Origin of the sequence: Gemmatimonas groenlandica (genome assembly GCF_013004105.1) — a bacterium.
Taxonomy (GTDB): domain Bacteria; phylum Gemmatimonadota; class Gemmatimonadetes; order Gemmatimonadales; family Gemmatimonadaceae; genus Gemmatimonas; species Gemmatimonas groenlandica.
The window spans coordinates 1,672,473-1,787,815 of sequence record NZ_CP053085.1 but is presented as its reverse complement, the minus strand read 5'-3'; the positions used below and the strand labels follow the sequence as shown (position 1 = coordinate 1,787,815).

Annotated in this window: 93 protein-coding genes and 1 tRNA gene (2 of these 94 cut by a window edge); 77 read left to right on the top strand and 17 right to left on the bottom strand. The window is 66.0% G+C overall.

From position 1 onward, the window contains the following. The 8 genes from HKW67_RS07560 to HKW67_RS07525 form a co-directional block, all read left to right on the top strand. Positions 1-376: the end of an excinuclease ABC subunit UvrA gene (locus HKW67_RS07560; RefSeq protein WP_171224800.1), read on the top strand. Its footprint begins 2,159 nt before the window's first position; 376 of the gene's 2,535 nt are visible here — the last part of the coding sequence; its start codon lies beyond the left edge, outside the window; the stop codon is at positions 374-376. Next, on the top strand, positions 366-947 hold the full coding sequence (locus HKW67_RS07555; RefSeq protein ID WP_171224799.1) for a nucleoside deaminase: 582 nt from the start codon (positions 366-368) through the stop codon (positions 945-947). The genes HKW67_RS07560 and HKW67_RS07555 overlap by 11 nt, the downstream gene beginning before the upstream one ends. A 488-nt stretch (positions 948-1,435) precedes the next feature. Next, positions 1,436-1,798 (top strand): YciI family protein, encoded by a 363-nt coding sequence (locus HKW67_RS07550; protein ID WP_171224798.1) that lies wholly within the window; start codon positions 1,436-1,438, stop codon positions 1,796-1,798. Beyond that, complete coding sequence (locus HKW67_RS07545) at positions 1,795-3,063, top strand: RNA polymerase sigma factor (RefSeq protein WP_206044642.1); 1,269 nt, start codon at positions 1,795-1,797, stop codon at positions 3,061-3,063. Before HKW67_RS07550 ends, HKW67_RS07545 begins: the two co-directional genes overlap by 4 nt. A gap of 281 nt (positions 3,064-3,344) precedes the next feature. After that, a complete protein-coding gene (locus HKW67_RS07540; protein ID WP_171224797.1) occupies positions 3,345-4,286 on the top strand; it encodes an ABC transporter substrate-binding protein in 942 nt (313 codons plus the stop codon). Then, a complete protein-coding gene (locus HKW67_RS07535; RefSeq protein ID WP_171224796.1) occupies positions 4,283-6,679 on the top strand; it encodes a hybrid sensor histidine kinase/response regulator in 2,397 nt (798 codons plus the stop codon). The genes HKW67_RS07540 and HKW67_RS07535 overlap by 4 nt, the downstream gene beginning before the upstream one ends. 83 nt (positions 6,680-6,762) lie before the next feature. Further along, on the top strand, positions 6,763-7,680 hold the full coding sequence (locus HKW67_RS07530) for an HDOD domain-containing protein (RefSeq protein ID WP_171224795.1): 918 nt from the start codon (positions 6,763-6,765) through the stop codon (positions 7,678-7,680). 90 nt (positions 7,681-7,770) lie between these two features. Further along, a complete protein-coding gene (locus HKW67_RS07525) occupies positions 7,771-9,036 on the top strand; it encodes an ATP-binding protein (protein ID WP_171224794.1) in 1,266 nt (421 codons plus the stop codon). 25 nt (positions 9,037-9,061) lie between these two features. Here HKW67_RS07525 and mobA read toward each other — a convergent pair whose 3' ends face one another. The 3 genes from mobA to HKW67_RS07510 form a co-directional block, all read right to left on the bottom strand. Beyond that, a complete protein-coding gene (mobA, locus tag HKW67_RS07520; protein WP_171224793.1) occupies positions 9,062-9,658 on the bottom strand; it encodes a molybdenum cofactor guanylyltransferase in 597 nt (198 codons plus the stop codon). 8 nt (positions 9,659-9,666) lie between these two features. After that, a complete protein-coding gene (locus HKW67_RS07515) occupies positions 9,667-10,422 on the bottom strand; it encodes a 3-keto-disaccharide hydrolase (protein ID WP_171224792.1) in 756 nt (251 codons plus the stop codon). Positions 10,423-10,491: 69 nt separating this feature from the next. Next, positions 10,492-11,721 (bottom strand): dicarboxylate/amino acid:cation symporter, encoded by a 1,230-nt coding sequence (locus HKW67_RS07510; protein ID WP_171224791.1) that lies wholly within the window; start codon positions 11,719-11,721, stop codon positions 10,492-10,494. Between the two features lie 199 nt (positions 11,722-11,920). Between HKW67_RS07510 and HKW67_RS07505 the strand changes: the two genes are divergently transcribed. Further along, complete coding sequence (locus tag HKW67_RS07505; RefSeq protein WP_171224790.1) at positions 11,921-12,595, top strand: autotransporter domain-containing protein; 675 nt, start codon at positions 11,921-11,923, stop codon at positions 12,593-12,595. A 133-nt stretch (positions 12,596-12,728) separates the two neighbouring features. On the opposite strand, the gene HKW67_RS07500 is transcribed toward HKW67_RS07505, so the two are convergent. From HKW67_RS07500 to HKW67_RS07475, 6 genes are all read right to left on the bottom strand, one after another. Beyond that, on the bottom strand, positions 12,729-13,013 hold the full coding sequence (locus HKW67_RS07500; RefSeq protein WP_171224789.1) for a hypothetical protein: 285 nt from the start codon (positions 13,011-13,013) through the stop codon (positions 12,729-12,731). Between the two features lie 180 nt (positions 13,014-13,193). Beyond that, entirely contained in the window at positions 13,194-17,474 is a 4,281-nt protein-coding gene (locus HKW67_RS07495) for a hybrid sensor histidine kinase/response regulator transcription factor (RefSeq protein ID WP_171224788.1), read from the bottom strand. A 152-nt stretch (positions 17,475-17,626) separates the two neighbouring features. Beyond that, entirely contained in the window at positions 17,627-19,153 is a 1,527-nt protein-coding gene (locus HKW67_RS07490) for a TolC family protein (protein ID WP_171224787.1), read from the bottom strand. Next, a complete protein-coding gene (locus HKW67_RS07485; protein ID WP_171224786.1) occupies positions 19,150-22,176 on the bottom strand; it encodes an NHLP bacteriocin export ABC transporter permease/ATPase subunit in 3,027 nt (1,008 codons plus the stop codon). Before HKW67_RS07485 ends, HKW67_RS07490 begins: the two co-directional genes overlap by 4 nt. After that, entirely contained in the window at positions 22,160-24,439 is a 2,280-nt protein-coding gene (locus tag HKW67_RS07480; RefSeq protein WP_171224785.1) for an NHLP family bacteriocin export ABC transporter peptidase/permease/ATPase subunit, read from the bottom strand. The genes HKW67_RS07485 and HKW67_RS07480 overlap by 17 nt, the downstream gene beginning before the upstream one ends. A 13-nt stretch (positions 24,440-24,452) precedes the next feature. Continuing rightward, positions 24,453-25,709 (bottom strand): NHLP bacteriocin system secretion protein, encoded by a 1,257-nt coding sequence (locus tag HKW67_RS07475; protein WP_171224784.1) that lies wholly within the window; start codon positions 25,707-25,709, stop codon positions 24,453-24,455. A 387-nt stretch (positions 25,710-26,096) separates the two neighbouring features. Between HKW67_RS07475 and HKW67_RS07470 the strand changes: the two genes are divergently transcribed. The 5 genes from HKW67_RS07470 to HKW67_RS07455 all read left to right on the top strand — a co-directional run bounded on the left by HKW67_RS07470 (position 26,097) and on the right by HKW67_RS07455 (position 28,624). Then, positions 26,097-26,408: a hypothetical protein gene (locus HKW67_RS07470; protein ID WP_171224783.1), complete on the top strand. Its 312-nt coding sequence runs from the start codon at positions 26,097-26,099 to the stop codon at positions 26,406-26,408. Between the two features lie 79 nt (positions 26,409-26,487). Further along, positions 26,488-26,823, top strand: a complete 336-nt coding sequence (locus tag HKW67_RS07465) for a class I SAM-dependent methyltransferase (RefSeq protein WP_206044641.1) — start codon at positions 26,488-26,490, stop codon at positions 26,821-26,823. 124 nt (positions 26,824-26,947) lie between these two features. Then, positions 26,948-27,190, top strand: coding sequence for a GDCCVxC domain-containing (seleno)protein (locus HKW67_RS22600; RefSeq protein WP_330998929.1), 243 nt, complete (start codon positions 26,948-26,950; stop codon positions 27,188-27,190). A 2-nt stretch (positions 27,191-27,192) separates the two neighbouring features. Beyond that, positions 27,193-28,008, top strand: coding sequence for a helix-turn-helix domain-containing protein (locus tag HKW67_RS07460; RefSeq protein ID WP_171224781.1), 816 nt, complete (start codon positions 27,193-27,195; stop codon positions 28,006-28,008). Positions 28,009-28,084: 76 nt separating this feature from the next. Then, positions 28,085-28,624, top strand: coding sequence for a DUF1579 family protein (locus tag HKW67_RS07455; protein ID WP_171224780.1), 540 nt, complete (start codon positions 28,085-28,087; stop codon positions 28,622-28,624). A gap of 7 nt (positions 28,625-28,631) precedes the next feature. Here the strand turns inward: HKW67_RS07455 and HKW67_RS07450 are convergent, their stop codons facing one another. Further along, positions 28,632-29,258 carry a hypothetical protein gene (locus HKW67_RS07450; RefSeq protein WP_171223431.1) on the bottom strand — a complete coding sequence of 209 codons (627 nt, stop codon included), beginning with the start codon at positions 29,256-29,258 and terminating at the stop codon, positions 28,632-28,634. A gap of 155 nt (positions 29,259-29,413) precedes the next feature. Here HKW67_RS07450 and HKW67_RS07445 point away from each other — a divergent pair, with 155 nt between their 5' ends. Together HKW67_RS07445 and HKW67_RS07440 are read left to right on the top strand one after the other, a co-directional pair. Then, entirely contained in the window at positions 29,414-30,898 is a 1,485-nt protein-coding gene (locus HKW67_RS07445; RefSeq protein ID WP_171224779.1) for an alginate export family protein, read from the top strand. A 34-nt stretch (positions 30,899-30,932) separates the two neighbouring features. Further along, the gene (locus HKW67_RS07440; protein WP_171224778.1) at positions 30,933-32,975 is read left to right on the top strand and encodes a methyl-accepting chemotaxis protein; all 2,043 of its coding nucleotides are present in this window, start codon (positions 30,933-30,935) and stop codon (positions 32,973-32,975) included. A gap of 20 nt (positions 32,976-32,995) precedes the next feature. On the opposite strand, the gene HKW67_RS22765 is transcribed toward HKW67_RS07440, so the two are convergent. Beyond that, positions 32,996-33,256 (bottom strand): pentapeptide repeat-containing protein, encoded by a 261-nt coding sequence (locus HKW67_RS22765; RefSeq protein WP_171224777.1) that lies wholly within the window; start codon positions 33,254-33,256, stop codon positions 32,996-32,998. Here HKW67_RS22765 and HKW67_RS07430 point away from each other — a divergent pair. From HKW67_RS07430 to HKW67_RS07420, 3 genes are all read left to right on the top strand, one after another. Beyond that, positions 33,207-34,511 (top strand): DUF4403 family protein, encoded by a 1,305-nt coding sequence (locus tag HKW67_RS07430; RefSeq protein ID WP_230981149.1) that lies wholly within the window; start codon positions 33,207-33,209, stop codon positions 34,509-34,511. The two genes, HKW67_RS22765 and HKW67_RS07430, sit on opposite strands and share 50 nt — an antisense overlap. Then, positions 34,508-35,461 (top strand): M20/M25/M40 family metallo-hydrolase, encoded by a 954-nt coding sequence (locus HKW67_RS07425; protein ID WP_171224775.1) that lies wholly within the window; start codon positions 34,508-34,510, stop codon positions 35,459-35,461. The genes HKW67_RS07430 and HKW67_RS07425 overlap by 4 nt, the downstream gene beginning before the upstream one ends. A gap of 442 nt (positions 35,462-35,903) precedes the next feature. Beyond that, positions 35,904-38,081 (top strand): S9 family peptidase, encoded by a 2,178-nt coding sequence (locus HKW67_RS07420; RefSeq protein ID WP_206044640.1) that lies wholly within the window; start codon positions 35,904-35,906, stop codon positions 38,079-38,081. Here HKW67_RS07420 and HKW67_RS07415 read toward each other — a convergent pair. The 3 genes from HKW67_RS07415 to HKW67_RS07405 all read right to left on the bottom strand — a co-directional run bounded on the left by HKW67_RS07415 (position 38,078) and on the right by HKW67_RS07405 (position 42,902). Continuing rightward, positions 38,078-38,728, bottom strand: coding sequence for a hypothetical protein (locus HKW67_RS07415; protein ID WP_230981148.1), 651 nt, complete (start codon positions 38,726-38,728; stop codon positions 38,078-38,080). The two genes, HKW67_RS07420 and HKW67_RS07415, sit on opposite strands and share 4 nt — an antisense overlap. A 263-nt stretch (positions 38,729-38,991) precedes the next feature. Then, positions 38,992-42,399: a penicillin acylase family protein gene (locus tag HKW67_RS07410; protein WP_171224773.1), complete on the bottom strand. Its 3,408-nt coding sequence runs from the start codon at positions 42,397-42,399 to the stop codon at positions 38,992-38,994. Then, positions 42,396-42,902, bottom strand: coding sequence for a hotdog fold domain-containing protein (locus HKW67_RS07405; protein WP_171224772.1), 507 nt, complete (start codon positions 42,900-42,902; stop codon positions 42,396-42,398). Before HKW67_RS07405 ends, HKW67_RS07410 begins: the two co-directional genes overlap by 4 nt. An 84-nt stretch (positions 42,903-42,986) precedes the next feature. Here HKW67_RS07405 and HKW67_RS07400 point away from each other — a divergent pair, with 84 nt between their 5' ends. The 3 genes from HKW67_RS07400 (at position 42,987) to HKW67_RS07390 (ending at position 46,406) form a co-directional block, all read left to right on the top strand. After that, entirely contained in the window at positions 42,987-44,450 is a 1,464-nt protein-coding gene (locus HKW67_RS07400; RefSeq protein ID WP_171224771.1) for an SDR family oxidoreductase, read from the top strand. Beyond that, positions 44,447-45,667 (top strand): glycosyltransferase family 2 protein, encoded by a 1,221-nt coding sequence (locus HKW67_RS07395; RefSeq protein ID WP_171224770.1) that lies wholly within the window; start codon positions 44,447-44,449, stop codon positions 45,665-45,667. The genes HKW67_RS07400 and HKW67_RS07395 overlap by 4 nt, the downstream gene beginning before the upstream one ends. 274 nt (positions 45,668-45,941) lie before the next feature. Further along, positions 45,942-46,406 (top strand): RrF2 family transcriptional regulator, encoded by a 465-nt coding sequence (locus tag HKW67_RS07390; RefSeq protein ID WP_171224769.1) that lies wholly within the window; start codon positions 45,942-45,944, stop codon positions 46,404-46,406. On the opposite strand, the gene HKW67_RS07385 is transcribed toward HKW67_RS07390, so the two are convergent. Next, positions 46,403-46,924: a type 1 glutamine amidotransferase domain-containing protein gene (locus tag HKW67_RS07385; protein ID WP_171224768.1), complete on the bottom strand. Its 522-nt coding sequence runs from the start codon at positions 46,922-46,924 to the stop codon at positions 46,403-46,405. The two genes, HKW67_RS07390 and HKW67_RS07385, sit on opposite strands and share 4 nt — an antisense overlap. Before the next feature lie 159 nt (positions 46,925-47,083). Between HKW67_RS07385 and HKW67_RS07380 the strand changes: the two genes are divergently transcribed. Further along, the gene (locus HKW67_RS07380) at positions 47,084-47,494 is read left to right on the top strand and encodes a P-II family nitrogen regulator (protein WP_171224767.1); all 411 of its coding nucleotides are present in this window, start codon (positions 47,084-47,086) and stop codon (positions 47,492-47,494) included. Next, entirely contained in the window at positions 47,494-48,822 is a 1,329-nt protein-coding gene (locus HKW67_RS07375; RefSeq protein ID WP_171224766.1) for an ammonium transporter, read from the top strand. The genes HKW67_RS07380 and HKW67_RS07375 overlap by 1 nt, the downstream gene beginning before the upstream one ends. Positions 48,823-49,025: 203 nt before the next feature. Here HKW67_RS07375 and HKW67_RS07370 read toward each other — a convergent pair whose 3' ends face one another. After that, positions 49,026-49,181, bottom strand: coding sequence for a hypothetical protein (locus HKW67_RS07370; protein WP_171224765.1), 156 nt, complete (start codon positions 49,179-49,181; stop codon positions 49,026-49,028). 136 nt (positions 49,182-49,317) lie between these two features. Here HKW67_RS07370 and tilS point away from each other — a divergent pair, with 136 nt between their 5' ends. The 50 genes from tilS to asnS all read left to right on the top strand — a co-directional run bounded on the left by tilS (position 49,318) and on the right by asnS (position 112,059). After that, positions 49,318-50,694 (top strand): tRNA lysidine(34) synthetase TilS, encoded by a 1,377-nt coding sequence (gene tilS, locus HKW67_RS07365; protein WP_171224764.1) that lies wholly within the window; start codon positions 49,318-49,320, stop codon positions 50,692-50,694. After that, a complete protein-coding gene (hpt, locus tag HKW67_RS07360; RefSeq protein ID WP_206044639.1) occupies positions 50,687-51,250 on the top strand; it encodes a hypoxanthine phosphoribosyltransferase in 564 nt (187 codons plus the stop codon). The genes tilS and hpt overlap by 8 nt, the downstream gene beginning before the upstream one ends. A 24-nt stretch (positions 51,251-51,274) precedes the next feature. Then, the gene (gene ftsH, locus HKW67_RS07355) at positions 51,275-53,248 is read left to right on the top strand and encodes an ATP-dependent zinc metalloprotease FtsH (protein WP_171224763.1); all 1,974 of its coding nucleotides are present in this window, start codon (positions 51,275-51,277) and stop codon (positions 53,246-53,248) included. Between the two features lie 35 nt (positions 53,249-53,283). Next, complete coding sequence (gene cdaA / locus HKW67_RS07350; protein WP_206044638.1) at positions 53,284-54,051, top strand: diadenylate cyclase CdaA; 768 nt, start codon at positions 53,284-53,286, stop codon at positions 54,049-54,051. Then, positions 54,048-55,895 carry a protein O-mannosyl-transferase family gene (locus HKW67_RS07345; protein WP_171224762.1) on the top strand — a complete coding sequence of 616 codons (1,848 nt, stop codon included), beginning with the start codon at positions 54,048-54,050 and terminating at the stop codon, positions 55,893-55,895. Before cdaA ends, HKW67_RS07345 begins: the two co-directional genes overlap by 4 nt. Before the next feature lie 11 nt (positions 55,896-55,906). Beyond that, a complete protein-coding gene (locus tag HKW67_RS07340) occupies positions 55,907-56,590 on the top strand; it encodes a YggS family pyridoxal phosphate-dependent enzyme (protein WP_171224761.1) in 684 nt (227 codons plus the stop codon). A 17-nt stretch (positions 56,591-56,607) separates the two neighbouring features. Then, positions 56,608-57,219, top strand: a complete 612-nt coding sequence (locus HKW67_RS07335; protein ID WP_171224760.1) for a DivIVA domain-containing protein — start codon at positions 56,608-56,610, stop codon at positions 57,217-57,219. A gap of 80 nt (positions 57,220-57,299) precedes the next feature. Further along, entirely contained in the window at positions 57,300-58,118 is an 819-nt protein-coding gene (locus HKW67_RS07330) for a purine-nucleoside phosphorylase (protein ID WP_206044713.1), read from the top strand. A 55-nt stretch (positions 58,119-58,173) separates the two neighbouring features. Beyond that, the gene (gene ileS, locus HKW67_RS07325) at positions 58,174-61,467 is read left to right on the top strand and encodes an isoleucine--tRNA ligase (protein ID WP_171224758.1); all 3,294 of its coding nucleotides are present in this window, start codon (positions 58,174-58,176) and stop codon (positions 61,465-61,467) included. Further along, positions 61,467-61,895, top strand: coding sequence for a TraR/DksA family transcriptional regulator (locus HKW67_RS07320; protein WP_171224757.1), 429 nt, complete (start codon positions 61,467-61,469; stop codon positions 61,893-61,895). The genes ileS and HKW67_RS07320 overlap by 1 nt, the downstream gene beginning before the upstream one ends. Further along, the gene (gene lspA, locus HKW67_RS07315) at positions 61,870-62,415 is read left to right on the top strand and encodes a signal peptidase II (RefSeq protein ID WP_171224756.1); all 546 of its coding nucleotides are present in this window, start codon (positions 61,870-61,872) and stop codon (positions 62,413-62,415) included. The genes HKW67_RS07320 and lspA (HKW67_RS07315) overlap by 26 nt, the downstream gene beginning before the upstream one ends. Further along, a complete protein-coding gene (gene lspA / locus HKW67_RS07310) occupies positions 62,412-62,963 on the top strand; it encodes a signal peptidase II (protein ID WP_171224755.1) in 552 nt (183 codons plus the stop codon). The genes lspA (HKW67_RS07315) and lspA (HKW67_RS07310) overlap by 4 nt, the downstream gene beginning before the upstream one ends. Beyond that, positions 62,960-64,018, top strand: coding sequence for an RluA family pseudouridine synthase (locus HKW67_RS07305; protein ID WP_206044637.1), 1,059 nt, complete (start codon positions 62,960-62,962; stop codon positions 64,016-64,018). The genes lspA (HKW67_RS07310) and HKW67_RS07305 overlap by 4 nt, the downstream gene beginning before the upstream one ends. 31 nt (positions 64,019-64,049) lie before the next feature. Next, a complete protein-coding gene (locus tag HKW67_RS07300) occupies positions 64,050-64,439 on the top strand; it encodes a chemotaxis protein CheW (protein WP_171224753.1) in 390 nt (129 codons plus the stop codon). After that, positions 64,436-64,801, top strand: coding sequence for a response regulator (locus HKW67_RS07295; RefSeq protein ID WP_171224752.1), 366 nt, complete (start codon positions 64,436-64,438; stop codon positions 64,799-64,801). Before HKW67_RS07300 ends, HKW67_RS07295 begins: the two co-directional genes overlap by 4 nt. Before the next feature lie 33 nt (positions 64,802-64,834). Further along, positions 64,835-66,757, top strand: coding sequence for a chemotaxis protein CheA (locus HKW67_RS07290; protein ID WP_171224751.1), 1,923 nt, complete (start codon positions 64,835-64,837; stop codon positions 66,755-66,757). Between the two features lie 38 nt (positions 66,758-66,795). Continuing rightward, positions 66,796-67,416, top strand: a complete 621-nt coding sequence (locus HKW67_RS07285; protein WP_171224750.1) for a chemotaxis protein CheC — start codon at positions 66,796-66,798, stop codon at positions 67,414-67,416. Positions 67,417-67,436: 20 nt separating this feature from the next. Further along, the gene (locus tag HKW67_RS07280; RefSeq protein ID WP_171224749.1) at positions 67,437-70,130 is read left to right on the top strand and encodes a tetratricopeptide repeat protein; all 2,694 of its coding nucleotides are present in this window, start codon (positions 67,437-67,439) and stop codon (positions 70,128-70,130) included. Between the two features lie 7 nt (positions 70,131-70,137). Beyond that, positions 70,138-71,220, top strand: a complete 1,083-nt coding sequence (locus tag HKW67_RS07275) for a DUF4388 domain-containing protein (RefSeq protein WP_171224748.1) — start codon at positions 70,138-70,140, stop codon at positions 71,218-71,220. Positions 71,221-71,294: 74 nt separating this feature from the next. After that, positions 71,295-72,005, top strand: coding sequence for a GTP-binding protein (locus tag HKW67_RS07270; protein WP_171224747.1), 711 nt, complete (start codon positions 71,295-71,297; stop codon positions 72,003-72,005). Positions 72,006-72,012: 7 nt separating this feature from the next. Next, positions 72,013-73,746: a DnaA/Hda family protein gene (locus HKW67_RS07265; protein ID WP_171224746.1), complete on the top strand. Its 1,734-nt coding sequence runs from the start codon at positions 72,013-72,015 to the stop codon at positions 73,744-73,746. Continuing rightward, on the top strand, positions 73,746-75,425 hold the full coding sequence (locus HKW67_RS07260) for a DUF4388 domain-containing protein (RefSeq protein WP_171224745.1): 1,680 nt from the start codon (positions 73,746-73,748) through the stop codon (positions 75,423-75,425). Before HKW67_RS07265 ends, HKW67_RS07260 begins: the two co-directional genes overlap by 1 nt. Positions 75,426-75,459: 34 nt before the next feature. Further along, entirely contained in the window at positions 75,460-75,939 is a 480-nt protein-coding gene (locus tag HKW67_RS07255) for a chemotaxis protein CheD (protein ID WP_171224744.1), read from the top strand. Beyond that, positions 75,926-77,089 (top strand): chemotaxis-specific protein-glutamate methyltransferase CheB, encoded by a 1,164-nt coding sequence (cheB, locus tag HKW67_RS07250; RefSeq protein ID WP_171224743.1) that lies wholly within the window; start codon positions 75,926-75,928, stop codon positions 77,087-77,089. Before HKW67_RS07255 ends, cheB begins: the two co-directional genes overlap by 14 nt. Positions 77,090-77,096: 7 nt before the next feature. Further along, complete coding sequence (locus HKW67_RS07245; RefSeq protein WP_171224742.1) at positions 77,097-77,546, top strand: chemotaxis protein CheW; 450 nt, start codon at positions 77,097-77,099, stop codon at positions 77,544-77,546. A gap of 20 nt (positions 77,547-77,566) precedes the next feature. Further along, the gene (locus HKW67_RS07240) at positions 77,567-78,406 is read left to right on the top strand and encodes a tetratricopeptide repeat protein (RefSeq protein WP_171224741.1); all 840 of its coding nucleotides are present in this window, start codon (positions 77,567-77,569) and stop codon (positions 78,404-78,406) included. A gap of 32 nt (positions 78,407-78,438) precedes the next feature. Then, positions 78,439-79,452 (top strand): peptidase MA family metallohydrolase, encoded by a 1,014-nt coding sequence (locus HKW67_RS07235; RefSeq protein ID WP_171224740.1) that lies wholly within the window; start codon positions 78,439-78,441, stop codon positions 79,450-79,452. A gap of 60 nt (positions 79,453-79,512) precedes the next feature. Next, positions 79,513-79,683, top strand: coding sequence for a hypothetical protein (locus HKW67_RS07230; RefSeq protein ID WP_171224739.1), 171 nt, complete (start codon positions 79,513-79,515; stop codon positions 79,681-79,683). Positions 79,684-79,819: 136 nt separating this feature from the next. After that, positions 79,820-79,893: transfer RNA gene (locus tag HKW67_RS07225), tRNA-Val, on the top strand. Between the two features lie 225 nt (positions 79,894-80,118). Continuing rightward, positions 80,119-81,822 carry a tetratricopeptide repeat protein gene (locus HKW67_RS07220; RefSeq protein WP_171224738.1) on the top strand — a complete coding sequence of 568 codons (1,704 nt, stop codon included), beginning with the start codon at positions 80,119-80,121 and terminating at the stop codon, positions 81,820-81,822. A 206-nt stretch (positions 81,823-82,028) separates the two neighbouring features. Further along, positions 82,029-82,979: a 16S rRNA (cytosine(1402)-N(4))-methyltransferase RsmH gene (rsmH, locus tag HKW67_RS07215; protein ID WP_171224737.1), complete on the top strand. Its 951-nt coding sequence runs from the start codon at positions 82,029-82,031 to the stop codon at positions 82,977-82,979. After that, complete coding sequence (locus HKW67_RS07210) at positions 82,979-83,353, top strand: hypothetical protein (protein ID WP_171224736.1); 375 nt, start codon at positions 82,979-82,981, stop codon at positions 83,351-83,353. Before rsmH ends, HKW67_RS07210 begins: the two co-directional genes overlap by 1 nt. A 7-nt stretch (positions 83,354-83,360) precedes the next feature. Next, on the top strand, positions 83,361-85,526 hold the full coding sequence (locus tag HKW67_RS07205) for a penicillin-binding transpeptidase domain-containing protein (protein ID WP_171224735.1): 2,166 nt from the start codon (positions 83,361-83,363) through the stop codon (positions 85,524-85,526). Beyond that, positions 85,523-87,073 (top strand): UDP-N-acetylmuramoyl-L-alanyl-D-glutamate--2,6-diaminopimelate ligase, encoded by a 1,551-nt coding sequence (locus HKW67_RS07200; protein ID WP_206044636.1) that lies wholly within the window; start codon positions 85,523-85,525, stop codon positions 87,071-87,073. The genes HKW67_RS07205 and HKW67_RS07200 overlap by 4 nt, the downstream gene beginning before the upstream one ends. Next, entirely contained in the window at positions 87,070-88,479 is a 1,410-nt protein-coding gene (locus HKW67_RS07195; RefSeq protein WP_171224734.1) for a UDP-N-acetylmuramoyl-tripeptide--D-alanyl-D-alanine ligase, read from the top strand. Before HKW67_RS07200 ends, HKW67_RS07195 begins: the two co-directional genes overlap by 4 nt. Further along, entirely contained in the window at positions 88,479-89,621 is a 1,143-nt protein-coding gene (mraY, locus tag HKW67_RS07190; protein WP_171224733.1) for a phospho-N-acetylmuramoyl-pentapeptide-transferase, read from the top strand. The genes HKW67_RS07195 and mraY overlap by 1 nt, the downstream gene beginning before the upstream one ends. Positions 89,622-89,633: 12 nt before the next feature. After that, entirely contained in the window at positions 89,634-91,064 is a 1,431-nt protein-coding gene (murD, locus tag HKW67_RS07185) for a UDP-N-acetylmuramoyl-L-alanine--D-glutamate ligase (protein ID WP_171224732.1), read from the top strand. Beyond that, positions 91,061-92,290: an FtsW/RodA/SpoVE family cell cycle protein gene (locus HKW67_RS07180; RefSeq protein WP_171224731.1), complete on the top strand. Its 1,230-nt coding sequence runs from the start codon at positions 91,061-91,063 to the stop codon at positions 92,288-92,290. The genes murD and HKW67_RS07180 overlap by 4 nt, the downstream gene beginning before the upstream one ends. After that, a complete protein-coding gene (locus tag HKW67_RS07175; protein WP_171224730.1) occupies positions 92,287-93,414 on the top strand; it encodes a UDP-N-acetylglucosamine--N-acetylmuramyl-(pentapeptide) pyrophosphoryl-undecaprenol N-acetylglucosamine transferase in 1,128 nt (375 codons plus the stop codon). The genes HKW67_RS07180 and HKW67_RS07175 overlap by 4 nt, the downstream gene beginning before the upstream one ends. Positions 93,415-93,435: 21 nt before the next feature. Further along, a complete protein-coding gene (gene murC / locus HKW67_RS07170) occupies positions 93,436-94,890 on the top strand; it encodes a UDP-N-acetylmuramate--L-alanine ligase (RefSeq protein ID WP_171224729.1) in 1,455 nt (484 codons plus the stop codon). Then, a complete protein-coding gene (locus tag HKW67_RS07165) occupies positions 94,890-95,654 on the top strand; it encodes a cell division protein FtsQ/DivIB (RefSeq protein WP_171224728.1) in 765 nt (254 codons plus the stop codon). The genes murC and HKW67_RS07165 overlap by 1 nt, the downstream gene beginning before the upstream one ends. Next, the gene (gene ftsA, locus HKW67_RS07160) at positions 95,651-96,904 is read left to right on the top strand and encodes a cell division protein FtsA (protein WP_171224727.1); all 1,254 of its coding nucleotides are present in this window, start codon (positions 95,651-95,653) and stop codon (positions 96,902-96,904) included. Before HKW67_RS07165 ends, ftsA begins: the two co-directional genes overlap by 4 nt. Positions 96,905-97,065: 161 nt before the next feature. Then, positions 97,066-100,032: a M14 family zinc carboxypeptidase gene (locus HKW67_RS22275; RefSeq protein ID WP_206044635.1), complete on the top strand. Its 2,967-nt coding sequence runs from the start codon at positions 97,066-97,068 to the stop codon at positions 100,030-100,032. Positions 100,033-100,494: 462 nt separating this feature from the next. Then, positions 100,495-101,751, top strand: a complete 1,257-nt coding sequence (gene ftsZ, locus HKW67_RS07150; protein ID WP_171224726.1) for a cell division protein FtsZ — start codon at positions 100,495-100,497, stop codon at positions 101,749-101,751. Between the two features lie 146 nt (positions 101,752-101,897). Then, complete coding sequence (locus HKW67_RS07145) at positions 101,898-103,043, top strand: M23 family metallopeptidase (RefSeq protein WP_171224725.1); 1,146 nt, start codon at positions 101,898-101,900, stop codon at positions 103,041-103,043. A 71-nt stretch (positions 103,044-103,114) separates the two neighbouring features. Next, positions 103,115-105,007, top strand: coding sequence for a hypothetical protein (locus HKW67_RS07140; protein ID WP_171224724.1), 1,893 nt, complete (start codon positions 103,115-103,117; stop codon positions 105,005-105,007). A gap of 46 nt (positions 105,008-105,053) precedes the next feature. Then, positions 105,054-105,983, top strand: a complete 930-nt coding sequence (gene ftsY / locus HKW67_RS07135; protein ID WP_171224723.1) for a signal recognition particle-docking protein FtsY — start codon at positions 105,054-105,056, stop codon at positions 105,981-105,983. After that, on the top strand, positions 105,983-108,112 hold the full coding sequence (gene recG, locus HKW67_RS07130; protein ID WP_171224722.1) for an ATP-dependent DNA helicase RecG: 2,130 nt from the start codon (positions 105,983-105,985) through the stop codon (positions 108,110-108,112). Before ftsY ends, recG begins: the two co-directional genes overlap by 1 nt. A 65-nt stretch (positions 108,113-108,177) precedes the next feature. Next, a complete protein-coding gene (locus HKW67_RS07125) occupies positions 108,178-110,730 on the top strand; it encodes an ATP-binding protein (protein WP_171224721.1) in 2,553 nt (850 codons plus the stop codon). A gap of 27 nt (positions 110,731-110,757) precedes the next feature. Continuing rightward, entirely contained in the window at positions 110,758-112,059 is a 1,302-nt protein-coding gene (gene asnS / locus HKW67_RS07120; RefSeq protein ID WP_171224720.1) for an asparagine--tRNA ligase, read from the top strand. Here the strand turns inward: asnS and mazG are convergent. Continuing rightward, entirely contained in the window at positions 112,051-112,812 is a 762-nt protein-coding gene (mazG, locus tag HKW67_RS07115) for a nucleoside triphosphate pyrophosphohydrolase (RefSeq protein WP_171224719.1), read from the bottom strand. The two genes, asnS and mazG, sit on opposite strands and share 9 nt — an antisense overlap. Positions 112,813-112,850: 38 nt before the next feature. Between mazG and alr the strand changes: the two genes are divergently transcribed. The 3 genes in view from alr to cdd are tightly spaced (each overlapping or abutting the next) and all read left to right on the top strand, a layout consistent with a single transcriptional unit that may run on beyond the window. Then, positions 112,851-113,993 carry an alanine racemase gene (alr, locus tag HKW67_RS07110; RefSeq protein ID WP_171224718.1) on the top strand — a complete coding sequence of 381 codons (1,143 nt, stop codon included), beginning with the start codon at positions 112,851-112,853 and terminating at the stop codon, positions 113,991-113,993. Continuing rightward, complete coding sequence (locus HKW67_RS07105; RefSeq protein ID WP_171224717.1) at positions 113,990-115,201, top strand: phosphopentomutase; 1,212 nt, start codon at positions 113,990-113,992, stop codon at positions 115,199-115,201. Before alr ends, HKW67_RS07105 begins: the two co-directional genes overlap by 4 nt. Next, positions 115,198-115,343, top strand: partial view of a cytidine deaminase gene (gene cdd / locus HKW67_RS07100; protein ID WP_171224716.1) — the 5' end (the start) only. The gene runs 253 nt beyond the window's last position; 146 of the gene's 399 nt are visible here — the first part of the coding sequence; it begins with the start codon at positions 115,198-115,200; its stop codon lies off the right edge, out of view. The genes HKW67_RS07105 and cdd overlap by 4 nt, the downstream gene beginning before the upstream one ends.

Genomic DNA, 115,343 nt, shown 5'->3' with positions numbered 1-115,343 from the left:
GCAACGGATCAAGCTTGCCTCGGAGCTGCAGCGTTCCGCTCGCCGCGATACGCTGTACGTCCTCGATGAGCCGACGACGGGATTACACCCCTATGACGCGGATCGACTCCTCACACAGTTGCAACGGCTCGTCGACCAAGGCAACACCGTGGTGGTCGTTGAGCATGACATGCGCGTCGTTGCCACGAGCGACTGGGTGATCGACATGGGCCCGGGCGCCGGCGACGCCGGTGGACAGATCGTCGCGTCCGGTCCTCCCGAGTCGCTGCGTCTGCGTGCGGACAGTCGTACCGCACCCTATCTGATGCAATGGCTCGACAACGCGGCGACGTCCGCTGTGCCACGTACAGCTCAGCTGCGACACGATGCGCGATAATGTCTCGCCGCTCGCAGAGCAGCAACGAAGGCATCTCGCTTGGATGCAGCGGGCGCTGGCACAGGCCCGATTGGCCATTGAACGCGGTGAAGCGCCAATCGGGTGTGTGCTGTATCGCGATGACGGAACCATGATTGCCGAAGCACACAACACGATGATGAGCAGCGGCATCGTGACGGCGCACGCCGAAATGAATGCGTTTGCGGCCGCTGGGCGGGGTATCGCACCCGGTGTCCGCGTGATCATGGTCTCTACGCTCGAGCCGTGCGTCATGTGCACCGGCGCAGCGATGCAGGCTGGCGTCGTCAAGATTGTTTACGCATTGCCGGCGCCGGCGGATGCCGGCACCGGTCGTGTGCGTCCACCCGAAAGCCCTGGGTCCACGGCTCCTGACATCGTCGGTCGGGTGGGCGCGGATGACAGCCGCGCGCTCTTTGAGCAGTGGCTCACGCTACACGCCGGCGACGAGTCGCGGCGCGATCAACGGGAGTTCGTGGAGCAGCTCCTGGCGCTCACGGACAACGACGACCGCGTCGGCCCTCTCGCGCAAAAGTCCTCGCCTAGCGGGTGACGGGTGGTGTCATGGTCTTCGCCATATGCGGATTCTCCCGATGCGGGCGCACTTCGACCGCGATGGCGAAGCTCGGTGCCTGCGCCGCGCAGCGCGCCGGCCTTCATGAGGGCGCCCGCGAACGCGTCGTATGCGTTCCAGTAGGCGTCAGAACTGTTGGTATCGCTACGCCGTGCTAAGTCTTTGGGTCGCTCGAAGATCAGGATGGTGAACTGGGGTGTCGTGTCGACGGCCGGCAGTTGCGCCGCTAGTTGGGTCGTCACGGGAGACAGCAGGACGACGGAGAGCAGGACGACGGCCATGGACGCCAGCGCGCGGAGCCGGGACGAGGGTACGATTGGGAACGACATGTGAGCCTCGAGCGTGTGTATACGGGAGCAACGCGGATCGTCGCCCTGTCACCGATGTCGTTTGACCGGCGGCCCAAACGACATCAGTCAGCGGCGCATCATTCGGATCGCCCGGCCACGCTCAGACTGGAGCTCACTATGCAGTACGCTGTCCTCGTCTATGAAACCCCCGCCGACCTCGCCGAGCGCGAGGATCCCTCGAAAGCGGCCTCGTATTGGGCCGCCTACACGGCGTACTCACGATCTCTGGTCGAGGCGGGTGTGGCCGCTGGCGGCGCCGGTTTGCATCCGCCTGCCATGGCCACGACCGTCCGACTGCGGGACGGCAAGCGACATGTGCAGGACGGACCATTTGCCGATACCAAGGAACTGCTGGGTGGCCTCTTCATCATCGACGTTCCCGATCTTGGCATCGCGCTCGAATGGGCGGCACGGTGTCCGTCGGCGGCGACGGGATCGGTTGAAGTGCGTCCGATGCTGCCGCCTCCGCCGACGCTGTGAGCTTATCGTCGGTCACGCAGGCCGTTGAGCGGGCCGCCCGGGATTCGTACGGGCGGCTCGTGGCCATGCTTGCCTCCCGCACGCGCGATGTCGCGTCGGCGGAGGACGCGCTGTCCGATGCCTTTCTCTCGGCGCTCCGTCAGTGGCCTATCGAAGGAATTCCTGGCAACCCGGAGTCGTGGCTATTGGCCGTGGCCAGACGACGTCGCGTGGACGACGCGCGTCGCGATGCGGTGCGCGAGAAGATGGAGCCCGAGCTCGCGTACGCCGCTGCCCTCGCCGCGCATCGCAGGGACGACCCATCCACGGGCGGGAACGGTTCGGTCAGCGGGGCGTCGCTCCCCGATCGACGAGCGGAGTTGTTGTTCGCGTGCGCCGATCCCGCGATCGACCCCACGATTCACACGCCACTGATGCTGCAAGTGGTCCTTGGACTCGAGGCGGAGCAGGTGGCGAGTGCGTTCCTGAGTTCTCCCGCCGCCATGTCGCAGCGCCTCGTGCGTGCGAAGCGCAAGATCCGCGACGCCGGGATCGCCTTCAATATCCCCGATGCGCACGAGCGGCCGGCACGATTGGACGCGGTGCTCGAGGCGCTCTACGGCGCCTTCGGCACCGCGTGGGACCAGATCGATGGCAGCGCCCCCGGGGGGCGCGAGGCGAGATTCGAGTTGCGAGATGAGGTAGTGCACCTGGCGACCATCGTGCACGAGGCCATGCCAGACGAGCCTGAAGCGGCCGGACTGCTGGCGTTGTTTCTCTATTGTCGCTCGCGTGACTCGGCGCGCCGCAGTGTGGCAGGGGAGTACGTCCCGCTTTCCTCGCAAACGCGCGAGCGCATTGACGGCGTGTCGATCGATCGCGCCGAGCGGTTACTCCGCACAGCGGCAACGCATCGTCGCCCCGGTCGCTTTCAGTTGGAGGCGGCGATACAGTCGGCACATCTCTCAGCCCACGTTGGGCGCGCGGCAACCCCCGACGAAATTGCAGGACTGTACGACGCGTTGGTGGGGATCGCGCCGACGGTCGGGGCGTACGTCAACCGTGCGGCGGCGTATGCGCGCGCATTCGGCCCGGCGGTGGGCCTGCGCGAGGCGGACGCCCTACCGCTCGAGGCGGTCAAGGTGCATCAGCCGTGGTGGGCGCTGCGCGCACATCTGCTTCGTGAACTGGGGCGGGTCGACGACGCGGATGTGGCCCGCGAGCGGGCGGCGTCGCTCACCGAGGATCCGGCGGTGCGCGCATTCCTGCGTCGCCAGGACCAATAGCGCTCGGCCCTCGCGAATGGCCCGTTGGGATTTCAGCGGTTGCGTAGCAAAAGCCGGTGCGATTCTGCACATTTCCGGCACGGTCCGTTCACGGTTGCCTCAACGACGTGTGGTCATTCATGTTGTCGTGCCGACGCGCAGCCCTTGGCAGCGTTTTGTTCGCGATTCTCGCCTGCGACACCGAGCACCCGCGCGCGCTTCGCGTCGGCGACGCGGTGCCGCGCGCGCCGAGTTCGAACTCTTTTAGCGGCGTGGCGCGCTCGCTACTGAGTCGGGGCGCGATGCCGCGCGTCGACTTGGCGCCCTGGACCGTCAGCACGACGGACTTTGGAATCGGTGAAGATGCGCAAGCACGCGCATTCATCGCCGATAGCACCGTCGTCGCCGTCGTCGGACACGCCGGCAGCCGTTCAACGCTCATGGTCGAGCCGCTGTATCGCGAGGCGGGTATGCCACTGATCGTGCCCACCGCCACGGCGCGTGCGCTGCGGGACGTCAGCGGCAGTGTGTTCATGCTCGCTCCACCCGACGACCTGATCGGCGCGTTTTTGGTCGACGAAGCCATGGTGCGTCTCCACGCGCGCCGGTTGGGCATGCTGTACGTGGCCGATCCGTACGGAGACGGGATTCACGACGGCGTGCAGGCGCGGCTGCGAGAACGGGGGGACTCGATCGTTGGTGCCGCGGCGCTCTCCGGCCGTGAATGTGAAGTCGACGCGCTCTCGATGGATGCCATCGTGAAGGCGTTCCTACTACGGGCAAATCCGGACGCCGTGATCGTGGCCCTTCCGCAGCAGGACGCGTGGTGTGCTGTTCGCGCCATCGCGCGTGAGGCGCCATCCACGAGCATCCTGACGACTGACAGTTTTGTGCTGCATCCCGACTGGCCGCTGAGTCGCGATGAGCGCACGAACATGTACACGCTCCTGTTTTGGGAACCGGGCGCCGACTCCGTGTCTCAGGCGTTCGTCGCGCATTCCCGATCGATTCTCGGACGCGATCCGGAACCCAGTCACGCGCTCGAGTACGACGGCTTCCAGCTCGTCGCGGCCGCAGTGCGAGACGGGGCTAGCACCCGTGACGAGGTCACGGCGTGGTTGCGCCAACTCGGCACCCCTGGGCATCCCGCATTTCATGGCATCAGCGGACCGATCGACTTTCTCCGCCCGCGTACATCGGTGTTGCGACTGCGGTCGCTGCGCGATTCCACCCCCCGTCAATGACGACGGCAGCTCCAGCGTCAACGCCGGCGACGCCTCATCAACCGCGCCGGGCGCTGAGCATTCGCGCCACGATCATTGCCATCGCCGGCGTGGCATTCGGATGTATTGTGTTCGCCGCCATCGCCCTGGCATTCCGCGTGGTCCCCAGCGCCGAACGATTGGCACGACGGGGCGCGGCGGCGCGAGACGATTACTCCGCGCGCAGTACACTCGCGGCGCAGCTCGATTCGACCATGAGCGATATCTGGCGACTGCTCCGCGTTGCCAAGGTGGCGCGCATTCCCGCCGATTCGATCGATGCCCGACGCGCACGTCTTGAAACCATCGCGCGGGCGGCGAGCAGATCTGCGCCGCGTGGCGCGGACCTCGGCACCTCGTTGGAATTCGGGATGGGCCTCGAACGCGCGGACGCCGCTATGCTGCGCGTTACCGCCTCGATGCTGGGGTCGATCGGTGCGCTGGAGGCTGGTGATCTGCCGCTCGCCGACCGACTCATGAGTCGCGCCGACTCGCTCGATGCGCCGTTGAACGCGCGTCTCAACGAGGTCACGCAGGTGGCGCTTTCCGACCTTGCCCGCCACGAGCGTGAGCTCGAGCGCGAGACGCGCTTCGCGACGCGGCTGCTACTGGGATGGCTCTTGGTTTGTGTGCTGGCGGGCCCGATTCTGTGGCGGCTCCTGCAGCGGCGACTGATGCAGCCGCTCTCCACGTTCGATACGGCACTGGATCGCGTGGAAGCGGGCGATCTCGACGTGGAGCTGCCCATCGCCTACGACGACGAACTGGGACGGCTCGGGGCGCACTTCAATCGCACCACGCAGGTGCTGCGTGCGCAGCGGGCCGAGGGGGAACGGGCCGCCGTGCAGAGCGCGTTGGAAGCCAGCGATTTGCGCTATCAGGAGGCGTTCGAAAAGGCTGCAGTCGGCCTGGCCGAAGTCGGGCTCGACGGCTCGTTTCTGCGAGTGAATCGCGCTATCGGTCACTTGCTCGGCCTTGAGCCATCCGAAATCATTGGACGGTCGTCTTCCGAGTTCTCGCATCCGGAAGACCATAACGCGCGAGCGTCGACTTGGCCGCGCGTAATCGTCGGCGACGCGAGTGTCGGCCGTGTGGAACGCCGATATCTCCGCCGCGACGGAACGGTCCGAATCACGCAGGTGACGGCCACCCTCGTCCGTGATGCGGACGGCGCACCGCGACACGTGCTTGCGGTCGTGAATGACATCACCGATCAGCGCCGACTGGAACGTGAGGTGACGCAGTCAACCAAGCTCGAAGCCGTCGGTCAGCTGGCGGGAGGCGTCGCGCATGATTTCAACAACTTGCTGGCCGGCATCATCGGATACGCCGAATTGCTGGAGGAGAATCCGTCGCTCGCGACTGCCGTACGAGATGATGCTGCCAGCATCAAGCGCGCGGCACTCAAGGGAGCGGACCTTTCACGGAGCCTTCTGACCCTCGCGCGCCGCAACACCCGGCGGGATGAACTGTTCGAACTCGAGTCCATGGTCCGCGAGACGGTCGACCTGGCCAGGCGGACGTTCGACCGCCGCGTCGAGATCGAGCTGACGGCGCAGGACGCGCCGACCATTCGGGGCGACCGGTCGCTGCTGTCGAATGCGCTGCTCAACCTGGCGGTCAACGCACGCGACGCGATGCCCGATGGTGGAGCGCTGCACATCCGAACGCAGCTCGCGCCGCTTGACGAGGCATTTCGCACGCAGCATGCGCTGCCGACCGACGTTCCGATCGTTTCGATCTCGGTGTCGGACACCGGCGTGGGGATGAGCGATGCGGTACTGGAGCATGTGTTCGAGCCGTTCTTTACGACCAAGGCACCAGACAAGGGCACGGGACTTGGGCTCGCCATGGTCTACGGCACGGTGAAGGATCATCGTGGTGCCATCACGATTTCCTCGGCTGAGGGCGAAGGGACCACGGTGACGATGTACCTCCCCTGCGCCTCGGACGTGGTGAGCGCGCTGGTTCCGCGCTCCCAGCCCGCCATGGCGCGTACGCGCTTTCGGGTATTGGTGGTGGACGACGAACTGCTCGTGCGCAACGTGGCGAAACGGTTGCTTGAACGTCTGGGGTACGACGTGGAAACAGCCGTCGACGGAGTCGCCGCGATCGAGCGGCTCGACGTGGACGATCCGGGTGTCGACCTTGTGATCGTCGATGGCAATATGCCGCGACTGAATGGCATTGAAACGGCCCGCCGCATTCATGCCCGTCATCCCGCGCTCGCGATGCTTTTCGCGACCGGGCACTTCGAACCCGCCGAACGAGAGGATCTGGCGGCGCTCGGGTTTCGGGATCGGATCGAAAAGCCGTTTTCCCTCGAGGCATTCGCTGAGACGGTGGCGCGCTGCCTCGAGCCGCGCGGCGGTTGACGTGTTGTAGGTTTTGCGCACCGTGTCGATACTTGGAATGCCGAGAGTAACCGCGTACTTCTCGATCCACCTTGTCTCGCCGCATGTCATCGTTTTTTCCCAGACTCTTCGGCTCAACCGCAGCCAAGTCCAGCCGGGCGAAAGCCGCCCGTGCTCCGCGACGGCCGGAAGAGATTCTGCAAGCGTACGAACCCGCCGTTGAGGAATCGCGTGGCGGTGGTCTCGTCTGGCTTGCCAGAGATGATTCGTATTGGTCGGATCGCGTCGAGCACGTGCTGGCCCATCTGCGTGCCAATTGGGCTCAATCGGGTGATCGCACCAAGTGGCCCGATGTGTCTGCGCTCCTCTCGCTCCTCTCGGCGCCACCGGTCGAGATCATCCGTCAGCTGCCGGCCGCGGCCCGCGACGCGATGGCGCTGTGCGAACAGGAGAACGTCCCGCGTCGGCAGCTGGTCGAGCGACTCAGTCAAGATCCGTCGCTGGTGCAGGGGCTCCTGCGTCAAGCCAATAGCACCGCCAATAGCGCCGGTCTTTCGCCCATTCTGTCGGTAGACGCCGCGATCGACCGGATCGGACTCGCGGGTACCCGGGCGGTGGTCGTGGCCGCGTCGGTGGATGGACTGCTGAGCAAGCCCGGTGCTCCGTACGACGCCATGCTCGCCACCGCGTGGCAGCGGATGGTGAACACCGGGCCGATGGCTCGCGCGATCGCGCCGGCCTTCGCCGCTGATGGAGAGGAGGCATTCGCCATTGCGCTGCTGCACGATGTCGGCTTGCTGATCATCGTCGATCGCCGCGATCGCCGCGATCGCCGCGATCGCCGCGATCGCCCTGGCGACCGTCATCCGCTCGCCGAGACGCTCTTTGTGGCCGAGCACCTGGAGGCCGCAATAGGTCGCGGCGAGCCGCTCGATCTCTTTGGCCTATGGGAACTCGGTGAACTGACGGGCGATCCCATGCACGTGCGCGGAATCCTCGACCGGCAGCTCTCCAGGAACTGACTCCGCGTCCGGTACATGAAGTTTGCTTGACCTGACACGCGCGGTGATGTCGATTGCTCTGCGGGGATCCTTTCACGGAGCGGTGCACGCGTGGCGATCAATCTCACTGCAGTGTTGCGTCACGCGAGCACCCTTCAGCGCGCCACCACGCTGAGTGAGCTGGTGGCGCTGACGTGGAACGCGGTCCGGAGCGAGACGCGCTACCGGACCGCGTGGTTGGCGCTGGTCGAACCGTCGGATCCGGCGCACTTCCGTGTGGTGCAGGTGGAAGGCAGCATGCAGGAACTGGTGTGGGAGCGGTGCCCGAAGGTCGCGATCGCCGGTGACGCGATGCTGCACGAGCTCATCGAGGGCAAAGCGCCTGTGCTGGTGCTCGAAGCCGCCGATGATCCGCGCACCAACAAAGACGTCGTTACCGCGCTCGGCAATCGCACCATCCTGAACGTGCCCATGGTGCTGGGACCGGTGGTGGTCGGCGCACTCGGCGTGGGCACCTTCGGTGACGAGGGTGTGCTGGCACCCAACGATGACGAAGTTGAAGCGCTCGTGATTCTCGCGACGCAGCTTGCCGGCGCCATCACGCGAATGTCGCTCCTCGATGCGCAACGACAGGATGCCGAGCGTCGTCAGCGCCTGGAGCGACACCTCGAATCGCTGCAGCGCGTGGAATTGATGGGCGTGTTGGCCGCCGGCGTTGCGCACGATCTGAACAACTATCTCACGGTGGCGCAGGCCAATCTCGGCTTGCTGGAGTTGTCATCGACCGACACCGACCACGGGCTCGTCGACGCGGCCATGCACGCCACGCAACGCGCCAGCGATGTCGTGCAGCAGTTGCTCTCGCTGGGACGGGCACAGTCCGCGAATCGCGCGCGCGTCGATCTGCAGGCGCGCGTTGCCGGTACGGTGCGACTCGTGTATTCGTCGATGCCAGCGAACGTGACACTGACGCGGGAACTCGGGGACGCGCCACCGGTGATGGGCGACCCGGTCCAGATCGAGCAGGCGTTGGCCAACCTGCTGATCAACGCGCGCGAGGCGGTGGGAGACGCCGGTGTGATCACCATCGGCGTGCAGGAATGCGTACTGAACGAGGACTTCGTGAAGGCGCAGCCGTGGGCGCGGACCGGTCGGTTTGCCCGTGTCTCTGTGAGCGACAACGGCGCTGGCATTCCGGCCGATGTCCTGCCGAACATTTATGATCCGCTGTTTTCCACCAAGGCGATCGGTACAGGGCTTGGCCTCGCCGTGGTGTCGCGCGTCGTGCAACAGCATGCCGGACTGATTCACTGCGAGTCGACACTCGGACACGGCACCCGGTTCGAGCTGTACTTTCCGGTGGACGCTACGGCGTAGGAAGGCCGCTGCGCCGGTGCGAGCGCTAGTCGCCGACGGTATCGGCGAGATCCGCGTTGCGATTCTCGAGGGCCCGCGGTGTGGGCGGGTCGAGTAGCCGAAGTGCGCACGTGCGCAGGATGCGGCGTGCACTTCGCTCGCCGCGATCGAACGCCTGCAGAAAGCGCTGCTGCGCGGCGGGCTCCCACAGCGCGATCATCGGTTCGATTTCCTGCGACCCCGGATTCAGGTAGCTGATCGCCTCGACATCCTCGGCGCGGGCATCCACGAGCCGCTGCACATCGTACGCGTCGAGCCACGGATAGTCGCAGCCGATCACGAGCCACGCCGCATCGTCGTCTCGAGAGAAGGCGGCAGAGAAGGCGGCATGGAGTCCGCTGGCCGGGCCATGTCCGGGCACGGCGTCGACTATCGCACGATCACCGAGCAACCACGCGTCACCCTGCTGCGCGGTGCACGACCAGTACGGGTCGGCGCCGCAGGCTCGCAGCATGTCCGCGACGTGCCGCCACTGGGGCGTACCATGGTAGGCGATCGTCGCCTTGTCGCGCCCCATCCGCGAACTCGCGCCGCCGGTCAAGACCAGTCCGAACAGCGGCGCTAACGTGCGAGTCCGCGGCATGCTGCGCCCTACTTCAACTCGCGGATCTTGATGTTCCGCATGGAGAGCTCGCCGTTGTGATCGCCTTGAATGGCGAGAAAGCCCTTCTTCGCCATGCCCCAGTCGGCGTACGGTGCAAACTTGAGCGGCTTCTTGGTGGCGTCGTTCGGGTCGCCGCGCAGTTTCAGCAGCCACTCGGGCGACCACATTTCGTACTGCGCGATGAGCTGGCCGTTGAGCCAGTGCTCGACGTGTGCACCCTTGGCGACGATACGGGTGCTGTTCCACTCACCGGCGCGATGCACTACGCCGCGCTTGGACGGATAGAAGCCGTACACCGCGGCCACGGACGTCATGATGTTGCGGCTGTCGGGCGTGAGTGAGTCTTCCGCCAGCTGATACTCCGGTGCACTCCAGTACACCTTGGCTTCCTTCTCGGTGGCGCGATAGAAGATGCCTGAGTTACCGCGCAGCGGCAGCTTCCAGTCGAGTGTGAGCTCGAAGTCGCCATACTGCTCACGGGTGACGATGTCGTTGGTGGTCTTCACCTTGGTCATCGTGCCGTTCACCGCCATCCATTCGGGCGGTAAGTCCGTCTGCTGGTATCCGCGCCACGCGGCCAGGGATGTCCCGTCGAACAGCAGCTTCCACCCGGCCTTCTTCTCGGCGTCGGTGAGCGTGTTGGCGGCCGCTGTTGCCGGCGTGGTCGCCGGCATAGGCTTCGCGGACGCCGCGCAGCCCGTGACGATCACGAGGGCGGCCAGAGACAGGAGACGACGGGTCATGGCGGGCGGTGCGGTGGTGGGGCCGGGCGGGAGTGGGAAAGATGGCTGCGCAACGTGGCGTTCCACCAGTCACGCCCGGGTGCGCCGTGCCACCAACACCGTGGCCACTAAATTCCCCGTCACATTCAGCACCGTCGCGATCGTGTCGGGAATCGCATCGACCGCGATCAGGATGCCCACGCCTTCGACGGGAAGTCCGACAGCCAGCAGCAGCGGAGTAAGCATAATGAACCCGCCGCGTGGAATTCCTGGCGACGCGAACCCGAGAAACACCGACGCCAACGCGATCGTGAACAGTTCCGGCGCGTGCAGCGGCATGTTGTAGAACCACGCGATGAACATCGCGCCCGCGGTCCAGGTGGTCGGCGCGGCCAGCTTGAACATCGCGGCGCCGAGTGGCAGCATGAAACCGGTCACCCGCTTGGGCAACGCAAGCGCATCCTCGGCCGCTTCCACCAGTGCGGGAAGCGCGGCCAATGACGAACTCGAGCTGAAGGCGATCAACTGTGCCGGCAGTGCCGCCTTCGCGAATCGACCCATCGGAATGCCACCGAAGATGGCGACCACCGGATAGAGCAGGGCAATCACGAGCAGCGTCACGAGCGCGTACGCCGCGATGTAGAACCCGATGGCACCGGCCATCGACGCGCCCGCGTGCGCCGCCAGCGGCAGCACCATCGCGAACACGCCGATCGGCGCCAGCCAGATGACGCCACGCACGAGGGTCATCATGGCGTCGCCCAGTGCGCGAAAGAACGCGACGAGCGTCGCACGTGATTCCGGCGCGCTACGTGCCACCGCGATAGCGAACAGCAGCACGAACAAGATGAACGGCACCATCGCGCCGTCGGCGGCGGCGCTCACGGGATTGCTGGGCAACAACGAGGTGAGCCACGAGGCGACGGTGGGCGTCTGCCCGCTATTCGCCACCTCGCTCGCCGCCTGCGCGGCGCCGGCGGGGAGCGCGGGGCGCGCGCCGTCGGGCATGAGGGAGAAGAGCAGAGGCGCAGCCGGAATGACGATGGCGGCCGCGCCGATCAACAGCGCGAGAAACACGATCAATGCGCTGGCGCCCATGCGCCCGATGTCCCGCACGTACGACGCGGACGCGACGCCGGTGACGATGAGCGCCACCAGCAGCGGGATGACCGTCATGCGGATCGCCGTCACCCAGAGCACGCCGATCGGCGCCAGGGCGTCGGCCACCTGAATGGCCAGCGGGCTCCCCGACGCCGAGATGAGGGCGCCAAAGACCACGGCCAGTCCGAGGGCGACGAGAACGCGGGTGCCTTCTTTCATGCGGAGCGTGTTGAAGGGGATTAAGCGGGCCCCCGAAGCAAGCACGACAACCGGCGAGTCGCCAGTCGAGCTGGAGTGGAACTCGTGATGACACGGCGCGGAACTTCCGGTAGCGGCCAGCGGTACAGCCGTGCGGCGCTCCTCGACCAATCACGTCGAGATCAACGCAGGGCCACCTTGTAATGGAAGGAGTCGTATCGTGTCGAAGTCTTCGCTTCGTATTGGTGTTACTTCGGTTGTCCTCCTCTCGACACCGTGCCTCGTGGAGGCGCAGACGTGCCTCGGCCTCGCCGATCAACGCATCGTTTCGCAGAGCCTTGCCGGGGCGGCTGGGGCCTCCGGTGAGCTTCGACGCCTAGTGGGGCAGTACACCCTGAGCGGTGAACACGTATTCGGGGGCCTGTCGGGGTCGTACATCGCGACGGAGCAGCGCACTGCTCCGGGTGCCGTGGTCGGCGCGGAGCTCGGCTATACGACGGCGCTGCCGGGGGGCTTCAGCGTGTGCCCTCGCGCGCAACTGAACTGGCATTCCGCACGCGGCGGGATGGCTGACTTCTCCACGGCGTCTCTCGGACTGGCGCTTGGTCGCGCCATTCCGATCGTTGGCGCTTTCTCAATCGTGCCGTCGCTGCAGGGTGGCATCGCCAACCGCAGCGGTGGTCCCATCGGCACGTTCAATGTCACCGCAACGACGAAGTTGCCGCCGAACAATCGCACGTTCGGAGAAATGGGCGTTGGCCTCGGATTTCGGTTCGGCGACCTGCTGACCGTGCGGCCTTCATATGCGCGACCGTTCGGCCTTGGGGCGGGCGTGAACGGCGGCTACGACGAGACGTATTCGCTATCGATCTCCGTGGGTCGGAAGCGGCGCTAGGGCTCACGCCGCGCGCGCTCCTTTCCAGACGTCGATGGTTCGATGCGTACGACCCCCGTGCGGGTTGCGGCGCACGGGGGTGTTTCGACCGTTCGTCGTATTTCACGGCGACAGCGACGTCAGCCAGCTACCCTCAGGGGACCGAACGGAGCGTACTCAGGGCGGCGGTGGTCGTGGTGGTGTATGAAGTACTCGGGGCGGTCGCTGTTGTCGTGGTGGTCGTGGGGCTCGTGAGGCTCGTTCTCACATATGTCGTAGATGCGGTCTTCACGGGCGCGGTGGTAGCAGTGGTCGTGGTGCCCGTTCCCGTGTTCGAGTCGAATCCGCCGTCGTTCACCAAAACGCCGCCAGCGACGGTATCCAGCTGATCATCGCTCAGCATGTCATCCTGCGGGGTGCCTTGAATGGTGTCGGTCATCTGGTCTAACCCTCAGTCGTTCGAGTTGAGTGGTGCACGTCGGCCTTCGACGCGGGCAAAGCATACCCTCACCCAACCGCCATCATATACTCTGCATGTTGCATTTCAGTTGCCTGCCGGTTGCCTGCCGGCTGCCTGCAACCGTAGGGCACACGCGCAGCCTGTCGACACAACGCGCGTTCACGCGCGATGCTGACTCCGGTACTCGGCGGGCGTGACCTTGTAGTATTCCTGAAAGCACCGATAAAAGTGCGAAACGCTTCGGAAGCCCACCGAGAACGCCACGTCGGCCACCGAGCCGGATGTCTCGCGCAGCAGGCGAGCCCCTTCGTTGGCGCGCAGGCGTCGGAGCAGCTCGGACGGGGAGACGCCGGTCACTTGGCGTACCCGGCGGAAGAGGTGCGAGCGGTCTTGAAACACCGCATCGGCGAGCTCGGCGACGCCAAAGTCCGCCTCGCCGAGTCCGACCATGATGGCCGCGAGCACCTTGTCGCGATACTGCGCGTCCTCGGGTGTCAGGCCAATCGGATCCTCCCCGTCCGTCTCCGGCTCGCGAAGCGGCAGGTCGAGTGGCACACCGAGCTGATCAGAGACAGACGTCCCGCTCTCGCTGGTCAGACCCGCCGACGGCTCGTGATAGCGCACGCGTAACCGACGTCTAGCCGCGATCAGATTACGGACGCGCACGTCCAGCTCACGCATCTCGAACGGTTTCACGAGATAATCGTCGGCGCCAGTCTCGAGCCCGGCAAGCCGCTGTTCGTCTTCCGCCTGCGCAGTGAGCAGAATGATCGCGAGGTAATCGGTCTCCTCGCTCTCGCGAAGCTGCTGCACGAGTCCGCGACCATCGAGCCGAGGCATCATGACATCGGAAACGATCACATCCGGTAGCAGCGCGCGGGCCATGGAAAGCCCCTCCATGCCGTCCCCTGCCTCCAGCACGCGAAACCGGCTCTCGAAGTTGAGACGGATGAACGTGCGCATGTCTTCGCTGTCGTCCACGATGAGCAGCGTCGGGATATCCGACGCCGGATCGTCCCGTCGGATGACTGGGTCGGCCACCTCCTCCGTGGCCCCCGCCGACAATGCTTCGGCCGCTGGGGCACCGTGATCGGCGATGCCAAGTGGAAGCGCGACGCTGAACGTGGTGGCGTCGGCGGTGCTGACGGCATGCACCGTACCGCGTTGTAGCTCCACCAGCTCTTTCACCAGCGAGAGTCCGATGCCCGTGCCCGGTTGGATCGTCGTGTTGGACTCATCAACCTGATAGAATCGCTCAAAGACCAGGGCCAACTTGTCAGGCGGAACGACCGGCCCGGTGTTGGCGACGGCAAGCAGCAACCGGTCTGGTTCACGCTGCAAGCGGAGTGTGATGTGTCCGTTGGGCGGCGTGAACTTCACGGCATTGGACAGCAAATTGGTGACAATCTTTTCAAACGCGTCGCTGTCGAGGGTGACGTTGCAGGTGACCGGACCCTCGAGATGAATTTGCAGTGCCTTTTTCTCGGCAGACAATCGGAAGCTTTCGATGGTGCCGCGTAACAGCCCGCTCAGCTCAACCTGTCGCGGAGAGAGCCGCATGGCCCCTGCTTCGAGCTTCGCCACATCGAGGATTTGGTTGACCAGCTCCAACAGTCGACGGGCGTTGCGCTGCGCCAGGTCCAGCCAGACGCCGCGCTGGTCTTCGGTGGGCAGCTGCGTGCGCAGGCGATCGAGCGGTGCAATCATGAGCGTGAGTGGCGTCCGCAACTCGTGCGACACGTTGGCAAAGAAGCGGCTGCGGGCTCGATCAAGATCGCGCAGGGTACCGGCTTGCTCTTCAAGCTGTACGTTTTGCGATTCTAGCTGCCGCTCGCGGTCACGGAGTGTCAGCGTGCGTTCAGCCACCACCCGCTCGAGCGCCTCGGCCTTCCGACTCGCATCACGAATGCGTCGCTGCACGGCCACGGCAGAAATGGCAAACAGCGCCGCGGCTGCGATCAGTTTGAACCACGTCGTTTCGTAGATCCTTGGAACGACGGTAATCGTCAGTACCACGCCGGGCTCGTACCAATCGGTCCCGGTGGCTGTGGTTTGTACGCGAAACGTGTACCGGCCCGGCGGAAGCTTGGTGTAGAAGGCGCTGCGTCGGGTATCACTATCTACCCACGCGTCGTCGTAGCCTTCCAGGCGATGACGGAAACGCACGTTGCGAGGCTCCAGAAACGTCAGCGCGGTGAAATCGATACGGATATCGCGCTGTATTGGGGACAGTCGAACACCGCCGGCCAACGGCAACAACACCGAGTCACCAGCCACGACCTGTTCGATGACGAGCGGCGGCGGCACAGTGTCCGGCGCCACGTTGTGTGGGTCGACAACGACCACACCATCCTGCGTAGGGAACCACAAGCGCCCGTCAAGCCCCTTCGCGCCAGCCGGCTGCGAACCGCCGTTTCCTTCGCGATTGCGCATCCCATCGCGTTCCGTGTACCCAGTGGAGTGCACGCGTGCTGCGCGACCGTTTGCCAAGTCGAGTGCTTCGGATCGCGTAATCCAGAAGATGCCGCGATTGGTGTTCATCCAGAGGCGCCCGGCGTCGTCCTCAAGTATCTGATGGATGACATTGTCGAAGAGTCCTTCACGGGTGGAGATCACCGCGATGCGTCTTCGTTCCGGGTCGTTCTGTCGCGAGTCCCAACCGCGCGGATTGATCCGTGCCAATCCGCGACCTTCCGTACCAACCCAGAGCCAGCCGTCGCGGTCGACGTACAGCGAGCGGATCAAGTCACTGGGAAGGCCGTTAACCGTGGTGATGCTCGTAAACACGCCCTCGCGATAGCGAAGCAGACCGTCCCCGTTCGTGCCCATCCATATGGCACCGTCGGGAGTCGCAGCGAACGCACGCACCGATGGCGAAAGTTTGCCCGGTCCATTCACGTCGAGGCGACGGAGCCGCCCATTATCGCGGCGGAACAGTCCACTCCGCGCGCCGACCCATAACCGAGAGTCGGAATCCTCGTATAGCGCCGAAACTTCCAACACGGTGTCGCCGCTCGCTGCTTCCATTACGCATTGCGTGATCTTGGCGCGTGAACAGCGATACAAGGCGCTTGGATAACCACCAACGCTGATCCAGAGCGTGCTGTCGCGCGTCTCCAGGACAGAACGCGCGACGGGCGGCAGACCATTTGCTGCGCTGAGCGGCTCGATCTGACCGGATACCGGATCGATGCGTGCAAACCCCCGTTCCCACGAGCCAACCCAGACGGCGCCGGCTCGATCGACGTAGGTTGGGTACACGTTGCGATCCGCGAGCCCTTCCGGTTCGCTGATGGTGTGGACCAGCGTTGGCTTCAGCCGATGAAGTCCACCCGCAAAGGTGCCAAGCCAGACGCTTCCTTCACGGTCGGTCAGCCCGGTTGTTATCTCAAATGATGAAGAGTTTGCTTTACTTGTTGAACTGAGGCTGTAAATCGGCTCACGATTGCGGTAGACGGTCGAGCCTTCGCCGTGCCACAGTGTCGAACCAGTGCTCCACACCGTGGGGTGCTGCGTCACCGCCTTTCCTTTTGCCAACGGCTCCAGGTGTGTGCCGTCAGAGATCACCACCGAGCGAGGGTTGTTGGCCTCCGCGACGCTGAGGCCCGGGCCATACCTTCGGCGTCCGTAAAAAATGGCCCCGCGGCCAGCGGGATTGGCGACGATACGGCCGATCCAACCGAACGAGGTGTTGAGCGTGGACGGAATCACCTTCCAGCCGTCGCGATTTGAGTAGATCCCCTCAGCGGCGCCAATCCACAACGTGCCAGATGACTCTTCGAACAGCGACTGCAACGTGAGGCGCGACACGGTGCTATCCATCGGCTCATATCGTCGTTCGATTTGTCCAACGCTCGGCGTGTGGAATCGAACAATCCCGCCTTGTGCCATGCCGACCACCAGCACCCCATCGCGTGTTCGCAGTAGGGCATTCACGGCACCACGAATCTCATCGTGCAACACTGGCACCAGTGAATCGCCAACGACGCGTGCCAGCCCGATTGTCGTGCCAACCCATGTTGCGCCATCGCCTTCGGTCAGTAGCGGCAGAAAGTCGGCCGGAAGGCGCCCGGCGGCCCCGACCACCGTAAATTGCCCGCGGCGCCAACGCACCAAATGTCGCTGCTCTGTGACCAGCCACAACGTGCCGTTTACACCTTCCTGCATCCATACGATGCGGTCGCTCGGCAAGCCCGGACTGTTCGCGCTATTAAAGACCGTGAACTTCACACCGTCGAATCGCACCAGTCCGTCAAACGTAGCCGCCCAGATGTACCCGTCGCGCGATTGCACCAGCTGATTGATGGAGTTGACGGGAAGGCCGTCAACCACGCTCCATGATTCGTGCACGACTTCATAGCCGCTGAACGCGGCACGGGATTGCGCCCCGACGCTGAACAGCGGCGCACTGAGGCTCGTGCCGCACGCGAGTGCGCACATGAGGCGCTGTACCGCTCGCCTGGCATGGCAAGAAACCGCAAAGAGGTTAGACAATGATCGCAAGCCGGAGGAGCGAAACGGTTTAGACTGAACTGCTGCTGCCTACCAAACGATAGGCCGTACTTCGATGACGCAAGCGCACCTGCACCGAGCTATCGTCCGGCGATGATTGCGTCGCCTATGGCCAAGCGATATTCAGCCCGAGCCCGTAACACCTCATACCGTGCGCGCACCGCTTCTAATTGCGCCTGCACCGCATTCTCCTCGGTTTGCAGCAGGCGAAAGGAGTCGCCGAGTCCCAGCTCGAGGCGGCGCCGCTCCGCGACGAGTTGCTCCCATGCCAAGTCGGCGGCCGCGGAGGCACTTTGCCAGCGCCGCATGCCCAGGGCCATGGAGCGAGCGGCGCGACGCACCTCTCGCGTGACCAGCGCTTCTTGGGCACGCACGCGGATGTCCTCGATGTCCAGCTGCGTTTTGGCGAGCAGCGACAGTCCGCGATCGCCGCGGTTCAACAACGGCGCGGCCACCGACACCCCGAGGCGCCAGGAGCTGTTCGACGTGCCCACCACAACCGGTGTGCCACCGCCGCTGTATCCGTTGCCACGCTGCGATGTGTAGCCACCGGCGAGAGAGAGCGAGGGGAGTAGCGTATTGCGAGCCTGCGAGGCCCGCACGCGTGACGCGTCGCGGATGGATCTCGCTGCCCGAAGATCGGTTCGATTGACCATTGCCTCGGCAAGGTCATCAACGGATTCGAACCGCGTGCCAGACATCTCCGCGTTGTCCTCCGCGACCACAGGAAGGGTATCCGCCTGCGCGATGTCCGCGGCCTTGGCCCCGTAGGCGGCGAAGAGCAGGGCATCAGACCGCTCGTACCGTGCCTGCCGCGCCTGCGTGAAGAACGACTCGCGCAACGCCACGCCACTCCGCACCGTGAGCACGTCGACACGTGCCACCAGATCGCGCGACGCCAACTCGGTATTCCGTGCAAGAATCTCCCGTGCGATCTCGAGCGAGCGGCCGTACACCACTTCGATCGCCTGCGCCTCCGCCAACTGCCAGTACCGCACCTCGAGGTCGGTCGCGATCTCTTCCCGCACACGCGAATACTGCTGCCCAGCAGCGACGCGTTCGAGTTGCGCGGCGCGCCACGGCAGCGTGCGCTGATTGAACCCGTCCAACACAGGCTGCGAGAACGCAAGCGACAGGCGCGCGGGTGTCCGAGCCTCCGCGCCGCCACCACCCGCTCCCAGAGCGGCGGCCGTTCCTGTTCGGCCATAATCGGCCGACAACAGCGTGCCCCAGGGCAGCGAACCATCGATGCCCACCGTTGTCTCGCGACCGGATACCGTGGTGATCGTGCCAGTCCGCGATGCACCGGCGACATCGGACTGCAGCCGCACTTGCGGATCAAGCGCGCGCGACTCATACATCACGCTGCCATCGGCGCGACGCCTGGTCGCCGCCGCGAGCTGGGCCGCGAATCCTTCTTGGAGACCGACGCCGATCAGCTCGGATAGGGAGACCGGCCGGCCGGGGAGCCTGGCGATGAGCATATCGAGCGACTGCGACATGGTCGGTATGCGAACGGTATCGCGACTCGATTGCGCCGGCAGCGTGGTGTCGGCGCTGAGCAGCGTCGCCACCGTAAACGAAAACGCAGGCCACGCGCGCTTCATGCGTCTTGCCGCTTGGCCATCGACGCGAACAGCTTATCTGCCCGCATCAACTCGTCGTATGTTCCACTTTCCACGATGCGTCCGCCGTCGAGCACGATGATCCGATCGGCCTGGCGAATGGTGCTCAAGCGATGCGCCACCACCACTCGCGTGGCGAGCAACTGCTCGACACTTTCGCTCACCATACGCTGCGTTCGGTTGTCGAGCGCACTGGTGGCCTCGTCGAAAAAGAGAATCCGCGGACGTCCAACCAATGCCCGTGCGATCAGCAGACGCTGTCGTTGACCGCCGGAGAGTCCGCCGCCGCCCTCCGACACCAACGTGTGTAATCCCATCGGCATAGCACGGAGGTCCTCCTCCATGCCCGCCATGCGCACCGCCTCCCAGGCGTCGGGTAGTCCGCGCCCGGATGCCCCGACGATATTGCTGAGGATATCGCCCGGTGTGAGCGATGCATTCTGCAATACGACGCCGATCTGGCGACGCACGGCGGACACATCGACCGTCGAGAGCTCGTGTCCATCAAATCGAATCGATCCACTCTGCGCCCTTTCGAAGCCGAGCAACAATCGAAGTAACGTGGATTTTCCAGAGCCCGATGGACCGACGAGCGCCACGAAGGAACCCGCGGGAATTTCCAAGGACACGCCATGCAGAATCGACGGACTGTCTTTGCTGTAGGAGAAGGTGAGCCGTTGCACCTCGATGCGGCCGGCCAGTCTACCGGGATCAGGACGATAAAAGTCGACCTCGGGAATGGTTTCGAGGAGCGGCTTCCCGCGCTCCCAGGTGGGTAGCAGGTCGAGCATCGACACCGCCGTGCGTGACAACGACAGCCCGGCCGACGTGAACGTTCCCGCGGCGGCGGAGAACGCCAGGAACTGTCCCGTCGTCATGTGATTGACCGACTGCGATGCGAGCCACGCGTACAGCGCGTACATCGCGATACTCGTGCTGATCTCGAGCACATCATAAAACGCGCCGAGATTCAACGAAAACAAGCCGACAGCGTACGATACCTGCTGTTGCCGTCCGAACACCGCCGACCATCGTGCAAACGCGCGAGGCTCGGCGGCGGCCACACGCAATTTCGCGATGCCATGAAAAAGCTCCAGTAGAAGCCCCGACAGCTTACCCGCTGTGTCCAGCTGTTCACGGACATAGCGCATCGACCAGCGCGAGACGACCACCGATACGGCGAGATTGACGAGCAGAATGCCAACGCAGAGCATGGCCAGCGGCACGCTATAGTGCAGCAAGAGTGCCGCGGAGCTGCAGGCCACCACACTGCCCAGCAACGCCGACAATGATGCATTGCCCACCTGCTCGCCAATGGTGTACACGCTCATGGCGCGTTGTCCGAGATCGCCCGCCGAGTAATTACGAAAGAAGGTGGCAGGCAAGCGAATGAGGCGGTCGAACACCGCGAGCTGTAGCGCATGCGTGACGCGGGTATGTAGTCGCAACATGGCTACGGAACGCGTGAGCTCGAAGAACACACCCGAAATGCTGGCGATCAGCAAGGCGCCGAAGACCGTGGCCAGTCCGCCGCGATCGGCACCCGGAATGACATCATCGAACAGGTAGCCGCTAAGCACCGGCAGGACCAGGCCGAGCACGGCGCCCAGCGCCGCCACCAGGGCAAGGGTTCGCACGTCGAATCCGATCCCGGTGGTGACGAAGCGCCACAGATCGGGAATGCGTAACGCGGTAGCTGGGAGGCCTCGGTAGAATACCAAGCCGAATGCGGCCAGATGGCGCGCAAGCTCCTCGGAGACTTCGTTACGTGTGCCCGTTTCGGGATTCACGAGGTCGTAACCGCCCGACGCATTCGGCACCAACGCGACAGGAACCCGCTCGACGGTCTGCTGACTATCCAGGGCGGCAGTGGAGGGCAATTGGCGCAGCTCGAGGAACCCGAGCACCGGCCCGACTTCTCGCGTCCACCAGGCCCGCTCCAACAAGACCCGACGGTATCCAACCGACGACGTCTCCGCCACGCGACAGGCGCTCGCGACGGGGTCAACGACGTGCAGCCCCTGTGACGGTGCGCGAAAACGAAGACGCTGCGCGGAACCGACGATGTCCATCGCGGCCAGCAGGGGAACGCCCTTGCGTCGATCGCTGGGCGTGGCGTTGCCCGTCATGACGGCCGCCATCGCGGTCAGCGCGTCAGCGCTCGCTCCGGCATCAGCCGCCATGCGCGCCCGGAGCTGTGCGGTGCGCTCTACGTCATCGCGGCGCATATGACGTGCTGCGCATTCTACGGTAAACGTCGCGAACGACGTGAGCGCCTCGGTTTGACTACCGCGATCGAACAGCGTGTGGGTGGAAACGCTTGTTATCTCAACGACGCCACCTTCCTCATCAGCGAGCGCCCACAGACCGGGAGCAAGCGGGAACGGCGCCGCGAGAGAGGCCAACGTGGCTTGCGGTGCTCCCAGCACATCTACCGCCCCCCGCGTCACTGAGAGCCATCGCACATCGCGACGCACGCCAGCGCACATGCCGGGCTCGATGCGGTGCTCGCGGGTGTTCGTTTCCGCGGAATCAAGCAACGCATCGCTGCGCGCCTCCGAGGACACGTCGAGCAGCACATCCAATTGCGGCGACTGCCGTTCGATTTCCCCGATGCCGTCGCCCACCGCGCGCACGAACCGCTCGAGTTGCTCGATACAGTACGCCGGACGCATCAGACAGGCGCTCTGCCACGCTTCGCTGGACAATGGCGCCACCATCGTGTCGACGCCACCGACCGCAATCAGCGTTATCTGCCGTCGAGAGTCAAAACCGACGCCGGGCACGATCATACCGGCGCTTGCCCGGAAGAGGAACGAGCGGGCACCGTCGAGCGCACCGTTGCGCACGACCACCGCGAAGACATCGACCTCGCCTGCAACGATCAACCAGGTGGTGTTCGGGTCGTCGAGCCAGACGGGAGCGTTGTTGCCGGCGGTACGAGCCACGATGGCGTCCGGCGTGGCCACCCGATCCGTCTTGGGCGCGCTAGGAGACAGCAGCATGCGCTGACACCTCCAACAGTCGTGCGTAGTGACCATTGCGATCGTCGATCAGTTCGTCGTGTGTACCTCGCTGGACGACGGCGCCACGATCGAGTACCAGAATCTCGTCGCAATCGCGTACGGTGCTCAATCGATGTGCAACAATGAGACAGGTACAGCCGCGCCGTCGAATATTGCGATCGATCGCGGCCTCGGTCACCGTATCGAGCGCGCTGGTCGCTTCGTCCAGCACGAGCACGCGGGGGTTGATGCAGAGTGCCCGAGCGATCTCGAGTCGCTGTCGCTGTCCACCGCTCAGATTCGCGCCGCCCTCCTGCAGCTCGCTGTCGAAGGCACCCGGGCGCATGGTGATGACGTCGTCGATGCGCGCGTCACGTGCCGCTTGGAGCACGTGCCGATCGGGAATGGTCTCATCCCACAAGGTGAGCGCTTCTCGAATGGTGCCGGAGAAGAGACGCAGATCTTGATCGACCAGGGCGACCGATGCGCTGAACAGCTCGCGTTCGATTTCGCGAATCGGCTGTCCGTCGAAGTAGATCTCACCACCCCATGGTTGATAGAGACCGCACACGAGTTTACTGACCGTCGACTTGCCGCAGCCGGACGCACCAACGAGGGCAATGCGCGCCCCCGGTTTGAGCGTGAGACTGAAGTCGCGCAAGAGTGGCGGGGCCAATCGCGAATAGCCGAACGTGATGTTGTCAAGCTCGACGTGGCCGCTCAATTCGGGACGTGCCGCCGCACTATGCAGCTGCGTTTGGCGGAGATCGACGACACGCAGATCAACGCGTGTGCCCGGCGGCGCGATCTCCGAGCGCGTTTGCGTATCAAGAGGATAGCGGAGGACATCGTCGACACGGCTGAGTTCGCCAACCACATTCTGCAGCTGTGCGCCCAACGACAGGAGGCTCTGCACTGGACCGAAAAATCCGGCTTGCAACGACTGAAAGGCGACCAGCATGCCGAGGGTCAGCGTGCCATTCATGACATGCAAGCCACCGAGTGCGAGCACGGCGGCGCTGCCGATGCCGCCGAGTATGCTGGGTACACTCGATAGCACGAGCGACTGTCGAGCGAGTGCTTGCGACGTGTTCGTCAGGGTGGCCTGATGGCCAGCCAGCGTTGCGAAAAATTGTGCTTCTCCGCTGGTGGCCTTGAGCGTTTCGATATTGCCCAAACCACCCATCAGGGCGCCGACAAACTTTCCTTCTTGTTGCAGGAGACGGCGATTGCCGTCCACCCGGGTGGCGGATACCAGCCGCATGAGCCATAAGTTGGCAGCCACGATCGCGACCGAAATCAACGCCAATTGCCAGTCGTACAGCCACATCAAGACGGCGTAGAAGACGGCGAGCAACAGATCGATCGCGGTAGAGGCGACCTGCCCGGTGAGCATTTGCGTCACCGACGTGTTGAGCGCGACGCGGGAGCTGATGTCACCGGCGGAACGTTGCGCGAAGAACTCCACAGGCAGCCGCAATACGTGCCAGAGAAAGCGACTCGTTTCAACGATCGAGAGGCGCGCGCCGAGGCGGAGCAACACGTACGATCGAAGCCAGACCAGCGCTCCGCGGAGTGCGGCGGTGAGAGCCATGCCAAGGAGCAGAGGGGCCACCCACCCCTGCAACGACTGGACGAGCACGTGATCAACAAACAGGCGCGCGAACGCCGGTACGAGGAGTCCGGGTAGTACGAGCGCGAGACCGGCGAGCATCGCAAAGGCGAGGGGACCCTGCGCGCCTCGTACGCGATCACGCACCGCGGTGCGTAACGACGGTTCGGCGCCGACGCGCTCGAACTGTGGCCCGGGTGTGAAGCACAAGACGACGCCGGTGTACGCCTCGTCGACCTCCTGCATGGAAACGCGGCGCGGGCCAGTGGCGGGGTCGTTCAGATAGGCCACATCGTCGACGATGCCTTCCAGCACCACGAAGTGGTTGAAGTTCCAGAAGAGCACGCACGGCATCTCGGTCGTGCGCAATCCGTCGAGCTCCCGTTTGAAGCCCTTGGCTTCCAAACCATACGTACGAGCGGCGCGCAGAATGTTTTTCGCGGTGACACCATCGCGCGAGACGCCGCAGGCCACTCGGAGCTCTTCGAGGGGTGCATAGCAGCCGTAGAAGCCAAGGATCGATCCCAGGCACGCGGCACCGCATTCCACCGCCTCCATCTGTAGAACGGTGCGCGTGCGCGACGGACGCTGGGTGACACGCCGCCACACGCGTCGTGACGTCGCAATGTTCGTGCGAATGCGCGCAAGCATGGTTACAGCTCCCTCACGCGCTCAAGCCTAGCGTCGAGCGCAGGAATGGCAGCAGCAGCGTGATCGGCCGCCGTCGCGCGACGACCACCGACACGCCAATGCTGGTGCCACTGCCGACCTGTGCCGGCGGTCCATCGCGGGTTGACCACCGAAATCCGCTGGCGGTTGAGGTATCTCGTTGCAATGTGACTTCAACCAGAAACGAGGCGCCTCGTGCCGCGAGCTGCTGGACCAGGAGGTCGTTGCCCAGTGTGCGTGTCATACCGGCCAGCGTCATCGGCTGGGCAGAGACGGTTTGAACGCGACCGACGATGAAGCCAAACTCTTCGCGCTTCACCGTGGCCGGTGCGACTCGCGCCTCCATGCCGGGCGCGATGCGCTTGCCGTCGTTGGATACGAACACCAGCGCCTGCAGGGGCACATCGGCAAGCTCGATCGATACCAACGCCTGACCGACCGTCACCAGCTGCCCGATACTGGTGCGAAGTTCGCGTATATATCCGCGATACGGGCTCGTCACGCGGCCCGCCTGCGTCAGCTCGAGCTGCTGCGCGGAAAGGTCGCGCTCCGCCTCCTCGAGCCGCCGCCGCACATCGGTCACGCTCTCGACGCCGCTATTGGCGAGTTGCAAGCGGCGCAGCGTGTTGTTCTGCATGTCAAGCTGCAGGGCCGCGAGTTCGCCCCGTCCCGCCTCAAGGGCGGCGACGCTGGCCTGGACCGCGGTCTCGGTAAGGAGACCCAAGGCGCGTGCCTCGCGCTCGGCTTGGACACGCTGTTCAAGGAACGCGGCGCGCTCGGTCAGCGACTCCAGTCGCCTGGTCATATCAGACCGTTCCCCATCCAGCCGACGTGTCTCGAGCGCGGCGTTTGACTTGATGAACGTGTCTCGCGTACCCAGCTCCTGGCGAAGGGCCTGAACCCGCGCTCCAGCTTGGGCGACGGCCTGCTCCAAGCGCGGTTGGCGGATGCGGGCGATCAGCGCGCCGGCATTGACCAGGTCGCCCGCCCGCACAGGGAGGCTTTCGACCACGCCGCTGCCGAGGACTTCAACTTCGCGGAGCCCCTCAGTGCTCAGCAGGATCCCCGTTCCGTCCACCGTGATCGGGATACGTCCCAGTAACGACCACGTCAGCAGCGCCCCGACCAGGAGCAGCAATCCGACCAGCACTGACCAGAGACGCGGACTGGTCACGACCAACATCCGATCGAGCTGCTCAGGGCTGGCAAGTCGGTCGAGCGCGGACTGCCGGAATGGGGACGCGGGGGCCATGGACGGGGATGGGTGATGGTGCTCGGGAGCGGGTGAGGCCTACGGCGATAACGTGCGACGTGATCGGTGCGCCCACGTAGCCCCGACGTTGCGGCCGATGTTGCACGAGGGTGCCGGGCGCCCGATGCAACGTGGGCGCACTCCCATGCATCATCGGGGCACGCCCGTCGCTCCTCAGCGAACTGCCTCAACGCGCGGACCCCGAACAGCTGCTCTGTCCGGGGTCTGCGTAACGTCTGCAAAAAAGCCGGGGGGGCGGTAAGGCATTCCGAAGTTTGGAACATTGCCCGCAACCTCAGCGCACGGGTCTGCAACATGCCTGGAATCCGGGCACTGTCAGGACGGCCAATATTTGACCGGGCACGGAGGTGCTGCTTGTGCGCTGGAATGCACACACGCCGGAAGGCTCTGTCCACCGAAACCCTCACGGTCACGAGTCTCGTTGCAGATCACCGCGCTTCGCGTGGCACCCCGCATGATGCCGGCGCCTATCATGCGCTCGGCGACTCGTACTTCGAGCAAGACCGGCTAGACGAGGCCACGACCGCCTGGCTCACGTCGACTACGCCGCGCCGCAGCTGGTGGGGGCGCAGCTCTCAGGCCTGCACGGCCCGCCGGGTGCGCAGTGGCGCATTGCCGATGCCGGATTCGGTACGGGCCTGTGCGCACCGTATCTCCGGCCATGTGCCAGCGTTCTGACCGGTGTGGATTTGTCGCCGCGCATGCTGGGGGAGGCCGCCGTCAATGGTCGTATGACCACCTCGTCGAACAGGACTTAGTGAAATTTCTTGGCGCACACGTCGCGGCGTTCGACGTCATCATTGCGGCCGATACGATCTGCTATGTCGGTGAGCTCGACGCGTTTGCGCACGCCGCTCGCCGGAGCCTGGCTGACGACGGCTTGCTGATTTTTACGGTGGAGGTGCTCACCGACGGAGCAGCCGACGCACCGTGGCGGTTGCAGCCCCATGGCCGCTATTGTCACGCGCGAGAATATGTGGAAACCACCTTGGCGGATCACGGCTTCTCGGTGCGAGACGTGCGGCGCGTGGTGTTGCGGCGGGAGGCGGGGAGGCAGGTTGACGGCTGGCTGGTCACCGCGGCGGCGAGTTAGCCCGACGGGCGTCTCAGAGCCTCATGCGCCGTCCGTTTTGGGGATGACGGAAAATTGCCCCTCGATCGAGCCGCAACGTCTGACATTCGGAAACAAAGCGCGCTCCCGGCGCTACAATTCCCGTATGCAACTCCGCTCCGATCTCACCTGCCCAGCCTGCGGGGCCGTCGAGCAACTCATCATGCCAACCGACGCCTGCCTCTTCTTCCACGAGTGCAGCGCCTGCCACGCACGCCTTCGGCCGAACGCGGGCGACTGCTGCGTGTTCTGTTCCTTCGGCTCGGTACCCTGTCCGCCGATCCAGGCCGGCAGCACCGATTGCTGCGCGCCAGTAACGACTGACGGAACACCCGACTCCGCCTCCTGACCGTGGCCTCGCCAGCGCCCTTCCGCTACGCCGAACGGCTGCCGCACGCGACTCTCGCCCCATGGATTGCCTGCTACTGGGAGTTCACCGCGCGCGACGGGGCGCCGTCGGTGCACTTCGTCCCGCCGGATGGGTGCACGTCGTTGCTGGTGCCGACCGGTGGTCCGCACGCCGGGACGTTGCTGTACACCGGGCCGTGGCTCGAGCCGCTTACCGTGCCGGTGTGGCCCGGCGCGCGCTTCGTGGGCGTGCGGTTGCGCCCGGGGGGCGCCGCGGGCGTGTTGCAGCTACCGGCGAGCACGCTGCTGAACGCGACCGCTCCTGCTGTACAGATCGGCGGTGCGCGGGGCAGGGCGCTGCAACAGGCGCTCTCCTCATGCGTCATGGGCAGCAGCAACATGGACGACACGGCGCGCGCCCTTGATGCGTTCTGGATGCACGAGTCGCACGCCTTCGCCGCGCCCGATCCGCTGGTGAACGCGGCGGTCAATCTGTTGGTCGAGTCGAACGGTGAGTGCACGATCGCCGACGCCGCGCGCCTCGTGGGGTGCTCCGAACGCACGTTGCTGCGACGATTTCGTGCCGCGACCGCCCTCACGCCGAAGCAGTTCGCGCGCATCCGTCGACTGCTGGCCGCTGCCTGGCACGCCGTGGACGGCGAGGAGCGGTGGGGGCGCATTGCGGCCGCGGCGGGATACGCCGACCAGCCGCATCTCAATCACGACGTCAAAGCACTCACGGGGCTCCGGCCGGAAGAGCTCAGCGAACGTATCGGATTCACCGAGCACGATCAGGTCAATCGTACGCTATCTGGGTAAGGTGGCGGATTTCATCAAGACGTCGCGGGTGGAGCCGTGCAGGTTGCACGCTTCACCCTATCCGGAGACGTCGTTCATGATGCGTAGTCTGCTCACGCTCGCTTTGCTGCTCACTCCCGCCATTGTCATGTCGCAATCCACGCCTCCCGCGCCCCCGGCGCCGCTCTCGTTGTTCGCCAAACTGGTCGGCGAGTGGGAAGGCGAAGCCACCGCCGTCATGGGGCCGGGCGCGCGACATCTCCTGCGCCAGACGGAACGAGTTGAGGCGGTCGCCGGTGCGACCGCGTTCGCGGTGCGCGGCCGTGGCTTCGAGAAGATGGCCGACGGTCGTGAGCAGATGACGTTCGATGCGTTTGCGGTGATCTATCTGGACCACGATCACGCCACGCCGCGCATGCGCACCTTCACCATGCAGGGCGGCAATTGGGCGGACCCGGAGTTCACGCTCACGGCTGACGGCTACCAGTGGTCAATGCGCGATCCACGCGCCGGACTGATTCGCTACGAGATGAAGTTCGACCAGGAGGGACGCTGGGTCGAGACCGGCGCGGTGTCTCGCGACGACGGCGCCACTTGGTTTCCGATTTTCGAAATGAAGCTTCGGCGCGTGAAGTAGCCCGCGCCTACCTCCGTTCCCGCCGCTGCTCGCGCTCCTTCTCGAATCGCTCGCGTGCCTTCGCTAGCATGATCTGCTGTAGCGAGTCCGCGCGCGTGCGCTGGATGGGCGTGAGCTGCTCGCGGGCGCGGTCACGGTAGCTGTCCTGAATGTCGGAGAGCGTGCCGATGACGGCACGCACGGTGTCCGGCGCACCTCCACTCGGCGTACCGCTGTCGCCGCGCCCTCCACCTCGTGGCACCTCGCGTCTCGGCATGTCGCCGAATAGTGTCTCGAGGTCCTTGAACAGTGGCGCCTGCATACGCTGCATCTCTTTGCGCAGCGTCTTGAACGATTCCTGCTGGGGCTTGGTGAGCTCCAGCGGCTTCTTTCGGTCCAGCAGGAACTCGAGTGGGTCGGCCTGCTCCAGTCGCTCCCGCGCCATCGCCGCCGGCGACTTCATGCCGCCTCCCATGCCGCGGCCGCCGCGCGCGCCCATGCCACCGCCGCGCCCACCGGCGCCGCCACCCATGCCACCACCCCCCACGCCACCGCCTATCCCCCCCATCTGCGCCGGCAGCGCCATCGGGGCGAACGCCTGAAGTGACAATGCGAGGGCGAGGGACAGTCCGAATCGAGAGCGAAGAGCGGCCATGGTCGGGTTAAGGTGTTGAAGGATATGCATCTAACACCGCGCAAGGCGCGCACCCCATTCCGCATCGTACGTCACACTTCAGACCCGCCGCTGTCTGTCCGATACTGGTATGTAAGGCGCGAGCTGCGCCGTACCCAAGACTCTCATCCGGACTCATGCTGCGATTTTCCGCACTGGTCCGGTGGTCGTGGTTGCTGTTGTTGGTCGTGGCAGTGCCGGCGCTGGCACAGTCCTCTCAAGCGCCGACAACTGGTATTCCACCGATCACCGGCAATGACGTAGCCCGCTCGTCGTCGACCACGGCACCAGCGCCGATCGCGAAGAAGCCGGCGAAACGGTGGGGCGACGCCCTCAAGAACATTCCGCTCTCGCCTCGTTGGCCGCTCACGCTGTCCGTCGGGGGACAGGCCCGCTGGCGTGAAGAATCCTTTCGCGCTTTCAATGTGGGCGCGCTGAACGACGATCACACGCAATCTCGCGTGTCGCTGAACGCCGACCTCGTAATCGGTCGCCGCACCGGTGCGTACGGTCGCGTGCTGCTGGAAGGTCGTGACGCGCAGAGCTATGGACGCAATCTGCCTGGCGGCGCGCGTCCGACCGATGCCGATCGCGCTGACGTCCAGAATCTCTACGTCGACGTGGGCTACACGTCATCGTTCCTGCGCGTCGGCCGGCAGGAGATTGCGTTGAATCGCGAGCGCCTCTTCGGCGTGCCCGATTGGGCCAATACGCGACGCGGCGCGCAGGGCGCACGACTGCAGCTCACGCACGGTCGCTTCGCCTTCGAGGCGGTCGATGCGCGCCCCATGCTGGTGCGGCAGTCGGCACCGAACCGCTCCGACAGCACCGCGCGCTTCCGCACGCTTTCGTTCGGCAGTGCCGCCGGCGCGAAGCCGCTCGCGCGTGGATTGCCCGCCACGTGGCAAGCGTATTGGTATGAACAGACGCTTCGCTCCGGCAGCGCCATAGGCGGCGCCATAGGCGGCGGCACGTCCGCCGCGCTCACCCGCCGTCTCACCACCGGCAGTCGCCTGATGTGGCAGCGGGGGACGGCAAAGTCGGCCGCGCGCAGCACGTCGCTGGAGTTCGAAGGCGCACTACAGCGCGGACACGCCGGCGCGCGCGACCTGTCGGGCTGGTTTTGGGTCACCGAAGCTCAGATGCAATGGAAGCAGCGGCATGGCGCGCCATCGCTTGCGCTGGGCGTAGAAGAAGCCAGCGGCGAGAAGCGCGCCACCGCCACGACGCAGGAAGCGTTCGCCGTGCTGTATCCCGCAGCGCACGCCCACGGCGGCTACGCCGACGTGATCGGCCGTTCGAATGTGCGCGAACTGCATGCCGTCGCGACGTGGGATCCGATTGCGCCGGTGCGCCTTCGCGGCGCGCTCTACCGCTTCGATCGCCTGCGCACCGACGACGGCATCTACACGAAGCAAAATACGATCTTCCGCGCGGCCACTGGTTCGCTCGCGCGTCACGCCGCCGATGAGATCGATCTCACCGGCACGTGGAAGGCGTCGCTGCACTGGCAGGTGATCGCCGGCGGCGCGGTGGTGTTGCCCGGTCGCTTCTTGAAGGACACGCCGGGAAGTGCGCGCACGGAGCGGTGGGGCTTCGTCGGTACGACGTTCACATTCTGAGCGAGTCTCGCTCACTACTTCATAGACAGAACTCATGCGCCGTTGGACTGTACGCACCCGACTTCTTGCCGGCTTCGGCCTGCTGCTCGCCCTCCTCGTGCTGGTGGGAACCATCGCGACCGTGCGTGTGCGCTCGCTGCGCGCCACCGTGGAACTGGCCACCCAGGACGTGGCCCACAAGGCGAAGGCCGCGAACACGCTGATCGACGCGGTGAATCAGACCGCGCGCTTCAAGCTGGCGCTGTTCGCCGCCACGTCTCCCGAACTCGTCGAACAGTCGTCGGCCGGCGTGGCGTCGTCGCGACAGCACATCAACGCGGCATACGCGACACTCGATTCACTCGCTGGCGACTCGCTTCGTGGTGACTCGACGATGACGCGGCAGATCGCCGAGATCAAGTCATTGCGCAAGCTGCACGCCGCCGCATTCGATTCGGCCGCGGCCGTTCGAAAGACCGGCGACGTCGCGGCGGCGGAAGCCCTGCTGTCTACGACCGTCTTGCCGACGCTTGATCACTACGTCGAATCGATCAACGCGCTCATCGACACGCAGGACAAGTCACTCGAGCGCGCGGCCCAGGCCGCCGACGCAAAGGCCGCGAGCGGCATTGTGATCATTATCTCACTCTGTCTGTTGGCGGTCGTGCTGGGTGCGGTCGTGGCCTGGAAGATCTACCGCAGTATCACGGTGCCGTTGGCTCAGCTCACGGGCATCGCGAATCAGTTGGCCGAGGGTGACTGCAATGTGGCCTTCGAGCGCGATGGATCGCGCGATGAAGTGGCCATCCTGGCGCAGGCGATGCAGCGCATGGCGACCGCCGACGCCGAGCTGGCGTCCGTGGCGCAGTGTCTGGCCGAAGGGGATGTCGGCGTATCGATCGCCCTGCGCGGCGAGCGCGATGGCCTCGGCGCCGCGATGACCCAGGTCCAGTCCACGTTGCAGGCGCTCGAAGTCGAAACGTCGAAGCTCACCACCGCGGCGTTGGAAGGACGACTGCAGGAACGGGCGCAGAGTGCGCGATTCAGGGGAGCCTTCCGCGAGCTCACGAGTGGCCTCAACGCGATGCTCGACAACCTGCTGGCCCCCGTGGAAGAGGCGCGGACAACCCTCGAACGGCTCGCCGATCGCGATCTCTCGGCGCGCATGTCCTCGGCGTGGCGCGGCGATCACGCCGCGTTGGCAACCGCGATCAACACGGCGGCCGGCGCCCTCGACCAGACACTGACCGAGGTGGCCGCGTCGGCGGATCAGGTCAATAGCGCGTCGATGCAGATTGCCGATGGCAGTCAGGATCTGGCCCGGAGCTCGTCGGAGCAGGCGGCGTCGCTCGAGGAGGTCGCGTCCAGCTTGCAGGAAGTCGCGTCCGTCACGCGCCGCAATGTGGAGCATGCCGCGGAGGCCTCCGCGCTGACCAGCGAAGCGCAGGCCACGTCTGGACGCGGCGTGGAGGAGATGGGCCGCTTGTCGAATGCGATCGCCCGCATCAAGCAGTCGAGTGACTCTACGGCGCGCATCGTGAAGACCATCGACGAGATCGCGTTCCAGACCAATCTGCTGGCGCTGAACGCAGCCGTCGAAGCCGCGCGCGCGGGCGATGCCGGACGTGGCTTTGCCGTCGTGGCGGAAGAAGTCCGCAGTCTTGCGCTGCGCAGCGCCGAGGCGGCGCGTCAGACGTCGGCGTTGATCGAGCAGTCCGTGGCCACGGCGAACGAGGGCGTCACGTTGAACGACGCCGTGTTGCTGCAGTTGCGCGAGATCGACCGTCAGGTTGCCCGAGTGGGCGCCGTCATGGTGGAAGTCGAGTCGGCGAGCCAGCTCCAGCGGGAGGGGATCACGGCGATCGGCAAGTCGATCGAACTGATGAACGGCGTCACCCAACAGGTGGCGGCCAGCGCCGAAGAATCGGCGAGCGCGGCGGAGGAGCTGGCCAGTCAGGCCACCACCATGACCGCGTTGGTCGGCGAGTTCTCCCTGTCATCTTCACGGGACGTTGGGCGGACGGGCACGTCGCGCAACAGTGGGCGGTCGGCCGCGACGCAATCGCGTCGCCCGTCACGTCGTATGACTGCCGCCTAGACGGTACGTGGCGCTAGCGTTCAGGAGCATCTGACCCGCATCACTCCCGATGCGGGCAGACGGTCTTGACCGTGAGGGAGCCTGATGGCCGGTGGGTGGCGTATTGTAGTGGCGTGCGCGGTAGCGTGCGCGGCGCTTGCCGGCTGCGCGGGGCGGTCAACCGACGTATCGACGGTGCCCGCACCGGTGAGTTCAGCACCAGTGAGTTCAGCACCGGTGAGTTCAGCACCAGTGAGTTCAGCACCGGTGCTGAGTACGACACCGGTCGGTGTGGCAGACATGGCGGTCGTGCCCGTGCGCGTGACCTACGTGCTCAGCGCCCTGACTCCATCACTCGATTCGCTCTTCCCGGTCAGTGACTCGCTGAGTGCCGCTCGCTGCGCGGCCATCGGCTTGGTGTGCCATCAGTACGTGTATCGTCGTGAACCGCTCCGCGTGCGCGCCGAGGGACCGCAGCTCTTCATCGACACGAAGCTGGCCTATCGCGCGCGACTCGGCACCATCGGTGGCGGCGCCCGCGTCGCCAGCTGCGGTTATGCGCCGGAAGCGATGCGGCGCGCCACTACCTCGATGCGCACGTCGCTATACTGGCGACGCGATTGGAAGATCGGTGCACGCGACACGAAGCTGGTGGCCGCACTCGTGGACCCCTGCACGGTGACGGCACTGGGGGTCGACGCCACCAGGACATTGCAGGGCGTCATCGACAAACAGCTGGCGCTGTTCGCGGCCGAGGCGGATACCACCATTCCCACCGTTGGCGACTTCAAGCCATTGGCGGATTCGCTCTGGCAGAGCTTTCTCGAGCCGACCGCACTCGACTCCACGAACACGCTCTGGCTCGTGCTCGACCCACAGACTGTGCAGGTCACCCCGTTCGCCGGCAACGGACCGAGCATCATCACGACGATGGTGCTGTACGCGCGTCCGCGCGTCATCGCCGGCGCGAAACCCGTCGTGCGCCGGAAGCCGCTGCCCGTGCTGGCGCTGGGTTCGGCGCCACTGGAATACTCGGTGCCGGTCAGCGTGGAATTGCCGTTCGCGGAACTCGAACGACGTGCGGCGCTGCTGCTGTCGCAGGAGACATCGAGCGCCAGTGTGCGCGTCGACAGCGTGGAGGTACGAGGGATGCGTGACAGCGTGCGCATCGATCTCACGGTGTCGGGATCGTTACGCGGACGACTGTCGCTCACGTCACGGTTGCGATGGGATGCCGCCGCTCGTGAAATCCGGCTCGACGACCTCGATTGGTCGCTGGAGAGCCGCGGCAAGCTCTCGCGGGTAAAAGCCACACTCGGGGCGCCGCTGGTCGGGCGCGCCGTGCGACGCGCCACCAATGGCGGACGCGTCGCGCTCGGCGCGCAGCTGGATTCGGTGCGGGCGGAGTTGATGCGCAAGCTGAACGGGCCGATGGCGCCCGGCGTAGTGATGGGCAGCAGTGTACGCGATCTGCAGATCATCGAAGTGACCGCGACGGCAACCGCCTTCGTGGTCAAGGCGCGACTCACCGGACAGTCAGGGGTATGGTTTCAATGAGCGTGTTCTCCAAGAGGCATCTGTACGCCGCCGCGATCGCGCTCGGATGCAGCGTGTCGTCCGTACAGGCGCAAAGCGCCACGTCGGACGCTGCGACCACCGAGCGTCTTATGCAGCGGCTCGGCGCGTTGGCGGCCGACAGCATGGAGGGCAGACGCGCCGGCACACCGGGCTCGGTACGTGCTCGCGCGTACCTTGTGCGGGAGCTGACCGCGATGGGCGCGAAACCGATCGGTTCCAGCTTCGTCGTGCCGGTCACGCTCCGCGCGCGGGCCGGCAGCGACACCGCCGGCGCTAACATCGTGGCGCGCATTCCCGGCAAGAATTCCCGCGGCCCGGTGCTGGTGCTCAGCGCGCACTACGATCACCTGGGTGTGCGCAACAGTGTGGTGTTCAATGGTGCCGACGACGACGCGAGTGGCTGCGTGGCGCTGCTGACCATCGCCGAACGGTTGCTGCGAGAGCCGCCGGAGCACGATGTGATTCTGGCGTTCTTCGACGCCGAGGAATCGGGTATGGTGGGCTCGAAGGCCTTCGTGAACGCGCCTCCCGTCGCACTCGCTCGCGTGGCGATGAACATCAATCTCGACATGGTCGCACGACAGGACGGCAAGGCGCTCTGGGTGTCAGGCACCTCGCACACGCCTTCGCTCAAACCCATCGCCGAACAGGCGGCGACCAACGCCGCGGTCACCATCCGATTCGGACACGACACGAAGAACCTCAAGCCGGGCGACGATTGGACCGGCTCGTCCGACCATTCGGCATTCCACACCAAGGGGATCCCGTTCTTGTATCTGGGGGTCGAGGATCACGACGACTATCACCAGTCGGGAGACGACGCCGACAAGGTGGACCCGGTGTTTTATCGCGGGACGGTAGAGTTTGCGTATGCGCTGGTGCGGGCGGCGGACGCGAAGCTGAACAGCGTGACGCGAAGCCGGAAATAGGAAGAAGGGCCGCTTCGGAGTAATCCGTTGCGGCCCTTCTGACTCCTTGCCGGTTCGAAACGATCCCGAACCGGTAAAACCCGTTACCGGGCGTCGATCAGGAGATCGGTTGCCCAGGACGAACCGGCAAAGGAACTATGACTAGACAAATGATCACCTCCTCGAAATAGGGTGGGACTTCGGGCAAACTGCCACCGAGATCCTACGGGTGCTTCCCAGGCCGCTTGGAGACCGGGGAAGCGCGGCTTTTTGCGCGGTCGCTCCTCCGCGCAAGCACCATGCTAGGGCTCAGACCGCTCCGTGGCAAGCGACCAATGCGCCTTCTATCACAGAACGGTACTTTTCGCGCACAGAGTCCCGCTCTGGATTCCCCAAGTTTCCCACCTCGAGCATCGCTATGGTCAGACTGACCTCCTGCAGCCACTCGTCCCGCCGTGCGGCGATGTTGGCTGCCGTTCTACTCGCTCTCCCCAGCGTGGTTGTGGCGCAGCAGCCGCCAGCCTCGCAGGCCGCGACCAAGCTCCCGAAGGGGCCGCGAGCGATGATGCTGGCCGACTGGTATCGCGTCGTGAACGTGAGCAGTCCATCGGTTTCACCCGACGGCAAGCGCGTGGCGATGACCGTCACCAAAGCCGTCGAAGCCGAGAACAAGCGGCACAACGAGATCTGGGTCGTGAATACCGCCGGCGGCGAGCCGCAGCGGTGGACGTCGCCGAGCACCGAAAGCAGCAACCCGCGCTGGTCGCCCGACGGTAAGTACCTGTTCTTCACCTCGCCGCGAGCCGGTGGGCAGGGGAGTACGTGGGCGATTCGACTCGATCAGCCCAGCGGCGAAGCGATTCAGATTGGTACGTATCCGAACGGTTCCATGCCGCTGGACGGCGCCTTTGCGGTGTTCACCGAACCCGCCCGTCGGGACACCGCGACGCGAAACGCCACGAATCCGTTCGCCCGCATGCAGCCGATGGCCAAGCCGACGTTCGATGCGATCACGCGCCCGGCCGAACCGTCGCGGTTTGACGGCCGGCACGTGACGGACATGTCGTACAAGGTGAACGGTGTGGGCTTTGTCCCGGGTCGGGCCGAAGCGCGCAGCTGGCGTCCGGCGCAGCTCTGGCGCCAGACGGTAGGCGACACGGCCAAGCAGCAGCTGACGACTACACTGTACTCGCACCGTTCGCCCGAAGTGTCCCCCGACGGCAAGTGGATTGCCTTCATCGCCGACGCGCGACTGCGTCCGGATTCGGTGATGGACCTCGAGCGTGACTCACTCGCCAAGCTGCCGTACAACAAGGCGCGCGATGAGGCCGATCGCAACGACACCGATCTCTACGTCATGGCGAGCACCGGCGGCACGCCGCGCAAGGTGAGCGAGTGGATGGGCGCCGAGTCGGACATCACGTGGTCGCCCGACAGCAAGCAGCTCGCGTTCGTGGGTCGTCCGTCGCGCATCAAGTCGGCTCGCATCTATGTCGTGGACTTGGCCGGCGGCACGCCGCGCAACCTCCTCGGCGACTGGCAGTTCGAGCCGGGCTCACTCAACTGGCTGACCACCGGCAACCTGCAGTTCGCGGCCGACATCGGTGGACGTTCGGCAATCCTGCGCGCCGATCTCACTGGAAAGTCGGCACCGAAGGAACTGGTCGGTGGTCGTCGTCAGCTGCGCGGTGCGAGCTACGACGCCGCGGGCAAGATGATGGCGTACACGTCGACCTCCATGACAAAACCCACGGAACTCTTCGTGGCCTCGGCCGATGGCGTCGGTGAACGTCAGCTCACGCACTTCAATGACGACGTGAACAAGGATGTCGTGTGGAGCGATGCCGAACGCTTTACCTACAAGAGCGTCGGCAACATGGAGATCGAAGGGTGGCTGATGAAACCGTACGGCTACACGCAGGGCAAGAAGTACCCGATGGTGATCTACATTCACGGCGGCCCGCACTCGGCGTACGGCGAAGGCTGGTTCGACGAGTTCCAGAATCTCGCGGCGCAGGGCATGTTCGTGCTCTTCACGAACCCACGTGGCTCGAGCGGATACGGTGCCGACTTCACGTACAGCACGCGCGGTCGCTGGGGCATGGAAGACTACGAGGATCTCATGAAGTCGGTCGACATCGTCGCGGCGCGTCCTGATGTGGACAGCACGAAGATGGGCGCGACCGGCGGCTCGTACGGTGGCTTCATGACGACGTGGTTGGCCACCAAGACCGATCGCTTCAAGGCGATCGAGACCGATCGCACGATTACCGATTGGACGTACTGGTACGGCAGCAGCGACGCGCAGGGACTCACCGAGTTCGAATTTTACGGCAAGCCGTGGGACAATCAGGCGCTGTACGACACGCTGTCTCCGATCCGCTACGTGCAGAAGGTGAAGACGCCGATGTTGCTCGTGCAGAGTGAAGAAGATCACCGCACCCCGATGGGGAGTGCGGAGATCTGGTTCATGTCACTCAAGAAGCAGGGCGTGCCGGTGGAGATGGTGCGCTATCCGCGCTCCAACCACGACCTGTCACGGACCGGTGAGCCCTGGCTGCTGGTGGACCGCCTGGGGCGGATCCGGCAGTGGTTTGCGTTCTGGCTGCAGGGCGTGAAGGCCGGCACAGCGGCGAACTAGACGGCAAAGCAGTAGAAGAGTCCAGCCCCGCCGGATGCTTTCAGATTCTCCTGACTGCATCCGCGCGACGGGTGGGCAAAAACCCACGACGTCGGATTGACACCGCCGCCCTGGCGATCGTGATGACCGACCAGCGCCGCGCCTTCGCCGCCGCTCGTCCAGTTCTTACAGGTACTGTCGCCGGCGTCGGTGGACACGCGGCCGTCGAGCGTCGACCCCGTCATGACATCGTGCGTGTTCGGCGTGTCACCACGACCGTTCACCACCATGCCCTTCTCGGTGATGCTGTTGTCCTTCGACAACTTGTTGTTGTCGCTGTGCAGATCATCGACGCTGGTGGCCACCACCACGCCCTTGGCGTTCTTCCACGGGCCCTTGCCGATGCGGTCGCGCGCATTCACGGCCGACTTGCCGTCGAGCGCCTGCTGACTCAGGTAGGCATGCCACGTCTTGCCGCGTACACCGGCCGCTTCGGCGAGCGTCGTGCAGTGTTTGTCGGCGCCTTCAAGTCCGCCGAGTGCCGCGCCATTGCCGGAGCCCACGCTGGTGATGAAGAACGACATGTCCTGTTGCGGGGTGGGACGCGTTGGGGTGGTTGTCGCGAGGAATGCGGTGGCGAGGGTGAGCGGCAGGCGGTAAGCGAGCATCGGGAGGCTCCGTGTTGAGGAAATGCTGATTCGAATCCTAGATATGACAGTGGTACTTGGCTTCAACAGACTTGGGGATTGGAGCGGAAACAACGGCTCCTGACTGACACGGATACGAACGGGTACGAACTGATAGCAACAGATCAAACAAATGTATTTTGGATCAGTCTCGCGACAGCGCCGTCGAATACGCGGGGCTGATCTATGCTGTCTGTTGCTATCGGTTCGTATCCGCGTCAGTCAGGAACTGTTTGTTTCGGTTGCTATCGCAGTGACGGCCGCAGCACGACGGTCTCGGCCGTCCTCGCCCGCACCGCTCGCGGCGAGTACGGTAGCGGCGAGTATTCTCCTCGTACCCACGGTCCGAAGAGATTGCTGTAGTACGGACTACGCGGGTCGCCGCTTTGCCCGGGCGTGTTCGTCACCATGGCACCGTCCCAGTTCGCGAGATCCATCACCACGCGAAAACTGGCGCCGGCCGTCTGGTTGTCGGTGTTGCCGGTGGCGTTGAGCGTGTTGGCATAGCCGCCTCGGGCAAGTGGTCCGGGTGACAAGCGCGAACGGATCGAGTCGGCGATCACCACGTCGAGCGGGTGCGCGATACGTACGTGATGCATCTTCGCATCGCCGTACCGCCAGTCTGCCATGTCCTTGCCGAAGCGACGCGACAGGTCAGAGACCGCCTCGTTGAACGAACGGAACAGAATGAAATCGCGCGCGACCGTCGGGTTCTCGCCCAAGAGTGAATCCGGGTTGGTCAGCCAGCCGATGGTCTGCGACAACGACACCGTGCGCAGCAGCGGACGCGCCTCCAATGGCAGCACGATGTCGGCGGTGTGTGTGAGCAGTTTGCGCTCCCATGCCGCATAAATGGCCGCGCCGCGCGACTCGGCCGACAGCACACCGTTCCAGCGCAGCATGGTGTCGCGCGCGGCGATCGAGGCGGGGCTCGTGAGCGTGATCTGTTTGATCAGCGGGACCAGCGCCCGGGCCGCGAGCGCCGTCTCGTCGTGCTGCAGCGCCATCATCTGCAACAGCGTGGCCTTACGCGTGGTGTCGAGCACTTCGGTCAAGCGATCACGACGGAACGGCTCGGCCCAGACGCGGGCAAGCGCGTTGCTGTTGGCGTACGACGCCTCCACGTTGAGCGCGTTGGCCGTGCCGACGTAGCCGCGTGCAGGCGACGTCTCATGCGGAAGGTTCGCAATGGGCAGGAAGCCGCTCCATTCGAAGCGTCCATCGCCGGGCACGGGGACGAGGCCGTCCCAGTTCTTGCGAATCGGCGCGATGCCGGCGCTTTGCCAGCCGATGGCACCGCTGGTGTCCGCCCAGATCCAGTTCAGCGCCGGCATCCGCGCAAACGACAGCGCCGTGCGCGCTTCGCTCCACGTCCGCGCCTGATCGAGTCGCAAGCTGGCGAGGTACGGGGCACCACCCGGTTCGAGCCACGCCGCGCGCAGCGCGATCGCCACCCGCTTCGACGCGTCCGACATGAGCACCGGGCCATGACGGGTGTACTGCAGCGTCACGACCACCGGGGCCGCTCCCTTTACGCGAATCGTATCGATGATCTGGCGCATGCGCTCACTGGCGCCGCGATAGCGATACGAGCGCGGGTCTTTGGCATCGAGCTGATACGTGTAGAGGTCTTCCGCATCGATGCCGAAGATGGTGAGTCCCCACGCGCCGTGTTGGTTGTGCCCGATGGCGACGCCGGGAATGGCCGGCTCGCCGCCGCCGATCACATCCCAGCCCGGCGCCTTCAGGTGCACCATGTAGCGCAACGACGGCGCCGCGATCGTGCGGTGCGGATCGTTCGCCACAATCGGCTTGCCGCTGGCCGTACGCGATCCGGCGAGCACCCAGTTGTTGCTCTCCCAGCGATCGAAGGCGGGCGTCGCCGTATCGACCGGCGGTGCCACGCGACGCAACGCCTGCGGCAACTCCGCGGTGCGAAAGTTCGGCACCTGCTTGAAGTCGTTGTAGTCGGCCAGCATGCGTGCGCCGGGCGCCGCGTCGAGCGCGCGCGCCACGAGCGAGTCGAGTCCCAGGCGTACGGGTGAGAGTTCGTAGCGCCGGCGTCGAGCGACGGCTGCCTCGCCGATCTCGCGTACCGCGCGCGCGGTCGTCGGTTCATCGGCCGCGTTCGAGGCCAACGCGTTGTGCCGCGAGATCACCACCGCTTGCGTCCAGTGTTGCGGTGCGATGCCCAGCCACGTGAGCTCTTGCGGCATCAGCGCGGGGTTGGCGCGCACCTCGTCCACATACGCGTTCACGCCATCCACGAATGCGCCGATGATGCTGGCGCCGCGCGGATGGTAGTGCGCGAGCTCCGACGTCATCGACCCGCGATAGCGCAGCAGACGCGACGCACGATCACGCGAGACCCAGCGAGGGCCGAGCACTTCGGCCATGGTGCCGGTCGCCTGTCGACGCCACAGTTCGAGCTGGAACAGTCGATCGCGTGCGGCACTGTAGCCCTGCGCGAAGAACAGATCGTGTTCGCTCGCCGCCTCGATGTGCACGATGCCGGCTGAGTCACGCGCCAGTGTGACCGGCGCCTGCAGTCCCGTGGCGGTGATCTGTTGGGTCGGCGCCTGAGCGCTCGCGCGATCGGGTGCCCCCAACAACAGCGCCAGCAACACGACCGCTTTTACGGCGGCACTCGTCAACGCACTTGCGAACTCGCGCACAATCTCTCCGGCGGGTTTGATCTCATGAATGGCATCGACGCTACGTCCGGCCTGCCAATAGTCCTGCGTCGCGCCATCCACGCTTGAGCGCTTGAGCTGCCGGAGCGAGCGCAGCGCGTAGAAGGTACGGATCCAATGCTTCGTCTTGCGTCCCTTGAACAACCAGCGGGAAATCGGTCCCACTTTCGTGCCGAGTTTCTCCACGTACGGCGTGCGGATCACCGACACCGGCACGCCGGTGAGGCGTTCCGTGAGCACGATGTCGCGGGAGTTGGCCTCCACGATCGCGTACTTGTAGGCGTCGTCGGAGTTGCACTCCGGCGTGGCAATGAAGCGCGTGCCCAACTGGACACCCGCGTACCCCATGTCGAGAAGGGCCTTGAACTGGTCGGGTGCGCCCACGCCGCCGGCGGCGACCACGGGCAATCCGAGCGCGCTGACTTCGTCGAGCAAGGCGCGGGGATCGCGTGAACCGGTGTGGCCGCCCGCTTCACGATTCACCGCCACGAGTCCATCTACCCCACCATCGCGGCCCTTCTCGGCCCACTTCAGCTCGGTGATGTCGTGGTAGACCACACCGCCCACCGCGTGCACGCGATCGCACACCCACTTGGGATTACCCAGTGACGTGAGGAAGAATCGCACGCCTTCTTCGAGCGCGATGTCGACCCACTTGATCATGCGGTTGTGATACGTCTTCGACGACGCTTCGATCAGCGCGTTGAAGCCGATCGGCGCGCCGCCACTGAGACGGGTGATCGTGCGCAGCCCCTCGCGAAAGTCGTAGCCGTGCACGTAGGTGAGCGAGATCGGCTGCACGATGCCGAGCGCGCCGGCGGCACTGACCGCGGCAACCAACTCGGGATTGCTGCACGGATACATGGGGCCGCAAATCAGGGGCACTCGAATGTGCGCGTGTCGCGTAAGCGGCGTGTCGAACGAAAGCGCGCCCGCCGGCGGGGCAGCGACGTCCGTCATTGGGCCGACTCCCGTGACGGATCGGGCGGTGAGAGTCGCCAATGCACGACGCATCGGGCCACCACCTCACCGTCGGCGTTCGCGATGTCCGCTTGCACATCGTGCGTGATCGGCGCGGGCACGTCGCTCGGCGCGTGCGCGGTCGTCGTGCACACCAGCGTGCCACGCGCCTTCTTGAGATACTCGATGGACAAGCCGGTCACGATGCCGCGCACGCCGGGCGGCAACGCCGTCATCAGCGCCACCCCACTGGTCATCTCAGCCAGATTCACCAGTGCCACGGCGTGCACCGACGCCAGATGATTCCGCACCGCCTTGCGGTCGCGCAGCTCCACCCTCGCGTAGCCGGGACGCACGTCGGTGTACACCCCACCCACCGAGCCCGTGTACGGCGCCGTGCGACCCACGGCCCAGCTGAACAGGCGCTTGCCGAAGGGGAGAGCTGAAAAGCGTTCCCAGTTGCGCAGCAGGAGGCGTCCCGGGGATGGATTGGCGCGAGGCATGCAGATTGGAACGGCGGGGAGGGAAGAGGCGTAGCGTTAGGTAGCGTACGTGCCGATCACCGAACCCGCCACCGTCCCCACCGCATGACCGTGCTTGTCACCGGCGCCACAGGCTACATCGGCGGCCGCCTCACCTCTCGATTGGTGGAGCGGGGCGTGCCGGTGCGGCTGCTGGTCCGTGACCCGCGCCGCATTCACGGGCGGTGGTGGGAACACGATGTCGAGGTGGTGACCGGCGATTTGTTCGACGCGGCCTCGCTCGCCCGGGCGCTCGACGGCGTCGATCAGGCGTATTACCTCGTGCACAGCATGACGCACGCCACGGACTTCGCCGAGCGCGACCGGGTGGCCGCCCGGAATTTCGTGCAGGCGGGGCGTGCCCTGAAGCACTGCATCTACCTCGGCGGGCTCGTGCCGGATGCGCACGACGCCAGCGAGCATCTCCAGAGCCGCGGAGAGACGGGTGCCATCTTGCGAGGCGGACTGCCAACCACGGAGTTCCGCGCGGGGCCGATTGTGGGTTCGGGGTCGGCGTCGTTCGAAATGGTACGCTACCTGGCCGAGCGCCTGCCGTTCATGATCGCGCCGAAGTGGATCACGAATCAGGTGCAACCGATCGCGGTGCGCGACGTGCTCACGTATTTGGTTCGCGCCCGCGAGCATGGCCCGTCCGGCATCGTGGAGATCGGCGGCGCCGACGTCCTTTCGTTCCGCGACATGCTGCACGGCTACGCCGAGGTGCGCGGTCTTCGTCGCACGATTATCGCCGTGCCGGTGATGTCGCCGAGACTGGCCGCCCTCTGGATCGATAAGGTCACGCCGATCCCGTCGCGCCTGGCCACGCCGCTGGTTGAGGGCATCGCTCATCCGGTGCTGGCCGACACCACCAAGGCCCGTGAGCTGTTTCCCGACGTGCGCCCGATGGCCTATCGCACCGCGGTCCAGCGTGCCCTCTCGCGCCTGACCGCACACGCCGTGGAGTCGCGGTGGAGCGACGCGCTGGGCGGTGGCGCGTCGTACGAACTGCGTGACCGGGAGGGTGTGCTGGAGGAGACGCGCACGATTTATGTGGATGCCAGCCCCGATCAGGTGTTTCGGGCCTTCTGTCGGCTGGGAGGCGATCAAGGGTGGCTGGCTTGGAATTGGCTCTGGAAGATCCGGGGCTTTCTGGACCGGATGGTGGGCGGACCCGGGCTGCGGCGCGGGCGCCGCGACCCCGCTTGGTTGTATCTTGGAGAGGCGGTCGACTTTTGGCGGGTGGAGATGGTCGAGCGCCCGCGCCTGTTACGCCTGCGCGCTGAAATGCGCGTGCCTGGACAGGCGTGGTTGCAGTTTTCGGCCGTGCCCGAAGGCGAGGGCACACGGCTGATTCAGACGGCGCTCTTCGCGCCGCGCGGTCTTTTCGGACTTCTTTACTGGTACGCGATGTATCCGGCACACCTGTTCATCTTCGGTGACATGGCGAAGGCGGTCGCTCGACTCGCGATGGCCGAGCCGGTCGTCGCGCCAGCGGTACGCACGCGCGTGTCTGGCGAGCCGGTGTTATGAACGCGACCATCTCCGTGGTTGACGTCGCACGTGGCCTGGGGCTCGCGCTGCTCGCCGTGCAGGTGCCGATGTTGCTGTTGCTCCTCACGCGCCTCATGCCGGGACGGACTCGCCGTCCACCGATCGCGCCCCGACTCACGCCGCGCACCGACACGACGGTGACCGTGATCGTCGCCACGCTCAACGAAGCGAAGCGCATCGGTCCGTGTCTCGCGGGGCTCACCGCGCAAACGTCTCCGATGCTCGAAGTGCTGGTGGTGGACAGCCGCTCCACCGACGGCACCCGTGAGCTGGTCGAGGCCGCGTCGGCGCGTGATCCGCGTATTCGACTGGTCACCGATGAACCGCTCCCCGCGGGTTGGGTCGGTAAGGTCTGGGCGCTCGAGACGGGCCTGCGGCAGGCGAAGGGCGAGTGGGTGCTCGGCATCGATGCCGACACCGTTCCCGCACCCGGTTTGGTCGGTGCCGTGGTCGACGCGGTGGAGCAGGACGGCTACGACGTGGCGTCGTTCTCGCCCCAGTTCCGCGACCAGACGTCTTCCGAACGCTTCGTGCAACCGGCGATGCTGGTCACGCTGGTTTATCGCTGCGGGGCCGCCGGTGCCACGCAGCCACCTGCCGATCGCGTGCTCGCCAATGGGCAGTGCTTCGTGGCGCGCCGCGCGTTGCTCGAGCAGCACGGCGGCTATGCGCCCGCCCGCGCGTCGTTCTGCGATGATGTCACGCTGGCGCGGCACCTCGCGTCACACGGCGCACGCGTGGGCTTTCTCGACGGCTCGAAGATCATTCAGGTCAGCGCGTATGTGTCGTTGGCCGAGATGTGGCGTGAGTGGGGACGCAGCTTCGACTTGAAGGACGCCACCCCCACCTGGCGGCGCTGGGTCGACGTGGCGTTGGTGTGGAGTGCGCAGGCGCTGCCGCTGCCGATGCTGCTGGTGCTCGGCGCCGTTCTTGGGTCGATGGGCTGGCCCGCCGCCGACAATCCGCAGGCGATGCTGCTCGAGGCGCTCCTGCTCGTGAACGCCTCGGCGCTGCTGGTGCGGCTGATGATGCTTGTGGCGTTGCGGCACAGCTACGCCGAGCGGGGCTGGCCGTTCTGGCTGTCCTGGCTGTCGGACAGCGCCGCGGCCTGGCGGCTCACGCTCAGCACGGCCCGCACGCCAACGCGCTGGCGCGGACGGCAGTACGACACGCTGGTGACCGACGGCGCGAACTGACGCGCGAGGGTATCGGCAAAAGCAACAGCGGGAACACGGAGGGAACCGATTTCACCGATCACACAGATAAGCAAAAGCGCTCTTGGTTTATCTGTGTGATCCGTGAAATCCGCCAGCTCCGTGTTCCCGCTGTTGCTTTTGACGTTGCCGTCCCGTTGCTCTGGCGCTGGCATTCCCGTCTCCGCGCACTGATGGCCGATGAGCAGGGAAGCTCCGTCCGCGAAGAAAGGGATTCCCTGATAGCCTCGACCGTCGCGGCCAGCAACTTCCGTGCATGCGTCTCACACGATTCACCGACAATGCGTTGCGATGCCTGATGCTGCTCGGCCTGGAACCTGAGCGTTGCATCACGGTGAACGAAATCGCTGAACGCATGAACATGTCCTACGAGCATCTCGTGAAGATCGTCCACCGACTCTCCGAATTCGGCTACGTCGAGACGGTGCGTGGACGGCACGGGGGCGTGCGGCTGGGCAAGTCGGTCCACGACATCTCAATCGGCGTACTGGTTCGACAGACCGAGGAGAACCTCGCGCTCGCGGAGTGCTTCGACCCTCAGCAAAACACCTGTCCGATCTCGTCGGCGTGTCGCTTGACCGGTACGTTCGACGAGGCGCTGAACGCGTTTCTCGCGGTGCTCGATCAGAAGACGCTGGCCGATATCCTCGAACCTAGAGCCGAGTTGGTGCCGCTGCTCGTACGTCGGGAATCGATGGTCGTTGCGACGAGTTACCCCTAGCGCGCGTCGCCCAACGCGCCCAGCATGGCTCGCGTGAAGTCCGGGAGGTCCTTCGGCACCCGGGCGCTGACGATGTTGCCATCGACCACGGCGGGCTCGTCGACCCATTGGGCGCCGGCGTTGGTGAGATCGTCCCGAATGCCCAATGACGAGGTCATGCGCTTGCCGCGCACGATGCCGGCCGAGATGAGAATCCACGGGCCGTGGCAGATCGTGCCGACGACGCCCCCCTGCTCGTAGACACGCCGCACGAGGGAGAGGACCGCCGGATCGCGCCGCAACTTGTCGGGCGCCCATCCACCCGGTGCCACCACGCCGCGCAGGGTGGCCGGATCAAGGTCGGCCACCTGGCCGTCCATCGTAGCCGGATAGCCCCACTTGCCGTGATACATCGCTTCCCCGTTCCCGATCAGCGGGGTGTGATAGCCGGCTTCTTCGAGGCGGAGCTTGGGATACCAGACCTCGAGGTCTTCGTAGTCCGGGCCGACGAGGATGGCGATCGTGCCGAGTGACGACATAGCGAGTCTCAGATTCAGGAAAAGGTCGGGAATGCGGGGGGAGGCCAGCGAGCTGGTGTTCCTGTGCGTACAATTGGTCGAGGCCGGAAACGCTCCCCCGCTGGGTGCTATTGATCTCGGGGATCGTACTGCGACCGGCCGCCCTTCGCCCCAAACAACATGAAGCTTATCGTCGCCATCATCCGCCCGGAGAAGCTGGCGGATGTGAAACGTGCGCTCTTTCAAGTCGGCGTGACCGGCATGACCCTCTCCCGCGTCAGCGGGCACGGCGGAGAGCGCGACGTCGTACAACAGTATCGCGGAGAATCGGTGGTGCTCGAATTTCACGAAAAGGTCCGGATTGAAATGGCCTGCTCGGAAGAGTTTGTCGAGCGTACGATCGACGCGATCTGCGAAGGGGCGCGCACCGGTGATGTCGGCGACGGCAAGATCTTCGTGTTGCCACTCGATCACACCGTACGCATCCGCACGGGAGAGCGCGATAATCATGCCCTCACCGCCGTGAATGCCGACGAGATCATGCGTCAGACGCAGCTCGAGATGCGCGTACCGAACAAGGAGGACTACTGATGCAGGCGCCAACGATCTCGTCGGGCGATACGGCGTGGGTGTTGATCTCGACGGCCCTCGTGTTGTTCATGGTGCCAGGGTTGGCGTTTTTCTACGGCGGTCTTGTTCGCAGCAAGAGCGCGCTCAACACGATGCTGATGAGCCTCGGCGCGCTGGCCGTCGTCACGGTACAGTGGGTACTCTTTGGCTACAGTCTGGCGTTTGGTCCCGGCTCGAACTGGATCGGTGGCTTGAGCTTCCTCGGCTTTCAAGGTGTCACGGCCACGCCGAATCCCACGTATGCGGCGGCGCTTCCGCATCTGCTGTTCGCCGCCTTTCAGGCCATGTTCGCAGGGATCACGGTCGCGCTCTTCTCCGGCGCGATCATCGATCGGATGCGGTTCGTCGCGTATCTCACGTTCGGCCTCATCTGGACCACGTTGGTCTATGATCCGCTGGCGCACTGGGTCTGGGGCGACGGCGGCTGGCTCCGCACCCTCGGCGCGCTCGACTTCGCCGGCGGCACGGTGGTGCACATCAGTGCCGGCATCACGGCGCTCGTACTGGCGAAGGTCCTCGGCCCGCGTCGCGACTTCAAGCGCGTTCCTACGGTCCCGCACAACGTGCCGTTCGCGCTGCTCGGTGCCGGGATGCTCTGGTTCGGCTGGTTCGGTTTCAACGCCGGCTCGGCGCTCGCGGCTGATGGCATCGCGGCGAACGCGCTGGTCACAACGCATGCCGCCGCGGCGGCGAGCTTGCTCACGTGGAGTCTGCTCGAGTTGTTCAAGAGCGGCCGTGCGACGGCCGTCGGTGTCGCCACCGGCGCCGTGGTCGGCTTGGTCGCCATCACCCCCGCCGCGGGCTTCGTGACCCCAATGTCGGCACTCGCCATCGGCTTCCTCGCCGCCCCGGTCTCGTTCTTCGTGCTGCACTATCGCTCGAAGACCGCGCTCGACGACACGCTCGACGTGTTCGCCTGTCACGGTGTGGCCGGCATCATGGGCGCCGTGCTAACGGGTGTGTTCGCGTCGAAGGACGTCAACCCCATCGGTGCCGATGGTCTCCTGCGTGGCAACCCGACGCTGGTGGGCATTCAGGTGCTTGCCGTCGTCGCTACCGTCGCCTTCGCCGGCGTCGCCAGCTTCGGCATTCTGTCTGCGCTCAAGCTGGTGATGCCGCTGCGCATTCGCGTGGACGCCGAAGTACAGGGCATCGACCTGGCGGAGCACGGCGAAGAAGCGTACCACGGCTCAGATCTCAGTGATCTGACGGGGCGGCGTACGGCGCTGGGTGACGCGGTGGTGTTGTCCGCGAGTGAGTTGCGGGGGGCTGTGGTGAGGAGTGCGTAAACGGGCGCTGTAACTGCCAACTGCTTAGGGGGCAGGGAGGAGGGTGTCAGGAGGGATGGCGCAGGACTGCATCGCCGTCCCTCCTGCCCCCTCCTCCCTGACACCCTCCTTCCTGCCCCCTAAGCAGTTGGCAGTTCGCAGAAAAAACAAAAGGGGCGCTCACCGTAACGGTGAGCGCCCCCTTCCTTATCCGAAAGCCAGCCTTAGGCCTTCTTTCTATCCTGCAGCCACGTCATCGGGATCATGAACAGCGGAGACAGGAAGAGTCCGAGCAGAATGTTGATCCAGATGAGCGCCATGTAATAGGCAGTCATCCCCAACGAGGCCCAGATGGTTCCCAGCGTTCCGTGTGATTCCACTGTCTGTCTCCGGAGTCGATTGATGACGGGCGCACAGCTGCGTGCGTCCGCCAAGTGCTGAAAAGAGTAAGCAACTCGGCCGCCGGAAGGTAGGGGGGTGGTTGACGCGTCGCGGCTCGCAGGCGATCAGTCCAACATGTCCGAACTGACGAACTTTCCGCCTGACGCACTGCTGCAGGCGTCGCTCGAGGTGGCCATGGCGCCCGTCGTCGGACCGTTGGTGCTGGCCGTGTCCGGTGGACGCGACTCGATGGTGCTGCTGCAGGCCATCGCGCGGTGGGCTCCCGAGCGCGTTGCGGCGGTGGCCACCTTCGATCACGGTACCGGCAGCTACGCCACCGATGCGGCGTCGCTGGTGGCGGCGGAATCGCGTCGCCTTGGGCTCACAGTGGTGCGCGAGCGTTCCCGCACACCGGGGCACAGCGAAGCGGCGTGGCGGGCAGCGCGCTGGGACTTTCTCGGCCGGATCGCCCGCGCCTTCAAGGCGCGCGTGGCCACGGCGCACACGCGCGATGACCAGCTCGAGACGGTCGTCATGCGACTGCTGCGCGGAGCGGGCGCCCGCGGGATGGCGGCGCTGGCCGCTCCCTCGATGGTGGTGCGACCCTGGCTCGGGGTGTCGAGGTCCGAGTTGGCGCGATGGGCCGTGCTGGAGAAGGTGGCGTACGTCGAGGATCCGATGAACGTCTCTCGCGCCTTCCTGCGCGGGCGCGTGCGCCACGAACTGCTGCCCGCACTCGAGGCTGCGTCGCCCGGGTTCTCGGACGAGATCCTCGCGATCGCCGATCAGGCGGCAACGTGGCGACGAGACGTGGAGCGGCATGTCGATGCCATGGGCGTGGCGGTCGCACCATCAGGCGCGCGCGTGTCGTGCCCCGCCGCGGCACTCGAATGCACGACGCGCGAAGGGCGAGCGGTGCTCTGGCCAGCTATCTGCGCCCGCGCCGGCGTGACGCTCGACGCCAAAGGAACTCGGGAGCTCGTGAAGTTTACCACGGCGGGTCGAAGCGGCTCGAGTGTGCTCGTGTCGGGCGGAGCGATCGTGATACGGCGCCGTCCTGGCACGGGCGAACCGCCAGGCGATCGGTTCGAAGTGCGGCGAGCGTCGTCCAAGCGGTCGCCCGACGGTGCAACAGCATGGGCAGGTGCCGCGGAAGCGTTGCCACCACGCGTTGGACGGTTCCGGTGGCGACGGTTGCATACGGCGCCGTCATCGGGAAGTGTCGCGGAGCAGGACCTGTGGACCATGGGGATTCCCCGTGGCGAACAGGTCGCGCTGCGCGTCTGGACCGCAGGAGATCGCATCCGAACCGCTGGTGCCCCAGCAGGGAGGCGCGTGACGCGGTACTTTTCAGAAGCACATGTGCCTGCGCTGGACCGGTCGACGTGGCCGGTCCTGCTCGTGAATAGCGAGCTGGTGTGGGTTCCTGGGGTTTGCCGTGGTCTTGCGGCACCGTCTCGGCCCGGTCGGCCGGAGTTGATTTGGTACCGGTGTGAGCCCGAGTTTGACTGAGCAGAGCCAACCCAGCGCGGAAGACCCCCGTCTCGACGGCCGTGCCGTCCGGCGCCTTGTGTACGACGCCGACACCATCGAAGCGCGCGTGCAGGAGTTGGGCGCGGACATCACGGCGGCGTATCCCGACGGCGATTTGCTCGTGCTCGGCCTGCTCAAAGGCAGCTTTATCTTCCTCAGCGACCTCGTGCGGCACATTGCCCGACCGCTACAGGTCGATTTCCTCGTGGCGTCGTCCTACGGCGATGCGATGGAATCGAGCGGAGTCGTGCGTCTTCTCTACGATCCGGAAACGGAACTGGAGGGGAAACACATTCTGTTAGTTGAAGACATCGTGGATTCTGGTCGAACGCTCAACCGGCTCATCGAGCTGTTGGGCGACCGGAAGCCGCGTTCGCTGGAAATCTGCGCGCTGTTGCACAAGCACATCGCGACGGAGCTTCATCATCCCACGCGGTTCATCGGGTTCGATGCGCCGCACGAATTTCTGGTTGGCTACGGGCTAGACCATGCCGAGAATTTTCGGCACCTCCCGTATGTCGCCAGCCTGCAGTAAGGCGGTCACCCTATGGCACCAAACATGACGCCCTCGCCGAAGAAGCCGTTCAACTGGGGACGCTTCTCCAAAACGCTGTCGTTCTGGATCCTGGTGATCCTGATTCCGGTCGCCTTCCTGACGTATGGGAACGGCCGCGAGACGCAGGCACCGGAACTCGACTACAACGCGTATCGACAGCAGTTGGAAGTCGGCAACATCAAGACGGCCACGTTCCAGACCGACAACGTGCTGGCCGGTCAATTCAACCAGCCGGTGCGTGTGAACAACCGCGAGGCGCGGAAGTTTGTCACGCGTCTGGTGCCGGGTTCGGCCGAGAAGGAGCAGGCGCGCCTTTTCGAGCGTGGTGTGCGCACGAACGCCAGTGAGCCGCGCGCGAACTTCGGTAGCCTGCTCATCACGATGCTGCCGTACGTACTGCTCATCGGCTTCTGGATCTTCCTGTTCCGACAGATGCAGGCCGGCGGCAACAAGGCGTTCTCGTTCGGCAAGAGCAAAGCGAAGCTGCTCAGCGGCGACACGCCGAAGATCACTTTTGCCGACGTGGCCGGTGCCGACGAGGCCAAGGTCGAACTGCAGGAAATCATCGAGTTCCTGAAGGACCCGCAGAAGTTCACCAAGCTCGGCGGACGTTTGCCGAAGGGTGCGCTGCTCGTCGGTCCGCCGGGTACCGGTAAGACGCTGCTCGCCAAGGCCGTGGCGGGTGAAGCCGGACGCCCGTTCTTCTCGATGTCGGGTTCCGACTTCGTGGAAATGTTTGTCGGTGTCGGTGCCTCGCGTGTGCGCGATCTGTTCGAGCAGGGCAAGGCGCATGCGCCCTGCATCATCTTCATCGACGAAATCGATGCCGTCGGCCGTCATCGCGGCTCGGGCATGGGCGGCGGTCATGACGAGCGTGAACAGACGCTCAACCAGCTCCTCGTCGAGATGGACGGTTTCGAGTCGAACGATGGCGTGATCCTGATTGCGGCCACGAATCGCCCCGACGTCCTGGACCCTGCGCTGCTGCGTCCGGGTCGCTTCGACCGCCAGATCGTGGTCGACGCGCCAGATCTCCGTGGCCGCGAAGGCATCCTCAAGGTCCACCTGCGCAACAAGCCGCAGGCCGACGACGTGAGCGTGCACTCGCTGGCGCGTGGTACGCCGGGTATGGCTGGTGCCGACTTGGCGAATCTCGTGAACGAAGGCGCGTTGCTCGCGGCCCGAAAGGGGCACGACAAGATCTTCATGAGCGATCTCGAGGAAGCGAAGGATCGCGTCATGCTGGGCGCCGAGCGAAAGTCGTTGGTGATGAAGGACGACGAGCGCCGTCTCACGGCGTTCCACGAAGCCGGACATGCGGTGTGCGCGATGATGGTCTACGGCAACGATCCGTTGCACAAGGTCACGATCGTGCCGCGTGGTCGCGCGCTCGGCATCGCCTTCACGCTCCCCGAGGATGACCGCGTGTCGGTCACGCGCGAGCAGCTCGAAGCGAAGCTGGTCATGGCGTACGGTGGGCGTGCGGCCGAAGAGATTGTGTTCGGCCACAACCGCGTCACCACCGGCGCGGCCAGCGACATTCAGCAGGCCACGAGCATTGCCCGTCGCTACGTCACGCAGTGGGGACTTTCCGACACCATCGGACCGATCCTCGTCGGTGACGTGGAACAGGAACTCTTCCTCGGTCGTGACATTCAGTCGCGCCGCGAAGTGTCAGAGCAGACGGCGCAGCTGGTGGATTCCGAAGTGAAGCGTGTGGCGTTCGAGGCGCATGCCCGGGCCGTCGCCGTGCTCACCGAGAATCGGTCGCTGCTCGACATCGTGGCGACGCAGCTGCTCGAACGCGAGACGCTCACGCGCGACGACATCCTGCTGCTCAAGGCCGGCAAGGAGCTGCCGCCGCGCCTGCCGCCTGACATGCCGATGCCGACGCAACCGCTCGCCACACCGGCGGCGCCGGCCGCCCGCCCGATCCTGCCGCCGATGCTGGGCGGCCCGGAAATCGCCCCTGCGTAAGGCCTCACGGGTCCGCTACGGCGGACCAACCTAGCGTGCAGCTCACGCAGTTCACGATGCAGTTCACATGGCGCGACGGCCTCGAAATCGGGGTCGTCGCGCTGGTGTTCTACCGCATCCTGTTGCTCATTCACGGCACGCGGGCCCTCCAGATTCTGGGTGGTGTCGCCGTGCTGGTGGCAGCGTACGCCATCGCGTCGCTCCTGCAACTCACCATGATCACCTACCTCTTGGGGTTGGTATTCACCTACGGTGTGTTCGCGTTGCTGATCATCTTTCAGCCTGAACTGCGCGCGGCGCTGGCGCACATCGGCCAGACACCGGTCACCCGTTTGTTCAGGCGCGTGGAACAGGGGCCGGTGGAAGACGAAATCGCCGATGCCGTCGAACGGCTCTCGCGCTCCGGCGTGGGCGCGATCATCGCCATCGAACGTGATGTCCCGCTCTCGGATTTCATTGACAGTGGGTCGTCGCTGCAGGCGAAAGTGTCGGCCGATCTGCTCACCACGATTTTCACGCCCTATTCGCCGCTGCATGACGGGGCCGTGATCATTCGCGGCGACACGATCGTCGGCGCCGGCTGCATCCTGCCGCTCTCGCAGGGTGCCGTCGCGCATCGCTCGCTCGGCACGCGACATCGCGCGGCGCTGGGACTCGCCGAGGAGACCGATGCCATCGTGATCGTGGTGTCGGAGGAAACCGCCGTCGTGTCGGTGGCGCGGAACGGCGCCCTGCAGGTGCGCCTGACGCCCGTACAGGTGCGTGATCTGCTCGCTGGTCGCGCCGTGAAGACGAACGGATGACGGCGCCTTCCACCTCGCCGCGCGCGCGCTTTCAGATGCCCCGGACCGTCATCGCCCCGGTGCTGGCGATGGTCGTGCTCTTTTCGGCGTATCTCGCAACGGCAGCGCCCGATCTCACATTCTGGGACGCCACCGAACTCGTCACCGCTGCCCGCACGCTGGGCATCCCGCATCCCCCCGGTACGCCGCTGTGGGTGCTCATCGCGCACGTCGTCTCCAATGTGTTCTCCAATACCGGTCCGGCCCGCGCCGTGACCATGCTCTCGGTGCTGGCGAGTGCGCTGGTGGGCGGTGTCGGCGCCTCGATGCTGCAGCGCTGGATCGGGTCGCGCGGCGCCGTCGTCGGCGCCGTGCTCGCGGGCACGATGACGACCGTGTGGAGCAACGCCACGGAGACGGAGGTGTACGCGGTCTCGCTGCTTTTCTCGGCGGTGATGCTGGCCGCCGGCGAATTCGCCGGTCGCCCCGGCGTGTCAGACCAGGCGCGACAACGCGCGCGTGCCCTGATCGTGTTCATCGCCGCCCTCGCGGTACCGCTGCATCTGAGCGTGCTGGTCGCCTTGCCGGCGGCCATGGTATTCGCGTGGGCGGGACCGCGCGTTCGATTGGTCGACGTGGCCGGCTGGGGCGCGCTCGGCATGCTCGGCGTGTCGGCCGTGGCGGTGCTGCCGCTGCTCTATGCGGCGGGGCCTGAACTGGCGTCGGGCCATCCTGATTCACTGCGGGCACTGCTCGCTGTACTGCGCCGAGAGCAGTACGACGTGGCGGGACTGCTGCCGCGCATGGCGCCGCTTTGGCTGCAACTGGGCAACGTGTTCGAATGGGCCGACTGGCAGGTCGCGTTTGGCGTGCATCCCTTCCCGACGCCGTCCGTACCCCGCACGATGCTCACCCTTTCGTTCGTCTGGCTCGCGGCGCTAGGGCTGCGCGCCGTGTGGCGTTACGAGGCGCGCGTGGGCCGGGCCATGGCGGTGCTGTTGCTGTGTGGCACCGCTGGCGTGGCATTCTGGCTCAACATGCGGGCCGGTCCTTCGTTCGGCGGCAGCTTCATCCCGGCCGGCGCCCTGCACGAGGCGCGCGAGCGCGACTACTTCTTCGTGCTCGGCTTCTGGAGTTGGGGACTCTTGGCCGGCGCCGGTCTCGCGGCGATCTCGGCGACCATCGCCAAACGTCTGCCGGCTCCCATCGCCGCGCTGCCGCTGCTGATCGGCGCGGTGCCGCTGGTGGCCAACCGCGCGGTGATGGATCGCACCCGGGAACCCATCGCGTCGATGCCGCGCACGTATGCGCGCCTGCTGCTCGACGCCGTGCCGCAGCGGGGGGTCCTCCTCGCCGGCGGCGACAACGACACCTTCCCACTCTGGTATCTGCAGCAGGTCGAAGATTATCGCTCGGACGTGACCGTGGTCACCGTGCCGCTGCTTGGCGCCACATGGTATAGGGAAGCGCTCGCCGCGCGACGGCTGCTGCCGCCTGAGGCGGTACGCCGCTGGCCGGGACTTGAAGCGACGCTGCGATCGGTGATGATCCACGCCACGGCAGACCGCCGCGCGGTGCGAGTGAGCGCGCTGCTGTCGCGCGCCGATCGCGACCGCGTCGATCGGACGCAGGGGTGGGCGCTACAGGGACTGGTATTTGCGCCGTCAGCCACCACCGCACCGGGGGCGATCACGCTCGACGCGGGCGCCTTGGCGCGGGCCAGGGAGCAGGTGCCCCGTTCGGTCTTGGCGCCAGTCCCGGTGGGTGCCGATCCGGCCGTCGCGCAGATGCAGGCGTTGCTGCGCTGTACGCAAGTGCAGCGGTTCGACGACCCGTTACTTGTGTCGTCGTGCAATGCTCCCTAACCTTATGTGCTATGCCAATTTCGGACCATGTCGCAACGATGGTGGCGGAGGTTCGTGAGCGCATTGCCGCGGCACGCGCACGGGGAGGACACGGACAGGACGTCACCCTGATCGCGGTCACGAAAACGCACGGCCCGGACGCCGTCATGGCCGCCGCGAACGCGGGCGTCCACGATGTGGGCGAAAACAAAGTGCAGGAAGCCGAATCAAAGATGGCGCAGGTGACGGTGCCCGTCCGCTGGCATCTGATTGGTCACCTTCAGCGCAACAAGGCGAAGAACGCCGCCAAGTTCGACCTCGTCCACAGTCTCGATAGCGAGCGGCTCGCCGTTGCGCTCGACGACGCGGCTGGCGAGGCGCAGCGGGTGCTCGAAGTGTTGGTGCAGGTCAACGTGAGCGGAGAGTCCACCAAGAGTGGATTCGCGCTGCACGACCTGGCGACCGTCGCTGCGCGCCTCCACGCTTGCAGCAATTTGCGGGTCCGGGGTGTGATGACGATGGCGCCGTTCGATGCCGAGGAGTCGGTATTGCGCACCGTCTTTCGCGGCGCACGGGATGCACGGGCACAGCTGCAGGCGGCCGGGTTCGGCGCCGACTGGTTGAGCATGGGGATGTCGGGCGACTACGAAGTCGCTGTTGAGGAAGGCGCAACGCACGTACGGCTGGGCACAGTGCTGTTCGGCAGTCGGACCTGATTCATCCGGGAATTCGCATGGCGGACGACGGCTACCAAGGCTTCCATCTCACCGCGCTTGACGCGCGGCGCTTCGATTTCGGCAACGCACTGCGTGGCTATGACCGCGCACGCGTGGACCAGTTCCGCGAGCAAGTCGCCGAGGAACTGGAGCGCCTGTCGCGCGCCAATCAGGAGCTCGATCAGAAGGCGCGCAACTTCCACGAGCAGCTGAAGTCGTTTCGCGATCGCGACAAGGCGCTCAACGAAGCGCTCGTCAGTGCGCAGCAGTTGCGTGGCGAAATCAAGGAGCAGGCCGAGCGCGAGGCCCAGCTCATCGTGCGTGAAGCGCAGGCCGAGGCCGACAAGCTGCTGCAAGGGGTGCGCGATGAACTGCGTCGGGCTGAAGATGAAGTGCAGGCGCTCTGGCGTACGCGTCGCAGTTACCTCGCGCAGCTGCGGCACCATCTGGAACGACAGCTTACCGAGTTGAACGCGGCGGAATCCGAACCGATCCCCGAGTTCACCACGCCGCGCACGATGTCGGCGGTGCGCGCCGAGCCGGCGGTGGTACAGGAGATCCGCGAGTTGCCTCCACGCCCCGCGGCCCCGACGCCGTCCTGGCTCGATGTCGTCGAGGATGACTCATGAGCGCTTCACAGAATTCGCGACCGTCGTTGCAGTACACGCAGGAACACACGGCGGTGGGGCTGTCGCATCCCGCGCTCGGACTGCACGCCCGTGAACGTATCGAAGCGTGCGCACAAGCCGTGCGCGCGCGCTTCCCGCGCGCGATCGACGTGGCCATCATCCTCGGCACCGGCCTTGGCGGCCTTGCCGAACAGATCGATGTCGAGCAGACGATCGAGTACAAGGATCTGCCCAACTTTCCGCTCTCCACCGTGGAGTCGCACAAGGGCCGCTTGCTCTGCGGCACCCTGGGCGGCAAGACGGTGGTGGCGATGCAGGGTCGCTTTCACCGCTACGAAGGCTATTCGCTGCAGCAGGTCACGTTCCCGGTGCGCGTGCTTCGCGCGCTGGGCGCCGAGACACTGATCGTGAGCAACGCCTGCGGCGGCATGCACCCGTTGTGGGCGGCAGGCGATCTGATGCTGATCGCCGATCATATCAATTTGCTGGGCGACAATCCGCTCATCGGACCGAACGACGACACGCTGGGCGCGCGCTTTCCCGACATGTCGGAGCCGTATGATCCTGCACTCCGCGCACTCGCGCGCGAGGTCGCGTCGCAGAACGGCATCACGTTGCGCGAAGGCGTGTACGTGGCCGTGCAGGGGCCCAATCTGGAAACGCGCTCCGAGTATCGATTCCTGCGCGGCATCGGTGCTGATGTCGTTGGCATGAGCACCGTGCCGGAAGTGATCGTGGCGCTGCACGGCGGCATGCGTGTGCTGGGTCTCTCCATCATTACGGATAAGTGCCTGCCTGATGCGCTCGAGCCGGCGAGTCTCGCGCAGATCGTCGGCGTGGCCCGTTCCGCCGAACCCAAGCTTGCTGCCGTCGTGAAGGGCGTGATCGCGCGATTGTAGCACCGCGCCCCCGCCGTTTCTCCGCCTGACTGAACGCTCCGAATTACCCGCTCTCATGACCGCACCGCAGGACACCGCTACGTATCCGCTCCTCCCCGACTCGGGCGCCGACGCCTTCGAGCAGGAACTGCTCGCGCGCTGGGATGCCGAACAGCTGTTCGAGCAGGCGCAGGCCGCGCGCGCCGGGGCCAAGCCGTTCGTGTTTTACGAAGGGCCGCCCACGGCCAACGGACGCCCGGGCATTCACCACGTATTCTCACGCACGATCAAGGACCTCTTCTGCCGCCATCGCGCGATGCAAGGGTACTTCGTGCCGCGGAAGGCCGGGTGGGATACGCACGGCCTGCCGGTAGAAATCGAAGTCGAGAAAGAATTGCAGCGTGAGGAAGCGGCGCGGCAGGGCGTCGATCCCTCGGAAATCGCCAAGCTTGGCGGCAAGCAGCTGATCGAGCAGACCGGCGTGGCGGAGTTCAACCGTCGCTGTCGCGAGAGTGTGTTCAAGTACCGCGGCGACTGGGAGAAGCTGTCGCAGCGCACCGCCTACTGGCTCGACTATAACGACCCGTACGTGACCTACTCGCACAATTTCGTGGAGTCGGTGTGGTGGGCGTTGCGTACGCTGCATGAGAAGTCGTTGCTGGTGCGCGGTCACAAGATCCTGCCGTACTGCGCGCGCTGTGGTACCGCGCTGTCCAGTCACGAGGTGGCGCAGGGCTACGACGACGTGGACGATCCGAGCGTATACGTGGCGCTCGATCTGCTCGATGAGCATGGCAACGCACCGGCGCAGCGCCGCCGCATTCTGGTATGGACCACAACGCCGTGGACGTTGGTGTCCAATACCGCCCTCGCGGTGAATCCCACGCTTACGTACGTCGAGCTGCGTAAGAAGACCGGCGCCGAGTGGACGATCATCCTGGCCGAAGCGCGCGTACCGGGTGTGCTCGGTGCCGACTGGGCCGATCGCTGGGAGGTGACCGGACAGATGACCGGTGCCGACCTGTCTGGCAAGCGCTATCGCCGACCGCTCGACTGGGTGCCGTATCCCGACGAGGGGCGTCACGAAGTCATCGTGACGGAAGATTTCGTGAGCGCAGAAGACGGCAGCGGCGTGGTGCACATGGCGCCCGCTTTCGGTGCCGACGACTATGCGGCTGGGCAGCGTCATGGACTCGCCTTCCTGCAGCCGGTGACGGCGCGCGGCGAGTTCACCGACGACGTGCCGGAAGTGGGCGGCGTGTTCGTCAAGAAGGCCGATGCGCGCATCATCGAGGTCCTGCGCGAGCGCGATGTGCTGTGGAAGGCCACCACGTTCACGCACTCGTATCCGCACTGCTGGCGCTGCGGGACGCCGCTGCTGTACTACGCGCGCGGCTCGTGGTTCGTCCGCACGACCGCGGTGCGTGAGAGCCTGATGGCGCGCAACGCGGCCGTGGATTGGCATCCGAGCGAAGTGGGGACAGGTCGCTTCGGTGAGTGGCTGGCCAACAACGTGGATTGGGCGATCTCGCGCGACCGCTATTGGGGCACGCCGCTCCCGGTGTGGGTGAACGACGAGGATGCCACCGAGATCGACGTGATCGGCAGCTACGCCGATCTGGCCGCGCGCATCGGTCGGCCGCTGCCCGAGGATTTCGATCCGCACAAGCCGCACATCGACCAATACACGTGGCCGGCCCCGTCGGGGAAAGGCACCATGCGTCGCGTGCCGGAAGTGATCGATACGTGGTTCGATTCGGGTTCGATGCCGTTCGCGCAATGGCACTACCCGTTCGAGAACCGCGACACGGTCGCGGCGCAGTTCCCGGCCGACTTCATCTGCGAAGGCGTCGATCAGACGCGCGGTTGGTTCTACTCGCTCATCGCGATCGCGACCGGGCTGGGCGACGCGCTGCCGAACAACACCGATCGCACCGCGGCACCGTATCGGCATGTGGTCGTGAACGACCTCGTGCTCGACGCGCAGGGACAGAAGATGTCCAAAAGCAAGGGCAACACCGTCGACCCGTGGGAGGTGCTGGCGCGCCATGGCGCCGATGCCGTGCGCCTGTTCCTGGTCGGGACCAGCCAGGTGTGGGTGCCGCGTCGCTTCGACGAGAACGCGATTCGCGAAACGGCGGGACGCTTCCTGCTCACGTTCCGCAACGTGTACAACGGCATTTTCGCCCAGTACGCCAACTTCGGGTGGGCGCCGAGTGCGAACGATCCGGCCGTGGCCGACCGCCCGGTGCTGGATCGATGGATTCTGTCGCGGCTCACGCGGGTGGAAGCCGAGGTCAACGCACACCTCGACAATTACGACGCCACGTTGGCCGCCCGTCGCGTGATGCAGTTCATGGACGACGACGTGTCGAAGTGGTACGTCCGCCAGTCGCGCGCCCGCTTCTATGAAGTGGAAAGCGCCGATAATCGGGCGGCGTTCGCCACGCTGCACGAAGTGCTGGCCGTCACCTGCCGGTTGCTGGCGCCGTTCGCGCCGTTCATGACCGATGCGGTGCATCGGGCCCTCACCGGAACCTCGGTGCACCTCGCGTCGTATACGCGGACACATCCGACGCCGGTGGACGAGACGCTCGAGGCCGCGATGGACGACATCCGGACACTGGCGGGGCTAGCCCGGGCCGCGCGCGATGTGGCCGATATCAACGTGCGCCAGCCGCTCCCGTCGGTGCAGTGCGTGGTGCCGGGTAATCCCGGACCGGCGTCGGCTTTGGGGGCCCTCCTGGCGTCCGAGATCAACGTGAAGCTGGTGGAGTTCGTGAGCTCGACCGACGCGCTCGTCTCGCTCGAGGTGAAGGGCAACTTCCGTACGCTGGGCAAGAAGTTCGGGAAGGAAACCCCGTTGGTCGCTGCCGCTGTACCCGACATGCCAGTCGAGCTCATCCGTCAACTGGCAAGTGGCGAATCGGTCACGATCGAGGTGGAAGGGGTTCCGCGCTTGATTGCCCCCGACGACGTCGCCATCATCCGTCGCGCCTCGGGTGCCGCCGTCGTTCAGGAAAACGGCGGATACGGCGTGGCGCTCGACCCGACCATCACGCCAGAACTGCGGGCTGAAGGTCTGGCACGCGAAGTGATCAGCAAGGTGCAGCGCCTCCGGAAGGAAGCGCAGCTGGACGTCAGTGACCGCATCGCGGTGGCAATCGCCGGCGATGAGGAGTTGGAGGGCGCTGTGGCCACGCACCGTGGCCGGATCGCCGACGAGGTTCTTGCCGTGCGATTGCTGCTCGGCACGGAGGCAGGCTCGCCGTTCCATGCAGATGGCAACGGTTCCACGTGGACCGCGACGCAGGTGGTGGACGTCGATGGACGTTCGATCCGCCTCGCGCTCACCAAGGAAGGGTCGTAATGGCTGGATCCAACGCCGCGTCGAAGGACGCGAAGAAGTCGAAGCCGATGCCCAAGAAACAGCTCCAGCACTTCGAGAAGCGGTTGCTCGAAGAGCGGAAGCGTGTATTGAAGGAGCTAGGGCACCACGGGGAAGCGTTCGGACCGAACGGTGACGCCGACGGCGACACCAGCGCCTACTCCTTCCACATGGCCGATCAGGGCACCGACGCGATGGAACGCGAGAAAGCGTTCCTGTTCGCGTCGCAGGAAGGCCGGTTCCTCTTCCATATCGACCAGGCACTGCGCCGGCTGTACAAGGCGCCCGAGACCTTCGGCAAGTGCCACCAGTGTGGGGAAGACATCGCGTTCGAGCGACTCGACGCCTTGCCGCATGCGCGCTACTGCTTCGCGTGCAAGCAGCGTGAGGAAGACGCAAAAAAGGGCTGATGTGAAGGCACTCGTCGCTATTCCTGTTCTGCTCGTTGTCCTCGTCCTCGACCTGATCACCAAGGCCGTGGCGGTCGCGACGCTCGCGCCCGCCGGCGGGTCCAATCCGGTCTTCGGGAACTGGTTCCGCTTCGCGCTCGTGTACAACCCCGGCGCGGCCTTCGGGCTGCACCTGGGCGACTACTCGCGCTGGATCTTCATGGCGCTCACGCTTGGCGCCCTCGTGATCCTGTGGCGGCTGTATCAGCAGACGGCGCAGGAGGACCTGCGCAAGGCGCTCGCCGTTTCGCTCGTGGCGGCGGGTGCGCTCGGCAATGTGATCGACCGGATCCGATCGGATTTGGGCGTCGTCGACTTCATCGATATCGGGTTCGGGGCACATCGCTGGCCGACCTTCAACGTGGCTGACATGGCCGTCAGCGGCGGCGCGTTCCTTTTAGCGCTGGTGTTGTGGGGCGAAGAGAAGCGCGAAACGGCGGCGGCTGCTGCCGCCACAGAATCGGCTGATCTCTCGCGATGACCAACCCGACCCGTAGTGCCACCGCGTCGGCCGTCGTCAACGACGTGCCGGCCGCCTCGGCCACGCCGCGCTTCTGGATGCTCGTCCTGTTCATCACGGCCGCCGACGCCATCTCGAAGGCGCTGGCCGTGGAGTACCTCGCGCCGCGCCATATTCCACATCGGATCATCGGCGACGTGGTGCGTTTCACGCTCGCGTACAATCCGGGGGCGGCCTTCGGCATGCACCTCGGTCCTGCGTCACGCTGGATTTTTGCGGCGCTCAGCGTCGTGATTGTCGTGGTGCTGATTCGCGCCACGGCCGACCTCACCCGGATCTCACGGCTCGCCGCCTTCGGCGTGCCCGTCGTGGTCGGGGGAGCGATCGGCAACCTGCTCGATCGTATTCGGCTGCGAGACGGCGTTGTGGATTTCATCGACATCGGCTTCGGCGACGTCCGCTTCTGGACGTTCAACGTAGCCGACACTGCCGTTACTATCGGAGCAGGTTGTCTCGTGATCGCATTGTGGCAGTTGGACAAGGCACAGCAGCAAACGGCGGCGTCGTGAGCGCGCTTCCAGGCGCCCCCTCTGGCGTCGTGCACGATTTTGACGTCACCGACGACAGTGGCGACGTGGGCGAGCGGCTCGATCTGCTCGTGTCACGCCGCTGCGAGCTGTCGCGGACCCAGTCCGCGACGCTGATCGCCAATGGACAAGTGACGGTGAACGGCAAGGCCGAGAAGGCGTCGTATCGCAGTCTGGCCGGGGATCGGCTGCACGTCGTCATTCCGCCGCCGCCTGGTCGCGACATCATGCCGGAGAACATTCCACTCGACATCGTCTACGAGGACGAATATCTGCTCGTGGTCGACAAGGCCGCCGGCATGGTGGTGCACCCGGCGCCGGGCAACTGGACGGGCACGTTGGTGAACGCCCTGATCGGTCGAGGTGAGCCGCTGGCCGACGGTGGCAGCGAGGAGCGCGCCGGTCTCGTGCACCGTCTCGACAAGGACACGTCGGGGCTGCTGATCGTGGCCAAGACCGACGCGGCCCATCGCTCGCTCAGCGCCGCGCTGGCCGCCCGCAAGGTGACACGCCGGTACGTCGCGCTCTGCTGGGGGCACTTGTCCACCGACAACATCACGGTGGAAAAGCCCATCGGCCGCGACCCGCGAGACCGAACCAAGATGACGATCGTCCCTGATGGTCGCATGTCGCGAACGGATTTCGTGCGCCTCGGCCGCTTCGACTCGGCGGACCTCTTGCGGGCCCACCTGCACAGCGGGCGGACGCATCAGATTCGTGTGCACCTGTCGTCGATCGGCCATCCGGTGGTGGGCGACGACACGTACGGCGGCGGCGGCGGTCGGCGGCTGGTCGAGTTGCCGGGCAAGCGGCATTTCCTGCACGCGGCGTGGCTGCGCTTCCGTCATCCGGTGACCGGCGCTCCGGTCGATCTGCGTTCGCCGCTCCCGGCGGACCTGCGGCAGTCGCTGTCGGTGGTCAGCCTCATGCCGGAACTCGCTACGCACCAGGATCCGCTCGATGTCTTCGGGTTCTACAAAACCGACGAAGTCCTCCCCGGACACAAGCCGGACGATCACGACGACGCCCTCGACTAGCGGCGACGACCACGACGAGCAGCGCCCACGGGTGCTGGTCGTCGCGTCCGATCGGGATGCATTTGGTATCCCGGTCGAGCAGGTCCGTGAGGTTATCCGGAGCGCCGCCCTGCGTCGGGTGCCCGGCAGTCCGCCGGTGCTCCGCGGCATCGTCAACGTGCGGGGCGGAATCGTCACCGTGCTGGACCTTCAGGCCCTCTTGTCGGGAGAGCGTGCCGTCACGGCGGGGTCGGTCGTCCTCCTTGAGTACGGATCGCGCCTCATCGGGCTCGCCGTGCATGCCGTGCACGATGTCCGTGTGCTGGACGCGCCGCTCGAGTCCCAACCCGAGTCCGAATCCGCGCTCGATCGCATCGTGCCGCTGGACGCCGTGGCGCTCTGCGCGCGGCACCTGCATTCAGCCGACGAGAGGGAACGGTGAGCCGAACGGTACTCATTTGCGACGACGCGATCTTCATGCGCACCATGGTGGGGGATATCCTCACGCAGGCGGGCTTCGAGATCATCGGAGAAGCGGAAACAGGTGTCCAGGCGGTGGAGCGCTATCAGCAGCTCCGACCGGACCTCGTCACGATGGACATCGTCATGCCTGACATGGGCGGCATCGATGCGGTGCGCGAGATCACGAAGCTCGATCCCGCCGCCCGCATTCTGATGTGCAGTGCGATGGGCCAGCAGGCGCTCGTGGTGGAGGCCATTCAGGCCGGGGCGAAGGACTTCGTGGTGAAGCCGTTCCAGCCCAGCCGCGTGCTCGAAGCCGTGAATCGCGTCCTCGCCGCGTAAGTCGTCGCGGTCGCGCGCTCCTCGAGATCGCTGATGGACGCCGCCCGGTACGCCGCGCTCTTCCTGAGTGAATCGCGCGAGCATCTCACGGAAGTCGATGATGCCTTGCTCGCGCTCGAACGCGATCGCAACACGGTAGACGCCGTGGCCGCGGGCGCGCACATCGCGACCGTCTTTCGCGGTGTGCATACGATCAAGGGCATGGCCGCCGCGATGGGGTATGTCGCGGTCGAACAGTTGTCGCATGCGCTCGAAAGTCGCTGCGAGCCCCTGCGAAGTGGCGCGGAAGAGTGGAGTGGCGACGTGCTGGCGCTGCTCTTCGACGGCACCGATCTGCTGCGCGCTGCGGTCGACGCGGTGCCGAGCGGACGTACCGAGCCCACATCGGCCATGCGCGCGTTCGTGCAGCGACTCGGCGTCGTACCCGTCGTTGCTCCCGTTCCAACGCCGTTAGTCGCCGAGGCGCCAACCGAGGCGCTCACCGAGGCGGCCGCCCCGAGCGGCGCGTTCGGCACGACGCGTCGGGTCGATGTGCGCCTCACCGCCGATTGTCCGCTCAAGGGCGTGCGGGCCATGATCGTGCTGGCCAAGCTGTCCGCATTGGGCACCGTGCGCGGCACCGAGCCGCCGCAGGAGCGGTGGCAGGACGATCTGTTCGATGGCGCCTTCCGACTTACCCTGCAGTCGTCCGCGACCGACGACGAGATCAGCGCCGCGGCGCAGAGTGCCGGAGATGTGGCGCGGGTGTCGGTGAAGCTGGCCACGCCTACGCCAGTGCAGGGGACCGCGCGTGTGAGCGACGCACCGCGCACCGTACGCCTCGACGCGCGCCGACTCGATACGCTGCTCGACCTCGTCGGCGAACTCGTGATCACGCGTGACCGCCTGCTTCGCGCGATCGAGCAGTCGGAACATCCCGATCGCGCGGTCGTGCGCGCCGCCGCCGATGCCGCACGACTGGTGGCCACGCTGCAGGATGAGGTACTTCAGGCGCGCATGCTGCCGGTGGCGCAGGTGTTCGATCGCTTCCCGCGTCTGGTGCGCGACATCGCGCGCGATCTCGGCAAGGACGTGCACTTCACGATGGAAGGACGGGAAATCGAACTCGATCGGTCGCTGCTCGATGCGATCGGCGACCCTATCATGCACCTATTGCGCAACGCGCTCGATCACGGGTTTGAGGACGCCGAAACCCGTCGCGCGGCGGGCAAGCCGGCCAGCGGCGAGTTGATTCTGCGCGCGGCGCGCGATCGCGCGGCCGTGGTGATCCAGGTGCAGGATGACGGGCGCGGGATCGATCGCGACGTGGTGCTGCGGCGCGCGCACGAGCAGGGTTTGGTGGACGTGAAGGTCTCCACGCTGGCCGATGATGCGCTCCTGCAGTTGGTGGCGCATCCAGGCTTTTCGACGGCGAAGTCGGTGACCTCGATCTCTGGACGCGGTGTGGGTGTCGACGTCGTGAACACCCGCGTGCGCGCCCTCGGCGGCCAGATCGATCTCGAAACGATCACCGGTGAAGGGACCGTGTTCACGATGCGTCTGCCCCTCACGCTGGCCATCATGCGGGCGCTGCTGGTGCAGGTCGGCGGTGACACCTATGCCATCCCGGCCGCGCACGTCATGGAAGTGCTGGAATTCAACGGCGCCTCCCGTCGCACGGGCGCGCTCACCATCACCGTGCGGGACGAGATCGTGCCGCTGGTGGCGCTCCAGCAGCGCTTCGAGGACGACCCGCTCGCACCGGCGGCCGCCAATCCGGACGGCGTGCGTCATGTGGCGATTGTCGAGGTGGCAGGACGGAGAACGGCGCTGTTGGTGGACGCCTTGCTGGCCCAGCAGGACATCGTGGTGAAGCCGCTGGATACCGTCCGCGGGGCGAGACCGTGGTTCAGCGGCGCTACGGTGCTCGGTGACGGGAGCCCTGCGCTCATCGTCGATGTGAGTAGTGTGGCATGACCACGTGAACGCGACTCGTGACCGAAGGTGAATTGACCATGTCGGCGATCCGGTCTCTCAAGACCATCCAGCTGGATGCACTGCGTGAAACGGCCAACATCGGCGCGGGTCACGCCGCGACGGCGTTGTCGCAGATGACCGGCAGCACGATCATGATCAAGGTGCCGAACATCACGGTCGCGAGCATGGAGGAGCTCCCGTCGCAGTTCACGCCGGAGGAAGAACCGGTGGCGGCGGTGCTCATGCACATGCTCGGCGATCTCAGCGGCCGCACGATGCTGGTCTTCCCGAAGCCGACGGTGATGCGACTGGCCGAGCTGATGCTGCGACGGCCGGTCGGCTCGTCGACCGCGTTCAGTGAACTCGAGACGTCGGCGATCAAGGAAGCGGGAAATATCCTGAGCGGCGCGTACATGAACGCACTCAGTGATTTTCTGGGGATGCTCCTGTTGCCGTCGCCGCCGAGTCTGGTGATCGACATGTCGACGGCCGTGCTGACCAGTGCGATCGGTGAGTTCGCCCCCGATCCCGATGCGATCCTCTGCGTCGAAAGCGAGTTCCAGCTCATGGAGATGCAGCAGACCCTTCGTGGATTCTTCCTGCTGCTCCCCGATCCCGCCTCGTTGCAGGTGATGCTCCGCGCGCTGCGGCTCGCCTGAATAACCGGAGCGTTCCGCTCATGACGTCCGTCATGTCGGCTGGTCGCGACGTGGAGCTGCTCCGCACGCTGATCGAGCGCGTCGATCAGCACGATCCGGGTGCGTTCAACAACCTCGGCGTGCTGTATCACTCGCGTGGGCTGCACGCGGAGGCGGTCGATGCCTTCCTGCGCGCCCTGGCGATCGATCCGCGCATGCGCACCGCGGCGCGTAATCTCGAGATCGCCGCGGCGACGCCGGGCGCCTGTGATGCCCGGATGGCCGCACTCGATGCACGCGTCGCGGCCGATCCCGACGATCGCGCGGCGGCGCTGGAACGTGCGCGACTATCGCGGCTGATCGGCCGGAACGACACGGCCATTCGGCAGCTCGAGACGCTGATTGCCGAAGATCCCGACGACGCCGCGGCGCTGTTCGAGCGTGGACTGATCGAGCAGCGGGCCGGCGATCTCCGTCGCGCGCAGCGCTGGTTCGAACGCGCCGTGAACCTGAGCGACACTGATACCGACGCGCGGCTGCATCTGGCCGAAGTGCTCTATCAGCGCGGACAGAACGAGCAGGCGCTCGAGTGTCTCGACCTGCTGCTGGCCCGGCACGCCGACAGCGCCGATGCGCATTTGCTGCGCGGTTTCGTGCTCGGCGACATGGGACGTCACGATGCGGCCATCGCCTCCGCGCGCATCGCCGCGCAACTGAATCCGACACTCTCGACGGCGCAGATCGATTTGTCGCTCGAATCGGGCGGCCTCGCCGGCACGCCGATCGCGATCGATCCATCGACGGCGAGCGGTATGATGAGTGTGGAGCCCGAAGGCGCGCTCGCCCGCTATGGTCTCGGACTCGCCTTCCGGCAGCGTGGCTACTTCGAAGAGGCGCGACGAGAGTTCGAACGGTCGCTGGCCGGCGGCGAAGATGCGCGCATGGCGGAGCATGCGCTGGGTGAGCTCGACCTGATCGCTGGTCGATTCGATGATGCTCGCGCGCGGTACGAATCGTTGCTGGCGCTGCAAGAGCAGCCGCGCTGGTGGAACGAGCATGGCGTCGCGATGCATCAGTCGGGCGACGTGGAAGGAGCCGCTGACAGCTATCGTCGGGCGCTGCGCATCGATCCGCGCCATGCGCTGGCGTACAACAACCTCGGGGTGGCGCTCGACGATCTCGGTGATCACAGCGCGGCGCGCGAGTCGTTCGTACGTGCATCCGAGCTCGATCCCACGCTGATCGTAGCCCGCCTGAATCTGTCGCGTTGGTTGGCAGCGCAGCGCGATCCACTGGCGGCGCTCACGTTACTGCGTGAGCTCGTGGCGTTCCATCCACGCGATGCGGAATCGTGGAAGGGGATGGGGACCGTGTTGCAGGCGCTGGACCGCATCGAGGAAGCGCGCGATGCCTTCTTGACCGCGATCGAATGCCGACCTTCACATGCCGAGGCGCGGTTCGGACTCGCGCGCGTGCTCGAGCGACTCGGCGACAGCGATGGCGCCGCGCGGGAAACACAGCAGGCGCTGAGGTATTCGCCGATACGCCGGGAGTCGCGCCTGTCGGTGGCGATCGATTTGCAGCGTGAGTGCCCGGATGCCGTCGGCGCGCTCGAGTTGCTGGCCGTACAGGGCGGATCGCCGTTGCGCGGCATTGTGCTGCCTACGGATGATCTGGCGGCGCTCTTGCCGGAGCAGGCGCCCGCGGCAACCGTCGCGAGCGATACCGCCCAAAGCGGTCTCGATGCCGGCGCGAGGGCCGTGGCAATGGCCGTAGCGGACGCCGCCCGCACCTGCGACGACGCCGATGCCTTCGCGTCTCGTGCCGTGCACGGTGAAGCCCTCGAGCGGTATACCCGAGCGCGCGTGCTGGTCGACATGGCATCGGTGGCCGAGATGGAGCCCACGGCGCAACTCGTGTGGCAGCGCGCCACGTTGGGAGAGGCGCGATCGCTCTGCCTGCTAGGGCGCGGCGTTGAGGCGTTGCCGCAGCTGAAGCGGGCCGGCGCCTTGTGGCCGCATCATCCGGAAGTCCTCGCGCTGTTCGCGTTCGCCGCGGCATCGGACGCGGCACGCGATCCGGCCAGCGCGGAGTTGGCGCGCACCGCCATGCTGCGCTTGTTGCGACAGGACGTGACCAGTGCCGCGCTCTTGCACTTTGCCGGCGATGCGGCGATGAAGATGCACGACGAGGCGCTGGCGCTGGGTTTCTATCGGCGTGCGCTGGCGCATGATCCGGCGCGGCCCACGGCCCGCGTGGCGATCGCGCGGATGCTGCGTGAACGCGGCGATCTGTTGGCCGCGCGGCTCGAGCTGGTCGCCGCGCTATCGGCGGTGCCGAACTGGCGTGACGCCGTGCTCGAACTTGCCCGCGTACACCGCGATGCACGGCGACATGCCGACGCTCGCTGGATTCTCGTGGACGTGCTCAAGCGCTGGCCGACGGACGTCGAGGCGCTCCAGCTGCTGATCGAGGTGCTCGTCGGAGAGGAACGTGCCGGCGACGCGCGCATCGTGGTGGACCGCGTGCTTCGGCATGACCCGGACAACACGGGCGCACGCTGGTTCGACGGCGTGCTCCTCGCGCAGCAGTCGCGGACGCGCGATGCGCTCGCGCGCTGGGCTCGCCTGGCGCAGTGTACCGAGGTGGATGGCTTCGTGGAGCGCGCGCGACATGCCGTGTCACACGCCGTGTATGGCAGCGGTGCGCCCAGCGATCCGGCGCGCGTCGCATGAGCGCGCCATGAGTCTGGACGGCCGACTTCGCGACCTCGGCCTCGCCGAGGTCTTGCAACTGCTCGCCCTGAGCCGCAAGTCGGGTGTTCTGTACCTGGAAGCGGCGCTGCAAGGTCGGAACGCCGCCGTGCAGTTCCAGCATGGCAGTGTAGTCAATGCCGGCGTCTGGAACGCGCACGATACCTCAGGCGCGCTCCACGCGCGCACCGCCCACGAGGCGCGCGAGGTGGAGGCGGTCATGCTCGACCTTCTGTTGTGGCGTGACGGCGCCTTTCGCTTTGCGCCAGCCGACGAGCACGCCCCCGCGGGCGCCGCCATCCGTCTGGCTATCGAACCGTTGCTGATGGAGGCCGCTCAGCGGGCCGAGGTCTGGTCGCGGATCGAAGATCGCGTGCCACATTCACGGGTCGTTCCGGCCTTCGTGGACGTCGAGCCCCAACAATTGCCACTCCTCCGTCTGGCTCCGGCGCAGTGGGAGATCTTGACCCGTGTCGACGGGCAGCGCGATCTGCTGATGCTCGCCGACTCGCTCGGGCGTAACCTGTTGGACGTGGCGGAGCAGGTCCACGGTCTGATCGGGGCAGGACTATTGGCGCTGCGCGATGGACCGGTGGCACCCCGGCGGAATCCCACGCCACCCGCGATGGCAGCGATTCCCGCTCCCGAGGGTCGGGAGATCGCTGGCGATCTCTGGATCCCCACGGCGGTGCACACGCGGCACTCCTCAGCCACACCCGACGACGCGTTACTGTCGCACGACGAAGATTCGCTCTTCGATCCTGTCGAACTGGGGGTCATCTCCCCCGAAGGATTCCCCCGTCGACGCACACCGTGGTTGGCGTCGCCACCGGTTGCCTCGCAGGCGGCTGAGCCGTCCTTGCCGCGAGGGGAGACGGCCGGAATCGCACCGCGCGCCGAAGCCATCTCGTTGTGCCGGCTCGGTGACGAAGCGGCCCGGCGCGGTGACTTCGCTGATGCGATGACGCACTGGCACGCTGCCCTTCGGGTGCCCGAGCCGTTCGCTGACGCAGATCGCGTGCGCGAAGCGATCGCGCTGACAGCCCGGTTGCACGCGCTGCTGCATCCGTAACGGCGTAGGAGACATCCGGTGACCTCGTGCCCGTCGGGCGCGGCGACACCGGCGGCGAGGAGAGGAGCGGGCGCATGCCCATTGTCGATCATGCCACACGGCTGATCACCTGCAAGTTGGTCTACTACGGGCCCGGACGGTCTGGCAAGACGACGAATCTCACCTACCTGCACTCGGCGTTGCCGGGCACGCAGGTCGGCGAGCTCACGTCGCTGGCCACCCGTCGCGACCGCACGCTCTTTTTCGACTATCTCCCCGTCGATCTTGGCACCGTGGGCGCCTATCGCGTCCGCTTTCAGCTGTATACCGTGCCGGGTCAGCCGTACTACCGCGCGATTCGCCAGCTCGTGCTACAAGGCGCCGACGGCATCGCGTTCGTCGCCGACAGTCAGCGCCATCGGTGGGACGACAATCTCGAAAGCCTGCAGGACATGCACGCGAATCTCGCGGAACACGGCGTCGATGCGCGTGATCTGCCCATCGTGATGCAGTACAACAAGCAGGACTTGCCCGCGTCGCTGGCCGCCAGCGTCGCGGAACTGTCGGTCGCGCTGAACTTCCGCGCCGTCCCTGAGTTCGCCGGCGATGCGCTCCACGGCCCGGGCGTGTTCGACACCCTGCGTTCGCTCGGCATGCGCGTGCTCAAGCGGCTCGGCGCGGACGAGGGCACGGAAACAGCCCATCGGGCGGCGCTCGCCCTCCGCACGCCGGCCTTTACGCCGTCGCTGCACACCGGGCACGTGACCACCGATGTGCTCACCGGCGTCGCGGGAAGCGACGCATGAGGAGCGCATGAGCGGCCCGCTCGACGGGAACTATCGCTTCGACACGTTCGTGGTCGGCTCGTCGAACCGCCTCGCGGTGTCGGCCGCGCGCGCCGTGGCCGAGGCACCGGGCAGCACCTACAACCCACTGTTCGTCTACGGCGGCTCGGGACTTGGCAAGACGCATCTGGTGGCGGCGATCGCCCATCAGGCGCGTGCGGGCAAGCCCGATCTGCGTGTGGAGTTCACGTCGGGCGAGGACGTGGCCGAGCATCTGCAGCGCGTGATCGCGAGCGGCCAGGGACAGCTGTTCATCGAGCACTATCAGCAGGTCGAGTTGCTCATTCTCGACGACGTGCAATTCCTCACCGGACAGCGCGAAACGCAGTCCGAACTGCTGCGCCTGTTCAACATCATGCAGGGCTCGGGTCGTCAGCTGGTGCTCACCAGCGATCGTCAGCCGTCCGAGATACCCGATGTCGATCAACGCCTGCTGTCGCGGCTCATCGGCGGGCTCGTCGTCGATGTGGGTGCGCCCGACTACGAGATGCGTCTGGCGATCCTGCGCAACGTGGCCGGCACGCGTGGTGTGGAGTTCGCCGATGGCGTGCTGAACGAAGTGGCCCGACTGGCCTTCGGTAACGTGCGTGAGCTCAAGGGCGCCCTGAACAAGCTCTCGGCGTTTCAGCAGCTCGAGGGAACGCCGGTCGCGCCACCCGATGTGCGCGCCGTGCTGGGCGAGCGCGCATCGATGCCCACGCCGTCGTCGCACCCGCCGCGGATCGAAGCGATCATTCCCGACGGTACCGACTACGAGGGTTTTCTCGCCGACGTGCTGCAGGAAGTCGAGACGCGGGTGGAGCCGTGGCGCGTGGCGCTCGGAGAAGCGATCTCGCGCTGGAAGAGCCATGGCTACAGCGTGGCCGTTCTCGAGCGCGCGATGCAACTGCCGAAGGCGCCCGACGTGGACGGCCTGCTCGCCACGTTCACGTCGGCGATCGAGCATCTTCGCAATCTCGAAGCGCAGGCCAGCAGTCTCGATCCGGCGCTGCGCGGACACGCAGCGTTCCGCGATGTCGCTTCGATTCCACTGGCGCAACAGCTGGTCGAGCGCGCGATGGCGAGCACATTGCCGCTGCCCGCGCCGTCGCCGGTCTTCACGCGCGAGCGCATCGACGTCAGCAGCGCCAATCAGCTGGCCGTCAAGGCTATCGACTCGGTGATCGAGAACCCGGGGACACGCTACAATCCGCTCTTCATCTGCGGACCGGCTGGCAGCGGCAAATCCCATCTGGCGCATGCCCTTGGCAACGCCATGCGCCCGCGTGCCGCCGTGGCCTGCCTCTCGGCCAGCGCATTCGTCGATGAGCTGATCGCCGCCATGCAGGAAGGCGGTATGGAGCGCTGGCGCCTGCGATTCCGCGCCGCCGATCTGTTCATCCTCGATGACGTCGAAGTGCTGGCGGGGAAGGAGCGCACGCAGGAAGAACTCTTCCACCTGTTCAATCATCTCTACGAACGCGGAGCGCAGATCGCGCTCACCAGCACGTACGCGCCGCGCGAACTCCCGGAGCTCGCGGACCGACTACGTTCACGATTCGAGGGCGGCCTCGTGGTCGCCCTGCAGTCGCGTGAGCGGCACCGCGTGGAGCAGTTGGTGGAGCGCGCGCCCGGTGAACTCGATCGCTTCTTCGAGGATCGGGAGAAGACCATGTGGAACTGGCCGGACCTCGGCGGACGCGTGATCGAGGAGTACCGATAGTGGCCATCCGCGGAAATCTCAGTGAAGCGTCGCTGGCCGACGTGCTGCAGCTGCTGGCGCTCGGTCAGAAGACGGGCTGTCTCAGCATTGCGCGCGAGGGCAGCTTCGGCACCGTGCATTTCGCCGCCGGTCGCATCGTGCATGCCGAGCTGGTGAATCGCCGCGACCGTCTCGGCGATCGTCTCGTGCGGATGGGCGCGATCACGCCCGATGATCTCGCACGTGTCACGGCCGCGAGCGCGCCGCAGGACGATCGGGAGCTGGCGCACGCCCTGCTGGAGCAGGCGATCATCGAACGTGAGGTGCTGGTCGGCGAGTATCGCACGCAGGTCGAAGAGGCGGTCTACCACCTGTTCAGCTGGACACTCGGCTCGTTCACCTTCGAGCCCGAGGCCGATGATTCGCCCGACGCGGCGCTGGTCTCGGTCAGTGCCGATTCGCTGCTGTTGGAAGGCGCGCGTCGCGTGGACGAGTGGACGCAGATCGCGAAGAAGGTGCCGAGCCTCGACCTGATCTTCGAGCTCGATGGTCCGCGCCTCGCGCAGCGCGAAGTGCCGCTCAGCGCGACCCAAGAGAGAATCCTGCCGTTTCTCGACGGAACGCAGGATCTCAACACCGTGATCGAGCGCTCGGGGCTTGGTGAGTTCGAGGTCGGCAAGGCGGTGTTCGGGCTGCTCACGGCCGGCTACGCGCAGCGTGTCGGCAGGAGTGCCGCGCGACGTCAGCCGCCGCCGGAGAGCCGTGTGGCCGAGCATCGCAATCTCGGTATCGCGTTCTATCGCACCGGGATGCTCGATGAGGCGCAGCGCGAGTTCCGCCGGGTGCTCGAGTTGCGGGAAGCTGATGGAGTGTCGCGCTTCCATCTCGGGCTCGTGCAGCTGCGTCGGCGCGACTGGGCGGGCGCCTACGCCACGTTCCTGCGCGCATCGCAGGAGCCGGATGCTCCGGCGGCGGTACTGCACAACCTCGCCTTCGTGTGCGAGCAGCGCGGGGATCTGGTGGCCGCGGCGGATTACCTCGAAGAGGCCACCCGGCGTGTCGTGGTGCCCGACCCCCGGATCGCACTCTCGAGGGCGACGATCGCCTTGCGTGTGGGCGACCTGGTGGCAACCGAGTCTGCACTCGCTGATGCACGCAGTGCCTGGGGGGCCCGTCAGCCGTCGGCCGCCTGGTTTCATGTGGCCGGCCTCGCGGCGGCACTCGGTGGAGATAGCGCACGCGCGGCGGCCGTGCTGGAAGAAGGCATTGCGCTACATCCGCACGCGGCCGCGCTGCACAACAATCTTGCCGTCGTACAGGAACGGCGCGGGAGCTACGAGCTGGCGGCGCGTACCATCGAGCACGCGTTGCTCGAGGACGCGAATTGCGCCCATCTGCACAAGAACCTCGGCGACTATCTGTATCGTGCGCAGCGATATGACGAGGCCTTTGAGTCGTTCGTGCGGGTGGTGCGGCTGATGCCGTCGCACGGTGCCGATGTCTATCTCAAGCTCGGCAATGTGCACTATCGGCGCGGTGCGTTGAACGAGGCACAGCGGTCGTGGGAGCAGGCCCTCGCCCTCGACCCGGACAATCAAATTGTTCGCGCGAATCTCGACGCGATGCGGCGCTCGACGACGCCAGTGGAGTCAGCGCCCGTAGCCAGCAGCGACGACGCGCTGGTGGGCGGATCCGTATGACGACGGGTGGACATCGCACCGGCGTGACGCGGCAATGACTCAGCACACCGTTGGCATCGCCGATCTCACCGCCGGCGCCGGGGATATCACGCTCGTGACCATCGGACTCGGATCCTGCGTCGCGATCGCGTTGCACGATCGAGCGACTCGCGTCGGCGCCCTCGCGCACGTGCTGTTGCCGCATCATGCCCTCACCGCCGATACGCCGAGTGCGGGCAAGGCCGCGTCTACGGCGGTTCCGGCGATGCTCTCGCGTATGCAAGCACTCGGTGCCAGGCACGAGATCGAAGCGCGATTGGTTGGCGGGGCGAGCATGTTCCCCGCCTTGCTGGCGCCGGGCGCCATCAGTCTCGGTGCCCGCAATGTGCAGGCCGCCCGTGCGGCCTGCGCGGCGCACGACATTCCGATCGTGGGGGAAGCCGTCGGGGGAGATTTCGGTCGCTCGGTGTCCTTCGACGTGTCCACAGGACGGGTCCACGTGCGCTCTGTGCGAGGCGACGATGTCGTCCTCTAGCGCGCTGGGTAGCGCACGCCGCCGCGTTCTCGTCGTCGACGACAGTGCGTTCATGCGTCGGCTCGTCAGCGACATCGTGGCGTCCAGCGGCGAGTTCGAGGTAGTCGGTACCGCGCGCGACGGATTGGACGCGCTGCGTCAGATGCCGCTGCTCGACCCCGATCTGGTCACGCTCGACGTGGACATGCCCAATCTCGACGGATTGGCGTGTCTCGATCGGATCATGCGGGAGTGGCCACGGCCCGTGGTGATGCTGAGCGCGGGCGGCAGTGATGGCGGCGCGGATGCCACCCTGCGCGCGCTCGATCGCGGGGCGGTGGAGTTTGTGCGGAAACCGTCGGGCGCAATCAGTCTCGATCTCGAACTCGTGCGTGATCAGCTCCTCGAGGCGCTTCGCGCGGCGGCGGCGGTCACACAGCTCGGTATTCCGCTTCCGTCGCCCACGCTGGTGTCGCCTGATTTCGCGATGCGTGGCTCGGCGCACGATCGCGGGTTGCGCTCACCGGCGCGCGGCACGTCGCGGTCGACGCATGGCCAGGCCCCGTCGTGTCTCGTCTGCATCGCCGCCTCCACCGGCGGTCCGGCCGCCCTCAGCCAGATCATTCCGCTGTTGCCGCGATTTGAGCGGGCCGCCGTGCTCATTGTGCAGCACATGCCGGCTGGGTTCACCGCGAGCTTTGCCAGCCGACTGCACGGCATCTCGCGGCTGGCGGTCCACGAAGCGATGCACGGCGAGCCCCTCCATGCCGGCCACGTGTACGTGGCGCCCGGTGGCTTTCATCTGCGCGTGGGAGGCACGACAGTCGCGCCGTTGGCGCTGCTCGATCAGGAGCCCACGGAATGGGGGGTACGGCCGGCCGCCGACCGGCTCTTCACGTCGGCGGCGAGCTGCTACGGTGCGGCCTGTCTCGGGGTCGTGCTGACGGGAATGGGGCGCGACGGTGCCGACGGTCTGCTGGCGATCCGGCAAGCTGGCGGGCTTGCGGTGGTGCAGGAGCGTTTGTCCTGCGTCATCCCCGGCATGCCCGATTCAGCGCTTCGCGTGGCGGGCGCCGACCACGTCGTGACGCTGGCCGACATGTCGCACGCGATCGAAGGGCTCGTGGCGGCGCATGGCGTCGCGACCGACACCGTGGAGAAAATTGCGTGAGCGAGCGATGAGCACGTTCAAGTCGACCGCGCTGTTCGCCGTCCGCCGCCGCGCCGTCAGCACGGTGGAGCGGGCGACGTTCGTCTGTTTTTCGATCGGAGCGCATCGACTCGCCGGACCGGTCGAGCTCATCGACCGCGTGCTGCGTCCTTCTACCGACACGCCCGGCGTCTCCTTCGAGGGACGCGAGTTGCCCTACGCCGATCTCGCCTCACCGCTCGGCCTTGCCCTCGGCGGCGGTGCGGTCGGGCTGCGTCGCGTACTCGTGGCGCACGTGAACGACACCTGGTGGGCGCTCCCGGTCGACGCGGTGCACGATGTCGTCAGCGTGGATGCGAGTGAGGTGCTGCCTTTGCCGGCGGGGCATCCCGACGCGCATCGCGTCGGCGCCATTGCCACCTTCACGCGAGGTGGCAGTACTGTTCTGGTGCTCGATCTTGTTCGCCTTCTCCGCTGACTCTCTGATATGATCGCGCCATGTCGTTAACCGGCTCCGACCTGCAGGCGCGCTTCGATGCCATCCACGAGACGCTGGTCGCCAAGCCCGCGCCGGATGAGCGTGAGCGCGTGAAACAGGAAATCATCTCGCTCTTCCGTGATGCCGATGCGGCCGCCACGGCCGCGCTGGCGTTCAAGGCGAGCGTGAAGGAACTGGTCGAACACTGGAAGCAGCTCGATGGCCGCGCGGCGACCGTCGCGGGCTCGGGTCGCGTCGACCATCTGGGTGCGTCGACGTTCGTGGAGAAAGGTTGGTCGAAGCTGTCACTGGGCGACCCGGCGGGCGCCGAGGTGGCGCTGCGACGCGCGCTCGAGCTGGCACCCGGCAGCAATGACGCCGAGACACTGCTGGGATGGGCGCAGATGATGCAACAGCAGTACGATGCCGCCCGCACCACGTTCCAGCAGGTCCTCCTGCGCGAACCCGAGCACGCGCTCGCGCACACGAACGTGGGCTACGTCTGCCTGCGCCAGGGACGGTACGGTGAGGCGATCGAGCATCTCTCGCGCGTGATCCGGCTCGATCTCGACCGGAAGGCGACGCTGTACGCGCATCTCTATCTGGGCATGGTGTATCGCGAACGCGAGATGTACGACGATGCGGAAGCGTTCTTCCGAAAGGCGCTCGAGCTCGGACCCAACCTGCTGCAGAGCTGGTATGAACTGGGACGCGTTCACTGGTTCTCCGGACGGCGCGATGACGCCATCGCGTCGTGGCGTTCAGGAGCGGAGGCCAACAAGTTCAACCCATGGGGGAAACGCTGCGCGGAGCTGCTGGGGCTGGTAGAGCAGGGCGGAGCGCCACCGCGCGCCGACTAGGATCGACCCTCGCCGCGATCCTGTTCGCCGGCGTGAGTGCGCTCACGTTCGCGCTCGCGAGCGGTCGTGCGTTGTCGGCGCAGACCCCGAATGCTCCCGGTGTGCGTCTCGATGCGGGACGCTTTACCGTGGTCGCCGAGGCACGTGATGCCCGGCTCGCCCGCACGCTGCTCACGTCCGCGCAGGCGAACGATAGTTTTCCGGGGCTGCCGCGCCCCACCTCGCACGTGCTGATCGCGGTGGCCCCGAATGCCGCGCGGTTCCGGCAGTGGGTGGGTCCGCATGCGCCGGAATGGGGCGCCGCCATCGCAATTCCCGACGAACAGCGATTGGTGATGCAGGGCGGGCGGGCGGGAAGCGATGCTGGCGATCCGGTCGTGGTGCTCCGCCATGAGTTGGCCCACCTCGCGCTGCACGAGCGCATGGGCCGGCTGCCGCCCCGATGGTTCGACGAGGGCTACGCCAGTGTGGCGGCCGGCGAGTGGACCCGCGACGAAGCCTTTGAAACGTCGCTGACGATGGTGTGGCGCACGTTGCCCTCGCTCGATCGGCTGGAGGAGGGCTTTTTCGCCGGCGCCTCCGAAGCGACTTGGAGCTACGCCATGGCCTATCGCGTGGTGAGCGAGCTGCAGGCGCTCGATCCGGTGAACGGACTCGCCAATTTTTTCAGCTACTGGAAATCGACCGGCTCGATGGAGAAGGGCATTCGCCAGGCCTACGGGATGACGGGTGAGCAGTTCGAGAAGCACTGGAAGACGCGAACGCGGAGCCGTTATGGGGCGCTCTCGCTGGTGACCAACGTCTCCGCGGTGTTCGGGCTTTTTGGGCTGATTCTGCTCCCACTGTATGTCAGCAAACGCCGTCGTGACCGCCGGAAGCTCGAGGCGATGCGGGCGCAGGATCTTGCCCAGGAGCAGGCGGCGCGAGCGTCAGCGCTGCAGGCGCTGCTCGACGCGGGAGTCGAACCCGCATTGGAACCGGGCTCCGATCTCGATGATGCGGTGGGACGAGCGGCCGGACCAACGGGAGTGTCCGGGGTATCCTAAAAGCGCGGCCGGTCCGAACCCGCCCTTGCCGTGCCACTTGGTCTGTCGGTATCCTGCGCCATGACTTCGATCGACAAGCCCCGCTCCCGCGCCCTGCTGTACTGGGGCGCCGCCGCACTCTCGTTGGTGGTCGGCTACGTGGACCTCGCCCGTGGCGGTGAGACCATCGCCCCGCTCCTGCTCGTGCTCGGTTACGTGGTTCTGGTACCGCTGGCGATTCTGAAGGGATAAGCGGAACGACCAACGGCCAAGCGTGGGACCGTTGCCCGGCCGAACGTGACAATCCGGTTAAGTTGTGCCTCAAGCGGGAACTGCACCCTGTATTCGTTGTAGTTTTTCAACGGGCGACGTGGGGCTGATGTACACCGGGCGAATAGCTCAGTTGGTTAGAGCGCCTGCCTTACACGCAGGATGTCGGGGGTTCGAGTCCCTCTTCGCCCACTCGTTGCACTCGTCTCGACCGTTCAGTGTTGCGCGACTCGCCCTGAACGTGATGTGCGTACCAAACGGGCGTCGGCCTCGGCCGAATGCTTGCAAGGCTTGTTCTTGTTCTTCATGTTCTGCTGTTCCCCCCCAGACCCGCCTGGCTCGCGCACGGCCACTCGGGTTGTAGTATGCCGGCGTTACGCCGGCTCCACGGCTCACGGTGCGGAGGTTACGACATTGATGTCACGGCATTTCCAGGCGCTCGCCGGAATCGGTCTCGCCCTCGTTGGTACCCTCGCGGTGCCGTCGATTGCGTCCGCTCAGTACAATCGCGTCCCCGACCCGAACGCCACGCGCGTTCTGGTGGCGGTGTTCAAGGCTGGTGAGAAGGGCTTGGGAGTGCAGGCCGCCGACGCGGTGCGCTCACGCATGAACAGCGAGTTCCCGTTCAAGCAGGTGTATGTCCTGCCTAAGACGGACATCAATGCCACGCTTGAAGCGTCGGGATTTCCGATAACCGAATCGCTCGAGGCGCACGATCAGCGTGCGCTCGCGACGCTGCTTCGTGCCGATGAGTACGTCACCGGCACGGTCACCAAGACGGCGACCGGCGTGAAGGTCGACGCCAATCTCGTGCTCGCCCGCGACAACTCGCTGGTACAGCCGATCGGGTCGTACGACGTGAAGTCGGTCGGTGATGCCGCCGGTGCGATCTCCAAGGAACTCAAGGAAGCGCGCAAGCAGCTCGACGCCGAAAAGAAGTGCATCAACTCGGCGCGCGATCAGAAGTATGACGCAGCGATCGCGGCGGCCAAGGAAGGCATCGTGCTGTACCCGCGCGCCACGCTCGCCCGCATCTGCATGGCGAATGTGATGATCACGCAGAAGGCGCCGGCCGCTGAGCAGCTCGCAATCGCCAAGGAAATCGTCGCGATCGATCCGAAGAGCCGCCCAGGCCTCGCGATTCTCGCCTCGTCGTATCGTGCGCTCGGTCAGCAGGACTCGGCCGTGGTGGCGCTCACGCGTCTGCTCTCGACCGACCCGAAGAACCCGCGCCTGCAGAAGGACGTCGTTGAAGAGCTCGCGAGTGTCGCTAATCCGCGCCTCGCCAAGCCGGTTATCGACACGGCCGTGATGCTGAACCCGGGCGACCCGGATCTGTTGCGTCTTCGCTGGCGCATCCTCCTGGCCACGAAGGACTACAAGGAAGCGTTTACCCAGGGTGACGAGCTGGTGAAGCTGGACACGTCGTTCGCCGACACCGCCTACTTCTCGCTTTCGGCTGCGGCCATGGCGGCCGACAGCCAGTTCCAGAAGGCGGCGGAGATGGCCGCCAAGGGTCTCGCCAAGTTCCCCGGCGAGCCGGGACTCACGTTCACGCAGATCGTGGCGCTCCAGAAGGCCGGCCAGAACCAGCAGGCGCTCGAAGCGTTGGACAAGGCCACGGCCGCCAAGGTCGCCGTGGAAAACGGGGCCTTCCTGCGCCTCACGCTGCTCAAGGATCTGAACCGTACGGAAGAAGTCGTGCCGGCGGCTCGCGCCGTGATCGCAGCCGGTGATACGAGCACGCTCGTTCGACAGATGCTCGTGCAGATCGGCAACGATCAGTTCAAGAAGGCGCAGGCTAGCAAGCTGCCGGCCGACTTCGACGCGATGATCTCGACGCTCACCTTCGCCGATTCCGTGTCCAAGGGACCGGTCAAGGCGCAGGCGCAGTTCCTGCTCGGTGCCGCCGGTGTCGTGTACGGTCAGCTCAAGCTGACGGCCGCCAGTGAGCAGAAGAGCTGCGCGCTGGCCAAGGAAGCGAAGAACCTGTTCGTTGATGCGCAGATCAATCTGCCAAAGGGTGGTACCTTTGCCCCCGACGCGATGCGCCAGTACATGGGCTTCGTCATGCAGCTCGATCCGTCAGCCGACCAGATGATCAAGGCATTTTGTAAGTAGCACCGCCGTTGCAGGACCCCGGGCCCGCCGTCGCTCCGACGGTGGGCCCGTTCGTTTTCTCCCCGCGCACGAACGGGACAAAACACCAGCCATCACATCCGTGCGCAAGTACGGGTAATGCACATTTCTGAACGCGTCAGCGTCGCTTGACGGTGCACTCAGCACCTCACTAACATGACGCGCCCTAACATGCCTCCAATAAGCGCGTGAGCCCGGTCCGTACTCTCCCATCCGGGCGCGTTGGCGCCTACCACGTCCCGGTGCTGCTGGCCGAGATCGAAGCGCTGCTTGCCGGCGCCTCGACCGTCCTCGATTGCACTTTGGGCGGTGGTGGGCACACCGCCGCCCTTCTCGAACGCGGTATGCGTGTCACCGGCGTCGATCGCGATCCGCGGGCGCTCGCGGCCGCGCGCGAGCGACTGGCCGATTTTGAAGGCTCCGGTCAGTTCCGGGCCTTGCTCACCAACTATGCCGCGCTCGACACCGGCGGGCTGTCGGTCGACGAGCGCTTCGACGGCATTCTGCTCGACCTCGGCGTGTCGTCGCATCAATTCGACGATCTCGCGCGCGGCTTTACGTTCCGCGAAGGGGCACCGCTCGACATGCGTATGGGCACCGACGCCGAGACGGATGCCGGTGAGCTCCTGAACACCATCGACGAGGTGGATCTGTCCGCGCTCCTGCGCGCCTACGCCGACGAACCACGCGCGGCCCGCATGGCACGTGAGATCGTGCGACGGCGTGAGCGCCGCCCGTTCGCGACCGCCGACGATCTGGTGGATGCCATCCGCGCCGTGCTTGGACCGCGCAGCGGGGCGCCCGACTTTGCACGCATCTTTCAGGCAATCCGTATCGCCGTGAACGACGAATTGTCGGGGCTCGAGCACGCGCTGCCGATGCTGCGCGACCGCCTGACACCCGGCGGCGTGCTCGCGATCATCAGCTATCACTCCGGCGAAGATCGCCTCGTCAAGAATGCCTTCCGCGACTGGAGTACGGCCTGCATCTGCCCACCGCGGCAGATGATCTGCACCTGTCGTGGCGTGCCGCTCGGCGAAACGCTGACGCGTCGCCCGATCAACGCCACCGAGGAAGAAGTGGAAGGAAATCCGCGCGCCCGCAGCGCGCGCCTGCGCGCCTGGAAGCTCGCACTCTGATGGCGACCACCTCCACCAAGCGCACTCGCCGATCCCCGCGCGGACCGCTCAAGGGCCGCGCCTGGATCGCGATCGGGCTGGGCGTTTTTTTGGTGGTGGCATCGATTGTCGTGTGGCGGCGCGGTGTGGGCGCGTCGACAGTGCGGGAAATGAGTCGGCTCTCCAATCGGCAGCGGGCGCTGCTCTCTGAGAAGACCACGCTCGACCGTGATATCCGCAGCGCCATGGCCCGCAGTCGCGTCATCTCGGAGGCGGAACGTCGGCTCGGACTGCACGTGGCCACCGACGCGCAGACACGGATGCTTTCTGATTCGATGCTCGCCGATCCGGAGCGGCCGGATACCGTCGCCAGCGATTCCGCGTCACGCTCATGACGCGCCGATGATGTTCGGACCGATTCGTACCGAGGCGGCCGACGAGCCCCGGCTCGTGCCCGACCATCCCGGCGCGCCGGCCACGGTCAGCCGTGCGCGTACGATGATCGTGCACGCCAGTCTGGTGCTGTTCGCCGTCGCCATCTTGGCGCGTGCCGTTCAGTTGCAGATCGTGGAACACGATACGTGGCTGCGCGTAGCCGACCGGCAGCACGTCGATCAACAAACGGTGAAGCCGCTGCGCGGCGCCATCACCGACGCCACCGGAGCGGTGTTGGTGGAATCGCGTGAGCAGGTGAAGCTCAACATCGCGCCGCGTGAAATCCGCGACGTGCGTCGCAAGAACGCAAAGCGTGGCGATCCGCTCCTGAAAACGCGGGCCGTGCTGCGGAGTGGTTTGCGCGCGCTGTCGGTTCCCGAAGCGCAGATACGCAAGGCGCTGGATACGAACCAGAAGTGGGTGTCGCTTCCGAAGCTGTACCTGCCGTCAGACGTGGAACGCCTCGTCGGACTACCCGGCGTGCACGTGGAGCGCGTCCGCCGTCGGATCAACTCGGCCAGCGACAACCTGCGTGGCGTGCTCGGCGCGGTCGATGCCGACGATGCACCGGTGGGTGGCATCGAGCTCGAACTCGATCTGCTCCTGCGCGGGCAAGACGGCAGTCGCGCGCTCGTGAAGGATCCCAAGGCCGGCTACGTGGAATCGCCGGAGCTGTCGAACGTCGACGCCCTGCCCGGACACACGGTCACGCTGACGGTGAATCAGGCGTTGCAGGAGATTGCCGAGAGCGAGCTGCGCATGGCGTTGCAACGCACGGGCGGCACGGGCGGTGACGTCGTCATTCTCGACCCGCGCGACGGTGCCATTCTCGCGCTCGCAGGAGTGCGCGACGGGAGGCCGGCGAGTACCAGTACACCCATGGCGTTGGCGTACGAACCGGGGTCCGTGATGAAGCCGTTTCTCGTGTCGAGGCTGTTCGATATGGGAAAAGCGACGCCGAACGAGATCATCGACACGGAGAACGGGAGTGCGATGCTGCCCGGCCGTAAGCGGGCGCTGACTGACGAACATAAAGCTGCACAGATGCCGGTGCGCGACGTCATTCGCTTCTCCAGTAATATCGGTACCGCAAAACTGGCGCTGCGCCTTACTCCGCGCGAAGAGTTCGAGGCCATGCGCGACTTCGGATTCGGTTCTCTCACGGGTGTGCCGTATCCCGCCGAGTCGAAGGGCTCCTTGCCGTTGCCGGCGCGCTGGAGTGGCAGCACGCAGACCGCCGTGTCGATCGGCTACGAAGTCTTGGCCACACCGCTGCAGATCGCGCTGGCCTACGCCGCCATCGCCAATGGCGGCGAGCTGTTGCAGCCGGCGCTGGTGAAGGAAGTGCACGACGCGCAGGGGGCCACGATCTACAAACACGAACGTCGCGTGGTGCGGCGCGTGCTGACCGCCAAGACGGCCCGGGAGATGCGCGGCATGTTGGCCTCGGTCGTCGATAGCGGCACCGGGACGTCGGCCGAGTTGGCCACCTATGATGTGGCCGGCAAATCGGGCACGGCGCGGCGTAGCGAGAACGGTCGCTACCTCGAGGGGAAGTACAATGCGACCTTCGCCGGCATGTTTCCGGCGCAGGCACCGCAGTACGTGCTCGTCGCGCGCATTATCGATCCGAAGGGCACGTACTACGGCGGCATCGTGTCGGGCAGTCTTGTGAACGGCATCCTGCAGGCCGCGCTCGCGACCCGGAACTCGGCGCTGGATCGTAACGCGTTGGCGGAAGTCGCGAAGGCCATGCCGGTACCCGTGGCGAAGCCCAAGTCGGAGAAGGCGCTTGCCCTCGCTGCGCGCGATTCGGCGCGCCGTGACTCGCTGTTGGCACCGCCACCACCGAAGGCCGAGCCGGCTCCGGCCGCCGCGCGCGTGGTGGTCGCGCTCCCCATCACGGCGCAGAAGGTGGCCGCGAGAAACGACGACGAGCCGCGCGAGATCCGGCCGGTGCCATCCGTCTTCGGACTCGACGTGCGTCAGGCCACGCGCACCTTGTACGCGGCCGGGTTTCAGGTGAGCATCGCGCGTGGCTCCGATGTGCGCACGCGTCCCGCCGCTGGCACCATGCTGCGCGTGGGCAGCACGGTGCAACTGGAGATGCCGCGCATGGAGTCTGCCAAGTGACGAGTACCGCTCGCGTCGTTGACGTCAGCGTGTTGCTTGACGCGCTGCGCGATGCCGGCTTGCTGGTGTCGTCCGCTACTGAACTGCCGCCCGTCGTTGTCGATGTGACTGATGACAGTCGCCGCGTGACGCCAGGATCGGCGTTTCTCGCGGTGAAGGGTGCCGCGCAGGATGGTCATGCCTGGCTTGGCGCGGCCAAAGCGAGTGGTGCGGCGCTTGCCCTCGTCGAGGACGCGGCAGCGGCCGCGGCGGCGGAGATTCCGGCCATCGTCGTGCGCGATGGGCGCCGCGCGGCCGCGGTGGCCGCCGCCGCATTCCACGGCTGGCCCGCGCGCGAACTCACGCTGGTTGGCGTCACCGGCACGAATGGCAAGACGACCACCGTGGGTGTGCTGCGACACTTGCTGGATTCACCGGAACGTCCCGCAGCCTCCATCGGCACTCTCGGCGTGCTGCTCGGCAGCGAGGGCGTCACGATGCCCGGCGGCAGCGGGCTCACCACGCCAGGCCCCGTGGAGTTGCAGCGACTGTTGCGCGAACTGGTGGATCGCGGCGTGCGCACGGTCACGATGGAAGTGTCGTCGCACTCGCTCGATCAGCGACGGGTCGACGGGCTCTCGTTCGCCGCGGCTGTGTTTACCAATCTCACGCGCGATCATCTCGATTATCACGGCACGATGGAGGAATATCGTGCCGCCAAGCTGCGGCTGGTGGGACTGCTCGCGCGCGATGGTGTGGCCTTGTTCAATGCCGATGATCCCTCCTGGCGCGGCGTTACCAATGCGCCCACGTCGAGGACCTTCGGCACCGAATCCGGCGCCGACATTTCGGCGCGCGACGTCACATTCACCAGTGACGGTAGCCGCTTTCTGCTCGTGTCGCCCCACGGTGCGCAGTCGGTGTCGTTGCCCCTCATCGGTGACTTCAACATCGCCAACGCGCTGGGCGCGGCGGCCGTGGCGTTGGCATTGGGCATGCCGATTGCCGACGTGGCGCAACGCCTGTCCCTCGCGCCCCAGGTACCGGGACGACTCGAACGCTTGCACACGTCGCCGACCGTGCTGCGTGACTACGCGCATACGCCGGATGCGCTCGATCGCGCGCTGCGGGCGGTGCGTCCCTTCACCCGGCAGAGCGACGGGTCGGCGAGCCGATTGATCGTCCTCTTCGGCTGCGGTGGTGACCGCGACCGCGGCAAACGCCCCGAGATGGGACGCATTGCCGAAGACCTCGCCGACATCGCTATCGTGACCAGCGACAATCCGCGAACGGAAGATCCTGATCGCATTCTCGACGATATCGAAGCCGGTATGACGCGGCGTGATCATGTGCGGATCGTCGATCGGCGCGACGCGATTGCGCATGCCCTGCGCGCGGCCACCGCACACGATGTCGTCGTGCTGGCCGGCAAGGGACACGAGACGTATCAGATTCGCGGCACCACGTCGTATCCGTTCGATGAGCGAGAGATCGTGACCGAACTCATGGCCGAGCTCACGGCCGGGACGCCGCCAGTCCTTCCCAACAGTCCGCCCCATTCTGCGTGACCGCCTTCTCCACCGCCGGTACCGCGTTCAGCGCGATCGCCGCCGTCGCGCCTGATCACGCGCATCCGTACTGGACCTTCGAGCGCGTGGCCGATGCGCTCGGTACGGGTCCGCGGATCCCCCGTCCATTGGCCGGGGTGTCCACCGACACACGGGCGATCTCGCGCGGCGATGTCTTCGTGGCGCTCAAAGGTGAGCGCTTCGATGCACACGATTTCCTGTCGACGGCGCGTGATGCCGGTGCGGCGGCGTTCGTCGTGAGCGATGCCCGCAAGGCCGCCGGGTTAGGCGTACCGACGTACGTGGTGTCGGACACCTTGGTGGCGCTTGGACAGCTCGCCACCGCCTGGCGCCGCGCCTGGGGGCGCAGTGTGATCGCCGTGGCTGGGTCGAACGGCAAGACCAGTACGAAGGAGCTGCTCAAGGCGGCGTTCTCGCGCACGCTGGTGGTGCACGCCACCAAGGGCAATCTCAACAATCTCATCGGCGTGCCGCTCACGCTGCTGGCGATTCCCTCCAATGCGGAAGTCGCGATCGTTGAAGTGGGTACCAACACGCCGGGGGAAGTCGCCACGCTGCGCGCCATCACCGAGCCCGACATCGCGGTGCTCACGTCGATTGGCGAAGAGCATCTCGAAGGGCTTGGCGATCTGGCCGGCGTGCTGCGCGAAGAGAGTGAGATCTTTCATCGCGTGACGCTCGCCATCGTGCCGTCGGCGCACCCTGAAGTGGCAGATATCGCCAAGTCGCGCGCTACGGCGGTGCTGTCGGCGGGCCTCGAGCACGCGTCGATCACGCCCACGGCGTGGGGGCTCGACGACGAGGGGCGTCCGTGGCTCGACGTGGAGGGCGTGCATTTCACGCTACCGCTGCGTGGCGCGCATCAGGCGGCCAACGCGATGCTGGCAATCGCCGCGGCCGGAGCGTGCGGTGTCCCGTTGGTCGACGCGGCAGCAGGGATGGCCGAGATGCCGGTGCCCAGCATGCGCGGCGCGTGGGAGCAGCTCGGCGAACTCGTCCTTATCAACGACGCCTACAACGCCAATCCCGCGTCGATGCGCGCTGCGCTCGATCTGCTCGGTCGCGTAGGTTCCGGACAACAGCGGGTCGCGATTCTTGGGACCATGCGTGAGCTGGGCGCCCAGTCGGCGCAACAGCATCGTGAGGTGGCGCGTGCGGCGCTGGCGTCTGGGGCCGATCTGATCGTCGGCGTCGGTGACTTCGCGGCGGCGTTTCATGACCTCGCGCCAGCTGATCCTCGTGTGCTCGCTACGCCGGACTTCGACGCGCTGTGGTCGCTGATCGCGCCGCGACTCGAACGCAATGCCATCGTGCTGCTCAAGGGCTCCCGCGGGATGCGCCTCGAGCGGCTGGTTCCCACGCTTTCCTCCTGGGCGACTGCCTAGTGCTCTACTATCTGCTCCAGCCGTTTGCGCACGATGTCCGCGTGTTCAATCTGCTCAATTACATCACGTTTCGATCGGCCGCCGCGTTCGTGTCGGCGCTGCTGCTCACGTTCGTGTTCGGTCCCGTCATCATTCGCCGGCTCCGGGCCATGGCGGTGCATCAGGTGGTCCGAGAGGGCACACCCGACTCGCATGCGGGCAAGGGCACCACGCCGACCATGGGCGGCCTCATCATTCTGGCGGCGACGTTCGTGCCCGTACTGCTCTGGGCGCGCCTCAGCAATCGCTACGTCTTGCTGGCCATGGCCGTCACGGCGTGGATGGGGATGATCGGTTTTCTCGACGACTACCTCAAGCTCAGGCAGAAGCGGGAAGGGAAGAAGAACGAAGGCCTCGTCGAGCGGTACAAGCTCGCCGGGCAGGTCACGTGCGGACTCGGGCTCGGACTCATTCTGCTGCTCTTCCCGATTTCCACGTTGCCGGGTGCCAGCACCACCCTGCCGTTCTTCAAGTACATCCTGGTCGTACCGGCGGTCGCGTGGGCCGCGTGGATGTACATCCCCTGGGTCACGTTCATTCTCACCGGCTTCAGCAACGCGGTGAATCTCACCGACGGCCTCGACGGACTCGCCGCCGGACTCATGGCGATCGCGGTGCTCACGCTCGGCCTGTTCGCGTATGTGGCCGGTCGCGTGGACACCAGCGCGTATCTGCAGATCTTCTACATGCGCGGCGCCGGCGAGCTCACCGTGTTCTGCGCGTCGGTGGTCGGTGCCTGCATCGGATTCCTCTGGTACAACGCGCATCCGGCGCAGGTGTTCATGGGCGACACGGGCTCGTTGGCGCTTGGTGGCGCACTGGGTTCGATCGCAATTCTGCTGAAGAGTGAGTTCCTGCTACTGATCGTGGGCGCGGTCTTCGTGGCGGAGACCGTATCGGTCATCCTGCAGCGCACCGTCTTCAAGTACCGGAAGAAGCGATTCGGGTTGGAGTACGCGCAGCAGCATCGCGTGTTCAAACGCGCCCCGCTGCACCATCATTTCGAACTGTCGGGCTGGCCGGAGACGCAGGTCGTCATTCGGTTCTGGATCATCGGTATCTTGTGCGCGATCCTCGCGCTCAGCACGCTCAAATTGCGTTGACGGAGCGAAACCATGGGTGACGCACGGCCGCCGCAGGAGCTCGCCTCGCTTGTCGCGCGACGTCTTGCCGAACGGCGCGGCGAGTTCGCCGTGGTCGGCCTCGCCCGCAGTGGGATCGCCGCCGTGCGTCTGCTGCGCGCCGCCGGCTGCTCAGTGTACGCCTCCGATGCCTCCAAGTCCGACGCCGTACGCAGTGCGGGCGCCATGCTCGAACGCGAAGGCGCCAGCGTTGATGTGGGCGTGCACAACGTGCAGCGCATCGCACACTGCTCGGTGCTGGTGGTCAGCCCCGGCATCCCGCCGACGGCGCCGCCGATCCGCGCCGCCCTCAGTGCCGGTGTACCCGTGGTGAGCGAAGTCGAAGTCGCCCTGCGATTGCAGCCGGCGCTGCGCTACATCGCGGTGACCGGCACCAACGGCAAGACGACCACGACGGCGCTGATCGGACATCTGCTGCGCGCTCTGGGGCATGACGTGGCCGATGTCGGCAACATCGGTACGCCCGTGTCGGAGCTGGCGCTCATGATCGCGCCGCCCGCGTGGGCGGCGCTCGAACTGTCGTCGTTCCAGTTGCACGACACACCGGGCATCATGCCCAATGTCGGCGTGCTCACCACGCTCAGCCCCGATCATCTCGATCGCTATGCCAGTGTGGACGAGTACTACGCCGACAAGAAGCGGCTCTTTGCGAATGCCGAACTGCCGTCGCAGTGGGTAACCACCGCCGACAGCGCCGATGTCGACGCGTTGGTGGCTGGTATTCCGGGGCATTGGCACCGCTTCTCCGTGCATCGCACCGACGTGGACGGCTATTACCATCGCGGGTCGGGCATGCTGCACCTTTTTGGCGAGCCGCTGGTCGCACGCGGCACGTTCGCCTTGGTCGGCGATCACAACGTCGCCAACGCGCTCGCCGCGCTGCTGGCGGTCATGGCGGCTGATCCTTTGCACCGCACTCCCTTGGCGCGGGCGAAGTTGGCGAAAGCGATCGGGACCTTTGGCGCGCTGCCGCATCGGCTCGAGCCGGTGGTCGATCGCAATGGCATCCTGTGGCTCAACGACTCCAAGGCCACCAACATCGACTCCACCAAGGTCGCACTGGCCAGCATGTCGCGTCCCACCATCGTGCTGCTGGGCGGCCGTCACAAGGGTGAGTCCTATACGGCGCTGGTGCCCGAGCTGCTGCGCACCGCCAAGGCCGTGCTCGCGTACGGTGAGGCCGGCGCGCTGATCTCGGGCGATCTCGAAGCCCCGTTGCACGGACGTGTCATGGTAGAACACTGCGGCGCGGACAGTTTCGAGCAGGTCATGCATCGGGCCCGTGCCATGGCGGTGGCCGGCGACGTGGTGTTGTTGTCGCCCGCCTGTTCCAGCTACGACATGTTCAACAATTATGAGGAGCGCGGACGCGAGTTCGCGCGACTCGCGGATGTCATCGCGTGAGTGATCGCGAGCGTGGCGTGATGAGCGGAACCATGACCGGCAATATGACCGGCAATCTCACGGGCACCCGTGAACGGTGGCGCATGTCGCTCGAAGCGCGCGCACTGCTGCTGGTGACGGCGGTGCTGGTGTCGTTCGGGTTGGCGGTGCTGTACAGTGCCAGCGCCTTGCAGGCGATCTCGGCGAACAGTCCTGGACACTTCTTTGTGCTGCGCCAGTTCACCGGCGTGGTCGTGGGCGTGGTGATCTTCGCGGTCTGCGCCAAGGTCGACGCCGAAGTCTGGCGACGCTATGCGTGGCATATCATGGGGATCAGTCTCGTGCTGATGCTGATCGTGATCCTGCCCGGCACGGAGGCGATCTCCAAGAGCATGTACGGCTCGCGGCGCTATCTCTTCAACGGCTCGATACAGCCGTCGGAGTTGGCGAAGTTCGCCGTGCTGGTGTGGACGCCGATGCTGCTCGTCAAGAAAGGCGCTGCCGTGAAGCAGTTGGGCAAAGGGCTCATGCCCTTCGCGGTGGTGATCGGCGCCCTCAGTCTGTTGGCGATTCTCGAGCCGGATATTTCGGTAGCTATGATGTTCTGTCTCATCATGGCGGTGCTGCTGTTCGTGGGCGGCGCGCGCGTCTCGCACTTTCTGTTGTTCGGTGCGGTGGGCCTGCTCCTGATCGGATTTCAGGCGTCGCAGAGCTCGTACGTGCGGAAGCGCGTGGAAAGCTTTCTGTCCAAGGAGCAGGAGTCGACCACGCGATCAGCCACGGCCGATCAACAGTACCAGTCGTTCGTTGCGGTGGGGTCCGGCGGCATTGCGGGCGTCGGCTTCAGTCAGGGCAATCAGCAGCGCGGCTGGTTGCCGCTCGCCTACAACGATTTCATCGGCTCCATCGTGGGTGAAGAGTTCGGATTCCTCGGACTCGGTGCGCTCACCCTCGCCTTCGCGCTCTACGGCTGGCTCGGATTCCGCATCGCGAGGCAGGCGCGAAGTCCGTTCACGGCGCTGCTTGCCATCGGCATCACCTTCGTCACGGTGTTCACCGCCTTCATTCATCTGGGTGTGGTGATTGGCCTGTTGCCGAACACCGGACTGACTTTGCCATTCGTGTCGTACGGACGCTCCAACCTCGTGCTGACGCTGGCGATGACGGGCATCCTCGTGAACATCGGCAGTGACCGCGAGCGCGTGTACGGCGCCACCGCCACCGACCCGCTGGTCGCGATGGCATGACGCCGTCTCGTGCGACCCGTGTCTTCTTTGCGGGCGGCGGCACCGGTGGGCACTTGTACCCCGGACTCGCGATTGCCCGCGCGTTGGTGAAGCAGGCGCCGCATGTCGCGCCACACTTCATCGGTGCGCGTCGCGGGATCGAACGCGATGTGCTGCCGACCACGGAGTTCGCGTTCACGCTGCTCGACCTGCATCCGCTGTATCGTCAGGCGCCCTGGAAGAACTGGCGCACGATCGTGGGCGCTTTCGGTGCGTGGCGCGAGATCACGCAACTCGCGGCATCGAATGCACCGCGGGCCGTCATAGGCACCGGCGGTTACGCCGCGGGCGTCGCGTTGGCGTGGGGACGCGCGCATGGCGTACCCACCATGCTGCACGAGCCTGATTCGCATCCGGGGCTGACGACACGCACCTTCGCGAAGGGCGCGAAGTCGCTGTTCCTCGGCTTTCCTGAAGCCGCGAATCGGCTCTCGGTCGGCCCACAGACGCAGGTGCTGCCGTTGGGATGTCCGATTGAACCGCCGCCGGCATCGCCTCGCTCGCGGGCTGAGGCGCGCGGCGTGTGGGCACTGCCTCACGACGCCTTCGTCGTGCTCGTGGTGGGCGGCAGTCAGGGCGCACGTGCCTTGAACGACGTGGTCGCGGCGTGGACTGCGCAAGGACTTCCCGACGGGGTCGCCGTGATCTGGGCAACGGGGAAGCAGCAGGCGGCAGCGTATCTCGACCGTGAATCCGGCATGGTGCGGGTCCGTCCGTACCTCGCGCCGATAGCGGACGCCTACGCCGCCGCCGATCTCGCGGTCACGCGCGCCGGTGCGCTGACGATCGCCGAGTTGTGCGCCTGGGGCATTCCGTCGCTCTTGGTCCCGTTGCCAAGCGCCGCGCAGGATCACCAGACGCACAACGCCAAGGCGACGCAGGCATCGGGCGCCGCGCGCTATGTGCCGCAGCACGATTTTACCGTCGCGTCGCTCGACGCCGCGGTGCGATCGCTGCGGGACGACTCGGCGGCACGGGCCGCCATGCACCACGCCGCGCTGCAGCGAGCCCGTCCCGGTGCCGCCGCCGACATCGCCCGATCGGTCATCATGACCCTCGGCCTCGATGCCGTGGGGATCGGTTGATTGCGTCGCCATATTGAAGCCATGTCTGCGCCGCCTACACGCCCCGATAACGCCGAATCCGGCACCCGCGCTCCGTCGCTGACGGCCGCCATTCTGCTCGATCGCAGCGACCCGCGTCCGGTGCATTTCATCGGGATCGCCGGTGCTGGCATGAGTGCGCTGGCTGAACTGCTCGCTCGTCGCGGCGTGCGCATTCAGGGCACTGACGCGAATCCGGCGGGGGCGCCCGATCTCGCGCGCTACGGGATCGCCGTCGCCGCGCACGATGCTGCGCTGGTCGCCGGCTCGCGCGCGGTCGTCTACTCCTCGGCGATCGCGGCGTCTCATCCGGAGATGGTCGCCGCGCGTAACGCCGGTATCCCCCTCGTCCGTCGCGCCGAAGCGCTGGCCGATGCGGTCAGTGGTGGTACGCTGGTCGGGATCGCCGGCACGCACGGCAAAACCACGACGACGGTGATGACGACCGAAGCGCTCGCCGCCGCTGGTCGCGAACCCACCGGCGTGGTGGGAGGACGTGTCGAGCTCTGGGCCGGAAATCTGCGGCTCGGTGGCGACACGTACGTGGTCGAAGCCGATGAATATGATCGCTCGTTCCTCGCGCTCGATCCCGCCGTCGCCGTCGTGCTCAATGTCGAAGCCGATCATCTCGACATCTATCGCGATCTCGACGACATCATGCGCACGTTCGAGCAGTACCTCACGCCGGCGCGCGTCGTGGTCCGCTGCGCCGATGACGACGGCGCGATGGCCCTGCGCATTGCGTCGCGTCACGAGGTCATTGCCTACAGCGCCACCGCGCCCGGTGCCGCTCCGTCGTCGCACGCCGCTGATGCGCGGCTCGTCGCCGGTGATCTCGTGCTCGACGCGATGGGCGCACGCTTTCAGGCGCGGTTCGACGGCGAAGACCTGGGACTGGTGCAGTTGTCGGTGCCGGGAATCCACAACGTACGCAACGCGCTCGCCGCCCTCGGCGCCGGACTCGCCCTCGGGTGTACGGTCGCGAGCATGGCGCCGGGACTCGCCGCCTTTCGCGGCGTCGAGCGCCGTTTTCAACGCCTCGGATCAGTGCAGGGCATCGATGTGGTCGATGACTATGCGCACCACCCCACCGAGGTGCGCGCCACGATTGCCGCGGCGCGCCACGCTTTCCCCGGCCGTCGACTCGTGCTCGCCTTTCAGCCGCACTTGTATTCGCGCACGCGCGATCTGCAAATCGATTTCGCCGATGCGCTGAGTGCGGCCGATGTGCTGTTGCTGTGCGACATCTATGGCGCGCGGGAAGCCCCCGATCCCACGGTCACCTCGGCGCTCATTGGCGATCGCGTCATGGCGGGTGTGCTGGAGTGGCAGGGCCCGCGAAGCGACGCGGCGGCCGCACTGCGTGCCGTCGTTCGCGACGGCGACGTGGTCGTGACCATGGGCGCCGGTGATATCACCAAGACGGGACCTGAGCTGCTCGAGGCGCTGCGCCGCTGATGGCCACCGCCGCGTTCGAGCCTGGTACGTCGTCGGCCAAGAAAACGTCGCCGAAGGCGACAGCGAAGGCCGCTCGCCCCACCTGGCTGCGCTGGGTGCGGGCCGTTGGATTTCTGCTGGCGGTTGGCGTCGTGGTGGGCGCACCGTGGTGGGGCCCCCTCGCGCTGGCGCGACTCGACTACTTCCACGCCCGTCGCGTGGTGTTCGAAGGCGTGCGCTATGCTCGTCCGACAGAGCTGATTGCGCGGCTCAAGGTGGACACCTTGCAGTCTGTGTGGCAGCCGTTGGAGCCGCTGGTCGAGCGCATCGCGGCGCACCCGATGGTCGCGTCGGTCGCCGTCGAGCGGCAGCTGCCGGGGACCCTGCTGATTCGCGTCGTCGAGCGGGAGCCAGTGGCCTACGTGCCGCGCAAGGGACGGCTCGAGCCGGCCGATGCCACCGGGCGTCCCCTGCCGATAGACCCCGCGAGGTATCCGCTGGACGTGCCCGTCGCCGCCTCGGCCGATAGCTCGCTCTTGCACCTGTTGGACGGTCTGCGCAAGGATGCGCCGCGACTCTATGCCCGCGTTTCGCACGGCGAGCGGGCCGGAACGGACGAAATGCGCTTCAAACTGGGCGGCGTCACCGTGCGAACCAGCTCCGACGTGACCGTAGCGCGGTTCAAGGACATATTACCTGTGGAAGCGGACCTCGCGCGGAATCATCTGCGTGCGGTGGAGCTGGACCTCCGCTTCCGTGACCAGGTGATCGCCAGACAGCCATGACTTCCGAACCCATTGTCGCCGCCCTCGATATCGGCACCGCGCACACTACCGCTATCGTCGCGGCGGTGCACGGCGATCTGCCGCGCACGCCGACGCTGCGCGTGCTCGGGGTAGGGAACACCCGCACGATGGGCTTGCGACGGGGTGTCGTCTCCGACATCGAGGAGGCCACACACAGCATCCGGAAAGCGGTCGAGGAGGCCAGTCGCGTGGCCGGCGTGTCCCCGGAATCGCTGTACGTCGGCATCGCCGGAGAACACGTGCGCGCGATGTGCTCCACGGGTGTCGTGGCGATCAGTGGCAACGAGATCATGCGCACCGATGTCGATCGCGTGAATGAAGTCGCGCGCGCGATGGCGATTCCGCAGGACCGTGAGCTGTTGCACGCGATCCCGCAGGAGTATCGCGTCGACAAGACCGATGGGATCCGCGATCCCGTGGGAATGATCGGCACGCGCCTCGAGACGGAGATGTATCTCGTCACGATCGGCAGCTCGCCAGCGATGAATCTGCGCAAGAGTATCGAACGCGCCGGCTACAAAACGCGCGAGCTCGTGCTCGAGCCGCTGGCCAGTGCGCTGGCGGTGCTCACCGAAGAAGAGAAGGAACTCGGCGTCATCCTGCTCGAACTCGGCGCCGGTACGACCGATCTCGCCGTGTTTCACGAGGGGAAGATCCGGCATCTCGGCACGATCCCGTACGGCGGCAACGCCGTCACGAGTGATCTCGTGCAGGGACTCGGGATCACGAACAACGATGCCGAACAGCTCAAGGAAGCCTACGGCTGCGCGTACGAGCCGATGGTGGATGCCGAGCAGGTGATCGCCATGCCGGCGTCGGCGTCGCACGGCGAGCGGCACATCTCGCGGGAACTGATGACGCACATCATTCATCAGCGCATGGACGAGATCTTCGACAAGGTGCAGCGCGAGGTGCAGACTGCGGGGTTCGCCGGTCGGCTGAATGCGGGCATTGTCCTCACGGGTGGCGGTGCCGCGCTCGAGGGCGTGAGCGAGCTCGCCGCCGACGTGTTCGGGCTTGGCGTACGCGTGGGTGTCCCGGGCGACAAAGTCGGCGGACTCGTTGAGCAGATCGCCGAACCGCGCTTCGCCACGGCGGTCGGTCTGGCCCTGTACGGCGCTCATCGCGTGGCGCTTGGCGGTGTGATCGCGCGCCGCCCATCACTGACGGGCGCCGGTGTCGACAAGCTGGCCACCCGCGTGAAGACGTGGTTGCAGGATTGGTTTTAACGTAACGGCGAAGTAGGGAGTAAGAAGTACGGGGTACGGAGACAGCGGTCTCGGTGCCCCGTAGTCGCATCCGCCCTACTCCGTACGCCCTACTCCGTACTCCATACTCCATACTTTTTCGGAGCTTCCCCGTGAACGTCGGTCTCCCCCGTTTCCGAGCCGTGCGCCAGGCGCTAACGCGCCACGCGCTGCTGCTCGGATTCGCGCCCTTCGCCTCGTTGGCTGCCCAGCAGCTCACGACCGAAGCGCGCGATCCCAATCAGAAGCAGGATCCGACGTTCGCCCAGAACTACCAGGAGTGGCTGGCCAATGCAAAGCATGGCAGCCCGCTGGTGGATCACCTGCCGTTGGTGGCGGGGATCCCGACGCCGCGCGATGTGCTGGGGTATCACATCGGCGCGCCGCGCAAGCTCACGTACTACGCCGATCAGCTGAAATACTATCGCGCGCTCGCTGCGGCGTCGCCGCGCGTGAAGATCGAAACCATCGGTCGCTCCGACGAAGGTCGTGAGCTCGTCGTGGTCTGGATCTCGTCCGAGGCGAACATGCAGCGTCTCGACCAGAACCGGAAAAACCTCGCGAAGATTGCCGACCCGCGCGGTATGACCGAGGCCCAGGTGAAAGCGGTGCTGGCCGATACGAAGCCGCACTACCACTTCATGGGCGGCCTGCACAGCGGCGAAACCGGTCCGTCGGAAATGCTGATGGAGCTGGCCTATCGTCTCGTCACCGAGACGTCGCCGCTGATCAGCCAGATCCGCGAGCAGTTGTATGTGTCGATGACGCCGGCGGCCGACGCCGACGGTCGTGACCGCAACGTCGACTGGTTCTTCCGCGGCCTCGACATGGCGGCGGCCATTCCGGCGCCGGCGATCACTCCCGCCGTCACGCCGGCTCCGGCCGCGCCTGGCGACTCCTCGCGTCGTGCGCCAGTGGCCGCGCCAGTGGCCGCGCCTGCGGCGGGCGGCGGTGGAGGTGGAGGTGGCGGCGGTGGGTTCGGTGGCGGCGCCGGTGTGCCGTACTGGGGCAAGTACGTGTACCATGACAACAATCGCGACATCAACATCAAACTGGTGCAGATGCGCGCGATCATCGATTGGTACTTCACGGCCTACCCGCCGATCATGCACGATCTGCATGAAGCGCAGCCGTTGCTCTACACGTACACCGGCGGCCCGCCGCAGAATCCGAATCTTGATCCGATCCTGTTTGCCGAGTTGCCGTGGTTCGGCAACTGGGAGATGGCGCAGATGACGAAGTGGGGCATGCCGGGTGTGTACACGCATGCGTTCATGGACGGCTGGTCGCCCGGGTATCTCGGGTCGGTGGCGTACAACCACAACGGTCTCATGAAGATGTACGAGACGCAGTCGGGACGAGACCTCGATAGCACGGCGATGGCGAATGCGCGCAAGGGTATCGCCAGTGGCGCGCCGGCCCCCGGCGGCGGACTTGGTGGACGCGCCGGTGCGGTGCCCACCGGTCGTGGTGGTGCGCAGGATCGCGAGTGGTACCGCGGCAATCCGATCGGCTTCAACGACATCGCGACCTTTACGCGTCGCTCGAACACGAATTACATGGAGACCGGCGTGCTCTCGGCGCTGCAGCTGGCGTCGATGTTTCCGGCCACCGTGCTCGAGAACTTCTACATCAAGACGCGCAACAGCATCGAAGAGGGCAAGGTCAAGGCGCCGTACGGCTTCGTGATTCCGCTGCAACGCGACATGACGCGCGTGGCGGAGTTCGTGAATCTGCTGCGTGTGCAGCGTATCGAAGTGGGGCAGGCCACCGCGCCGGTGAAGGTGGGCGCAATCACGTATCCGGCCGGCTCGTATGTGATCAAGCGTGATCAGCCCTACGGTCGTCTCGCCAAGAATCTCATCGAGCGGCAGCAGTATCCGGACGCGCGACTGAACACGTACGACGACAGCGGGTGGTCGATGGGCCTTGCGATGGACGTGGATGTCGTCGAGATCGCCGACGTGAGCATTCTGAAGGCCGCCGTGTCACCGGTCGACAAGATCGTGCTGAAGGGCAACACGCGCGGCAGCGGCAACGCCGCCATCGCCGTAGCGCACACCGGGTCGAACAACATGGTCACGCTGCGCTACCTGCTGCGCACGGTGCCGATGAAGGTGGCGGAGAAGAGCTTCGCCGCCGGCGACACGACCTTTCCGGCGGGTTCGTTCGTGGTCGATGGCAAGTACGCGCCGCGGGTGCGTACGCTGGTGGATTCCCTGGGACTCACCGCGGCGATGATCGGCAGCGCACCGTCCGTGTCGATGCATGACGCCGATGTGCCGCGCGTCGCGATCTACTCGCAATGGAGTGGCACGCAGAATCTCGGGTGGTATCGTCTCACGTTCGACGAGTTCAAGATTCCGTACGATTTGATCTACAAGGAGCGCGTCGTGCAGGGAAACCTGCGGAAGGACTACGACGTGATCCTGATGGCCGAGCAGAACCTGAGCCGCCAGACGGTGATGCAGGCGCCGGCCGCGCGCCCGCAGCCGTATCTCAAGAACGACAAGTACAAGTTCCTCGGCATGTACGGCGAGACGAAAGATCTCACCGGCGGCTTCGGCCAGCCGGGCGTCGATGCGTTCGCGTCGTTCCTCGCGTCGGGCGGCACACTGATCGCGATTGGAGAGTCCGCGCGCTTGCCGATCGAATTCGGCTGGGCACGTACGGTCGACAAGGTCACCGTGCCGGGGCTCACGTCGCAGCGTCCGCTGGTGGAAGCCACGATCACGCGTCCCGAGCATCCGGTGTTCTACGGCTTCGGCAAGACCGTGATCCCGGTGAAGTACGTGGGCGGCACACCGTTCAAGGTCGGCATCGCCGACGAAGGCAACGTGCTCGCGCGCTACGTCGGTGGCGACAGGGCGGTGCTGTCGGGACTCATGACCGGCGCCGATTCGCTCAAGTTGCGTCCGTTCGCCGTCGATGTACCGGGCGCGGTGAAGGGCAACGGTCGCGTGATCATGTTCGCCAACAACCCGATCTATCGTTGGCAAAACCATGGGGAGTTCAACATGGTCTTCAACAGCATCATCAACTGGAACGACGCCGGCGGTCCGGCCGAGACGAAGCCAGCGGCGGCGACGGCACCGGCGGGTAGCCGCTAGGCCAACTCCGTAGAACCGATCACGCAGAGAGGGTAGAGAGCGCAGAGAACGCAGAGACCATTTTTTGACTCTGCGGCCTCTGCGCTCTCTGCGCCTCCGCGTGATCTGTTCGCCGAAACAGCGGCCGCGCGGAGTCCACGTCCGGCGGCCCCATTCACGAATGTCACAAGCCGTCGAAATGAAGGGAATTGTGGATAAAACCGGGCCTGTTTCACGCCGCCAGAACTCGTGACGAATTCGTCCAACTTCAACGGATTTCACGGGTTGCGCTGCACTCTCGAATGTGTATTCTAGGGAAGCTTTCGCACCATGCGGCATGATCTTCCACATCCCTGAGAGTCCGTGCGCGGACCGCCCACCATGGCGGAGCTCGCTGCAAAGGACTCATGGTGACCCAGCCTGCTGCCGGGTTGCTCTGCGAACCACCCTGAGCCCGTAAAGCCCCGTATGGAGCTCCCCCGCATGACCTTCGAGTTCGAAGAGAGCGCTGCCCAGAACGCCCGCATGAAGGTCGTGGGTGTGGGCGGCGGTGGCGGCAATGCCGTCAACCGCATGATCGAGGAACATCTCGAGGGCGTCGAGTTCATCTCGGTGAACACCGACGCGCAGGCGCTCATGAACTCCAAGGCCGACGTCAAGATTCAGATCGGCAAAAAGCTCACGCGTGGACTCGGCGCTGGCGCTCGCCCCGAGATCGGGCGGCAAGCCATCGACGAGAACCGCGAAGACACCAAGCGCGTGCTCGGCAACGCCGATCTCGTGTTCGTGACCTGCGGCATGGGTGGCGGCACGGGCACTGGCGCGGCGCCGGTGATCTGTGAACTCGCGCGTGAAGCGGGCGCCCTCACCGTCGGCATCGTCACGCGGCCGTTCCTGTTCGAAGGACGGAAGCGGATGCGCCAAGCGGAAGAAGGCATCGCCGAGATGCGAAAGCATGTGGACACGATGATCATCGTGCCCAACGAGCGGCTGCTGGCCGTAGTCGGCAAGGGCATCCCGTTCCACGAGGCGCTCAAGAAGGCCGACGAAGTGCTGCTGCACGCGACGCAAGGCATCTCGCTTCTCATCAGCGAAACCGGCCTCGTCAACGTCGACTTTGCCGATGTGCGCACCGTCATGCAGAACGGTGGCTCGGCGCTCATGGGCACCGGTATCGGCCGCGGCGAGAACCGCGCCATGGAAGCCGCCCAGCAGGCCATCGCCTCGCCGTTGCTCGACAACGTGTCGATCTCCGGCGCGACTGGCGTGCTCGTCAACATCACGGGCGGTGAAGACCTCACCCTCGGGGAAGTCACGCAGATCAACGACATCGTGCACGATGCCGTGGGCGACAACGCCGAGATCATCTTCGGCGCCGTGCATGAGCCCGCCATGATGAACGAAATCCGCGTTACGGTCATCGCGACCGGATTTGATCGGCAGATGCAGGGAGGCGCCGGCAACGGAGTCGTCCGTAATGTGCCGCTCGGCACAACGGCCCCTTCCGCTGTCACACCACCGGCTGCATCTTTTCCTCCTGCAGCGGCTGCCAAGTCCCCCGCCGTACTCCCGTTCCCTACTCGGGACCGGCCCGCTGTGAGACCTGTTGCCGCCCCCGCTCGTCCTGCGTGGGAAGGGGCGCCACCACGGCCGCCTCGCGTTCCACCGATTTCTCCGTCGCCCAGCGCTGAGCTCGACGACATGGAAATCCCGACGTTCATACGGAGACAGATGGATTGACCAGCGCTCGCGCACGGCTCCTGATGGCTACCCTTTGTGCCGGTATCGGAGCCACCGCTATTGCGTTGGGACGTCCCGTCCCCGAACGCCCCGCAGCGACAGTACTCGCTGCGGGGTCTCGTGTTTCTGTCGCATCGAAGTGGCGCGTGCGAGTCGACACCGTCAAACGGGGTGAGCCGCTCGTAGCCGTGCTGGAACGTGCGGGCGTCCCGCGTGACGAAGCTGCCCGTGTCTTGATGGAATCGCAGGCGATCGACGCGCGGAAGATCCGCGCCGGCACCACCATCACCTCCAAAGTCAGCCCGGATTCCGGCGCTTCAGAGGTCGTGCTGCAGTTGGCGATCGATCGCTTGGTGCGCTTCACCCGCTCCGCCACCGCCGGTTCGCGGTCAGGATGGCTGGAGAAAGAAGAGACGCTCTCGTGGACCACCGACACCGTCGTGGTTGGCGGTGTGGTGACCTCCACGCTTACGGGAGCCATTGCGCAGGGCGCCGAGGCGTTTCCGGCCAATGTGCGCGACGAAGTCGCCTACGCCTTGGCCGACATTCTCGAGTACCGTGTTGATCTCAGCCGCGATCTGCGCGAGGGAGACACGATCAAGGTGCTCATGGAGCGTCAGCGGGCGCCGAACGGCGCGGTGCGTCCTGGCGACGTGATCGCGGCCCGACTCACGGTCGATGGCCGTCGGGTGGAAACCATGCGGTTCGCGCAGGGCACGAAGTCGAGCTACTTCGATGGCGAAGGGAAGTCGATGCGTGCCGCGTTTCTGCGCGCACCGCTCGCCTTCCGGCGCATCTCGAGCGTGTTCGGCCTGCGACGTCACCCGATCCTCGGTACGGTGCGCGCACATCAGGGCATGGACTACGCCGCCGCGCGTGGAACCCCCGTCCGCGCGCTTGGCGATGGCGTCGTGATCTTCGCCGGATGGAAGGGCGGATATGGTCGCGTGCTCGAAATTCGTCATCGCAACGGCTTCGTCACGCGCTACGGCCACCTCAATGCCTTCGCCCCTGGCATCCGTCGTGGCACCAATGTTTCGATCTCGCGCACGGTCGCTTTCGTGGGCACGACGGGCCTTTCCACTGCGCCGCACCTGCATTTTGAAGTGCTCGTGAACGGCAAGCACCGCGATCCCCGGGTGGCCCTGCGCAACGTGACCGGTGAGCCGCTCGCCTCCGGCCAGCGCGCCACCTTCGACGATCTCAAGGCTCGGCTTTTCGCCCGGCTGGATGGCCCCCGCGACGCGAGCACGGCGGCGGCGCCGGTCGTGACGCGCATCGCTGGCGACTGAACTGATCGGCATCCTTCCGCGTAAAGGGCAAAGAGGCTTCGGCTTCTTTGCCCTTTGCCCTTTCTCCTATCGTGCCGATCAATGACGTTACTGTCGTGATTCGCTGGATACTTGCCCTCGCACTCGGCGTTGCCGCGGCTTGGCTCGCCTACGGGCGCGTCGGAACGCTTGCGCGCTCCCGTGCGATCATGCTCGGCGCCCTACGCGCCCTCGCCGTGACCCTCGTCGCGGCCATCCTCTTCGGCGCCCCCTCGGCGCCGCCTCGACCGGCGACGCCCTTGGTGGCGATCGACGTGTCGGCCTCCTCGCGTCGCGCCGTTGGCGACGAGAACTCGGTGGTCAAGGCGTGGCGCGAACGCCTCTCCGAGGCCGTCAAGCGTGATGCGCCCGGTGCCGAGGCGTTTGTGATCGTCGGCGACTCCATTCGCGACATCAGCGCCTCCGATATCGCGACCCTGCGTTCCGACGATCAGGGCTCGCGCGTGCGGGCCGCGGTCGATCGTGCCGCGTCGCTAGGGCGTCCGTTAGTGCTGCTCACCGACGGTGAAGTCGATGACGCCGAGTCGCTCGCCGAAGCCCCGACCGGATCGATCATTCGCGTGTTGGCGAACGCGCCGCGTACCGACGGGGCGATCGCCGATATGGCGGTGCCGACCACCGCCACCGCCGGAGATACGATCACCGTGGCGGCGACCGTCACCGCCGGTGCGTCATCGACGCCCGACGCGCAGTTGCGGGTGATGGTGGATGGGATCGCGCCGGTCGTGCTCGCCGTGCCGGCCCTGGCGGCACTCACCTCGACGCGCGTCACGTCCACGATCGCACTGCCGCGCGGCGCGCGTTCGGCGCTCGTGCGGTCGGTATTGCTCGTTCCCGGCGACGCGGAGCCGCGCAACGACACGCTGTCCACCACCATCGACATCGGTGACCGGCCCTCGGCGGTGTTCGTGTCGACCGCCCCTGACCTCGACGTGCGTGAGGCACTGGTGGTGCTGCGCGGCGCGCTGAACGTGCCCACGCGGGCCTTCCTGCGCGTGGCACCGGGCGTCTGGCGCGTGGAGGGCTCGCTGGCGCCGATCAGCGAGGACGACGTCAAGACGCAGGCGGGCGCCGCGGGCATGCTGATCGTACATGGCGATACGGCCTGGCGGCCGCGCGCCGCCGCCCGTAGCGCGACGGGTGCGAAAGCACTCTGGATCCCCGCGCCGCCCACGACGATCGCGCGGGCGGGCGAATTGGCGCGGACGCCGGAATGGTATGCGTCGGGTGTGCCGGCGTCTCCGCTCGCCGCGGCACTCGCCGGCTTACCGCTCGATTCCTTGCCACCGCTGACTCTCGCCGGCCCGGCACGCGGCGCGATGCCCGTGCTGACCGCGCAACTGGGCAAGCGCGGCGACGCCGTGCCCGCCATTGCGGCGCGCATCGAGAACGGTGTCCGCACCGTTGTCGTCTCCGGATCGGGATACGCTGGCTGGGCGCTTCGCGGTGGCCGCTCCGCGGAGGCATTCGGTGCGTTGTGGGGTGCCATTTTCGACTGGCTGGCGGCCGGACGCGGTGATGTGCGGGCTGCCCGGCCGATCGCGTCGCTCATGCGTGCTGGTGATCCCGTCGCGTGGCGTCGCGGCGGGGTCGACTCGATCGTGGCCGTGCGACTGAGCCGACGGGGCGGCACTGCTATCGACTCGCTCACGTTGCGATTCACCGGGTCGAGCTTCGAAACAACCTCACCCGCATTGGCGGCTGGGGTGTACGATGTGCAGGCTGAGGGCGGCGCCAGCGTGTTGGTGGTGAACGCCTCGCGCGAATGGGTGCCACGGGCTCCCACCGTCCGTGATGGTGTGCTCTCGCGCGGTGCGTTGTCGTCGGATGCCCCCCGACTGGCTGACGCGGGATGGCCGTTCGTGCTTGCCCTGTTGCTGCTCTGCGGCGAATGGATCGGCCGCCGCGCTGGCGGCTATCGCTGATCGTCGCCACTCGTTCGACACTTCGTTTCTCTTCGCCCGGTCAAGAATGGCTCGCCTGTTTCGCCGTAAGGATGAAGCTCCCAAGCGCTCGCTCTGGCAGCGCTTCAAGGACGTTGCGTTCACCGACGTGTCGGTGCTCTTCAAGGGCGTCGACGAGGGATCGCTCGAAACGCTCGAGACGCTCCTGATCGAATCCGATTTTGGCGTGACGACGTCGCTGGCACTGGTGGCGGACGTCGAGTTTCGCGCCAAGCGCGGTGAGGTCAAAACCGAAGCGGAATTCCGTGGTGCCCTGGCTCAGGGTATCGAGGCCGCACTCCGGAAGGGCAACGCCGACCCGACGCTGCTTCGTGCCACGACGGGGCCCACCGTGGTGCTCGTGATCGGGGTGAACGGCGCCGGCAAGACGACCTTCATCGGGAAGTTGTCCGCGCAATTCAAGAAGGAAGGCAAGAAGGTGTTGCTCGGTGCCGCCGACACGTTCCGGGCCGGCGCGATCGACCAGTTGCGTGTCTGGGCGGAGCGTGCCGGTGTCGACTTCGTGGGCGGCGCACCCGGATCGGATCCCGCATCAGTCGCATTCGACGCCGTCGATGCCGGCATGACGCGTGGTGCTGACATCGTCATCGTGGACACCGCCGGTCGCCTGCACACCAGTGACGATCTCATGACGGAGTTGCGCAAGATTCATCGCGTGATCATGAAACGACTCCCCGACGCTCCGCACGAGGTCTTGCTCGTGCTCGACGGCACGATCGGCCAGAACGCGCTCTCGCAGGCGCGCACCTTCTCGGCCGCGGTCCCCGTCACGGGCATCGTGGTCACGAAGCTCGATGGTACCGCCAAGGGCGGGATTGTGGTGGCCGTGCACGAGGCGCTCAACGTGCCGATCAAGTTCGTCGGTCTCGGTGAGCAGATCGGCGACCTCGAGCCGTTCGATGCGGGAGACTACGCCAAGGAGCTGGTGGAGGCGTGATGGCGTTCGGCGGCGATCGTGACCCGCAGGAGCGGAAGCGACGTCCGCCTGCGCGTCCGGCGCCGCGGCTCACGCTCGACACGCCGGTCACCTATCTCAAAGGCGTAGGCCCGGTGCGCGCCGAGCTGCTGGCGCGTCTCGGGATCACGATGGCGGGCGATCTGCTGCGCCACGTGCCGCACCGCTACGAAGACGCCAGCACGGTCACGCGCATCGCGCAGGCCGTCGTCGGCGCCGACATCACGGTGCTCGGTCAGGTGATTGCCAAGGGCGTGCTGCCCACCCGCAAGGGGCTGCGGGTATTTCAGGCCGTCGTACAGGACGCCAGCGGGATGATCGAAGTGGCGTGGCCTGGGCAACCCTTCCTTGATCGCACGATCAACAAGGGCGATTGGCTGCTCTGCACGGGGCAGGTCCGCTTTTTCCACGGCCGCCGTCTGCAGCCACGCGAGTTTGTCAATCTTGGGCCGGAAGAAGAAGGCACGAACGAAGGGCGCGTGCTGGCCGTGTATCCGAGCACCGAAGGCCTCTCGGTGCGAGTGCTGCGCGCCATGGTGCAGCAGCATCTCGAGCAGCTGTTGCCGTTGGTGCAAGAGACGCTGCCGCGCGAGATCCTGGCGCAGGCCGACGTGCCTCCCCTGCCGGAGGCGCTGCGGCTCGTGCATCGCCCGACGTCGGTGGCCGAGGCTCTGCGCGGGCGCGCCCGGCTCGCCTTCGAAGAGTTGCTGTGCGTGCAGCTACTGCACCGGAAGGCGAATCAGGTGGCCCGCGAAGCCCGCGGCGGCACCGCATTCGTGAATCGTCGCGACCTGACCACGAAACTCCGCGCGGTGCTGCCGTACACGCTCACCGGCGCGCAGGTTCGGGCCATTCGCGAGATCGTGGCCGACATGGCCAGTCCGCGCCGCATGCATCGCTTGCTGCAGGGCGACGTGGGCGCGGGTAAGACGGTCGTCGCCGTGTTCTCCGCGCTGTTGGCGATGGAGAACCGCGCACAGGTCGCGCTCATGGCACCGACCGAATTATTGGCCGAGCAGCACGCGCGCAGCATCGGCGCGCTGCTCGCCCCGCTCGGTATCAGCCCCGTGTTGCTCACTGGGCGGCTGGGGGCCAAGGAGCGCCGCGCCGCGCTGGCGCGTCTGGCCGACGACGAGCCCGTGCTCGCGATCGGCACGCATGCGCTGATTCAGGGTGATGTGGCGTTCGCCAACCTCGGCCTCGCGATCATCGATGAGCAGCACCGATTCGGCGTCGAGCAGCGCGCCACCCTTGGACTGAAGGGCAAAGCCCCCGACGTGTTGCTCATGAGCGCGACGCCGATTCCGCGTTCGCTGGCGCTCACGCTGTACGGCGATCTCGATGTGAGCGTGCTCGATGAACGCCCGCCGGGTCGACACCCCATTACCACGGTGGTACGTCCGGAATCGGGCCGGCCGAAAGTGTTCGAGTTCGCCAACACGCAGCTCGACGCCGGACGCCAGGTGTACGTGGTGTATCCGCTCATCGAGACGTCCGAGAAGATGGAGCTCAAAGCGGCCACGGTGATGTTCGAGGAGCTCGTGAGCGGGCCATTCGCCACGCGTCGTGTGGCGTTGCTGCACGGGCGACTGCCGGCCGACGAGCGCGATCTGATCATGCGCGCGTTCCGCGATGGCGAGGTGGACGTGCTGGTGGCCACGACGGTCATCGAGGTGGGCATCGATGTCGGCAACGCCACGGTCATGATCATCGAGCACCCGGAGCGATTCGGTCTCTCGCAGTTGCACCAGCTGCGCGGCCGGGTCGGGCGAGGCGCCGAGCAGTCGTACTGCATTTTGCTCGGCGACGTGGGGGCCGAGGCGGCAGAACGTCTCGGGTTGTTCGCCGGAACTGAGGACGGGTTCGAAATCGCGCGGGCCGACCTGCAGCTGCGCGGCATGGGGGATCTGTTCGGCGCCAAGCAGCACGGTTTGCCGGCCTTCAGGATCGCCGATCCGCTCCGCGACGAGGCGCTCAACGAGACCGCCCGGATCGTGGCCGAACGCGTGCTGAAGGACGACCCGCAGCTCACGGCGCCATCGCATCAGGGGCTTCGCCACCTGCTCACGGTAGGCTATGCCCGCGCGCTGGAGCTGTTCCGGGTTGGTTGAGCGGTACCCGGGGATTCCGATGCGGACCGGTCGCTCGATCGTGTATGTTAGGGGAGCTGCGGGCGATGCCGCCCAACGAATGGACAGGATCTTTGGCCAGGGACGCCGTGGCGCATGGCTCGGCAGTACGGTTGCGCACGGCTCGGGCAGCGCTTACGGCGGGGGTGCTCGGACTGGCCGTGGCGGTCGGGTATGACGCGTGGTATCGCAGCACGCTGGTCGTGCGTGAGCGCGAGCGTGTACGCGCGCAGATGGCGCCGCACGCGCAGGCGCTCGAGAACGCGATCGGTCGTCGCGTCTCACGGTTGATCGGACTCAAGGATTTCGTGGAGGCGCAGCCGTCCCTCGACGCGCTGAATCGCACGTTCAATACCTTCGCTGCCGGGCTGCGAGTTGCGGCGCCGGGGATTCGCGCGCTCCAGCTCAACCGTAGTGGCCGGATCATCGCGACGGAGCCGATGTCGGACGCGTCCCGGTTGCTCGGTTACGACCTGCTGCAGGATCCGCGAGCGGAGATCGCCGATGGCGTCCGCCGGGCCATGTCATCATCGAGCGTCGTCGTCACGGGACCGATCGAACTGCTGCAGGGCGGGCAGGGCCTGCTGATCCGACGTCGCCTCGACGAGGGACCGCCAGGGTTTCCCGACCTGGTGTCGATGGCCGTCGATGTGAAGCCGCTCCTCGACGAGGCCAGTGCGATCGCGCCGATGCTGAGGTTACGCGTGGCGTTGCTCGATCGCGCGCGACAGCCGCTCCGCGGCAGTCCGATCGGACTCGGCGATCCCGCAACCGTGTCGGTCTCGATCATGGACGGTGAGTGGACGCTCCTGGGCATGCCGGTCGACGGTTGGAACAGCGCCGTTTCGCGCGAACTGCGACCGACGCGCGTCGCATCGGCCGTCATCCTGCTGCTCGTTATGTGCGTCACGTACCTGTTCTTCGGACGGCAGGCGCGGCTCGAGGATGCCGTCGAGGAACGCACGCGCGATCTGGAGCGCGCCAATGACGACCTGCGGAAGGAAGTTCAGGAGCGTGAACGCGTCGAACAGCAGTTACGGTTGAACGATGAGCGGCTCCAGATCGCGCTCATGAGCGGCAAGATGGGTTTGTGGGGGTACGATCCGATCGCGGGCGTTATCGAGTGGTCCGAACAGTCGCTCGAGTTGCTGGGCCTCGCCGGTGAAGCGCGAGTGATGACCGGCGATCGATTCATCGAACTGATTCCGGCGGCGCTTCGTGACATGGTGCGCGAAGGCATTGCCAAGGCAATGTTGGGGCGACCCGCGCATGCCGAGTACACCGTTTCGAAGGCGGATGGGAGCACGCGCTGGCTCTACGTTACCGGGACCCCGCTGACCGACGGCGTCGGTCCAGGCGCTATCCCCTCGCGCATCATCGGCGTGCTGGCGGACATCACCGAGCGCCGGTTGCTCGAGGAGCAGTTGCTGCACTCGCAGAAGATGGAAGCGGTCGGTACACTCGCCGGCGGCATTGCGCACGATTTCAACAATCTGCTCACGGCGATGATGGGCTTTGCGCAGCTCGCGGACCAGCAGGCGTCGACGCTCGTCCACGATGACGCGCCGCTTGCCTTGCGCAATGGCCTGCGCGATGTGCGGACAGAATTGATCGAGATCATGAAGGCCGGCGAGCGCGCCGCGATGTTGACCTCCCAACTGCTCGCGTTCAGCCGGCGGCAGAGAGTCACGCCGACGGAAGTCGATGTGAACGTCGCCGTGCATGACATCGAGCGCATGCTGCAGCGGCTGATCGGCGAGCGGCTGACGCTCACGACGCGAACGGTGGGACAACCACTTCCCGTCATGGTGGATGCCGGTCAGCTCGCCCAGGTGCTGGTCAATCTGGTGGTCAACGCGCGCGACGCGATGCCGAACGGTGGCATGGTTCAGGTCTCGACTGACCTGCTCGATCTGGCCGCGGTCGGCGATGGTGCATACGCCGGGGTGCCGGCCGGCGCGTGGGTCGTCTTGACCGTCCAGGACAGCGGCACCGGTATGACGCCGGAGGTACAGGCCCGGATCTTCGAACCGTTCTACACGACCAAAGCGATTGGGGACGGTACCGGGCTCGGGATGTCCACCGTGTACGGCATCGTGCAGCAGGCCGGGGGACGGCTGCTGGTGGACAGTACGCTCGGCGTCGGCACTGCCGTGCGGGTGCTCCTGCCGAGACTGGCGGCGAGATCGCTACCGGTGGGCGCCCCGCCAGCGGTGGAGCGCCCGACATCGGAGCTCATCCTCGTGGTCGAGGACGAGCCCGGGCTCCGCCGACTGGTCGCGGAGATTCTCAATCGGCGAGGCTTCCGGGTTCGGGTCGCCGCCGATGGGATCGAGGCCTTGGAGGTCCTGGATGGCGATCGGGCGCTCCCCAGCCTAGTCATCACCGACGTCGTGATGCCGCGATTGGGCGGCCGCGGACTCGCCGAAACCATGACCGCGCGCGGGATCCTCGTCCCGGTGCTGTTCATGTCGGGCTACCAGGCGGGTGAAGAACTTCCGGACGACGCGACGCATGCCTTCGTGCCGAAGCCCTTCACCCCCGACACGCTGGTCACCAAGGTGCGTCAACTCTTGGAGCGCGAGCGGGCAACGGTGTAGCTTCACGGCTCTCCCTCAACTCGTCCGATGAACCAATCCAGCACCCGTATCGCCGACCTCAAGCACCATGTCGGCGCCGTCGTCACCGTTCGCGCCTGGGTCACTCACCTGCGCTCCAAGGGCAAGGTCGCTTTCGTCGTGGCCCGTGACGGCACCGGCATTCTGCAGGCGGTGTTGGTCAAGTCCGAGGTGCCTGAGGCGTCGTGGAACGCGTTCGCCGAACTTACGCAGGAAGCGTCGGTGGCGCTCACGGGTGAAGTGCGCGCCGATGCGCGCGCGCCCGGCGGCTTCGAGATGGGCGTGCAGACGCTCGAGGTGATCGGCGCGAGTCCGAACGATTATCCGATTCAGCCGAAAGAGCACGGCATCGACTTCCTGCTCGACAACCGCACGTTCTGGCTGCGCAGTCAGCGTCAGGTCGCGATCATGCGCGTGCGACACGAGCTGGAACAGGCCGTGCACGACTTCTTCTACGCGCGCGATTTCATCCGCTGCGATACGCCGATTCTCACCGCGGCGATCGGTGAACGGGCCGGCCTGTTCAGCACCGACTACTTCGACGAAGGTACGGCGTACCTCGCGCAGACGGGGCAGCTGTACGGCGAAGCGCTCGCGGCGGCGATGGGCCGCATCTACACGTTCGGCCCCACCTTTCGCGCCGAGAAGTCGAAGACGCGTCGTCACCTCACCGAGTTCTGGATGATCGAACCCGAGATGGCGTGGTACGATCAAGACGACAACATGGATCTGCAGGAAGCGTTCGTGCGCTACCTGGTGGAGCGTGTGCTCGAGCGTCGACAGGAAGAGCTCAAGGTGCTCGAGCGCGACACATCCAAGCTCGATTGCGTGTCGCAGCCCTTCGTGCGCCTCGACTACGGCGACGCCGTGAAGTTGGCGCAAGGGAAGGGCAGCGACATCGTCTGGGGCGACGACCTCGGCGCGCCCGATGAGGCGCTCATCGTCGACGAGTATCAGCGCCCGGTGTTCGTCGTGAACTATCCGAAGGAAGCGAAAGCGTTCTACATGAAGGAGAACCCGCTCGATCCGCGCACGGTGCGCTGCGCCGATTTGCTGGCGCCGGAAGGCCGCGGCGAAATCATCGGCGGCTCACAGCGCGAAGACGACTACGACAAGATCCTCGCGCGTCTCACGCACGAAGGGCTCCCGGTCGAGGCGTACGGCTGGTATCTCGACCTTCGCAAGTACGGCACGTTCACGCATTCAGGCTTCGGACTCGGACTCGAGCGCACGATCGCGTGGATCTGCGGCATCGAGCATATCCGCGAAGTGATCGCGTTCCCGCGGATGATGGGACGGCTCTCACCCTGACCGCTCCGATCTCTTGACCGCGTCCCAGTACCGGTCCTGCTCCTCGAGCGAGAGGGCCGTGAGCTCCACCCCATCGGCGTTCGCCAACGCTTCCATCGCGGCGTAGCGTCGCACGAACTTGGCGTTCGTCCGGTCGAGGGCCAGCGCGCCGTGCACGCCGGTCTTGCGCGCCAGGTTCACGACGGCAAAGAGCAAGTCGCCCAGCTCGGCCTCGAACGCGTCCTGATCGGCCACCTGACCATCCGCGTTCACGTGCGCGGCCAGCTCGTCGATCTCCTCGCGCACTTTCTCCAGCGGACCGAGGGCATTCGGCCAGTCGAAGCCCACGCCGGCGGCGCGGTCCTGCAACCGGTGGGCCCGATGCAGCGACGGGAGCCCCGCCGGGAGCCCCTCTTCCAGCGTCGAACGTTTGGCCTTTTCGGCCTTCATCGACTCCCAGCTGCGCTTGATGCCGTCGCCGTACAGATGCGGATGCCGCGCGTGCATCTTGGCGACCAGTGCACCGGCGACGTCCTGCATCGTGAACGCCCCGCGCTCTTCGGCCACCACCGAGTGAAAGAGCACCTGCAAGAACAAGTCACCCAACTCGTCGCGCAGCGTCGGGTCGTCGCCCTGCGCGATCGCGTCGTCGACCTCGTGCGCTTCCTCGATCAGGTACGGGCGGAGCGAGCTGTGCGTCTGCACCCGGTCCCACTCGCAGCGGGCCCGCAGATCCCGCATCAGGTCCAGCGCGTCGTCCATCGTCCGTTGCATCGCTTCTCCGTACGTCGTTGGCTGCTTAGGATGTGCGAGTGACCGCGTCAATATATCCCGCCACCGATCGCGCCTGGCTCGACGTCGATCTCGAGGCAGTGCGCCACAACGTCCGTCAGCTGCGCGCGCGGGCCGGCGTGCCGCTGATCGTGATGGTCAAGGCGAATGCCTACGGCGTCGGTGCGGCAATGGTCAGCAGGGCCCTTGGCGTACCCTTCGATCGCACGCCGGCGGCCCCTGATGCCCCATGGGGTCTCGGCGTTGCCTCGCTCGACGAAGCGGCCGAATTGCGCGATGCCGGGTGCCGCGGCCGCATTCTCTGCCTCACGCCGTTGTTGGCGTCGGAGTTGCCGCGCGCCCACGCTTTGGGAGTGCGACCGGCCTTGCATCGTGTGCCCGATATTCGCGCCTGGGCCGATGCCGGGCAGGGAGGCGAGCTGCGGCCATACCATCTGTCGATCGATACCGGCATGGCGCGCGCTGGAGTGCGCTGGGATCAGGTCGAGGAACTCCGTGACGTGCTCCGCGCCCATCCCCCCGAGGGTGTGTTCACGCACTTTCACTCGGCCGACGAAGACATCGACTCCCGCGACGAGCAGGACGCGCGCTTCGTCGACGCCATGCTGGCGCTCGGGGACGCCCTGCCGCCCGCCGTGCTCCGGCACAGTGACAACAGCGCCGGGATCGCCAGTCGGACGCGCCTCTCGCCCGGTTCGCTGGCCCGTCCCGGCATTGCCGTCTATGCGGGCATGTTCAGCGAGTTGCTCGGTTTGCGGCAGGTGGTGCATCTGCGGGCCCGCGTCATCGATCTCCGCGAGGTCGCTCCCGGCGAGACAGTGAGCTATGGCGCCACGTGGACGGCCGCGCGACCGTCGCGCATTGCCACGATCTCCGCCGGATACGCCGATGGATATCGGCGGCAACTCTCCAATCGCGGCGAGGTTCTGATCGGTGGGGTACGGTGTCCGGTCGCGGGTCGTGTCACCATGGACATGATCATGGTCGACGTGACCGACGTGCCGTGTGCCGTCGGCGACATCGCCACGCTCATCGGCACCGACGGGGTGGCCACGATCAGCACGGAGCAGGTGGCTGAGCTGGCCGATCTGTCGCCCTACGAGCTGTTGGTTGGCCTCCCGCTGCGCGTGCCGTCCCGGCCCCTTCTACCGAGCCCGTCATGACCACCACCGGTTCCGTACCCGATACCGCGGCGGATACCGCCGGTCGTCGCGCCTTGATTCTGGTGCTCGACGGCGTGGGCTGCGGCGAGGCCCCCGACACGGCGGCCTACGGCGACAGCGGCAGTGACACGATTGGCAACGTGGCACGGGCGGTGGGCGGCCTCGACCTGCCGAACATGGCGCGCCTCGGTCTCGGGCATATCGCACCGATTCCCGGCGTCGAGCCGGCCGCGCATCCCATCGGTGCCTGGGGCACGCTGCTTCCTCGTTCCTCTGGAAAGGACTCGACCACCGGACACTGGGAGCTCGCCGGACTTCACTTGGCCAAGCCGTTCCCTACCTATCCGCAGGGGTTTCCCTCCAGCGTGATCGAGGCGTTCGAGCGGGCGACCGGCCGTCCGGTCATTGCCAACTGCGTGGTCAGCGGGACCGCGGTGATTACCGATTTCGCTGAGCAGGCCCGTGAGGCCGGAGCCTGGATCGTATATACCTCGGCCGACTCGGTCTTCCAGATCGCCGCCCACGAGGAGTCGATCCCGCTCTCGGAGCTCTATCGCGCCTGCGAGATCGCCCGGGAGCAGTTGGTGGCCCCGCATGACGTGTCGCGAGTGATCGCGCGCCCGTTCGTGGGAACTTCGGGGGCTTGGAAGCGTACCGCCAACCGACGCGACTACTCCCTTCAGCCGCCCGGCGAGACACTGCTCGATGCCCTCGCCGAGGCGGGGATTCCGCGGGCCGGGGTGGGGAAGGTGGACGACCTGTTCGCCGGTCGCGGCATCACGTCCCGGCACACGGTCGACAACGCGGAGGGGGTCTCGGCCCTTCTCGAGTGGCTGAATTCGGCTCCTCGTGGGTTCTGCTTTGCCAATCTGGTAGATTTCGATCAGCTGTTCGGGCATCGCAACGATGTCCGTGGTTTTCAGGGGGCGCTCGAAGCGTTCGATCGCGCCCTGCCCAGCCTGCTGGCAGCACTTCGGGAGGACGACCTGCTCTTCATTACCGCCGATCACGGCAACGATCCTACAACGCCATCCACCGACCACGCGCGCGAGCGCGTGCCGGTGCTGGTGGCCGGCGCGCGGGTGCGCGGTGGGAGCGTGGGAGAGCGCGATACGTTCTCGGATCTGGGCGCAACGGTGGCCGACTGGTTCGGTCTTTCGTGGCGCGGCCGCGGCACGTCGTTCCTGCCGGGCCTTTTGCACGCATGAGCATCGCCCATCTGCGCACCGCGGCAGACGCGGCGCGCGCGAATGCGTGGTGTCCGTACTCGCTCTATCCCGTGGGCGCCGCGCTGGAGACGGATGACGGGCGCGTGTATGCGGGCTGCAACGTGGAGAACGCGTCGTACCC

Coding starts and splice junctions, on each gene's coding strand:
- HKW67_RS07555 (WP_171224799.1), top strand. CDS start 366: ATGCGCGATAATGTCTCGCCGCTCGCAGAGCAGCAACGAAGGCATCTC.
- HKW67_RS07550 (WP_171224798.1), top strand. CDS start 1,436: ATGCAGTACGCTGTCCTCGTCTATGAAACCCCCGCCGACCTCGCCGAG.
- HKW67_RS07540 (WP_171224797.1), top strand. CDS start 3,345: ATGCCGCGCGTCGACTTGGCGCCCTGGACCGTCAGCACGACGGACTTT.
- HKW67_RS07535 (WP_171224796.1), top strand. CDS start 4,283: ATGACGACGGCAGCTCCAGCGTCAACGCCGGCGACGCCTCATCAACCG.
- HKW67_RS07530 (WP_171224795.1), top strand. CDS start 6,763: ATGTCATCGTTTTTTCCCAGACTCTTCGGCTCAACCGCAGCCAAGTCC.
- mobA (WP_171224793.1), bottom strand. CDS start 9,658: ATGCCGCGGACTCGCACGTTAGCGCCGCTGTTCGGACTGGTCTTGACC.
- HKW67_RS07515 (WP_171224792.1), bottom strand. CDS start 10,422: ATGACCCGTCGTCTCCTGTCTCTGGCCGCCCTCGTGATCGTCACGGGC.
- HKW67_RS07510 (WP_171224791.1), bottom strand. CDS start 11,721: ATGAAAGAAGGCACCCGCGTTCTCGTCGCCCTCGGACTGGCCGTGGTC.
- HKW67_RS07500 (WP_171224789.1), bottom strand. CDS start 13,013: ATGACCGACACCATTCAAGGCACCCCGCAGGATGACATGCTGAGCGAT.
- HKW67_RS07495 (WP_171224788.1), bottom strand. CDS start 17,474: ATGTGCGCACTCGCGTGCGGCACGAGCCTCAGTGCGCCGCTGTTCAGC.
- HKW67_RS07490 (WP_171224787.1), bottom strand. CDS start 19,153: ATGAAGCGCGCGTGGCCTGCGTTTTCGTTTACGGTGGCGACGCTGCTC.
- HKW67_RS07485 (WP_171224786.1), bottom strand. CDS start 22,176: ATGCTGCTGTCTCCTAGCGCGCCCAAGACGGATCGGGTGGCCACGCCG.
- HKW67_RS07480 (WP_171224785.1), bottom strand. CDS start 24,439: ATGCTTGCGCGCATTCGCACGAACATTGCGACGTCACGACGCGTGTGG.
- HKW67_RS07475 (WP_171224784.1), bottom strand. CDS start 25,709: ATGGCCCCCGCGTCCCCATTCCGGCAGTCCGCGCTCGACCGACTTGCC.
- HKW67_RS07470 (WP_171224783.1), top strand. CDS start 26,097: ATGCACACACGCCGGAAGGCTCTGTCCACCGAAACCCTCACGGTCACG.
- HKW67_RS22600 (WP_330998929.1), top strand. CDS start 26,948: ATGCAACTCCGCTCCGATCTCACCTGCCCAGCCTGCGGGGCCGTCGAG.
- HKW67_RS07455 (WP_171224780.1), top strand. CDS start 28,085: ATGATGCGTAGTCTGCTCACGCTCGCTTTGCTGCTCACTCCCGCCATT.
- HKW67_RS07450 (WP_171223431.1), bottom strand. CDS start 29,258: ATGGCCGCTCTTCGCTCTCGATTCGGACTGTCCCTCGCCCTCGCATTG.
- HKW67_RS07445 (WP_171224779.1), top strand. CDS start 29,414: ATGCTGCGATTTTCCGCACTGGTCCGGTGGTCGTGGTTGCTGTTGTTG.
- HKW67_RS07440 (WP_171224778.1), top strand. CDS start 30,933: ATGCGCCGTTGGACTGTACGCACCCGACTTCTTGCCGGCTTCGGCCTG.
- HKW67_RS22765 (WP_171224777.1), bottom strand. CDS start 33,256: ATGTCTGCCACACCGACCGGTGTCGTACTCAGCACCGGTGCTGAACTC.
- HKW67_RS07425 (WP_171224775.1), top strand. CDS start 34,508: ATGAGCGTGTTCTCCAAGAGGCATCTGTACGCCGCCGCGATCGCGCTC.
- HKW67_RS07420 (WP_206044640.1), top strand. CDS start 35,904: ATGTTGGCTGCCGTTCTACTCGCTCTCCCCAGCGTGGTTGTGGCGCAG.
- HKW67_RS07415 (WP_230981148.1), bottom strand. CDS start 38,728: ATGCTCGCTTACCGCCTGCCGCTCACCCTCGCCACCGCATTCCTCGCG.
- HKW67_RS07410 (WP_171224773.1), bottom strand. CDS start 42,399: ATGACGGACGTCGCTGCCCCGCCGGCGGGCGCGCTTTCGTTCGACACG.
- HKW67_RS07405 (WP_171224772.1), bottom strand. CDS start 42,902: ATGCCTCGCGCCAATCCATCCCCGGGACGCCTCCTGCTGCGCAACTGG.
- HKW67_RS07400 (WP_171224771.1), top strand. CDS start 42,987: ATGACCGTGCTTGTCACCGGCGCCACAGGCTACATCGGCGGCCGCCTC.
- HKW67_RS07395 (WP_171224770.1), top strand. CDS start 44,447: ATGAACGCGACCATCTCCGTGGTTGACGTCGCACGTGGCCTGGGGCTC.
- HKW67_RS07390 (WP_171224769.1), top strand. CDS start 45,942: ATGCGTCTCACACGATTCACCGACAATGCGTTGCGATGCCTGATGCTG.
- HKW67_RS07385 (WP_171224768.1), bottom strand. CDS start 46,924: ATGTCGTCACTCGGCACGATCGCCATCCTCGTCGGCCCGGACTACGAA.
- HKW67_RS07380 (WP_171224767.1), top strand. CDS start 47,084: ATGAAGCTTATCGTCGCCATCATCCGCCCGGAGAAGCTGGCGGATGTG.
- HKW67_RS07375 (WP_171224766.1), top strand. CDS start 47,494: ATGCAGGCGCCAACGATCTCGTCGGGCGATACGGCGTGGGTGTTGATC.
- tilS (WP_171224764.1), top strand. CDS start 49,318: ATGTCCGAACTGACGAACTTTCCGCCTGACGCACTGCTGCAGGCGTCG.
- ftsH (WP_171224763.1), top strand. CDS start 51,275: ATGACGCCCTCGCCGAAGAAGCCGTTCAACTGGGGACGCTTCTCCAAA.
- HKW67_RS07345 (WP_171224762.1), top strand. CDS start 54,048: ATGACGGCGCCTTCCACCTCGCCGCGCGCGCGCTTTCAGATGCCCCGG.
- HKW67_RS07340 (WP_171224761.1), top strand. CDS start 55,907: ATGCCAATTTCGGACCATGTCGCAACGATGGTGGCGGAGGTTCGTGAG.
- HKW67_RS07335 (WP_171224760.1), top strand. CDS start 56,608: ATGGCGGACGACGGCTACCAAGGCTTCCATCTCACCGCGCTTGACGCG.
- ileS (WP_171224758.1), top strand. CDS start 58,174: ATGACCGCACCGCAGGACACCGCTACGTATCCGCTCCTCCCCGACTCG.
- HKW67_RS07320 (WP_171224757.1), top strand. CDS start 61,467: ATGGCTGGATCCAACGCCGCGTCGAAGGACGCGAAGAAGTCGAAGCCG.
- lspA (WP_171224755.1), top strand. CDS start 62,412: ATGACCAACCCGACCCGTAGTGCCACCGCGTCGGCCGTCGTCAACGAC.
- HKW67_RS07290 (WP_171224751.1), top strand. CDS start 64,835: ATGGACGCCGCCCGGTACGCCGCGCTCTTCCTGAGTGAATCGCGCGAG.
- HKW67_RS07285 (WP_171224750.1), top strand. CDS start 66,796: ATGTCGGCGATCCGGTCTCTCAAGACCATCCAGCTGGATGCACTGCGT.
- HKW67_RS07280 (WP_171224749.1), top strand. CDS start 67,437: ATGACGTCCGTCATGTCGGCTGGTCGCGACGTGGAGCTGCTCCGCACG.
- HKW67_RS07275 (WP_171224748.1), top strand. CDS start 70,138: ATGAGTCTGGACGGCCGACTTCGCGACCTCGGCCTCGCCGAGGTCTTG.
- HKW67_RS07270 (WP_171224747.1), top strand. CDS start 71,295: ATGCCCATTGTCGATCATGCCACACGGCTGATCACCTGCAAGTTGGTC.
- HKW67_RS07265 (WP_171224746.1), top strand. CDS start 72,013: ATGAGCGGCCCGCTCGACGGGAACTATCGCTTCGACACGTTCGTGGTC.
- HKW67_RS07255 (WP_171224744.1), top strand. CDS start 75,460: ATGACTCAGCACACCGTTGGCATCGCCGATCTCACCGCCGGCGCCGGG.
- cheB (WP_171224743.1), top strand. CDS start 75,926: ATGTCGTCCTCTAGCGCGCTGGGTAGCGCACGCCGCCGCGTTCTCGTC.
- HKW67_RS07245 (WP_171224742.1), top strand. CDS start 77,097: ATGAGCACGTTCAAGTCGACCGCGCTGTTCGCCGTCCGCCGCCGCGCC.
- HKW67_RS07240 (WP_171224741.1), top strand. CDS start 77,567: ATGTCGTTAACCGGCTCCGACCTGCAGGCGCGCTTCGATGCCATCCAC.
- HKW67_RS07230 (WP_171224739.1), top strand. CDS start 79,513: ATGACTTCGATCGACAAGCCCCGCTCCCGCGCCCTGCTGTACTGGGGC.
- HKW67_RS07220 (WP_171224738.1), top strand. CDS start 80,119: ATGTCACGGCATTTCCAGGCGCTCGCCGGAATCGGTCTCGCCCTCGTT.
- HKW67_RS07210 (WP_171224736.1), top strand. CDS start 82,979: ATGGCGACCACCTCCACCAAGCGCACTCGCCGATCCCCGCGCGGACCG.
- HKW67_RS07205 (WP_171224735.1), top strand. CDS start 83,361: ATGATGTTCGGACCGATTCGTACCGAGGCGGCCGACGAGCCCCGGCTC.
- murD (WP_171224732.1), top strand. CDS start 89,634: ATGGGTGACGCACGGCCGCCGCAGGAGCTCGCCTCGCTTGTCGCGCGA.
- HKW67_RS07175 (WP_171224730.1), top strand. CDS start 92,287: ATGACGCCGTCTCGTGCGACCCGTGTCTTCTTTGCGGGCGGCGGCACC.
- murC (WP_171224729.1), top strand. CDS start 93,436: ATGTCTGCGCCGCCTACACGCCCCGATAACGCCGAATCCGGCACCCGC.
- HKW67_RS07165 (WP_171224728.1), top strand. CDS start 94,890: ATGGCCACCGCCGCGTTCGAGCCTGGTACGTCGTCGGCCAAGAAAACG.
- ftsA (WP_171224727.1), top strand. CDS start 95,651: ATGACTTCCGAACCCATTGTCGCCGCCCTCGATATCGGCACCGCGCAC.
- ftsZ (WP_171224726.1), top strand. CDS start 100,495: ATGACCTTCGAGTTCGAAGAGAGCGCTGCCCAGAACGCCCGCATGAAG.
- ftsY (WP_171224723.1), top strand. CDS start 105,054: ATGGCTCGCCTGTTTCGCCGTAAGGATGAAGCTCCCAAGCGCTCGCTC.
- recG (WP_171224722.1), top strand. CDS start 105,983: ATGGCGTTCGGCGGCGATCGTGACCCGCAGGAGCGGAAGCGACGTCCG.
- HKW67_RS07125 (WP_171224721.1), top strand. CDS start 108,178: ATGCCGCCCAACGAATGGACAGGATCTTTGGCCAGGGACGCCGTGGCG.
- asnS (WP_171224720.1), top strand. CDS start 110,758: ATGAACCAATCCAGCACCCGTATCGCCGACCTCAAGCACCATGTCGGC.
- mazG (WP_171224719.1), bottom strand. CDS start 112,812: ATGCAACGGACGATGGACGACGCGCTGGACCTGATGCGGGATCTGCGG.
- HKW67_RS07105 (WP_171224717.1), top strand. CDS start 113,990: ATGACCACCACCGGTTCCGTACCCGATACCGCGGCGGATACCGCCGGT.